The following is an 81,045-nucleotide window of genomic DNA, read 5'->3' on the forward strand; positions in this document are numbered from 1 at the left end:
CGAACAGCCGACGGCGAGGGCCGTCAGGGCAGTGAGTACCGCCACGCGTTGGGCATACCTGCGCATGCAGCCCAATCTAGGCAATGCGGTCGGCCCCGTTGCGGGGGCTGTGTCCGGTTAGCCGTTCGACCCGTCGCCGCCCTGGTTGCTGCCCTCGGATCCGCTGCCGGTGCCGCCCTTGCCGCCCTTGCCGTCGGCCGCGCCCAGACCGTCATGGCCGCCGGTGCCGCCCGCGCCGCCGTTACCGGTTCCGGTGGTCGCCGTGCCGTTGCCGCCGGTGCCACCGGTGCCCGCGTGATAACCGTTGGCCCAGCTGGTGTTTCCGCCCTTGCCGCCGTCGCCGCCGGTTCCGGTGCCGTTGTCTGCGGTGCCGTTGCCGCCGTGGCCGCCGTTACCGCCGTTCTGCATCAGGCCGCTCGGGCCACCCGAGCCGCCGCTGCCGCCGGTCGCCGTGCCGGTGCCGACGGTTGCGTCACCGCCTGATCCGCCGTTGGCCCCCTGGCCGTCGATGCCGCCGATGCCCGCGTCGCCGCCAGCGCCGCCGGTCGCGGTGCCGTTCGTGGCCTGCGCATCGCCGCCGCCACCGCCATTGCCTGAGGTGCCGTTGAAGATGTTGCTTCCGCCGTTGCCGCCGTTACCGCCGGTGGCGTTGCCGGTCCCCGTGGTCGCCGATCCGCCGAGACCACCGTCACCGCTGTCACCTTCGATGCCGAGACCGCCGCCGTTACCGCCGTTGCCACCGGTGGCGTCGCCGGTGGTGCTCGTCGCTGCACCGCCCGCGCCGCCGCCGCCTGCCCAGCCGAACAGGGCGCCGGTGTTTCCGCCGTCACCGCCCTGACCGCCGGTGGCATGCCCCGACTCGCTGGTGGCCTCACCGCCTGCGCCGCCGGTGCCGCCAGTGCCGGTCCACACGCTACTTCCGCCCGCGCCGCCCTGGCCGCCCTGCGCGGTCCCCGTGGTGCTGGTGGCCGTGCCGCCTGCCCCACCGTGACCGGCGTTGCCGAACACCAGGCCAGAGTTGGCGCCCTTGCCGCCGTCGCCTGCGACGACGTCGCCGGTTTCGCTAGTCATGCTGGCACCGGCGCCGCCTGATCCGCCGGTGCCGAAAAGTCCGACGCCGCCGCCGTTTCCGCCGCGTCCGTTGTTGACGCCCTCGACGCCGACACCGCCGTTACCGCCCTGGCCAAGAAGCAAACCGCCGCGGCCGCCGTCTTGACCAGGCGCTCCGTCGGCACCGCGGCCGATCAGCAGGCCGCCGTTCTCGCCGGGCTCCTCGCCATTGCTGATGTAGACCTTGACGGTCGCCTTCACCCACTTCTCGAATGGCGACTGGCCGGGCACCCACCCCTTCTTGGGCGCGGCCGACGGTGCGGCCGCGGTCTTCACCGGCTCTTCGGACGGCGACGCCGACGGTCCGATCACCGAGTTCACTCGCCGCGAGTTGTCACCGAGGAACGACTTCGCGACGTCGGGCAGCCCGAACGTCGGCAACGAGAAGTTCGGCGGGTCGAAGCGGAAGTTCTGCGGATCCAACCCGAGATTCTGTGGCGCGAACGCGAAGACCTGAGTCGCGAACGCGGTGCCGGGCGACAGCGTCGGCGTGACGCAGTCCGGCGTGATGACCGGGCCTGCCCCGCATGGCAGCGGGTCCGGCGCAGTGGTGTCGGTGTTGGCCGCCGGTGCAGCCGGAGGGGGCGCGACGGGCGCGGGGGCCGCGCCACCGCCGACGCCGAGAGCGCCGGAGCCCGGCGCCTCGATCGGCTGGGCCACCGCGAACAACGGATTCGGGGTGGGGTTGGGCTCGACGGCTGCCGCCAATCCGAGCGTCGGGGCGGTGTGATCCGACGAATCGGCTGACTGCTGCAGCAGGTTGAACGCACTGCCACCGGCTGCCGCGAGCACGCCTCCTGTCACGGCGGCGGCTGTCACCAGTGTCTTCTTGCCTGGCTTGGCATGCCTTGAGCGCTTGGCTCGCTGAACCATCCCCGGTGCCCCTTCCGCGTCATCCCCGGCGGCGCCGAGACCTTTACTGGCTAACCGACCCCTAGCGCCGAGCAACAATATAGTTAGCACAAAGAACCGCAGTTTGGGACAGTTATTCGGCCGTTTCCGATGGTTTTCCCAAAACCGGGAGACCGTTTCGCTGTGCAGTAGTCCTGGGCACCGCGCCGTGACAAGCAGCAAACACCACCGGGATCGCGAGGCGGGCCAGTGGGGGTGCTGGCGCGGTTTGCCGCTGGGCGGGCCATCGTGCCGGTGGTATCAGGCCGGCGGCGCCGTCCTTTTCTGATCTGCGGTCGGAGTCGGGGAAGCCCTGTGCCGCAGGCTCGCTCGCGCTTTTCGGCATCGTTTTACCCTCGTGTCGAAACCTGCCGAACAGAGGCATGCGCAATGGGTGTTGCCGCGAGGCCGCCCTGTCACCTGGCTTCACGTGGGCATTGCGTCGCCGTGGGCTAGCTGATTCGGGGCTTCGCAAATTGGACTGGATGTGATGTAAATCTCCGTCATGGCGCTTTCTGATATTGCAGTCAGGTTTCAGATTCGCGGTTATTGGAAGGCGAAATTGACGGCCTCGGCAAATAGCTGATGTTAGATATAGCAACGTCAACTGCCACCGCTGCATCGGCGCTCGGTAGCGGGTTTACCGGTGCTGACCGTGTCGTTTGCCGCGGGCGCGCCCAGTTCCGCTCATGCCGAGCGGAATGCGGCTCGCCTTCCAGACTTCGCTGACCAGGAGTCTTCTGATCTGTTCAGATCCGGCCGCGGCGGAGTCGTCCGGCTGGCCTTGGCGGCGTGCCACACTCGGTGACGTGACGAACCGGTTTGAGGAGTGTTGTCGGCGCTGACCGCCGACCATCCGATCCGATCCCGTCATTCCTGGAGCTCTACATGGTTTCCGCACAGCCTGCTGTGTTGCCGAGTGCCGTTCCCGCCGTCTCCTCGCCGACTCGGCTGCGGCTGCCCGACCTGCTGCAAACGACCGACCGATACGCCGACGATGTGCTCTCGGGCCGCTACGACCACCTGCTGCCTGCGGGCGGGCCGCCGGTCGACGACCGTTGGTACACGCGGTTGCATGGCGACGACGAACTCGACGTCTGGCTGATCAGCTGGGTGCCGGACCGCTCGACCGAACTGCACGACCACGGTGGCTCGCTCGGTGCGCTGACGGTGCTCTCGGGCGCGCTGAGGGAAACGCGGTGGGATGGCGACGAGTTGCGTCGCAGGCGGCTACGGGCCGGTGACCAGGCCGCCTTCCCGCTCGGTTGGGTGCACGACGTGGTGTGGACGCCGGAGCGGGATTTGTCGGCGCCGGTCACGCCGACGCTCAGCGTCCACGCATATTCACCGCCGCTGACGGCGATGTCCTACTACGAGGTGACTGAGCGAAATACACTGCGCCGCAAGCGCACTGAACTCACTGATGCGCCGGAGGGATGATGAGCCGTATCGACAAGGTCCTGGAAGACGCCCGCGCACGGCTACACAGGCTGCCTGCGGCCGAGGTGCCCGCGGCGCTCGAGCGGGGCGCCGTGCTCGTCGACATCCGCCCCGAGGCACAGAGGCGGCGCGAGGGCGACGTGCCCGCCGCATTGGTGATCGAGCGCAACGTGCTCGAGTGGCGATGTGACCCGACCAGCGACGCGCGGATTCCCGAGGCCGTCGGCGACGACGTCGAATGGGTGGTGCTGTGCTCGGAGGGCTACACCTCGAGCCTGGCCGCCGCCGCACTGCACGATCTGGGGCTGCGCCGGTCCACCGACGTCATCGGGGGGTACCACGCATTGAAGGCGGAAGGTGTTATCAGGTCCGCGCACGTGAGGAGTGAATAGGCTCAGGCGTTTTCGTCGTTCGTCAGCAGCGGGCGAAGTTTTTCTGTCTTTTCCGGTGTCCACCCCGGCGGCTGCAGAATCGCGGCCCACGCGTTGGCGACGTCCTTGACGTAGACGTGGCCGTGGCCGGCGGGTACATCGCCGGCCACCGCCATATCGGCGGACACCTGAAGGAACGTCACGATCGGAATCCACTCCATCCGAGAGGACAGGTCGTAGCCGCGCGGTTCCTTCAACCAATCCGGTTTGGCGAACATCAGATCGACGTTCCACCAGGCGATCGGATCGGAGGCGTGCTGCAGGTACACCACCCGCGGCCGGCCCCACGGATCGGCGGGTCTGCCCAGATTGTCGGCGCGCGCGGCGAAGCGCACGTTCTCACCCTTGTCGTAGATCGGCAGCCACATCGGCGACCCGGGGTCGCGGTGACGGGTGAGGTCTTCCCAGATCGTGTTGTTGAAGGTGGGTCCCGAGAACAGCGCGCCGTCGGTGCGGGCGACGAGGTTGTTGAGTGCCAGGAACGGCGCCTCGCCGCCGAACGAGCCGAGGCTCTCGCCGAATACGACGAGTTTCGGGCGCTTGCCCTCGGGCAGTTCCTTGACCAATGCGTCGACGGCTTCGAAAAGTGCCTGGCCGGCCTGCCGCGCGTTCTCCTTGTCGACCAGGAAGGACAGCCAACTCGGCAGGAACGAGTACTGCATCGACACGATCGCGGTGTTGCCGTTGTACATGTACTCCAACGCAGCGGCTTCCGCCTCGTTGATCCACCCGGTGCCCGTGGTGGTGGCGACGGCGACGACCGCGCGGTCCAGGCCGCCTTCACGCCGCAGTTCCTGCGCGGCCAGCTTCGCGGTCGCCTGGATGCCGTCGGCGGAATGCAGTCCGGCGTAGGCGCGAATCGGTTCGATCGCGGGCGCGCCGTTGAACTTGGTCAGCTCGTCGACCGTCGGGCCTGCGGACACGAACACCCGGCCCTGATGGCCGAGCGATTCCCAACTGGCCAACGACCCCGGCCCGCCGGACCGCAGCCGCGACGTCGGCGCCGGGAAATCCGGATCGGTTTCATCGTTGACGGCCGAGAACGTCTTGTTGATGGTGCTCATCGCGACGCGCGCCACCACGCCGTTGAGTAGTGCGATCGTCAACGCCAGCAACAATCCGACCACGACTATGGCCGAAACCCGCGGCGGCATAAAGCGATCCATCTTGCTGACCAGGAAGCGCACCAATCTGCCTATCAGCTGGCCGATTTCGACCAGCAGGAACAGCACGACGATCGACAAGACGGCGGTCAGCGGATAATCCCAGAAGCCGAGACGCGGTACGCCGTTGAGGTCGCGCACGTCGTCCTGCCAACCGTGAAACCAGATGATCATCAGGATCTGGCCGATGACACCGGCGATCACAAGCCCTATCCATGCCCAGCGCGGTGCGGGCGGGCTGGTGTCCTTCGATCGCATGTACCGAACCAGCCACACGCCGAATACGCCGAGGCCGTAGCCGATCGCACCGGCAGCGCCGCTGACGATGCCTTGGAACAGCGGCCCGCGAGGCAGCAGCGACGGCGTCAACGACAGCCAGATGAACGCCAGCCCAACGGTCGTGCCGGTGTAGGTGTAGTGCCGCACCCACCACGGCTTCCTGGCCCGCTTCTCCTCGGGAGGAGCTTGTTCGGTCGCCTCCGCCGTGTCGGTCACGGACCGAAATTTACCGGTGCGTGAAGTTCGGGGGGCGCTTCTCGGTGAACGCGTTCATGCCCTCGGTCTGGTCGTCGGTGGCAAACGCCGAGTGGAACACCCTGCGCTCGAAGAGCAATCCCTCCGCGAGGCTGGTCTCGAAGGCTCGGTTGACGGCTTCCTTGGCCATGCGTGACGCCGAGAGTGACATGCCCGCAATGGTCTTGGCGACCGCGTTGGCTTCCTCGAGCAGCTTGTCGGCGGGCACCACGCGCGACACCAGGCCGGCGCGCTCGGCCTCCTCGGCGTCCATGTTGCGTCCGGTCAGAATCAGGTCCATCGCCTTGGCTTTGCCGATCGCGCGGGTGAGCCGCTGTGAACCGCCCATGCCGGGCAGCACGCCGAGTTTGATCTCGGGTTGGCCGAATTTCGCAGTGTCCGCTGCGATCAGCAGGTCGCACATCATCGCGAGTTCGCAACCGCCGCCCAGCGCGTAACCCGCCACCGCGGCGATGGTCGGGGTGCGGGTCGCGGCGAACTTGTCCCAGGCAGCGAAGAGGTCGGACGAGAACACGTCGGCGAAACTCAGCCCGGCCATCTCCTTGATGTCCGCGCCCGCGGCGAACGCCTTCTCGCCGGACCCGGTGACGATGATCGCGCCAATGCCTTCGTCGCTGTCGAATTCCGCTGCAGCGGCGACGACTTCGCGCATCACCTGACTATTGAGCGCGTTGAGCGCCTTCGGCCGGTTCAACGTGATGGTGCCGACGCGGTCGTCGCGGCTGACCAAGATAGTCTCGTAGTTCGTCATGTGAACTCCAGTTCGCGGTCGGCCGGCGCGAAATAGGCCTCGACGTCGGCAGTGGTGACGGCCGCCAATGACGCAGGCGACCACTTCGGGTTGCGGTCCTTGTCGATGACCTGTGCCCGGATACCCTCTACTAGATCATGTGAGCGCGCCGCGCCGCACGACGTCCGATATTCCTGGCGCAACACATCTTCGAGCGTGTCGAGCTTGGCGGCGCGGCGGATGGCCTGCAGCGCCACAGACACCGAGATGGGGGAGCGGCTGGCGATCAGGTCGGCGGCGGCAGCGCCGGCGTCGTGGCTGCGCAGCGTCGCGATGATGTCTTCGGGGGTGTCGCCGGCGTAGCACTGGTCGATCCAGTCCCGCTGTGCCAGTAGCTGACTCGGCGGCGGCTCCTGGGCATAGGCGTTGAGCGCCGCGTCGACGCCGTCGGCGACAATCGCGTCCTTGAACGCGGGCAGCTTGTCGTGCGGCACGAAATGGTCGGCGAAGCCGAGCGCGATCGCGTCGGCGCCGTCGAAGTTGGCGCCCGTCAGCGCGGCGTGCAGACCGAGCAGCCCGGGTGCGCGCGACAGGATCAACGTGCCACCCACGTCGGGGATCAGACCGATGCCCACTTCGGGCATGGCCATCTTGGTGGTGTCGGTGACGACACGGACGCTGCCGTGCGCGCTGATTCCGACGCCGCCGCCCATCACGATGCCGTCCATCAGCGCGACATAGGGCTTGCGGTAGCGGCCGATCTTCGCGTTGAGCTGGTACTCGTCGTACCAGAACCGCCGCGCCTCGGCGCCGTCGCCGCGCACGCTGTGGTAGATCGCCACGACGTCGCCGCCCGCGCACAGCCCGCGTTCACCGGCGCCGGACACTACGACCGCGCGAACGGCGTGGTGGTGCTCCCACTCGGTGAGCACTTGCGACATGGTGAGGGCCATCGCATGGGTCAGCGAGTTGATCACCCTGGGGCGGTTGAGGGTGATCAGGCCGACCCCGTTCTCGACAGTTACTAGGACATCCTCGTTTTCCGCCACGCTTACGCAATCTAGATCCTCACCCGCTGCGCGCCAGCGCCGGGTAGGGTTTCCTGTGAACTAGCTGGGAGGTTTTTTCGGGAACCGGCAGCAGGTAGTCGATCGTTGAGAGTTTGTTCGCCAACTTGTCGAACCACAGCACAGGAGAGGAACCGACGGTGCGGGAGACCAGCAACCCGGTATTTCGATCCCTGCCCAAGACGCAGGGCGGTTACGCGCAATTCGGTACCGGAGCCGCCGGCTACGGTGCGCAGGCGGTACATGCCGATCCATACGCAGGCGCCTATCCGGAGCAGCGACAGGCGGGCGTTGCTCGGCCGCTGACCATCGATGACGTCGTCACCAAGACCGGCATCACGCTCGCCGTGCTGACGGCAGTGGCGGTGGTGTCGTACTTCGTTGTCGACCAGAACCTGTCGCTCGCGGCGCCGTTCGCCTTCGTCGGCGCGATCGGTGGCCTCGTGCTCGTGCTGATCGCGATGTTCGGGCGCAAGCAGGACAACCCGGCGATCGTTCTGAGCTACGCCGCGCTCGAGGGGCTGTTCCTTGGCTCGATCTCGTATCTGATGGCCAATTTCGCGGTCCAGGGCATCAGCGCCGGAGCGTTGATCAGCCAGGCTGTCGTCGGCACCTTCGGCGTGTTCTTCGGCATGCTCGTCGTGTACAAGACCGGCGCTATTCGGGTGACGCCCAAGTTCACCCGCTGGATTGTGGGCGCGCTGTTCGGCGCGGTCGCGCTGATGCTTGTCAACCTGGTCGTCGGACTGTTCACCCACGGCGCAGGCCCGCTGCGCGACGGCGGCCCGCTGGCGATCGTGTTCTCGCTCGTGATGATCGGCATCGCGGCGTTCAGCTTCCTGATCGACTTCGACCAGGCCGACCAGGCGATCCGCGCCGGCGCGCCGGAAAAGGCGGCGTGGGGCATCGCGCTCGGCCTGACCGTGACGCTGGTCTGGCTGTACCTGGAGATCCTGCGGCTGTTGTCCTACTTCAACAGCAGCAACTAGCTACCCAACGAGAGAAGGGGCGTCCACGAATGTGGGCGCCCTTTTTCATTGATTCCGTGCACAGGGCGCGAATTGTGCACAGTTTCGCGCCCTGGACACAGAGTGAACGATCGCCGTCGCCCGGTGCTGACACTGTGCCGCCATGGGGGAGTTGCAGCAGCCGTTCATAGGAAGCGAAGCGCTGGCGTCCGGCGTGCTGACGCGCGATCAGTTGCGCCGGTACTACCGCGCTCATATGCCGAATGTCTATTTCGACAAGCGCACAACGCCGACGTTCCACGAGCGCACGGTCGCGGCGTATCTGTGGTCGCGGCGCCAGGCGGTGGTCTCGGGGCTCGCCGCGTCGGCGATCCATGGCACGAAGTGGATCGACGACGATTCACCCGTCGAATTGATCTGGAACAACGCGCGCTCACCTCACGGCGTCATCACGCGCGAGGCGCTGCTCTTCACCGACGAACTCCAGCGCCTCAATGGATTGCAGGTGACGACGCCCGCGCGCACCGCGTTCGACCTTGGCCGCAGCGGACGTCTCGACGACGCCGTCGCCCGCTTGGACGCGTTGGCTCAGGCGACCGGCGTCAAAGTTCCCGATGTCGAAGAGGTAGCGGCTCGGCATCACCACACCCGCGGCCTGCGTCAACTCGAGACTGCGCTGGACCTCACGGACGCGGGCGCAGAGTCGCCGCAGGAAACCTGGTTGCGGCTGTTGGCAATTCGCGCTGGGTATCCGCGGCCCCGGACACAGATTCCAGTGCTGAGCTCCGACGGCCGTCGACGGTATCGCCTCGACATGGGGTGGGAGGACATCATGCTGGCGCTGGAGTACGACGGCGACCACCACCGGACTACTCGCAGTCGATACGCCTATGAAATCGAACGTGCTGAGGATCTGCACGCGTTGGGTTGGACTGTCGTCAAGGCGGCTGCGCGACACCAGAGTGCGAGTGTCTTGCGCCGGCTAGAACGGACGTGGCATTCGTTGACTCTGCGTTGAGGGCGTCTCGCGCGGAGTTTTCTGCACCCTCAGCGCAGAGTCAACGCAAAGGAGCTAGCTGAGCCGCTCGATGATCATCGCCATGCCCTGGCCGCCGCCGACGCACATGGTCTCCAGACCGAACTGCTTGTCGTGGGTCTGCAGATTGTTCAGCAGCGTGGCGGTGATCCGCGCGCCGGTCATGCCGAACGGGTGACCCAGCGCGATCGCGCCGCCCGACACGTTCAGCTTGTCCAGATCCATGCCCAATTCACGGGCCGAGCCGAGCACCTGCACGGCGAACGCCTCGTTGATCTCGTAAAGGTCGATGTCATCGATGGTCATCTGAGCGTTGGCCAACGCCTTACGCGTCGCCTCGATCGGACCGAGCCCCATGATTTCCGGCGACAACCCTGACACGCCGGTCGAGACGATGCGCGCCAGCGGCGTCAGCCCCAACTCGCGGGCCTTGGCATCCGACATCACCACCACCGCGGCGGCGCCGTCGTTCAGCGGGCACGCATTGCCCGCGGTGATCGTCCCGTTCGGCCGGAACACCGGCTTCAACTGCGACACCGCCTCGTACGTGGTGCCTGCGCGCGGCCCGTCGTCCTTGGCCACTGTCGAGCCGTCGGGCAGCGTCACCGGCACGATCTCGCGGTCGAAGAAGCCGCTCTTGATGGCCTCCTCGGCGCGATTCTGGCTGCGCACACCCCAGTGGTCCTGCTCGTCGCGGCTGATGCCGGTGTGCAGCGCGACGTTCTCCGCGGTCTGGCCCATCGCGATGTAGACGTCGGGAAGCAATCCGTCGGCACGCGGGTCGTGCCATTCTTCTGCGCCTGCCGACGCCTGCGCCGAACGCTGCTCGGCGTCGGCGAACAACGGGTTGTGCGAATCCGGCCAGCCGTCCGAGGTGCCCTTCGGGAAACGCGAAACCGTCTCGACGCCAGCCGAAATGAACGCGCTGCCCTCGCCGGCCTTGATCGCGTGGAACGCCATCCGGGTGGTCTGCAGTGACGACGAGCAGTACCGGTTCACCGTGGTGCCTGGCAGGAAGTCGTAGCCCAGCTCGACGGCCACCGCGCGACCGATATTGAAGCCGGCCTCGCCGCCGGGCTGGCCGCAGCCCATCATCAGGTCGTCGATGTCCCGGGGATCGAGCGCGGGCACTTTGTCCAGCGCGGCGCGCACCATCTGCGCGGCCAGATCGTCGGGCCGCATCTCGACCAGCGAACCCTTACCGGCGCGGCCGATCGGCGAACGCGCGGTCGAAACGATGACGGCTTCAGTCATGGCGGCTCCTCGTTATCGAGTGGATAACGAGAAACCTAGCTGGCCGAGACCACGATGGGTGCGGGGACCCCAGTCGAGCGACGCCACAGCCTGCCGATGCTGCCCACCCTGGCCAGCAGCGAACCGTGCCCCGCCGAGCGCGCCTGCAGCGCATCGTCGGCCATGGGGTGCCCCAGCGCGTTACCGAGCGCGGGCAGCAACTGCTTGGCCGCCAACGCGTATCCCGCGGCCGACGGGTGAAACATGTCGTGGGAGAACAACACTTCGGGCTTCTTGCGGAACTCGGGTGCGAGCAGATCCGAGAACGGAACCGGCACACCGCCTGCCGACCGGACCTCCGAGGCTTGCGCACGCGCCAGCCGCAATCCGCGGCTGCGGGCCACCCAGCGCAGCGGTTGTGGAATCGCGGTGATCACGCCGAAGTCCGGGCAGGTGCCGACCACCACGACGGCGCCGCTGGCGCGCAGTCGTCCCACTGCCCGGCCCAATCGGCGGGCCGACGGTCCGATGCCGTTGGGCTTGGTGATGTCGTTTGCTCCGATCATGATGACCGCCGCATCCGGCGGCGGGCCCGCCACGAACATCGCGTCGATCTGGCCCTGCAGACCCTTCGACGTCGCGCCGACGATCGCCTTTGTGCTCAACCTCACACGCTTACCGGATTCCTCCGCCAAACCGCGCGCAAGCAGCACACCGGGAAGTTCGTCGGGGTGCTGGCAGCCGTAGCCGGCGGCGGTGGAGTCGCCGAAGACCATCAGATGCAGGTCGAACGGAACTCCGCGATGCCAGCGCTCGACCGGGCCGCCGCCCGGTGCGTACACGCCGTCGGCGCGCGGCGGGATGTCCCATGACTTCGGTATCACGCGTCGTGCCTGATCGGCCTGTCCGGTCAGCAGGTTGCGGGCCCCGATATAAGCGGAGCCTGTCGACGCCAGTCCGGCCGCCGCCGCAAGGGCGATGGTCGATCGACGCCCCACCCGAATGCGCACAGCACAAGTTTATGTGGGAATTGCGGTGCTCTCCGCGTGGGAGACAGGATCAGCGATCACATTGCGGTATCAAGTCCGGTATCGATTTTGACAAGTTCGTTGTTTGAGTAGTTATAGGGTGTCAAGCTAACGGTGTTGGGTTAGCTCAGTTAATTCTGGAACACCCCGGCACTATGATGGCGTAGGAGTGGTGGCGATGACGGCACCGAGTAAGGTATCTCGATCGATGCATGCTGGCGTCAGCCCAGCTAGCTCACGTAAACCGCGCAAGTTTCCGGTCAGCGACGGCGCCCCCGTCGAGATCGTCGAGGACGGCCCCAGCCTTGCGGGACGGCTGACGGCGCTGGCCGCTCTGCTAACTATCCGGCCGACGCTAGCAATCGGCAGCTATGCGCCCCGACTGCCCTGGCCATGGGGTTTGGTCGATTTCGTGTCCCGCGTGATGCGGCCCGCTCCCGGGACGGTCCGCGCCACCATTTCTTTGCCGAACTGCACTGCGCAGTTGGTACGCGCCGCAGGCGTGCTTCCCGCCGACGGCAAGCGAAGCGTGATCCTCTATATGCACGGCGGCGCGTTCCTCACCTGTGGCGTGCACTCGCACGGCAGGCTGGTGACCGCGCTGTCGAGATACGCCGACAGCCCGGTGCTCGTCGTCAACTACCGGATGATCCCGAAGCACTCCGTCGGCATGGCGCTCGACGACTGCTACGAGGCCTACAAATGGCTGCGCCTCAAGGGCTACGAGCCCGATCAGATCGTGCTGGCCGGCGATTCCGCCGGGGGTTATCTCGCCTTGGCGCTGGCCGAGCGGCTACAGCAGGAGGGGCTGGCCACCGAATCGCCCGCGGCCATCGTGACCATGTCGCCGCTGTTCGAGATCGACAACGAGACGCGGGCCAACCATCCGAACATCCGCACCGATGCGATGTTCCCGCCCAAGGCATTTCACGCGCTCGTCGAGCTCGTCGAGCAAGCCGCGGAACGGCACATCGTCGATGGCAAGCCCGAAGAGGTCTACGAACCGCTCGACCACATCGAACCCGGACTTCCGCGCACATTGATTCATGTGTCCGGCTCGGAGGTTCTGGTCAGCGACGCCCGCAAGGCCGCCCATATGCTGGCCGCCGCAGGAGTGCCCGTCGAGGTGCGGGTCTGGCCGGGACAGATGCACGTCTTCCAGTTGGCCGCGCCGATGGTTTCCGAGGCCAGCCGGTCGTTGAAGCAGATCGGCGACTACATCCGAGAGGCCACCTGGTAGCCGATCGACGGGCCTGAGACCATGGTCTTATGCGCATAGCCCGGCACGTCAGTGAGCTCATCGGCAATACCCCTCTGGTACAGCTGAATTCTGTTGTGCCCGGCGGCGCCGGCACTGTCGCAGCCAAGATCGAGTACCTCAACCCCGGCGGCAGCGCCAAAGACCGCATCGCGGTGAAGATGATCGACGCCGCGGAAGCCAGCGGCGAACTGCGGCCCGGCGGCACCATCGTCGAACCGACCTCCGGTAACACCGGTGTCGGGCTGGCCCTCGTCGCCCAACAACGCGGCTACAAATGCATTTTCGTCTGCCCGGACAAGGTCAGCGAGGACAAGCAGAACGTGCTGCGCGCCTACGGTGCCGACGTCGTGGTGTGCCCGACGGCCGTGCCGCCCGACCACCCCGACAGCTACTACAGCGTGTCCAACCGGCTCGTCGAGGAGATCGACGGCGCGTGGAAACCCGACCAGTACTCCAATCCGATGGGGCCGGCCAGCCACTACGAGACAACCGGACCCGAAATCTGGGCCGACACGGACGGCAAGGTCACCCACTTCGTGGCGGGCGTCGGCACCGGCGGCACCATCACCGGCGCCGGCCGCTACCTCAAGGAGGTGTCCGGCGGGAAGGTGCGCGTCGTCGGCGTCGACCCGGAGGGATCGGTGTATTCCGGCGGCACCGGCAGGCCGTATCTGGTGGAGGGCGTCGGCGAGGACTTCTGGCCGTCGGCATACGACCCCACCGTGCCCGACGAGATCATCGCGGTGTCCGACGCGGACTCGTTCGAGATGACCCGCAGGCTGGCGCGCGAAGAGGCGCTTCTGGTCGGCGGCTCGTGCGGCATGGCTGTCGTCGCCGCGGTCAAGGTGGCCGAGGCGGCCGGCCCCGACGCCCTTGTGGTGGTGCTGCTGCCTGACGGCGGAAGAGGTTACCTTTCAAAGGTTTTCAACGATGCGTGGATGTCGTCCTACGGTTTCCTGCGCACTCGCCTTGACGGTTCGGTCGAGGAGTCGACCGTCGGCGACGTGCTGCGGGGCAAATCGGGGGCGCTGCCGGATCTGGTGCACACCCATCCGCAGGAGACGGTTCGCGACGCGGTGAGCATCCTGCGGGAGTACGGCGTTTCGCAGATGCCGGTGGTCGGTGCGGAACCGCCGGTGATGGCGGGGGAGGTCGCGGGCAGCGTGTCGGAGCGCGAGCTGCTCTCCGCGGTGTTCGAGGGCCGCGCGAAACTCGCCGACGCCGTCTCACAACACATGAGTCCGCCGCTGCCGCTGATCGGCGCAGGCGAACTCGTCAGCACGGCGGCCAAGACGTTGCGCGAATGCGATGCGGTGATGGTGGTGGAAGAGGGCAAACCCGTCGGGGTTCTCACCCGCCACGATTTACTCGGGTTTTTGTCCGACGGCAACATCCGTAGGTAGCGGTCCAAGATCAACTTCCGGGGAGAAATCCCTGTTATCGGGGAATTCTCAGGTTACTGTAGGCACGCTCGGTGCCAGCTGATTCCCACTGGAAGGCGTCCATGACCGATCAACCGCCCCCACCTCCTGGTAACTATCCGCCACCGCCGCCGCCCGGTGGGTATCCGCCGCCGCCTCCGCCTCTGGGTGGTGGCTATCCGCCTCCGCCGCCAAGCGGTGGCTACCAAGGCCCTCCGCCGCAAGCCGCGACGGCCTATCCGCCACCGGCCGCCGCAGGACCGGCGCTGCCCAAAGAGGCCTACACCCCGTGGGGCACCCGCGTCGTGGCGTGGTTGATCGACTTCATTCCGCTGGCGATTCTCGAGGGCATCGGATGGGGGCTGCTGCTCGGCACCCAGGAAACCGCGTGCATCACCGACACTTCCGAATACGACCTCGGTGAGTTCTGCGCGACGGGCGCATCGACGCTCGGCCAGATCTCGATCATCGTCACCGGGATCATCGCGCTGGCCTACTGGATTTGGAATCTGGGTTACCGGCAAGGCACCACCGGCTCGAGCATCGGCAAGTCGATCATGAAGTTCAAGATCATCAACGAAAAGACCGGACAGCCAGTCGGTTTCGGTATGTCCTTCGTGCGCGAGGTGCTCTACTGGTTGGCCGCCGGGCTGTGCTTTGGCATCCTGTGGCTAGTGGCGGTTCTGTTCCCGCTCTGGGATGTCAAGCGGCAGACGCTGATTGACAAGATCCTTAACCATGTTGCGCTGCCGATCTAGGGCGAAAGCCAGAAGGTACTCATGACTGATCAGCCACCTCTGCCAGGCGGCTACCCACCGCCGCCCCCGCCAGGGGGTTACCCGCCTCCCGGCGGCTATCCGCCACCACCGCCACCGGGAGGCGGTTATCCGCCGCCGCCTTCGCCTGGCGGCTATCCGCCACCACCAAGGCCAGGGGGCTATCCGCCACCACCAAGGCCCGGGGGCTATCCGCCGCCGCCTCCGCCCGGCGGTTATCCACCGCCACCTCCTGGCGGCGGCTACGCCGCTGCGCCCACTCCCGGCTACCAGACGCCTGGCTACGGCACCCAACCGGAGTTGAACATTGGTGAGGGCTTCTCCTGGGCGTGGAACAAGTTCACCCAGAACGCGGTTCCGCTGATCGTCTCGGCGCTGATCTTCGGCGTGATCGTCGCCGTGGTCTACGGAATCATCTACGGCCTGGCGTTCGCGCTCGCTCCGTCCAGCGTGAGCACATACGACACGTCCGGAAACGGTTTCGAGTACTCGACGAGTGCGTCGTTCGGCCTCGCGAGCATCCTCGTGCTCATCGTCGGCTCGCTGCTGTTGTTGGTGCTCGTCGCCGCCCTTCAATCCGCGTACCTCGGCGGAATACTCGACATCGCCAACGGCCAACCCGTGACGATCGGGTCATTCCTCAAGCCCCGTAACGTCGGCAACGTCATTGCGGCAACACTGATCATCGGTATCGCCGCATCGATCGGCTATGCGCTGTGCGTCATCCCGGGTCTCGCCGTGGCGCTGTTGACCTTCTTCGCGGTCATCGCACTGCTCGACCGCAACCTGTCCGCGGTCGACGCGATCAAGACGAGCTACGAACTGGTCAAGGCCAATCTGGTGCCGACGCTGCTCGTCTGGTTGTCGTGTGCAGCCATCGCGGTCGTCGGCGCGCTGGTGTGCTTCGTCGGGTTGTTCGTCGCCATTCCGGTGGCGGCGCTGCTGCAGGTGTACGCATGGCGTCGGCTCACCGGTGGACAGATCGCGGCGCTCAACCCGCAGCCGCTGCCCCCCGGACCGCAGCAGCAGTTCGGCCCTCCCGCGCAGTAGCGGTTCGCCGGAAGGCCTCAGCCTGTAAGGGCAGCGCCTTCCGGTGAATGCGCGCCGATCGACCGCCATGACCGAAAACCCGCCGCTCGCATCGCTGCCTTTGCAGGCAGAAGCCTTCACCCCCTGGTTCACCCGGGTGGTGGCTTTCGTCGTCGACTGGGCACCGATCGGTCTGGTCTGGTCGGTGCCGTTGCTGGTGATGCTCGCCACCGGCGACACGCAGTGCATCAGCAGTGTCTACTTCGGCGCCAGGGACCCGCTCTGCTCGTCAGGCGCACACCAGTTCTGGACCGGCTTTCTCGGTTTCGCACTGCTGCTCGTCGTCGCCTACCCGCTGTGGAACAACGGCTACCGCCAGGGCACGACGGGCCAGAGCATCGGCAAGTCGCTGATGAGGTTTCAGGTTGTCAGCGAAAAGGATTGGCAGCCAATCGGTTTCTGGCGATCGGTGTTGCGGCAACTCGCCCACAACATCGACGTCGCGGTCTGCTACCTCGGCTACCTGCTGCCGCTGGTGGACAAGAAGCGGCAGACCATCGCCGACAAGATCATGAGCACCGTCTGTGTTCCGGTGATCCCGGCGCTCACCGGAACGCGCTGACACCGGTCAGCGCCTCACCGATGACCAACTGATGCACCTCCGACGTGCCCTCATAGGTCAGCACGGACTCCAGGTTGTTGGCGTGCCGGATGACCGGATACTCCAGCGTGATTCCGTTGGCGCCCAACAGCGTACGACACTCTCGCGCGATCTTGATCGCCTCGCGGACGTTGTTGAGCTTGCCGAAGCTGACCTGCTCGGGGCGGATCTTGCCCTCGTCTTTGAGCTTGCCGAGATGCAGCGCCAGCAACTGCGCCTTACCGAGTTCCACCGCCATGTCGGCGATCTTGGCTTGCGTCAGTTGATATCCCGCCAGCGGCTTGTCGAACACCTCGCGGGTGCCGACGTAGTCCAGCGTCGTCTGCAGACAGTCACGCGCGGCGCCCACACTGCCGAACACGATGCCGAACCGTGCCTCCGACAGACAGCTCAGCGGACCCTTCAGACCCGACGCCTCCGGCAACTGGGCGTCGGCGGGCAGGCGAACGTCGTCGAAATGCAGCTCTGAGGTGATCGAGGCGCGCAGGGACAGCTTGTGCGTCATCTCCCGCGTCGAGAAGCCGGGGGTGTCCGCGGGGACGACGAATCCCACGATGCCCTCCTTCGACCTGGCCCACACCACCGCGACGTCGGCCACCGATCCGTTGGTGATCCACATCTTCGAGCCGTTGAGGATCCAGTCCGATCCGTCGCGACGGGCGGTGGTGCGCATGCCCGCGGGGTTGGAGCCGAAATCCGGTTCGGTCAACCCGAAACAGCCGATGACGTCACCGGTGGCCATCGCAGGCAGCCACTGGGTGCGCTGGTCCTCACTACCCCAGCGGTGGATGGCGAACATCGCCAGCGAGCCCTGCACCGACACCAGGCTGCGCAGTCCCGAATCGACGGCCTCCAATTCCTGGCACACCAGCCCGTAGGCCGTCGCCGTCGACCCGCCGCAGCCGTATCCGGTCAGGTGCATTCCCAGCACACCCAGCTTGCCGAGGTCGGAGGCCAGCTCCCGAACCGGGACGGAACCCGCCTCGAACCACTCCGCGACATGCGGACGCAACCGCTGCTCACCGAACCTGCGCACGGTCTGCCGCAACTCGATGTCTTCGGGTGTCAACAGCGAGTCGAGGTCGAGCAGGTCTTCAACGCGGGTAGCCATGGTCCATGTCTACACCGCGTGTCTCGTTGCCTTTGGCACGACCGAAAATTCGCGTATCCGAATACGCTATGGCGTCCCCTGACGCTGGCAGACAATGTTTGCCGGGAAGGGGGAGACATTCGTGACCATGCCAGTGGAGCGTTGCGACGTCTGCGTCGTGGGTGCCGGCATCGCCGGGCTGAACGCGTTGTTCGTCGCCAGTCAATACCTGTCCAGCGATCAGAGGGCGATCCTGGTGGACCGTCGGCCGCGCGTCGGCGGCATGTGGGTCGACACGTACCCGTATGTGAAATTGCATCAGCCGCATCCGATGTTCACCGCCGGAAACATCAGATGGACTCTCGGCGCGAAACCCGCGCACCTGGCGACCAAAGCCGAGGTGCTCGACCACTTCGCCTACTGCCTCGACGTGATCAAACAGCGGGCGCGCGTCGACGAGTTCTTCGGCTGGACAGTCGAGTCCCACGACGAGGCCGACGGGGTGGTGCGCGTCGCGTGCAGTTCGGCCGACGGCCGCCGTTCGGTGATCGAGGCCAAACGGTTGATCAAGGCCTACGGGCTCAGCGTTTCGCCGAACAGGCCGCTCGAGCTGTCCAGTGACCGCGTGCTCTCGGTTTCTCCCGACTACTGCGATATGCGATGCGACGAGATGCGCGCCAGCGACGCCCCCGTCTGGATCATCGGCGGCGGCAAGACGGCGATGGACACCGCGCACGCGTTGATCACCGAATATCCGGGCCGCGAGGTGAATCTGGTGGCGGGCTCCGGCACGTACTTCATGAACCGGGACCGGCTGCTTCCGACCGGCGTCAGGCGGTACTGGGCAGGCACCTCCTTCGGCAAGCTCGGGCTGGAGATGGCCCGTCGCTTCGACGGAACCAACGAGATAGCCGTCAAGCAATGGTTCCGCGACACCTACGGCACCTGGTTGACCCCCGAGACCGGCAACTTCCTCGCGGGTCTGCTGTCCGAGTCGGAGAACCGGACCATCGCGGCCGGCATCAACGACGTGATCATGGACCACCTCGTCGATGCCGTCGACCGCAACGGCGATACTGATCTGGTCCTGCGCAGCGGCGCGACCAAGGCCATCCAACCGGGCAGCTGGATCGTGAACTGTACGGGTTACCTCAACTACGACGAAACGAAGCCCTATGAGCCTTACGTCTCGTCGAGCGGCGCGGTGCTGTCCATTCATCCGCGGTCCCTGACGCTCCAATTGACTTCGCTTATGGGCTATTTCATGACGCACCTGCTGATGCTGGACAAGATCACCGACATTCCGCTGTACGAACTCGATGCGATGGATCTGCGGCGCAAATCGAATGCGGCATTCGGCTTCACGCTTTTCACGCTTGCGATGTACAACCTGGGCCTCATCGCCGGACAGATCCCGAGGAAAGCGCTGACCGACTGCGGGGTCGATCCGAGCCTTTGGTATCCGCTGCCACGACGGTTGATCGACGCAGCGCAGTTCATGCGCGCGGGCCGTCGTGAGCGCGAGCGGCAACAGCGCACCCTCGACACCGTGCGGGAACGGTTCGACGTCCGGTGCGGCCCGCTACCTACGTAGCACGGCTCTCGGCCGGGTGCGCGGCGAACCACTCCAGCAGCAGGCCGGCCGTTCGGTCGGGCGCTTCGTCGAGGATCCAGTGCGAAACACCATGGAGCACCTCGAATCGATAGTCGGCCCGCACATAATCGCCCGTGAGGCGAGCGCCCTTCTCCAGTAGGGCGATGTCGCCGTCACTCCAGATGAGCATCGACGGCACCATGACGGGCCGACTGGCGTCGCGTGACTTGCTCAGCGGGATCGCCCGATACCAGTTGAGTCCGGCCGTGAGCGCCCCGGGCTCCCTCATGGCCGTCGCCTCGGCCTCTGCGAGTTCGCGAGCATGCTCTGCGCGATCCTTCACCATGCCGCTGAGCCCGAATGTCCGTTGCGTCCGCAACAAGTACCGCTCCGGTATTCGCGGCAATTGAAAGAACAGCATGTACCACGCGGCAAGCGCCTGCCTGCTCGTCACCATCGCCTTGTAATACGCGCCGGGGTGGGGCACCGACAGCGACGTCACAGTGAGTAAGCGATCGGGATAGAGCTGCGCTACGCGCCACGCGATGGCACCGCCCCAGTCGTGACCCACGAGATGCACCCGGTGGGCACCACTGGCGTCGATGAGGGTCATGATGTCGGCGGCGAGTTCGTCGGCGCGGTAATCCCGCCTGCGGGTCGGCCGTGCGCCTGGTGAGTAGCCGCGTTGTCGAGGGGCCAGGCACCGGTACCCGTCGGCGGTGAGCCGAGGGGTGATGCGCCGCCACATGATGTGCTGGTTCGGGAAGCCGTGCAGCAGGATCACCACCGGCCCGTCCGCAGGGCCGTCGTCGATGACGTCGAACACCAGATCGCCACGGCGGAACTGTTCCATCAGCCAACGGTATCGCCGGAAACCGCATCGTTAGGCTGATCGATGATGCACAAATACAAGGGCTTGGCCACCACAGCGATCCACGCCGGTTTCCGGCCCGACCCGGGCACCGGCGCCGTCAACGCACCGATCTACGCCAGTTCGACGTTCGCGCAGGACGGCGTCGGCGGGCTCCGCGGCGGGTTCGAGTACGCCCGTACCGGCAACCCGACGCGCGCCGCGCTCGAGGCGTCACTGGCCGCGGTCGAGGCAGCGACGTTCGGACGCGCGTTCTCCTCGGGGATGGCAGCTACCGACTGTGTGCTGCGCGCGGTGCTGCGGCCAGGTGACCACGTCGTCATTCCCGACGACGCCTATGGCGGCACCTTCCGGCTGATCGACAAGGTGTTCACGCAGTGGGGGATCGGCTACACCGCGGTGGCGCTTTCGGATCTCGACGCGGTCCGCGCGGCCATTACCCCGCAGACCCGGCTGATCTGGGTGGAGACGCCCACCAACCCGCTGCTGTCGATCGGCGACATCGCAGGCATCGTCCAACTGGCCGCGTCGTCCAGCGTGAAGGTGTTGGTGGACAACACTTTTGCTTCGCCAGCTTTGCAGCAGCCGCTGACCCTCGGGGCCGACATCGTGCTGCACTCGACCACGAAATACATCGGCGGACACTCCGACGTAGTGGGCGGGGCGCTGTTGACCAACGACGAGGAACTCGACACCGCGTTCGCGTTCCTGCAGAACGGTGCGGGCGGGGTGCCCGGCCCGTTCGACGCGTATCTGACCATGCGTGGGCTCAAGACCTTGGTGTTGCGGATGCGTCAACACAGCGAAAACGCCACGGCCGTCGCCGAATTCCTGGCCAACCACCCCGCCATCGACACCGTCCTCTACCCCGGACTGCCCAGCCACCCCGGCCACGACGTCGCCAAGCGCCAGATGAGCGCATTCGGCGGCATGGTGTCGGTGCGGATGGCGGGTGGACCGCAGGCGGCACACGACTTCTGTTCGAAGACAGAGGTTTTCATCCTCGCCGAGTCGCTCGGCGGGGTCGAGTCGCTGATCGAGTATCCCGGCGCCATGACCCACGCGTCAACGGCGGGCTCGCAGCTGGAGGTGCCCGACGATCTGGTGCGGCTGTCAGTCGGTATCGAGGACCCCGCCGACCTTCTCGCCGATCTGGAGCAGGCGCTGGGCTGACAGAGGTTTGCACCGGCGACCGCTCGGCTATCTGGCGTCGCCAGGTGGGCGGGCAATCGCTAGCTGAGCGCCCCGCGCACGGCCGACGCGGTGATCGCCAGGTTCACCTCGGGCATCGCGGTCGGATACTCGTCAATCCAACTGCCCATGGCGATCTCACCGGCCCTGGCGTGCACCCACCGCCAGCCGCGGTCGTTGAGGCTCAACAGCGCGCCGAGGCCGTCGACGGCGTGCAACAGCGAGATGATCGCCGCCGTCGGTGGTGCAGGTGGCCGTCGGTCGAACAACGCGGCCAGCAGCGCCGAGCGTGCCCAGCCAACCCGTTCCCTGTTGGTCAGCGGCCAGGCGTACGGATGGCTGAACCGCTTGGAGTTCAACCGAATCCGGCGGATCTGGCCGGTGTACTCCAGATAGTTGGCCAGGTTTTCCTCGGTGTGCTTGGCCAGCCGTTTGACGGCCGTGGCGGGGCGCAGCGGCCGTCGCTGCAGCAGTTCGAACGCCGGTGCGACGACTGGGTCCATCGGGCCCGGCGCCCCGAGTGCCACCAGCTTGCCGGTCTCGATGGGTTCTTCGGCCATCGCGGGCCGGACCCGGCACGCATGCGCCAGGTCCAGCAGCACCGCACCGGCGAGCACCCGCTCACGTCGCGGGCGGTCGAGACCTGGCTGCGCGGACGCGTTGTCCAGCAACAGCAAGAACAGGTCCTCGGCGATCTGCGCCATAGTCCGGACTGTAAACCGGGCGCGACCGCCCTCGCGAATCAGGAGTGGTAGGGCTCCGCGCTGACCAGGGTGACCTTGACGGTGTTGCCGTTGGGCACCTGGTAGCTGCGCGTCTCGCCGACCTTCGCGTCGATCAGCGCGCCGCCAAGCGGCGAGTTCGGTGAGTAGACCTCGAGCTTGCCGTCGGACACGCCCTCCTGGCGGGTAGCGATCAGGAACGTCTCGGTGTCGCTCTTGTCGTCGTCGTAGTAGACCTTGACCACGGAGCCGGGCAATGCCACGCCGGACTGCTTCGGGGCCTCGCCCACCTTGGCGTTGTTCAGCAGCTCCTGCAGCTGGCGGATCCGGGCCTCCTGTTGGCCCTGCTCCTCACGGGCGGCGTGATAGCCGCCGTTTTCGCGCAGGTCGCCCTCTTCACGGCGGTCGTTGATCTCGGCTGCGATGATCGGGCGGTTGGCGATCAGCTGATCGAGCTCTGCCTTCAGCCGGTCGTACGCCTCCTGCGTCAGCCAGGTGACCTGGGTGTCGGTCATGTCGTCGCGCTCCCCTCGTCGTTGCTCTCGCGCGTATTCGCGTAAGAAGTCTCGTGTCTACGGCGCCGGGAGCTGTCTGCGTGTATTGCCGCTCACGTCAACGCCTAATCCGAGCACCAAAAGCAGCAATACACGGTCCCAGCAGGAACCGTGTATCGGACCATTCTAGCACCGCCGGGACAACCGATTTTCACGTTCTTGCTGTTCGCTGTTTGTTGCGCGGGCCGGTGTCGGCTGATCTACGAGGCCACCAGGTACGACGGCACATCGGTGCCGCATCCGTACACATCGCCGACGACGGGTGGCTTGCTGGTCCTGACGATCGTGGTCACCTGGACGGTTTTCTGTGCCGCCGGTCCGACCAGCACTTCCCGCCTGCCGGTTTCGCTGCCGTCGATCGACCTGGCCCGGACAATGCACGCGACCGGCCGGGACGGGTCGTCGCGGGTGACCGTGATGGTCACCTGCACGGTCTGGTCGTCGATGAGCTGATAGCCTCCCAATTCGCCCTTGACCTCGCCCGTGCCGAGCCGCTGCGATGCAATCACGGCGATCGCAACTCCCACCGCGAGGACGACGACGCCCAGCCCGATGGCGATCCAGCGGCGTTTGCCACCGGACACCCGCTGCCGGCCGTAACGGGCCGTGGGACGTTCGATCATGTCGTTTTGCATGCCCGTCGCTCGGATAGATCTACTAGGACTGGAACTATAGGGGCACCGGTAATGGTTGAAACGTCTCGGCAATGTCAGTGACCAGGATGAGGACCCAGTTGAGTGAACTGCGATTGATGGCGGTGCACGCCCACCCGGACGACGAGTCCAGCAAGGGCGCCGCCACCATGGCCCGCTACGCCGACGAGGGCGTCCGCGTGCTGGTAGTCACGCTCACCGGCGGCGAGCGCGGCGACATTCTCAACCCTGCGATGGACCTGCCCGACGTGCACGGCCGAATGGCCGAGATCCGGCGCGACGAGATGGCCAAGGCCGCCGAGATCCTCGGCGTCGAACATCACTGGCTGGGCTTCGTCGACTCCGGCCTGCCCGAGGGCGATCCGCCGCCGCCGCTGCCCGACGGCTGCCTCGGACTGGTGCCGCTCGAAGAACCCGTCGAGGAACTCGTGCGGGTGGTCCGCAAGTTCCGCCCGCACGTGATGACCACCTACGACGAGAACGGCGGCTATCCGCATCCCGACCACATCCGCACCCACCAGGTGTCGGTGGCCGCCTACGAGGCGGCCGGTGACTACCGGCTGTTCCCCGACGCCGGTGAGCCGTGGGATGTGCTCAAGCTGTACTACAACCACGGTTTCCTGCGGAAGCGCATGCAGTTGCTGCAGGACGAGTTCGCCAAGCACGGCGAAGAGGGCCCGTTCGAAAAGTGGCTCAAGCACTGGGACCCCGACGACGACGTGTTCGCCAAGCGGGTCACCACCCGGATCGAATGCGCCAAGTACTTCGCCCAGCGTGACGACGCGCTGCGCGCCCATGCCACCCAGATCGACCCCAACGGCGATTTCTTCCGTGCGCCCATCGAATGGCAGCAAAGGCTCTGGCCCACTGAGGAATACGAGTTGGCCCGGTCGAGGGTGCCGGTGACGCTGCCGGAGAACGACCTGTTCACGGGGATCGAACCGTGACCGACACGCTGATGCTGGCGGTCACCCTGCTGGCCGACGACGCCCCCCGAAACACCGGCCCGGACTTCGGTAAGGCCAGCCCGTTCGGGCTGATCGTGGTGGTGCTGCTGCTGATCGGCACGTTCGCGTTGGTCTGGTCGATGAACCGGCACCTGCGCAAGCTGCCCAAGTCGTTTGATCAGTCGGAACCGGACCAGCCGAACGAGGATTCCAAAGAGTGAGCCCAGCGGCTAACACCCTCGCCGAGGCGACCAGCCCCTACCTGCGCCAGCACGCCGACAACCCGGTGCACTGGCAACAGTGGACGCCCGAGGCGCTGGCCGAGGCCGCGGCGCGTGACGTCCCGATCCTGCTGTCGATCGGATACGCGGCGTGCCACTGGTGTCACGTGATGGCACACGAGTCATTCGAAAACGACCAGGTGGCCGCGGCGATGAACGACGGCTTCGTCAACATCAAGGTCGACCGCGAGGAGCGGCCCGACCTCGACGCGGTGTACATGAACGCCACCGTCGCGCTGACCGGCCAGGGTGGCTGGCCGATGACGTGCTTCCTGACCCCCGACGGCAGGCCCTTCTTCTGCGGCACGTACTACCCGAAGCCGAATTTCCTGCAGTTGCTTGCCGCCGTCACGCAGACCTGGAACAGCCGGCGCGCCGAGGTGGAAGAGGCCTCCGACCGGATCACCGGCGAACTGCGGTCGATGGCCGCAGCGCTGCCCGGCGGCGGACCGCCTGTGCAGGCCGCGCTGTGCGATCACGCCGTGGCCACGGCCTTGCAGGACGCGGACGTCGAGCGCGGCGGATTCGGGAAAGCGCCGAAGTTCCCGCCGTCGGCGCTGCTGGAGGCGCTGCTGCGCAACCACGAACGCACCGGCGACATTTTGCCGCTGGAGGCGGTCGAGCAGACCTGCACCGCGATGGCGCGCGGCGGCATCTACGACCAACTGGCGGGCGGCTTCGCCCGATACAGCGTCGACGCGTCCTGGGTGGTGCCGCACTTCGAGAAGATGCTCTACGACAACGCCCTGCTGCTGCGGGTCTATGCACACTGGGCCCGTCGCAGCGGAAACCCGTTGGCGCGCAGAGTTGCCGAGCAGACGGCGCGGTTCATCATCGACGAACTCGGCGCCGGTGGCATGTTCACCTCGTCGCTGGACGCGGACGCCGACGGCCGTGAGGGCCTGACCTACGTGTGGACGCCCGCGCAGCTGCGCGAGGTGCTGGGTGATGACGACGGCCGTTGGGCCGCAGATGTTTTCAGCGTGACCGCAGACGGCACGTTCGAGCGCGGCAGCTCGGTGCTGCAACTGCTCACCGACCCGGACGACGCTGCGCGGTTCGAGCGGATCCGCGGCGGACTGCTGACCGCACGGTTGACACGACCGCAGCCCGGCCGCGACGACAAGGTCGTCACCGCGTGGAACGGGTTGGCGATCACCGCCCTCGCCGAGGCGAGCGTGGCGTTGGGTCGTCGCGAATTCCTGGACGCGGCAACACAATGCGGGCGATCGCTGCTCGATCTGCATGTCGTCGACGGCAGGCTGCGCCGCGCCAGCCTCGGCGGCCGGGTGGGCGACAGCGCGGCGATCCTCGAGGACCATGCGGCGCTCGCGACCGGTCTGCTGTCGCTGTACCAACTGATCGGCGACGCGTCGTGGCTGACGGCGGCCACCGGCCTGCTCGACCTCGCCCTCGACCACTTCGCCGGCGGCGACGGCCGCTGGTTCGACACCGCCGACGACGCCGAGCAGTTGATGGTCCGGCCCGCCGACCCGCTCGACGGGGCCACCCCGTCGGGCGCCTCGTTGATCGCCGAGGCGCTGCAGTTGGCCGCCCACCTGGCGCCGGCACCGGATCGCTACGCCGCGGCGGCCGACGAAACGCTGGCGAGCGCGTCCCCCATCCTGGCCCGGATGCCGCGCTCAGGCGGACACTGGTTGACGGTCGCCGAGGCCGCGGTGCGTGGACCCATCCAGATCGCGGTGGCCTGCGACCCGGAGGACTCGGAATTGCTCACCGCGGCAAGGCAACTGGCGCCCGGCGGGGCGATCGTCGTCGGCGGGCCGGTGAACTCTTCGGAGCTGCTGGTCGACCGCGACCGGTTGAACGGCTCGGATGCCGCCTACGTCTGCCGCGGCCGGGTGTGCGATCTGCCCGTCACCACTATTGCCGAATTGACGGCGGCGCTGAGGTAGCGTCTCGGCCATGTCGAGCCCTGAGGACAACGCCAAGACCGTCAACCGTTATCTGGAAACCGTGTCGCAGGGTCGCCCCGACGACATCGCCGCCCTCTACGCCGAGGACGGTACCGTCGAGGATCCCGTCGGCGGCGAGGTGCACATCGGGCGCCAGGCGATCCGCGGGTTCTACCAAGCCGTCGAAGGCGCCAACAGCACCACGGAGATGATCACGTTGCGCGCGCTCGGCAACGAGGCGGCCTTCTTCTGGAAGCTGAACATCCACGGCATGACCCTCGAGATCATCAGCACGATGACGTTCGACGACGAGGGCAAGATCGCCTCGATGAAGGCCTACTGGGGCCCGGAGAACGTCACCCAGAACTAGAAGACCGCGAACCACATCGCGATGTAGTGGCAGATCGCCGCAACCGCGGTGCAGGCGTGGAAGAACTCGTGGTGGCCGAATGTCGACGGCCACGGGTTGGGCCACTTCAGCGCGTAGAGCACGCCGCCGATGCTGTACAGCGCGCCGCCGACGATCAACAACACCAGCGCCGCGACGCCCGCGCCGTCCATGATCGGCCCGACGAACCACGCCGCGACCCAGCCCAACAGGATGTACAGCGGCACGCCGAGCCAGCGCGGCGCCGACGGCCAGAACATCTTCAACAGCACGCCCGCGATCGCGCCGCCCCACACGATCCAGAACAACACCCAACCGCTGCGCTCCGGAAGAGCCAGCAGCGCGAACGGGGTGTAACTGCCCGCGATGAAGATGAAGATCATCGAGTGGTCGGCGCGCTTCATCCACTTGCGGGCGTTCTCGGACTTCCAGTTCACCCGGTGGTACGTGCCGCTGACCGTGAACATCGCCACGATCGTCAACGTGTAGAGCAGGGTCGCCAGCCCGGCGCGCGTCGACTCCACCGACCATGACACCGAGACCAGCGCGGCGCCCGCGATGAACGCGACGACGGCCGAGTAGACGTGAATCCAGCCGCGGGCGCGCGGCTTTCCGAGAACCTTCTCGACGCGGTCGACGACTGCCTCGGGCAGGTCTTCGGCGTATACGCGCGGTGGCTGTTGCTGCGCCTCGTCGGCGGTGTCGATCTGGGCCATGTCACCTCCGGCAATGCCATGGGGGTCTACGACCGAAACAGTAGTCTGGATCCTCGTGGACATCATTCCTCCTCGTCTCAAGGAACCGATGTACCGCCTCTACGAGATGCGGCTGCGTCAGGGACTGGTGTCCTCCAAAGCTGAACTGCCCCGCCACATCGCGGTGCTCTGCGACGGTAACCGACGCTGGGCACGTGATGCTGGTCACGATGACGTCAGCTACGGCTACCGGATGGGCGCCCGCAAGATCGCCGAGATGCTGCGGTGGTGCCAGGAGACCGGAATCGAGATGGCCACCGTCTATCTGCTGTCCACCGAGAACCTGCAGCGTGACAAGGACGAGCTGGCGGCGCTGATCGAGATCATCACCGACGTCACCGAGGAGATCTGCGCGCCAGCCAATCGGTGGAGCGTGCGCACCGTCGGGGACCTCGAGCTGATCGGCGAGGAGCCCGCGCGCAGGCTGCGTGAGGCCGTCGAGTCCACGAACGGCAACGGCAGTGGGTTTCATGTCAACCTCGCGGTCGGCTACGGCGGCCGCCAGGAGATCGTCGACGCCGTCCGCCAGCTGCTCAACAAGGAGCTGGCCAACGGCGCCACCGGCGAGCAGCTGATCGAGGCCGTCACCATCGACGCGGTCTCGGAAAACCTGTACACCTCCGGCCAACCCGACCCTGATCTGGTGATCCGCACCTCGGGGGAGCAGCGGCTGTCGGGGTTCCTGCTATGGCAGAGCGCCTACTCCGAGATGTGGTTCACGGAGGCGTACTGGCCGGAGTTCCGCCGGGTCGATTTCCTTCGCGCACTGCGTGATTACACCGCGCGCCACCGTCGTTACGGCATGTAGTGCGACACTTGAACCATGGCTGCGCTGTCAGCGGTGGTCTTCTCGCTCAGCTGGTGGCTGGGCCTGTACCTGCTGGCCCGCGACCCGCGCAAGCCTGTCCTGGTACTGGCCGCGATCGGGCTGACCAGTTTTGCGTGCGTGGTCGCGCTCGACGCGGTCCGGGTGACGAGCGGCGTAGCGGCGCTGAGCAGCGTCGAGATCTATCTCGTCGCGGTACCGGGGATCGCGTGGTTCGCCGTACTGCTCGAACTGTGCCGCCCATCGGATAGCTGGCGTAGCCGGGCCGGCGAGATCACGCTCGTGGCCGGTGTCGGCGCCGTCGCGTTCTCTGGTGCTGTGATGGCGGGCAATGTCGACGGCCCGGTACGGTTCGGCCACTGGGTGATGTTCGCCGCGATCTCGTTGTCCACGCTGGGCGCCATGATCGTGGCGGTGTTGCAACGCGCGCCAGGTCGGATCATGGGCTTCGTCGTGATTGGCACGCTGTTCTTCGCGCTCGCCAACGCGATCGTCGTGATCCCGCTGGGTCTGGTGCCGAGCTGGATTGCGTTGGCGTCCACGGGGTTCGACGTCGGCGTGCTTGGTCTGGCCGTCGCGATGTGGGACGCGTTCGATGAGGGCCAGGCGCTGCGGGCTGACATGCTGCGGTCGTTCACCGCGACGGCCGTGGTCGCGGTGCTGTTCGGTGGTCAGCTCTTGATCGGGCTGGCGGTGTCGGATCAGCACACGGCGTTGACGGTGCTGCTGTTCACCAGCCTCGGCGTCGCGATCGCGATCAACGTGCTTGCCGATCCGCTGGCAGGCCTGCTGGACCGGGTGACGTTCTCCCGCTCGCCCGGGCTGCGGGCCGACCGTGCCGCGCTGCGGGATGCGGAGGCCGCGCTGCCGCGACGGTCGGCCAGCCCCCTCGACGACGTCGACGACGAGACCTTCGTCCGGCTTACCCGCCGCGCGCTGGGCCACTACGGCGACCTGTCGAGACTCGTCGCCAGCCCGCTGACCGCGCTGCCGATCATCGACGAGCGACTGGCCGCCCGCGGCGCCCCTGACGCCCCGCTCGAGCGGGCCAACGAGCTCAAGGCCCTGCTGGCCGACCGCATCGCCCGCCTCAAGCCGCGCGACGGCGGCGACTTCGGAACCACCGAGCAGTGGCGGCACTACAACTCGCTGTACTTCCCGTACGTCGTCGGCGTGCGCGCCTACGCGCAGAACGCGACCGCGGCCGGGCTGGACCCGGTCGCGCGGCAGGCGTGGCAGTGGTTCGTCACCGAGGTGCCGCAGCGGTCGCTGCACAACTGGCAGAACGCGGCGGCCCGGCTGATCGCCGCCGATCTACGGGGCAATCTGGTGGCCGCGCATCGTCGTTGACTCAGTCTGACATCGGCGTTGACCTGCGGTTGGCAGTAGCTGGCAGCGTCCGGCGTCGATCTGGCAGTGGGTTCTGAGCAGTCTCTACAGGCATGACCGCAATCAACACCCGCCCGGTCCGGGAAAGCACCGATAATCTGCTGCGCTTCGCCCTTCGCGCCGACGCCACCCTGTGCGCCGGCCTGGGCTTGCTCGTCGCGATGGCGGCCGATCCGCTGTCGCGGCTGTCCGGTCTGTCGTCGACGTCGGAGTTCATCGGCGGCGCCGCGTTGGTGGTGTACGGCGCAGCGCTGTACTTGGCCGCAGGCCTGGCCGACGTCCGACGGGTCGGCATCGGCGTGCTCGCCGGCAATGTCGCGTTCGCGATCGTCGTCACCGTCGTCCTGGTCGCGGGATGGCTGCCGCTGACCGAATTCGGCGTAGTGGCGACCGCGGCGTTCACCGTCGTCACGCTCGGCTTCGCCTACGCCCAGTACCTCGGAGTGCGCGCGTAACTCCGTCATGGGCTGGTCCGGAGCCGCCGTCGTAAGAGGTTGCGGCGTCGGCTCCGGAACGGTCGCCCCACCCACCCACGAAAGGAAGTTGCATGACCGCCATCTCGACACCCAAACTCGCCGACTCGACCGACTCGTTCCTGCGCTTCGCGCTGCGCGCCGACGCCACCTGCAGCGGACTGATGGGCATCGCCGGCATCCCGCTCGCAGGCTGGCTCGCCGACGTGTCCGGGACCACCAAGGCGTTCGAGTACACGGTGAGCGCCTTCTTCATCGCCTTCGCCATCGGTGTATTCGCCATTGCCGCAATGCCTTCGGTGAAGCGATCCGGCATCGTGATCGCCGCGGGCAACGTGCTCTACACCGTCGGCGCCGTGGTGTTCGTGCTCGCCGACGTCTTCCCGCTGACCGCGACGGGCATCGTGCTGACACTCGCGACCGGTGTCTATACGCTGGTGATGGCCGAGTTGCAGTACACCGGCTGGCGCCGCGCCAAGGCGTAAACGTTTGCCGCTCAAGCCCGCTCGGTGATCCCGGGCGGGTTAGAGCTTGCGCAGCCGCAGCCGGTTGATCGCGTGGTCGGCGTCTTTACGCAACACCAGCGTCGCGCGTGGGCGCGTCGGCAGGATGTTCTCGATCAGGTTGGGGCGGTTGATCGAATGCCAGATGTCGCGGGCGGCGAACACCGCGGCGTCGTCGGTCAGCGTGGCGTAGTGGTGGAAGTGCGACGCCGGGTCGGCGAACGCGGTGGTCCGCAACCCGAGGAACCGGTTGATGTACCACTGCTCGATGTCCTCGATGCGCGCGTCGACGTACACCGAGAAGTCAAACAGGTCCGACACCATCAACGCCGGGCCGGTCTGTAACACGTTGAGGCCCTCGAGGATCAGGATGTCCGGATGCATCACGAGCTGTTTCTCGCCGGGCACGATGTCGTAGAGCAGATGCGAGTACACCGGCGCGCACACCTTGTCGGCGCCCGACTTCACCGCCGTGACGAACCGCATCAGCGCGCGCCGGTCGTAACTCTCGGGGAAACCCTTGCGGTGCATCAGGTTTCGACGGCCGAGCTCGGCGTTGGGATACAGGAAGCCGTCGGTGGTGACGAGGTCCACCCGTGGATGGTGTTCGAAGCGGGCCAGAAGCGCCTGCAGCACACGGGCGGTCGTGGATTTGCCGACCGCGACACTGCCCGCGACGCCGATGATGAACGGCACCGGCCGGTCCGGATTCTGCTGCGGCTCGCCGAGGAACTCTGCGGTCGCGGCGAACAACCGCTGTCGCGCCGCCACCTGCAGGTGGATCAACCGGGCCAGCGGCAGGTAGACCTCTTCGACCTCCAGTAGGTCGAGCTTCTCGCCAAGACCCCGCAGTTGCAGCACTTCGTCTTCGGTCAGCTTCATCGGCGTCGACATGCGCAGGGCGCGCCATTGACTCCGGTCGAACTCCACGTAGGGGCTCGGCTCGCTCAGCCGCGGCATGGGGTCAGTCTTGCATTTAACGTTGAGGCCATGGACGCGACCACCTTGATGCGGGAATATCTGCTGCTCGGCCTGCGCTTCGATCGGATCGAGGAAGGCTATGTCGACTCGTTCACCGGCGACCCCGACCTGCGCAACCAGGTGGCCAACGAACCCGCCCCCGACCCGGCCGACCTGGCGCTCCAAGCCGAGCGGCTGGCCGCCGACATCCCCGACGACCTGGAACCGGCCCGCGCCGCCTACGTCGCGGCCCACCTGCGCGCGCTGGCGTGTGCGGGCCGCAAGTTCGCGGGCCAGGACGTCGGGTTCGTCGAGGAGGTGCAGGCGTATTTCGACGTGCACATCGCCAAGGGCGACCCGGAGCGCTACGAACAGGCCCACCGCAAGCTCGACGACGCCCTCGGCGGCAGCGGACCGCTGGCCGAACGGATGCAGGCCTACCGGGCCGCCGAGGAGATCCCGCCCGCCCGGCTCGAGGAGGCCATCCATGCGTTCTCGAGCGCGCTGCGCGACCGGGTGCGCGCCGAATTCCCGCTACCCGACCGCGAAACCATCACCTACGAGGTCGTCACCGACAAACCCTGGTCGGGGTTCAACTACTACCTCGGCGACTACCGCTCGACCGTCGCCGTCAACGCCGACCTGAAGCAGCAGATGTCCAATCTGCCCCGTCTGGTCGCGCACGAGTCCTATCCCGGCCACCACACCGAGCACTGCCGCAAGGAGGCCGGCCTGGTCGAAGGCAAGGGTCATGCCGAGCAGACCATCTTCCTGGTGAACACACCGCAGTGCCTGATGGCCGAGGGGCTGGCCGATCTGGCGCTGTACGCCGCGATCGGGCCGGAGTGGGGCGGTTGGGCCCGCGAGATCTACGCCGACCTTGGCCTGCGGTTCGACGGCGAGCGCGCCCAGGCGGTGTCCGAGGCGGTTGGCGCGCTGGCCGACGTGCGACAGGACGCGGCGCTGATGCTGCACGACGAGCATCGCGACGTCGACGACGTGGTCGCGTTCCTCAAGCGCTGGCTGCTGGTCAACGACGAGCGTGCCCGGCAGATGCTGCGGTTCCTGTCCTCGCCGCTGTGGCGCGCCTACACCAGCACCTACGTCGAGGGGTACCGGTTGCTGCGCGGCTGGCTGGAGGCCAGGCCCGACGGCGTCAGCCTCACCGAACGGTTCGGACGCCTGCTCGACGAGCCCCTGATTCCGTCGTCGCTGCGCTAGTTGTCGCCGAACGTGGGTTACCGTCACGCCGAACAGCGATGTGGCGTGCGTTAATCCCACATTCGGCGCCGATAGCTGCGGGACGTAGGCTGAGGCCATGACTGCAGACCCCGTCACCAGCTCAGCTCCGGGTGCCGAGTACGCCGATACCGCAAGCTCCGCCTACCGTTCGATGCTGCAGATCATCGAGTCCGTCGAGCCGCGCATCGCGGCCGCGACGCGGAAAGAGCTTGCCGATCAACGTGATTCGCTCAAGCTGATCGCCAGCGAGAACTATGCCTCGCCCGCGGCGTTGCTGACCATGGGCAGCTGGCTGTCGGACAAGTACGCCGAGGGCACCATCGGGCACCGGTTCTACGCCGGCTGCCAGAACGTGGACACCGTCGAGACGGTCGCCGCTGAGCACGCCCGCGAGCTGTTCGGTTCGCCGTACGCCTATGTCCAGCCGCATTCGGGCATCGACGCCAACCTCGTTGCGTACTGGGCCATCCTGGCCACCCGCATCGAGGCGCCCGGCCTGGCCGACAAGGGCGTCAGGAACGTCAACGACCTCTCCGAGGCGGACTGGGAGGAGCTGCGCGCCAAGCTGGGCAATCAGCGGCTGCTCGGCATGTCGCTGGACGCCGGTGGCCACCTCACCCACGGATTCCGGCCCAACATCTCTGGCAAGATGTTCCACCAGCGCAGCTACGGCACCGACCCGAACACCGAGTTACTCGACTACGACGCGCTGGCCGCGGCCGCCCGCGAGTTCAAGCCGCTGATCCTGGTCGGCGGGTACTCCGCCTATCCGCGCCGGATCAACTTCGCCAAGCTGCGCGAGATCGCCGACGAGGTGGGCGCCACCCTGATGGTCGACATGGCGCACTTCGCAGGCCTCGTCGCGGGCAAGGTGTTCACCGGCGACGAGGATCCCGTGCCGCACGCCCACGTCACCACGACCACCACGCACAAGTCGCTGCGCGGGCCGCGTGGCGGGCTGGTGCTCGCCACCGCGGAGTACTCCGACGCGGTCGACAAGGGCTGCCCAATGGTGTTGGGCGGACCGCTTTCTCACGTGATGGCGGCTAAGGCGGTCGCGTTGGCCGAGGCACGCCAGCCCGCGTTCCAGGCGTACGCGCAGCGGGTCGCCGACAACGCCAAGGCGCTCGCCGAGGGTTTTCTCAAGCGCGGCGCGCGACTGGTCACCGGCGGCACCGACAACCACATCGTGCTGCTCGACGTGTCGTCGTTCGGGCTGACCGGCCGCCAGGCCGAGTCGGCGCTGCTCGATTCAGGCGTCGTCACCAACCGCAACTCCATTCCGGCCGACCCCAACGGTGCCTGGTACACCAGCGGCATCCGGTTGGGCACGCCCGCGCTGACCACTCGTGGCTTCGGACCTGACGACTTCGACCGGGTCGCGGAACTGATGGTCGAGGTGCTGTCCAACACGCAACCGGAGGGCACGTCGAAGGCCAAGTACAAGTTGGCCGACGGCACCGCCGAACGGGTGCATTCGGCGGCGGCGGAGCTGTTGGCCGCCAACCCGCTGTATCCGGGGCTGACGCTCTAAAAGACGTAGCCCCCAATTCTGCGCGTGTGCGTGTCACACTCGCCGCCGTGACCGCGACAGCTGAGCTCTCCACGTCCGTCATGGCCGCGCCGCTGGGCGATGTCGATCCCGAGATCGCCCATTTGTTGGGCAAAGAACTGGGCCGCCAGCGCGACACGCTCGAGATGATCGCGTCGGAGAACTTCGCGCCGCGCGCGGTGCTGCAGTTGCAGGGCAGCGTGCTGACCAATAAGTACGCAGAAGGGCTGCCGGGCCGCCGGTATTACGGCGGCTGCGAGCACGTCGACGCGATCGAGAACGTCGCCCGTGACCGCGCCAAGGCGTTGTTCGGTGCCCAATTCGCTAATGTGCAACCACATTCCGGTGCGCAGGCCAACGCAGCGGTGCTGGCCGCGCTGATGGCGCCCGGTGAGCGGCTACTCGGCCTCGACCTGGCCAACGGTGGACACCTCACGCACGGCATGAAGCTGAACTTCTCCGGCAAGGTGTACGAAAGTGGTTGCTACGGCGTAGATCCCGCGTCGGGACTCATCGACATGGACGCAGTGCGGGCACACGCCAAGGAGTTTCGGCCGCGGGTCCTGATCGCAGGGTGGTCGGCGTATCCGCGCACGCTGGACTTCGCGGCGTTCCGGTCGGTCGCCGACGAGGTCGGCGCGCACCTGTGGGTGGACATGGCGCATTTCGCAGGCCTGGTCGCTGCGGGCCTGCACCCGTCACCGGTGCCGCACGCCGATCTGGTGTCGACGACGGTGCACAAGACGCTGGGCGGTGCACGCTCGGGATTGATCCTCGGCAAGCAGCGGTTCGCCAAGGCCGTCAACTCCGCGGTGTTTCCCGGCACCCAGGGCGGGCCCGCCATGCAGGTGGTCGCGGCCAAGGCCGTCACGTTCAAGATCGCGGGAACGCAGGAGTTCGCCGAGCGCCAGCGCCGCACCCTCGCGGGCGCCCGCGTCGTCGCCGACCGACTGATGGGCGCCGACGTCGCCCGTGCAGGCGTGCGAGTCGTCACCGGCGGCACCGACGTACACCTGGTACTGGTCGACCTGCGCGACTCGCCGCTGGACGGCAAGACCGCCGAGGACCTGCTGCACGACGTCGGCATCACGGTCAACCGCAACGCCGTGCCCAACGACCCGCGGCCGCCGATGGTCTCCTCGGGCCTGCGAATCGGCACGTCTGCGCTGGCCACCCGAGGGTTCGGCGACGTCGAGTTCAGCGAGGTGGCCGACGTGATTGCTGCGGCCCTGATGCAGACCGCCGACGTTGCGGCACTGGCCGCGCGGGTTCGCCGGCTGGCCGCCGAGTTTCCCCTCTACGAGGGCTTGGAGGACTGGGAACTGCACGGGCGGTGACACGCCAGGCCCGATTTCAGGAAATGTGTGAACCCGGGTTACAGTTACTTTCATGGCACAGAAACCTGTAGCTAATGCGTTGATACTCGAGCTCGAGCCGGTCGTCGCGCGCGAGCTGCGGCGCCACATCGACTCCGAGGACCTGTGGTACGCGCACGACTATGTGCCGTTCGACCAGGGCGAGAACTTCGCATTCCTCGGCGGCCGCGACTGGGATCCGTCGCAGGTCACGTTGCCCAAGACGATCACCGACGCCCTCGAAATCCTGCTGATCACCAAAGACAACCTCGCCGGGTACCACCGCGAGTTCGTGTTCAGCTTCATCCTGGAGAACAAGTGGGGCCGCTGGCTCGGCCGCTGGACCGCCGAGGAGCATCTGCACGCCATCGCGCTGCGAAACTACCTCGTCGTCACCCGCGAGATCGACCCTGCCGCCAACGAGGACGTGCGCGTCGAGCACGTGATGAAGGGCTACCGCGCCGACACCTACACCCAGATCGAGCGCCTGGTGTTCATGTCGTTCTTCGAGCGTGAGCACGCCGTGTTCTGCCGCAATCTCGAGGCCCAGATCACCGAGCCCGTATTGAAAGGCCTGATCGGCCGCATCGCCCGCGACGAGGAGCGCCACGAGGAGTTCTTCTCCAACCTGGTGACGCACTGCCTGGGCTACAGCCGCGAGGAGACCATCGACGCGATCGCGCGCCGCGCAGCGGAACTCGACGTGGTGGGCGGCGACATCGACGCGTACAAGGACAAGGTGGCCACGGTCGCCGAGGCCGGCATCTTCGGACCCGAGCAACTGCGCAACGTGATCGCCGACCGCATCACCGCGTGGGGCGTGGCCGACGAACCGTCGCTGAAGCAGTTCGTCTGACGGGGGCTTAGCTTTGTCACCGCGCCTGCGGCGACATTAGCTACGGCGCGTCTGCACGGCGCGAACCGCGAAGCGAGAGTAGCGTCGTTTCTCGATGGCTAGCGACATGCTCTGCTATCCGGGCGGTACCGATCGTTTCGATCACGAGAGGACCGGCCCCGGTCCTGGTACCGCAGCGTCCGCCGAAGTGTTCGTGCGGGGCCGCATGAATTCCCTCGCCTCGAGGAGCGCTACGTGACCAAAACTACCGTCCGGACCTATGTGCTCGACACCTCCGTGCTGCTGTCCGACCCGTGGGCTGCAACCAGGTTCGCCGAACACGAAGTGGTGGTCCCGTTGGTGGTGATCAGCGAACTGGAAGCCAAGCGGCATCACCACGAGCTCGGCTGGTTCGCCAGGCAGGCACTGCGGATGTTCGACGATCTGCGGCTCGAGCACGGACGGCTGGATCAGCCGATTCCCGTTGGGACGCAAGGCGGTACGCTGCATGTCGAGCTGAACCACAGTGATCCGACAGTGCTGCCCGCCGGCTTCCGCAACGAGAGCAACGACGCCCGGATCCTGACGGTTGCGGCCAACCTGGCCGCCGAGGGCAAGCGAGTCACGTTGGTCAGCAAGGACATTCCGCTGCGCGTGAAGGCAGGCGCCGTCGGACTCACTGCCGACGAGTATCACGCTCAGGACGTCATCACGTCGGGCTGGACCGGCATGGACGAGATCGAACTGACGCCCGCGGACATCGACAAGCTGTATGCCGACGGCGAAATCGACTCGGAGACCGCGCGTAATCTCCCGTGCCACACCGGAGTTCGGCTGCTGGGCGGCAGCTCGCATGCGTTGGGCCGGGTCAACGCCGAAAAGCGGATTCAGCTGGTGCGCGGTGACCGTGAGGTGTTCGGGTTGCGGGGTCGTTCCGCGGAGCAGCGGGTTGCGCTGGATCTGCTGCTCGACGAGTCCATCGGCATCGTGTCGCTCGGCGGCAAGGCGGGCACCGGTAAGTCCGCGCTGGCGCTGTGCGCAGGCCTGGAGGCGGTGCTGGAACGCCGCACCCACCGCAAGGTCGTCGTGTTCCGGCCGCTGTACGCGGTAGGCGGGCAGGACCTCGGCTACCTGCCCGGCAGCGAAAGCGAGAAGATGGGCCCGTGGGCGCAGGCCGTCTTCGACACGCTCGAAGGGTTGGCCAGCCCGGCGGTGCTCGAAGAGGTGCTCTCCCGGGGCATGCTGGAGGTGCTGCCGCTGACCCACATTCGCGGCCGGTCGCTGCACGACTCGTTCGTGATCGTCGACGAGGCCCAGTCGCTGGAACGCAATGTGCTGCTGACCGTGCTGTCCCGGTTGGGCGCCGGATCGCGGGTGGTGCTCACCCACGACGTCGCCCAGCGCGACAACCTGCGGGTCGGCAGGCACGACGGTGTGGCCGCGGTGATCGAGAAGCTCAAGGGCCATCCGTTGTTCGCCCACATCACGCTGCTGCGCAGCGAGCGTTCGCCGATCGCGGCGCTGGTCACCGAGATGCTCGAGGAGATCAGCCCTGGCGCCCTGCCCTGACGCGGTTTGTGGAGCCACAGCCGCGGTCGGCGCGGTTCAGGCTCCTCAAATCACCAATCGGTAGGCTGCTTGCGTGCCGAAGCGACCCGACAGCCAGGGCTGGCGCTATGCCAGAACCGTTCTCGGCGTGTCCGCGGCCGCCGCGGTGCTGATCATCGGCAGCCTCACCGGGCATATCCGCAAGGCGGGCGCGGAGGACGTGGACTGCTCGAAGGTGAAGTGTGTGGCGCTGACGTTCGACGACGGGCCGAGCCCGTACACCGACCGGCTACTGCAGATCCTCAAGGACAACGGTGCGAAGGCGACGTTCTTCCTGATCGGCAACAAGGTCGCGGCCAACCCCGCGGGCGCCAAGCGAATCGCCGAGGCTGGCATGGAGGTGGGCAACCACACCTGGGAGCACCCCAACATGACGACCATCCCGCCGGAGGACATCCCGAGTCAGATCTCCAAGGCCAACGACGCCATCCAGGCCGCGACGGGCCAGCGACCCAAGCTGATGCGTACCGCGGGTGGGCTGATCAACGACAAGGTGCTGGCGGCCGCCAAAGCCCAGGGCATGGCCGACATCAACTGGGACGTGATCCCGTTCGACTGGGCGAACGACTCCAACACCGGCGCGACGCGCTACATGCTGATGACGCAGATCAAGCCGAACTCGGTGGTGTTGTTCCACGACACCTACTCCAGCACAGTCGATCTGGTCTACCAGTTCATTCCTGTGTTGCGGCGCAACGGTTACCACATGGTGACCGTGAGCCAGATGGTCGGACCGCGGGAACCAGGCACCAGCTACGGCAGCAGAGAAAACGGCCCGCCGGTCAACGATCTGATGGACATCCCGCCCGCCGAGATCCCGACGCTGCCGCCGACGCCGTCGCCCGCGCCGATGCCGAATTTCCCGATCCGCGACATCGAGGGCGCCAATTCCGGCGGCGTGAACAACGGCGCCTGAGTACGGGACGAAGTGCGCACCGACACGACGTTAGTGCTCACCCTGCTGGTGCTGGCTTACGCGGTCGTCTCGGGGCTGTTCGTCGGCTGGTTCGGACCGCGCGGCATCGGCACCTTGGTGCTCGGCCTGCTCATGGTCGAGCGAGGCGAAATCGAGCGACTGGCGACCATCACGCAGGCGGTCGTCGTCACCGTCACCGTCAGCCTCGTCGTGCACAGTTTGACCGCACCGCTCGGCATCCGGATGTGGGCCGCTAGCGCGGTGGCGCGTGAATCGTGAACTGGCGCTCGATGAGCCGTGTCTCGATGGGGCCGCTACTGGGCTTGAGCCACGACGCCTCGGGCTCAGTGTTCTTCGGGTCGTAATCCCAACTCGTGCAGATATTGTCGATGCCGATCGGATAAACCGTCACCGCCTCCGCGGTCACGTGGATGCGCAAGAAGTTCTTGTATCCCGAGTACCGGAACGACGAAAAGGCCTCGGTGCTGTTCCAGCCGAACAGGGTGAACAACAGGAACAGGAACGTCGCGAAGATCAACGAGCCGACGACGCCACCTGCCACCGCCACCAGCAGCACGCTGAGCAGCAGACGCCTGCCCGTCGGGGGCCCAAGAAGCGCAACACATCCCATCGCGATCGCGGCTTGCGCAGCGACATGGCACACGGTCTGGGCGATTCCGGCAAGCCCTCTGAAGACCCGGGATTTCCACACACCGACGCGTTTCGGCACGATATAGAACGCGGACGTCGTTGCAGCGACCGCCAATACGATGACGACCGTCGCTGTGCTGAGGATCGCCGAGTCGACGCTTGCGATGAACAACAGCAGATACAACATCGCGGGAATGACCATGAACCACGGATTGCGCAGCCCCAGCGTGAAGATGCGCCAGTTGAGCCGGCGCGACTGCTCGTAGTCGGGGTAGCGGCACGCCAACAGGAAGGGTTCCTTCTCGTCGGTCGCGGGGTCCTCGTCACCCCGCGGCTTCGGCACTTCCACCCGCTCGTCGAGTTTCTCGGTGGTGGACAGGAACGCGCCACCGCCACCCGCGGTGATCTTCATCCGAGGATCGTCGTCGTTCTCCGCCTCGTAACGCGCGTAGTGGTGTTTGTCGCCTGACAACATGAGGATCGTGGTGACCCCATCGGGCACCGCAGTGCGTTCGACGAAAGCGAGGTTGCGGTACGCGTCCTTGGAGTCGCGCACCGCGGTCCAACTCGGCTTGGCTGTGCACAGAATCAGCGCGTCGCCAGGAGCCATCTTCTCCGCGGCCGCCTTGAAATAGGCGATCTGCGGCGCGTCCACATAGTTGTCGCTTTGAATGTCGATGCCCCACAACCAGAATGGGCCCGGCAGGTCGAGCGCGAAGTAGCTGCGGGTCTGTGCCATCTTACGGCCGCCGATCCAGCTGGGTTGCGCGAACACCCGCATGAAGCCGGTGAGGCCGTCGTACCAGTCGTGGTTGCCCGGGATCGCCAGGATGCGCGGATGTGGCTCGTCGGTCCACGGCAGTGCGGCGAGGTACGGTCCGCTGAACCTGTCTTCGTACTCCTTCGGCGTGGCGTACGGGTACACCTCGTCGCCGCCGAACACGATCAGTTGCGCACGGGGCAGGCAACGGAGCGGTCCTTCCAGGCCGATCGGCGTGATGTCCGGTTGCGAGACGCACCATGCCACCGAGTACGTCTGATCGAATCCGTCGGCGGTGTCGGCGACGAAGTCGATCCACACGTCGCCGGCGCCTGCCGTCAAGACGCCCGCGGCCAGACTGTTCTCCATCTCCCGCTTGTCGAGATAGTCGCCGAACGCGGCGGCCAGCACGACCTTCGCCGCGGCACGGGCCAATGTCGGCGGACTGAACCACCGCACCGCCGGGCGCCTGCGGAATCCGAGGGTCTCGTCGCCGGTGGGTCGCGGCCGCGGTTGGGGTATCGATCTCACTGTCGAATCCTGGTGCTCACCAGGTCAGAACATATCGGTTACGGCTGCGACAGCGCAGCACTACCGCTGTTTGCGGTCCCGGACCAAAAACCAGCCCGCGGCGGCGGCCCCACCCAACGCGACCATCCGGTCGGCGCGGTCGGCTCTCGGCAGGTCGAGTAACGCCACCAGGCCGAGCATCGCGAAGCCGGTACGCAACGCTGGCTGGCTGGTCGCCGTGCTCACCAGGGCGGTGTGGTCCTGGTTTGCCGCGGTTTTCGGGTCGACGAGCAACGCTCCTCCTTCGGTTACCTGACCTGCACGGCGGTGACGCTAATTCGCCCAAGCGGCTTGCGAAATAGGGTGTTTCCCTACTCCCGACGGCGGCGGCTGGGGGTGGCTAGGTCTTGCCCATGTGACGCCCGAGCTCGGCACGCGACTTGATGCCGAGCTTGCGGTAGATCCTGGCCAGATTCGCCTCGACGGTTTTCGGGCTGATGAACAGCGCGGTGGCCACGTCGCGGTTCTTCATACCGGACGCGGCCAATTCGGCGACACGTTGCTCTGACGGGGTGAGTTGCCCGCTCTGCCGCGGACCGACGTTGGCGCGTGCGAGTTCAGCGCGGGCACGGTCGGCCCACAGCGGCACGTGCAGCCGCTCGAAGATGTCCAGCGCCTGTTGCAGGCTTGCTGACGCGGCTTCCTTTCGGCGTTGTCTGCGCTGCAACTGGCCGAGCAGCAATAGTGTTCGGGCCCGCTCGATCGGCATCGACAACCGGTTGTGTTGCAGCATCGCACGTTCGGCCGCGGCGCTCGCCGCGTCGAGGTCGCCACGTGCAGCCAGTAGCATGCTTCTGCCGCGGGCGCCGACGGCGCGCACCCACGCGCGGTCGAGCCGCTCCCCGTTGCGCTCGAGGGCTTCAATCAGCGGTTCGGCCTCGTCGCCCCGGTTCACCTGGATCAGTGCCTCGATCGCGTCGGGCAAGAAGATCGCGGAGGGCAGTTCGGTCGACGTGGTCGCCGGATCGAACTTGGCGAGCAGTGACCGCAACGTCGCGACCGCCTCCTCGTAGCGGCCCAGCGACACCTCCAAGAAGCCGAGCGCCCCAATGACCCTGTCGGTCAACCGAATCGCTCCAGTGCGGCGGCCGATTTCCAGTGCTTCGGCGGCGGCTTGTCTGGCGTCTGCCTCACGCCCGGCGTATGTGGCCAGGTTGGCCTTCAGACTGTACGCAAGGAACAGCGGAGTGTCGCCGCCGAGTTGGCGGGCGCGCTCCATGGCGTCGTCGGCGACGAGGCCCGCCGCGACGAAGTCGCCCCGCCAGATGTCGCTGAGCACCACATGCTGGGCGATGAAGATCAGCTCGCCTTCTTCGCCTTTCTCGACGCAGTGCCGCCTGACGGCTTCTAACTTGCGGTGTGCCTCGTCGACGCGGCCCGTCCACTCCAGCAGCAGGGCCTGCTGAACCGACGGCCGAAACACCAACGGCGTGAAGACGTCCGGATCCTCGAGGTCGAGCGCGAATTGTAACTGGTCTTCGTCGAAGCCTGCGCCGCTGAGGAAATGAAGGGTCACCCGCATACCCATCGCCAACCCCAGCAGGTGCCGCTGTTTGAGTCGTTCGGCGTGGGCGACGGCCTCCTCTGCCGTCTCGACGCTGTCGTGCATCACACCGGATTGAAGCAGCGAATAGGCGAGCGTGATCAGGATCTGCACGCGCAATGGGCTGTCGGCCTTCACTTCGGCAAGTGCCCGCCGCAGCAGCGCCGCGGCTTCGAAGAAGCCGTCGCTGTACAACCTCACCACGGCCAGTCGGCTCAACGCCTCGGCGCGCAGTTCGCCCGGCGCCAGCACGTCGATGGTCTCTTCCAGCACGAGTCGGGCGCGCTCTTGGTCGCCTGCGTCGAAATGGTGTAGCGCAGAACGGAGTCGACGCTCGGCGGTGTCGCCGCCGAGGCCGATCGCCAGATCCATCAACTCGGCCGCGGCGGCGGGCGCCCCGCGCACCCGTGCGGATTCGGCAGCCGTATCGAGGGCTTCGAGCGTGACTTGGTCGCCTCTGGTGGCAGCCAACGCCAGATGGCGTGCCCGCAGTTCCGGCTCGTCGACGATCTCGGCGAGGCGGCGATGCATTGTTCGGCGTCGGGCAGGCGCGGCCTCGGTGTACACGCCCCTGGCCAACAGCGGATGGGCGAACTGGATCCGGTTGCCGTCGATCGTGATGATGCCCTTGCTCTCGGCGCTCTCGAGAAGTTCGATCAAGCGGTTGTCGTCCTTGATCGTCGCGCTGGACACCAGTTCGACCGTGGGCGAGGCCAGGCACGAGGCGGCGAGCAGCGCGTCGTGCACATCGGAGTCGAGTCCGTTCAGCCGGGTTTGCACCACATCGGCGAGCGTGCTCGGCAGGGAGGTGTCGACGCCGGGTGTGCGTTCCGCGATAGCCCGGGCCAATTCAATTGCGTAGAAAGGGTTTCCGCCGGACTCCGCATGGATTCGGCCCATGGTCGGGCGCGAAAACGATCGCCGCAGGCGCTTCGACACCGCGGTATGGAGATCATGAATTCCCATCGGGTGCAGCCGGACTCGGCTGACGGCGTCGGGTCGTGGCAGCTGCAGCCAAGCCGCGCTCGTAGCGTCGTCGGCGTCGGTGCGCACGCTGCCGAGAATGCCCACCGGCCCGCTGAGCCGCCGCGCCGCGAACGCCGCCACATGCATGCTCGAAGGGTCGATCCACTGCAGGTCGTCGATGGCCAACAGCAGCGGACCCTCGTCGCTCAGGCATCCGACGACCGACAGGAACGCTGCGGCGACGGCGCGCTGATCGGTGGCCGTGCTGTCGTCGGCGCGCATCAAGACCTGGTCGACGGCGAAGCGCTGAGGCTCCGGGAGATCGGCCCATGCCGCCGCGGGCACGCCGTCGAGCAGGTCTGCCAACGCCGTGTAGGCCAGCACCGACTCCGCGGCGGCGGCCCGCGCCGACAGCACTCGAAACCCGCTCTCGCGGGCCAGTTGGAGTGCCTCCAGCCACAGTGTGGTCTTGCCGATGCCGGCTTCCCCCTCGATCAGCAGGGCCGACGGCTCTGACCTTGCCGACGACAAGAACCGGCTGATCATCCGGCTTTCCGTCGGACGGCTCTGCACGCCAACGCCCCCTGGCACATTAGAAGGATTCCAGCTAACCGCGCATCGGTCCACGCTTTCGCTCAACTAGGTTGAAAGCCTCGGCCTGGCAACCTCCGCAAAGGTGTGTTCACCCGGTGTCGCGAATCGATTGCATGTGCCTGCCGAGTTCGGCCCGCGAGCGGATGCCGAGCTTGCGGTATACGCGGGCAAGGGTGGCCTCGACCGTCTTCGCGCTGATGAACAGTTCGGTCGCCACGTCGCGGTTCGTCATTCCTGTCGCGGCGAGTTCGGCGACCCGCTGCTCGGTTGGTGACAGCCCTTCCCGGGTGCCGGTCCGTGGCTTGGCGCCTGCGAGTTCGGCGCGGGCGCGGTCCGCCCACAGCGTGGTGCCCAGCTTCTCGAATGCGGCCAGTGCCTCGCGCAGCACGGCGTCGGCTTCCGACCGCTGGCGACGTAGCAGTTGGCCGAGCAGCAACTGCGTTCTGGCGCGCTCGAACGGCATGGGCAGCCGGTCATGTTCGGTCATCGCGGCGTGCGTGCTCTGCACTGCCGCGTCCAGATCACCGCGGGCGGCCAGAACCATGGCCCTGGCACGCGCACCGACGGCAAGCATCCACGGCCGGTCGAGCCTGCGGCCGTTGCGTTCGAGCGCGTCGACGAGCGGTTCGGCCTCGTCGACACGGCCCAACGCGGTCAGCGCCTGCACCATATCGGGCAAGAACGACGCGGCGTTTATCTCGGTGGAGACCGGCACATGTCGCGACAGCAGCGGCGCCAAGGCGTCGACCGCGGCACCGTAGTTGCCGAGCGACACCTCGAGCAGACCCAGGGCGGTCAGCGTCCAGTCCTCGTGCCACGCGGTGCCGCTGCGCTTGCACGCGTCGATCGCCTCGGCGACGGCAAGGCGGGCGTCGTCTTCGGCGCCTGCATAAACCGCCAACCATGCGCGCAGCACAAGACTCAACATGGTCGGGAACTCCGCACCGAGTTGCCGCGCCAACTCCGTCACGTCCGCGGCCAACCGGGTGGCCGCGGCGAAATCGCCGCGCCAGATCCTGTTCACCACGACGTAGAAGTCGACGAAGATGAGTTCGCCTTCCTCGCCCTTGTCGGTGCACCGCCGTTCGATCGTCCGCAGCAACTCATAGGAGGTATCGAGATCACCGGTGCACGCGAGGATCAGTGCATGTTCGACGCTGGGCCGAAGCATGATGGGGGCGAACGCGTCGTGGTCTTCTGATTCGAGCGCCCGGCGCAGGCTTGGTTCGTCGATGCCGCCGCCGACGAAGAACTGGATCGTCGCGCGGACGCCCAGCGCCTCGCTGAGAAGTCCAGAGACGCCGACCTTTTCGGCGAGGGCCACCGCTTCCTGCGCGCGACCCCACGCGGCCTCGGGTTCGCCGGTCATGAACAGCGCGTAGGCCAGCGTGGTCGCCATCCGGACCTGTGCGGGGCCGCCGGGCACGTCCTCCTCGAGTGCCTGCCGCAGTAATTCCGACGCCTCGAGGTAGCCGTCGTCGATGAACCGCACGACCGCCAGCGCATACAGCGCGTGGGCACGGACCGGGCCCGGTTCCATGCTGCTGATCGCTCGCTCCAGCAGGGCCCGGGCGCGTGCCGGATCCCCCGCGTCGAAACAGTGCCCCGCCAACTGAACTCGTCGCTGCGGGGTGTCGCCTCCGAGCCCGATCGCCAGCTCGAGCAGTTCGGCCGCTGCGGCCGGTGCGCCGCGGGCGTGAGCGGCGGCTGCGGCGTTGTCCAGTGCGTCCAGGGTCTCGGGATCACCCGTGGCCGATCCCAACGCGAGATGCCGTGCCCGCAGCTCCATTTCGTCGACGACGCCCGCGACGCGCCGGTGCATGTCTCGGCGTTTCTGCGGTGAGGCCGCCGCGTACACGCCGCTGGCCAGCAACGGATGGGCGAACCGGATCCGGTTACCCTCGATCGCGACGACGCCGTGCTGTTCGGAGGTCTCGAGCAGTTCGATCAGCCGGTCCGGGTCCACGGCGGTCGCCGCGCCCACCACCTCGACGGTGGGTGCGGCCATGCATGCGGCGGCCAGCAGCACCTCATGTGCCGCCGGGTCCAGCCCGCTGACCCTGGTGTGCACCAGATCGGCCAGCGTGCCGGGTAGCACCTCACCGGTGTTGTCGACGAAAGCGCGCGCCAATTCGACCGCGTAGAAGGGATTCCCGGCAGACATCTGGCTGATGCGCGTCATCACCGCGCGCGGCGCCGGGCGACCGAGCTCGTCGCGCACCACGGTTTCCAGCGCCCGACCGGACAGCGGATGCACGGTGATTCGCAGGACCGCATCTGGCCGCGGCAGCTGCAGCCATGACGTGGTTCCGCCGGTGCCCGGTTCGGTTCTGACGGTGGCCAGCAGGCCCACCGGATCGGACAGTCGGCGGGCCGCGTATCCGAGCACGTGCACGGTCGACGGGTCCAGCCATTGCAGGTCGTCGATCGCGAGCAGCAACGGGCCGTCGTGGGCGAGCAATTCCACCACCGACAGGAACGCGGCGGCCACCGCTCGGTGGTCGGTGACGACCACGTTGCCGTCGGTGGTGACGTCGGATGCCAGCACCCGGTCGATCGCGACCCGCTGAGGAGCGGGCAGATCGGCCCACATGTCGGGGTCGACGTCGGCCAGCAGGTCGCCGAGGGTGGCGTACGCGCGCACGGACTCGGCTTGCACCGCCCGCGCCGACAGCACACGGAAGCCGCGGTTGCGCGCACTGGCCATCGCGGCCCGCAGCAGCGTGGTCTTGCCTATCCCGGCCTCGCCGTCGACCAGCAGCGCCGACGGTGTGCTGGCGGCGGCATCAAGAAACTCGCCGAGAGCACGCTGCTCGGCGGGACGGTTCGCCATGCCCGCGGTCATCCTCGACGAATGTTAGCTGCCCGCGGGCGATTGGGCGCTGTTAGTCGTCGCCCGGCTTGACCTTGGCCATCTGCAGCACGTCGAGTCGACGATCCAGTTCCTCCAGCGACAGCTTGTCGCCGATCAAGCCCCGGTCGATCACCGTCTGGCGGATGGTCTTCTTCTCCTTGAGCGCCTGCTTGGCGACCGCGGCCGCCTCCTCGTAACCGATGGCCGAGTTCAGCGGGGTGACGATCGACGGTGAGGATTCGGCGAGTTCGCGCAACCGCTCCTCGTTGGCCACCAATCCGTCGATGCAGCGCTCGGCGAACAACCGGGATGCGTTGGTCAGGATCTTGAACGATTCGAGCAGGTTGCGGGCCATCATCGGGATGTACACGTTGAGTTCGAAGGCGCCGGACGCGCCACCGAACGCGATCGCCGCGTCGTTGCCGACCACCTGGGCGGCGACCTGCGTAACCGCCTCGGGAATCACCGGATTCACCTTGCCGGGCATGATCGAGCTACCTGGCTGCAGATCAGGCAGCTGGATCTCGCCGAGACCGGTCAGCGGGCCCGAGCCCATCCACCGGATGTCGTTGGCGATCTTGGTCAGCGATACGGCGATGGTGCGCAGCGCACCCGACGCCTCGACCAGGCCGTCACGAGCCGCCTGCGCCTCGAAATGGTTTGTGGCCACCCGTAATTCGGCAACGCCGGTCTGCTCGGTGAGCACCGCGACCACCCGCACGTCGAAGTCGTCGGGTGCGTTCAGGCCGGTGCCGACGGCCGTGCCGCCGATGGCGAGTTCGCCGAGTCTGGGCAGCGTCGCGCGCACTCTTTCGATGCCCGCTTCGACCTGGCGGGCATAGCCGGAGAATTCCTGGCCGAGCGTCACGGGCACCGCGTCCATCAGGTGCGTGCGGCCGGACTTCACCACCGTCCGCCACTGCCGCGCCTTGCCTGCCAGCGACTCGTGCAGCACCTCGAGAGCCGGAATCAACTGCCGCACAGCGGCTTCCGTCGCCGCAATGTGGGTGGCGGTGGGGAAGGTGTCGTTGGACGACTGTGACATGTTGACGTCGTCGTTGGGGTGCACCGTCACGCCGTTGCGGGCGGCGATGCCCGCGATCACCTCGTTGGTGTTCATGTTCGAGCTGGTGCCAGAACCGGTCTGGAACACGTCGATGGGGAACTGATCGTCATGCAGGCCGTCGGCGATCTCAGCGGCGGCGGCGATGATCGCGTCGGCCTTCTCGGGCGCCAGCAGCCCCAGGTCCTTGTTCACTTGCGCGCAAGCGCCTTTGAGTAGACCGAGCGCGCGGATCTGAGTGCGTTCCAGTCCGCGGCCGGAGATCGGGAAGTTCTCGACAGCTCGCTGGGTCTGCGCGCGCCACAGCGCGGCGACGGGCACCCGGACTTCGCCCATGGTGTCGTGCTCGATGCGGTACTCAGTCCCGGTCTGGCTGTCGTTGTCGACGCTCATTCGGTTCCTTTTCTTCAGCGGGGTCAGGGGAGCGGGTAGACGGCGTTCGAGTCGCCGGTGAAGTCGATGGCGGAGTATTCGTTGAGCTTCGACAACCGGTGGTAGGCCTCGATCATTCGCACGGTGCCCGATTTGGAGCGCATCACGATCGACTGGGTGGTGCAGCCGCCGCCGTAGTAGTGCACGCCCTTGAGCAGGTCACCGTCGGTGACGCCGGTGGCGCAGAAGAATACGTTGTCCCCGGACACCAGGTCCTCGGTGAACAGGACCTTGTCCAGGTCGTGGCCGCGGTCGAGTGCCTTCTGCCGTTCGTCGTCATCCTTGGGCGCCAACTGACCCTGGATCGCGCCGCCCATGCAGCGGATGGCCGCGGCGGCGATGATGCCCTCCGGCGTGCCGCCGATCCCGACGAGGATGTCGGTGCTCGTGTTGGGCCTGCACGCCGAGATCGCGCCCGCGACGTCGCCGTCGGAGATCAGCCGGCATCGGGCGCCTGCCTCCCGCACGTCGGCGATCAACCGCTCGTGCCGCGGCCGGTCCAGGATGCACACGGTCAGGTCGGACACCGACACGCTCTTGGCCTTGGCCACCCGGCGGATGTTCTCGCCGATCGGCGCGGTGATGTCGATGGCGTCGACGGCGTCAGGCCCGACGGCGATCTTGTTCATGTAGAACACCGCTGACGGGTCGTACATGGTGCCGCGTTCGGAAACCGCCAGCACCGAGATCGCGTTGTTGATGCCCTTGCTCATCAGCGTCGTGCCGTCGATGGGGTCGACGGCGAAGTCGCACTCGGGCCCGTCGCCGTTGCCGACCTCCTCGCCGTTGTAGAGCATCGGCGCGTTGTCCTTCTCGCCTTCGCCGATCACCACGACGCCGCGCATCGAGACGGAATTCACCAGCTCACGCATGGCATCGACGGCCGCGCCGTCGCCGCCTTCCTTGTCGCCGCGGCCTACCCAACGGCCGGCGGCCATGGCGCCCGCCTCGGTGACGCGGACCAATTCGAGGGCGAGGTTGCGATCGGGGGCTTCTCCGCGGGAGGGGCTCATGAGTGCAGATTCTCCCATTAACCGGTCGCCGATTGGCAGCTGGGATACTGGCGGTGATGAGTGGACAAGCAGTACCCCCGCCCGACGTCGCCGGCCAGGCGACTCCGGCTCCCAAACCCGAGAAGCCGCGGATCCTGCAGGACGGCCGGGACATGTTCTGGTCGATCGCGCCGCTGGTGATCGCCTGCATCGTGCTGGCGGGTGTGCTCGGCATGTGCTCGTTCGCCCCCAACGGGCCCGGCAAAGGGCCTGCCCCGGACTACGACGCCCCGGCCGCGTTGCAGGCCGATGCCGACACGCTGAAAATCCCGATCCGGCTGCCGCAACTGCCCGAGGACTGGCACGCCAACTCTGGCAGTCGCAAGGGCATCGAGGGAGGTCGCACAGACCCGGTCTCACGCCAGCAGACGCGCGCCGTCAGTTCCACTGTCGGCTACCTCGCGCCCAGCGGGATGTACGTCAGCCTGACGCAGAGCAACGCCGACGAGGACAAGTTGATCTCTTCGCTGGACGCCGACGTGTATCCGACCGGCAGCCAGGACGTCGACGGGGTGACCTGGGTGGTGTACGAGGGCACGGCCGCGGACGGAAAGCCTGCCGAGCCGGTGTGGACCACCCGTCTCACCGGCCCCGGCGGCCCGGCGCAGATCGCCATAACAGGTGCCGCGGGTACCGACGAGTACCGTACGCTGGCGGCGGCGACGCAGACCGCATCGCCGCTTGCCGTCAAATAGGGGACTCGATGACCGCGCCGCGAGGTGATCTGACCGCATGGACCGTCGCGCCGTTTTCCGCCGCCGGGTACACACACGACGTCTACCGCAAGGGTGAGGGCCCCGGTGTGGTGCTCATCCCCGAACTGCCGGGGATGACACCCGAAGTCATCGGTCTGGGCAATCACTTGGTGGACAACGGTTTCACCGTCGCATGCCCGTCACTGTTCGGCACTCCGGGTGCTGCGGCCGTCAGACCGGGCATGGTCCCGGTGATCATGCGCACCTGTGTTTCAAAGGAATTCGCGGGTTTCGCGCTCAATGCCGACCGCCCGGTGGCGCACTACCTGCGCGCGCTCGCGCGTGACCTCAACGAGAAGACGCCTGGCAAGGGCGTCGGCGTCATCGGGCAGTGCTTCACGGGCGGCTTCGCACTGGCTGCCGCGGTGGACGACAGTGTGTTGGCGCCGGTGATGAGCCAGCCGTCGGCGCCGATTTCCCTGACGCCCAAGATGAGACGTGACCCTGGTCTGTCCGAGGGTGAACTGAAGGTCATCGAAAAGCGTGCCGCCGACGAGGGCCTGTGCGCGTTGGGTCTGCGATTCAGTGAAGACCCGCTGTCGCCGGGTGAGCGATTCAAGACGCTGAAGGCTCGCCTTGGTGATGCGTTCGAGGTCATCGAGGTCGATTCCAAGAAGGGCAACCCACACGGGTTCGCCAAAATGGCCCACTCGGTGCTGACGCTGGAGGTGCGCGAGCGCGACGGGCACCCGGCTTATGAGGCCCGTAAGCGGGTGGTGCAGTTCCTCACCGAGAGGCTGGTTTAGCCTTCGCGGGCTTACCCTTGAGGCGGCTGAACCAGCCGGGAAGCCAGCCGGGAAGCCAGCCGGGAAGCCTACGCTTCCTTGGTTTTTCGTCGTCTTCGTCGGGCGTTGCCATGGGCACGCCCTTGTACACCGCTAGGTAGACGCTGATGGTGGTGACGATCACGATCATCAGCACCGGACCGATCACGATGCCCCATGCGCCGAACATCGCGATGCCGGAGAACACCGCCAGCAGCATCAGCGCAGAGTCCAATCGGGCGGCGCGCGGCACCAGGATCGGTCGTAGGAAGTTGTCGATGTTGGTCACCACAATGAGGTGGAACACGATCACGAAGATGCCGCCGAATACGTTGCCGAACAGGATCATTCCGATTCCGAACGGGATGGTGACGATGCCGCTGCCGAGCGGAATCACCGACAACGCCGACAACAACACCGCGAACAAGAAGAAGCCCTGGTGGAAACCGGCGATGTAGATGGATGCTGCACCTGCGACACCTTGGCAGACGGCGATGACGAACTGCCCCATCACGGTGCCCTTCACCATTGCGCCCATCTTCGACATGTAGAGGTCGGTGATGTCCTCGCCGAGCGGGTTCAGGCGCCGGATCAACAGCAGCACCTTGTCGCGATTGGTCAACAGCGACAGGAACACATAGAGAAACAGGATGGCCGCGGTCACGGCGCCGAACACGCTGCCAGCCGCGCCTTGCAACAGGCCGAGCAGCCATTCGCCGACCTTCTGGGCGGCGGTGGCCATCGAACCGTGCAGCGACTCCGTGGTGACCGTCACGTTGATGAACGGCACGCGGTGCAACAGGTCGTTGACGAAGCGCAGTGCCTGGTCGCCGATGGCCGACAGATCGGTTCTGCCGACCCAGTCCGCCACCTTCTCGACCATGTTGGTGATCTGAACGACGGCCAGCATCACGAACAGGCCCATCGGCACGACGACCGCGGCGATGGCGGCCAGCAGTGTCAACGTAGCCGAAAGCCCCGATCCGAACCGCTTGTTCAACCGGTCGTACAACGGCGTGAACAGGTAGGCCGCGACCGCCGCCACGACGATGAGAATGAAATAGCCGCGCAGGAAGTAGGCGCCGAAAGCAAGCGCGATCACGGTCGCGACGGCCAGTGCACGCTTCTGTGTCAGCGTGAACTCGGTGTCCATGCTGTGACGCTAGCTTAGCTGGGAACGTCCTGTGGCCTGGCTCGCGCGCTGCTTTTCGATGAAGCCGATCGACACCCGGTTCATCAGAGTCGGTGCGAGACGGGCGAACAACCATTGGGCATGTGCCAGTCGCGGTTTCACCAGAATGGCTTTGTTCTTCTCGATGGCGTGCAGGGTGTCGTTCGCCAACCGGTCGGGGGCGTAGGCGGTCTTCACGCCCTGGCCCTGAAGGAAATAGTCGCGACCGACGAACCCGCCGACCGCGCCTTTGTCCAGAATTGGGGTCTCCACGGCGGACGGGCACACCACGAGGACGCCGACCCCGCGGGAAGCCGCTTCCGAGCGCAACGCCAACGACAGTCCGACGACGGCGTGTTTGGTGGCGACGTAACTGGTGATCTGGCCCGCCGCGGTCAGGCCCGCCATGGACGCGGTGTTGACGATGTGGCCGTGGCCCTGCTGCACCATCAGCGGGTAGGCCGCGGCCACGCCGTGTACGACGCCGCGCAGGTTGACGTCGATGATCGCGTTCCACTGATCCAGCGTCAGCAGTTCGGTGTCGCCGCCCCACACGATGCCCGCGTTGTTGAACATCAGGTCCAGTCGGCCCGCGCGGTCGACGACCTCGTCCACGGTCCGTTGCACCGCCGCCGCGTCGGTGACGTCGAGTCGGGCCCCGGTGGCGTTGGCGCCGAGCGCCGCGGCGGTCCGGTCGGCGGCGTCGGCGTCGATGTCGGTGCAGACGACTGTCGCGCCCGCACCGACGAGGGCCCGGCACAGCGCAGCGCCGATACCGGAGCCCGCGCCGGTGACGATGGCGGTTTTGTCCTTGAAACGCTTGGCTTTTGGCTCTTCGCCCGAGAGGCTCATCGCGGCGGCTCCGCCAGTTTCATGACATGGCCGAGGATGTCCGGATAGCGTTTCAGGTGCGCGCCGCCGTTGAGGTCGAGCACCTCGCCGGTCAACCACGACGCGCCAGGCGAGCACAGGTACAGCACGGCGTTGGCGATGTCCTCGGGTGTGCCTGCGCGGCCGAGCGCGGTGTTCTCCAGGTATTCGTCGACGACGCCAGGCACCGCGGCGGCGGGTTCGGTCAGCGGCGTGTGGACGAAACCCGGTGCGACGGCGTTGACGCGGATCCCCTTGCGGCCCAGTTCCAGCGCGGCCACCTGGGTCAGCATCGACAACCCCGCCTTGGCCGCGCAGTAGGCGCTCATGCCCGCCGCGGGCTGACGAGCGTTGAGTGAGCTGATCGAGACCAGCACGCCGCCGGCACGTAGGGTGCGGCCCGCGTGCTTGGCGACGATGAACGCGCCGGTGAGACATACGTCGACGACATCGCGGAACTGGTCGACGGGCATGTCGGTGATCAGGCCGACGTTGGAGTAGCCCGCGCAGTTGACGACGACATCCACCGGGCCGGTCTGCTCGAAGAGCCGTTGCACGGATTCCTCATCGGTGACGTCGACGGTTGCCGCCCGCTGGCCGAGTTCGGCGGCGCGGGCCTGCGCCCCGTCGGCATTGCGATCGGCGATGGTCACCCCGTCGCCCTGGGCGGCCAGCGCCTGCGCCGTCGCCAAGCCGATCCCGGAGGCGCCGCCGACCACGACCGCGATCCGCTGATCCCCGTTGCTCACCGGAGTTTGCCCTTCGACAGTGAAGTAGAACGCGTTCTAATTTCACATTCGCGAGTCGAAAGTGCAATAGGGGCTATTCAGCCGTATGCAGCCACGGTGCGAGCCTGTCGGCGATCTGGCCGGCGAGGGGACCCAACTCCTCATCAGGCGGGAACCGAACGACAAGTTCGGAGGCGACCGAATTCGATGGATAAGTGTCGTCACCCATCAAGAGCTCAGTTGGCGCCGGAAGCATCTCCGTCACTATCAGGGACCTCTGGTGCTTGAGCAGAGCATCGATCTGCTCGAGCGCACTGAGGCTTTCCAGATCCACCCCGATGCGAGTTCGTTCTCCAGGGTCGCTGACGAAGACCCATCGCGGCAAGCCGACATGCTCACGAGTGCGGCAGAGTGCCCGAAGGCGCTCCCGCAGTGGTGCGCCAGGCTCCCAGAGAGTGGAGCCGCAAAGGTCCCAGCGTGCCGGGCTCAAGACAAGGTCTCCGTCAAGCACGACACGCGGCATTGTGTTTCGGCCCCAAAGCTCCCTCAGAAGTATGTCCGGGCGGCGGAACCGTTTTGGGAAGGCCAGTGGTGAAGCCATCAGAAGTGCATGCGCGACGTTGTCCCATGGCGGCGAAAACGTTCTGGTGGCGTGGTAGCACGGCCAGAGTTGACGCCCATTGAAGCAACATCGGTAGCCATCAGGCCGCCGCAAGAGTTCGATGTCGCGCAATGGGATGTACTCAAGAGGCGCCGCGTCGGACGGGAAGTAGGTTGCCGCTGCTGGATCGCCCGTCCACGCTGACGTGTAGGCAGGACGGCGGACCGCGTTGTCGGCTGCGTCGGAGAGCGGGGGGACCGTGATCTCAACGAATTGCACATCTGTGAGATCCTCGATTCGGCGAAGGAAATCTCGATACGCGGCTTCACCGGGCAACGCGCCGCCCAGCTCGCGCGAGCCATCTGCGAACCGCGAGTCGATTGTTCCGGCCGGCCATATCTCGACGAGAGCGGGGCCATGGCCGGCCACCGAGGTGTCGGGCACCCGAAGCAGGCAGTCAACAGGCCAAGTTCCGTTGCCCGTGTCGGATGCAAACGCACCGATCAGCTCACTCGGAATGTTGATGACATCGGCGTTGGGCGGTTGAGACGCAAGGAAATTGGCGAGTTCGGCTGCTTGTGGAGTGGCGGGTGGGGAAGGGGACAGGTCATCTTCGGTGGCCGGGTCCTGCTGGTTGACAGATCTGGCCAGCATCGCTTTCAACACGTCGACGACTGTCCAACGTTCTGCCGTGCCCCGGAATCCGTCGCGCCACGGCGTCGACACCGCGGCCAAAAACCGCAGTGCCGCTTGTGTCCGTTCGCGCAGGCCCACCACCATCTGCTTCGAAACGCCCGGTGAGCCATCGCGATACACGTCAACCCACCCCTTCGGCTGAGCGACCGGGTCGTCGGCCGGGGTCACCTTCCTGCCCATGTCGGCTCGACGAATCGACCTCAGCGGTGATGCGCACCCCTGCAGGATGCCGGTGCGAAGCAGCTGACCGACGTACTCGCCGAATGACCGCCGCTCTGCCTCGTCCGTGATGTCCAGGCGCGCGAAGAGCTCGGTCAGGGTCACTGGCCGTGTGGTGGCCCGCAACAACGTGGAGAGGAATTCCGTCTCGCGGAGGACTACGCATGACGGCTCATCAAACTGATCGAGAACAAGGGCGTAGCGATGTTCTTCCTCCGTCCACGACAAAGGATTCGTCCCGACGGCGAGACGCGAGAACTCGTCGACAGTCGACGCGTGCGTGAGCATTCGTCGAACCTCGCGGACACTTTCGGTCCAGCACACTCCTGCGCCGGTTCCGACTCGGGGCGGATCTGAGCTGTCGCGTGGACGAAGTACTGCAATGTGGCTGAACCAGCCCCGAGGCGTTGAGACAACCGCCGCTCGACCGACAAGGTCCCAACAACGAACGAATCGTCGCCAACTCCTTTTGTTCAGAGTGCACTCACGGGGCAGCTCGACGCAACCGAGAAGTGCGAAACCGCAGAGCGACTCAGACGCAATCCGGGCCGGGATCTTGAGGAGCCGATTGCGCTCGGACTCGATGTCGCGATCGAGTTCGTGGTTCATGCGAGTTGCCTCGGCGGTCAACTCGGCACACCTTTCCAGCTGTGCCGCCAAGACTGGCTCGCCCTGATTGCGCGCGAGGGACGCCGCGCCGTTCAGTATGCTGGCCTCGACGCTTCTGCCACCATGGAGCCGGCGGCGGATGGCCAGCATCTGTCTTCGCTCTTCGCCGCTGACGTCGTCGTTGGGCACCAGCCGTTCACCGACCGTCTCGGCCACTACTGGTCCGATCTGTCGTAACGACGATTCGACTGCCTCGAGATGTCCTGCGAGGGCGAAGATCTCGGGGCTACCTCCGTCGATCCACCAGGCCGCCGGAACCCCGCTGACGCGGGCGATCAGCCAATCTTCGCGGTCAACCATCGGCCCGCTCGCGCCGCGTAGCCAGGGCCTCCGCCACCAGTCCTTGCTGTATCGAGGAGAATCCGGCACGGTTCCAGTGGAAGATTGTGAAGTACGCGGCGCCCTGCCGAGGACCGATACGCGCACCGGCACATTCAAAATAGCCTGTTCTCCAACGGGCCCCCTGCTGCCGGGCGAGATCAGCGCACGCTCGCTGGAGCGCGTCGACGGTGCCAAGGCTTTGCGCTGATTCCGTCCACACCTCACGGACGAGCGCGGCTAGATCGCGGTACCCTTCGGTGCACTCCAGATCGAGAGCCAAGCGACGGCCGGTGTCTTCGAGTACCGCGTCCCATACGCCCAAATCCTCCCAACCGAGAATCGCCAAGCCGTCGAAGACGGAGCGGAGCAGCCGTAGCGATCGCGACCATGCATCTGTGTTCCCCGTTTCACCGTCCGACCTTCCCAGGAACGTGCTCCAGAACAAGCTGTCGATCGTGAACAAGGCATGGACATGGTCCATGGATTGAACGCCACCGAAGAGTTGGTACTCGGGCTCGTATACCGCGGGCTTGTGGGCACACACCAGCCCGCGCGATTGCCAAGCCGAGACCTCTTGCGTGAGGCGTTGTTCAAGGACCGCTCGTTCTGTGGCGGCCTGAAACCGCAGCCGCAGACCGGGCGGCTTTCGCATGAAGAAGAAGTTCTTGGCGACCCCTTCTTGCAGCAGCGCATTTGCAAGCTCGGAAATGGCGGACATCAATGGCTGCATGGCCGGCTGATTCACCTGAATCGAGCGCTGCACCCAGCGATGTGCATTGGCGGCCGCATCGAGCGCTTCGACGCCCCCTTGAACGAAGAGATCGGCTAGCTCTTCGACGGTATGGCCGAGCGGCAGGCATGCCGCATCCCTAGTCTCGAGGCGTTGTGCGACACAGCGAACGAAGTCCGCGACGGCGATGTCCTGTGATGTGCCCATGCCTGGTCAGCGAACGGCGATGTGGTGCAGCCACTGCCGTTCGGCGCCCGTGGCGGTCAAGGCGACGGCGGCCACGCCCCCGGCGCCGGTGAGTAACGACATGTCGTGCCGACCGTGCTCGCGAAGCTCTGCGGCGTGATCGATCAAATAGTCGAGCATATGGTCGCGCAGTGCCTCAGCCGACGACACGAGGGTGAACCGCGCATACGCGTCGGCGATTGCGAGCATCCCTGCCGCGCCGTGGCATACCGCCAGATTCTCGCCGGCGTCGCGGTCAAGGTGGAGGCTCTCGTCGAACACGGCGATGAAGCTGGTCATCGCGTTCTCCGCCAGTTCGCGTATGGCGTCGTCGGCGAGCGAGTCGGCGGCCTCCCATAGCGTCCACGAAACCCCCGGAGTGCCGTAGCACCAAGCTTGTCGCCGACGAGTTCCGAACGATTCCTGGTCGAGTCCACCCACCGGCGGCCACGTGATCAGGCCGATGTCGTCGGTGTAGGTCTGTGCGACCAGCCAGTCGCATATCCGGCGAAGGGCGGGACGTGCGTTCTCGTAACCGGATCCGCGAAGGGCATGCGCGAGTGCGCTTGCCACTCCGGCAATCCCATGACCAAGACCCGTGTTGACGCGGCCGATATTGAACGCGCTCCTTTGATCGATCTCGGGTCCGCCCCGGAAGGCTTCCAATTCCTCGGTCAGGGCCATGCTGATGAGGTGTTGTAAGGCGGGAGCGACCATGTCCGTAGGACCGCCGGGGTAGAGCCCGGCGCGTATGACGCCGGCCGGGCCGAAGAAGAGGTCGTAGTCCGGCCAGGAGACATCGTTGGTCCGCCAACGTTCGTGGGCGAGCCATTCGGGTGTCTGGGAACAGAGCGCCGAGTAGGCCGGGGCGACCGCATCCGTCAACGCCGTCACCGCCCGCAGTCCGGATAGGAGACCGCCAAGCCCCCCGAACGCGCCGACGCCCCTGAAAACAGCGGGCATGTCGTTGAGCCACCGCTTCAGCGCCCGCAGGCATAGATCTTCGGCGTCGGGGGCGACGCTGCACAAGGTGGCGGCAAGTATGGCCGGCCCGGCGTCTTGTCCGCTACCACTCCTCGGCTTGATGTCGTTGGCGTACTCGGTCAGTAGGTCGACTGCCAGAGCCAGCGTCCGATCTTGGCGCTCGGTCATGATTCCCACCACCGGGAGCCAAGACCCGTTGCCGAGTCTTGGCTCCTGGGACAGACGGCGCGACTAGCCCTCGGCCTTGGCGACGATGTTGGCGATCTCACGGCTGGTGAGCACTCGGTCCACGCCGGGCAACAGCACGTTCATCATGTCTGTCGCGCGACAGTTGGTGCATCCATTCGTGTCACAATTTGTGCAGCCGTTGGTGTCGTCCGCAGCGCGCGACGCGCCGAGGTTGCCCACCCCAAGAATCCTCACTTCCAGCGCTGCAAGGCGACGTTCCAGATCGATGTCAGCCATGATATTCCCCTCCCGTTCAGAATGGCTGTTGAGTACACAAGAAACGTTTCCTGTGTGACATACAGATTAAGCCGGGCGAGATGCTTTTGGCGAGTGAAATTTTGCATTCGATTACGGCGAATATCGGAATTGTTTCGCAGCAGTCATATATTTCATCACTGTCGTATACCTTGGGTCATTTCACGCGCTCTTCTATTCTGCAAACGATGGACGACATCACGCAGTACACAGCTCCACTCCGGTGGCAGGGCGGCGAGCCGCTGGTGGGTCCTCTGCTGGCGATGATCGGCGATGTCGAGGTGGTCGGGCTGGGAGAGCCGACGCATGGGGACAGCCAGTCTTTGCGCCTGAAACGTGCCATTGTGCGGGAGATGTCCGCCATGCCGGGCCGAATGCTCGTGGCGTGGGAGCGGGGGGTCGGACACATCGAGCTGGTGAACCGATTCCTCGGTGAGCGTGGGGGCCTGCCTCGCGAGGAGGTACGCCTCGTGTACCCGTGGGTCTATGAGGAGGTACAGGATCTTTTCGGTTGGCTCGGTGCGGTCGCATCTGAACGCGATGTGATGCTCCGAGGCGTCGACATGGACGGTCCACCCCCAGAACGCGTCCTCGACGAGTTGCGACGGCGTGCGGGTATGCCGCTGTCGACGGCGTTGGCGACGGTTCAAGAGCTCGCCGCAGAAAGCAAGGATCACCGTGTGAGCGCTGCTCGCTGGAGTGCGATGGCGAAGACGGTGTCCTCAGTCATCCTTCGGGAGCAGGCGATCAGCCCGGCCGATCAGCTGTTGGTTCGGACCATCCAGCAGTGGGGCGAGTACGAACGCCTGAAGGCCATCTCGGCGACAGATCCCGCGCCCTGGGAGTACCGGGATCGGTGCCTGGCTGAGAACCTCGCGGCGCAGCAGGCCATCACGAAGCCCAATCGCGTGGCGTTCTGGGCCCATAACGGTCATGTGTCGAAGTGGTCGGCCAGGGCGGGCGGCCATCTGGCTGGAGCCCACAACTACCGCGCGATCGGTGTGGCGTTCGGCGCAGGGAGCTTCCATGCATGGGAGCCGGGGGATCGCGCCATCCACACTCGCCGGCTACGGCCGGCGACGGCGCAGCTGCCGCCGCCCGACAGTATCGAGGCGCTGCTTCAACGGGCTGGCGTCGGAGACTGCTTCATCGACTTACGAGCGATGCGCAACGGCGAGAATCCTCTGCTTCAGCCGTTGGCGATACGCGAGGTGGGCCTTGCTGCTGATACTTCACAATTCACGACACCGAAGCCCATCACAGAAATATTCGACGTCCTGGTGTGGATCCGAGAAGTAACGCCCGCCGGAATCATCCGGGATCACGGCGCGACGTGGTAGGTCGGAAAAATGAAGCGTTCCCCTGATTCGGAAACACCTTCGTGTAATATGTGACGCCGCATGCCTGGGTCCATTCGTGGCGTCGCCCACGCTTGATTTCAGCTACTTTCCTAATCTTGCTTGTCGCGCTATTGACCACACTTTAAATTGTCGACGACAATAACCGGCAACGGCTCTGTTTCGGGATGAACGGCTGGCGGCGCATTTACTGAATATGCACGTGCCTGCACAAGCATCAGCCCAGCGGTAGGGCAGACTTGTGGGGTGAGCGATCTGCAGATGTCCGAGTCGATTTCCGTGGCCGTGCCGCCTGACGAGTTGTACGCGTTGGTGTCGGATGTGACAAGGATGGGCGAGTGGAGCCCGGTATGCCGGGCCTGCTGGTGGGACGACGGTGACGGCCCGCGCGTCGGCGCCTGGTTCACCGGCCGCAATGAACTGCCCGAGCGGACATGGGAGACGCGCTGCCAGGTGGTGGCGGCCGAACCCGGTCGCGAGTTCGCATGGGAGGTCAACAATGGCTGGACGCGTTGGGGTTACACCTTCGAGCCGGAAGGTGACGGCACTCGGCTGACCGAGTCGTGGGAGTTTCTGCCCGCCGGTATCGCCGGCTTCCGCGAGCGATACGGCGCCGATGCCGCCGCGCAGATCCAGAGCCGCACCGAAGCGGCCAGGACCGGTATCCCCGCGACGCTGGCGGCGATCAAGAAGGCCGCCGAGGTCTGAGTTCGCCGCGATCACGAGCGCTGGACACAGCGGAAGCCGATGTGGCTCATGCCGGTGTCGACCGGTTGCGGCCTGCGCGCAGCGGGGCGGTAGCGCAGACAGTAGTTGTCGGCGCACAGGAACGAGCCGCCCTTGACGACCCTGCGCGGGATCTGGAACTGCGGTTGGCGGGGATCGTAACTGTCTGCCGCACAACAGGAATCGGTTGACCTGGTGTCGGTGTACCAGTCGGTGGTCCACTCCCATACGTTGCCTGCCATATCGGCCAACCCGTAACCGTTGGGCGGGAAGCTGCCGACGGGTGTGGTGCGGCCGTAGCCGCGCTCAGGTCGCCACGGGAAGTCGCCGTGCCAGTAGTTCGCCAGCGGCCGGCCGGGCTGCTCCGGTTCGTCGCCCCAGGTATACGTCGCGCCTGCGAGGCCGCCGCGGGCCGCCGTCTCCCACTCCGCTTCGGTCGGCAGTGCGAGTCCCGCCCACGCTGCGTACGCCTCCGCGTCCTCGTAGGCGACGTGCACGACGGGATGATCGGCGCGCTTGTCAATGGAGGAATTCGGCCCGACCGGATGCCGCCACGACGCGCCGGGCGTCCACGTCCACCACAGGTTCAGGTGCCGCAGATCGACCGGGCCGCGGGTGCGGGTGAACACCATAGATCCCGGTTGCAGATTCTCGGCGGGCGCGCCGGGATAGTCGGCCGGGTCCAGCGGCCGCTCGGCGACGGTGACATATCCAGTGGCCGTGACGAATTCGGCGAACTCGGCGTTGGTCACCTGGTGGGTCTGGATGGAGAACCCTTCGGCGCTGACCTCGCGAACCGGCGCCTCCTCGGCATAGTGCGCGTCGGACCCCAGTGCGACGGTCTGCGCCGGTATCCGCACCAAATCGTCAGTCACTGAAGACCGTCGTCCAGTCGTCGCGCATGCTGACCACGGTCCAGTCGTCCTTCGTCGCCTGTTCCAGCGCCTTCTCCGCGCCCGCGGTGTAGTCGAATTCGCGACTGGCATCATCATGCAACACAAGCAGGCGCAGCCCGCGGGTGAACTCCAGCATCTCGACGTCGCCGTTCGAGTTGCCCGCGGCGAGTATCGGTCTGCGCCCGATCCGGCTCCACAGCCGCACCGGCTTCATCGGGCCGTCGTCGAGGAATTCGGGCTGCGCGGTCGTATAGAGATCACCGCCACGATAGTCCAGGCCGACCGAACTTCCGACGACTCGCTCTGGTGGGATTCCGTACAGCGCACTGGTGACCGGCCGCATGAAGTCACGGCCGCCGCCCGACACGATGTAGTTGGTGAACGCGTTGGCCTCGAGATAGCGAAGCAACTCGACCATCGGGCGATATCCGCATGACGTGTACGGCCGCTTCAAGGTCGGGTGGATGGCTTCTTCGAAGAACGCGCTGACGCGGCTGGCGTGTTCTTCCACCGTGATTTCGTGATGCGCGGTGAGAATCGCTGCGACAAGGGGTTTGACGTCTGAGTCGTCGCCCTGGTAGTGCTTCGTCACCGCATCGCCGAACCACTTCAGGTCACCCTCGAACGCCGCCTTGTACGGCTGTCTGTCCCGCAGCGGCGGGTCGGCCCTTGCCTGTTCGACGAACCGGCGGATCAAGAAGTCGAGCTGGATGTACATCGGCTTTTCACACCAGAGCGTGCCGTCGTTGTCGAACACGGAGACACGCTGGTGTGGATCAACGTAATCCGGCCCGCCGTGCGTTGTGATTCGACCAACGAAGTCGACGATCGCCGACTTCGTGGGCCCCTCGTTCCATGACTCGAGCATCTAATCCTTCGCGAGGAATTCGTGCAGTTTCTGCACGGCGTGATTGATGGTGAACGACGCCGGCTCCTGCCGCGGCGGAAACTCCTTGAACGTTTCCAGGAACTGCGTGACGATCGCGCCGCCATAAAACGCCATATAGATTCGATCGATCATCCAGTCGTAGTACGTATTCGACGTGATGTCGGCGCGCTCGAACGGATCGGTGCGCAGATTGAAGATCTTCGGCGCGCGCAGTGGGGTGAATGGCTCTTGCCAAATCTTGAGCGTGCCCTCACACCGCTGCTCCATGAACACGACTTTCCAATTGTCGAAGCGCAGACCGAGCACGTCCCCGTCATCGGAGAAGTAGATGAAGCCCCTACGTGGACTCTTGTCGTCCTCGCCGGTCAGGTACGGCAGGATGTTGTAGGCATCCAGATGAACCTTAAAGGTCTTGTCGCCGACCGGGTGCCCCTTCTTCAACTTCTCGATGATGTCCGGTTCTCCGGCCGCGGCCAGGAAGGTCGGGAACCAGTCGTGGTGTTGAATGATTTCGTTCGACACCACGCCGGCAGGGATCTTGCCCGGCCAGCGGATCATCTCCGGGATGCGGAAAGCGCCTTCCCAGTTGGTGTTCTTCTCGCTGCGGAACGGTGTAGTAGCGCCGTCCGGCCAGCTGTTGGCGTGCGGGCCATTATCGGTGCTGTAGATGACGATCGTGTCCTCGGCGATGCCAAGTTCATCGACGGCGTCGAGTAGTAGGCCGACGTGCTTGTCGTGGTCGATCATCGTGTCGTGGTACGGCGACTGCCAGCGGCCGGCTTGTCCGACGCTTTCCGGCTTCGTATGCGTCCGGAAGTGCATATGGGTGGTGTTCATCCACGCGAAAAACGGTGTGTCTGCTGCGACCTGGCGCCTGATGAAGTCGATGCAGGCGGCGGTGGTTTCGTCATCGATGGTCTCCATCCGCTTCTTGGTCAGCGGACCGGTGTCTTCGATGCGCTGTTTACCGACGCGGCCCCAGCGCTCATGTACTTCGTCGTCGTCCTCCTCGGTAGCCCAGGAGTGGATGACTCCGCGCGGTAGGAAGGCGTCGCGCATGAGGGGGGCCTCTTCAGCTGTGGGATAGTCCGGCTGTTCCGGCTCCTCTTCTGCGTTGAGGTGGTAGAGGTTGCCGAAGAACTCGTCGAAGCCGTGCACTGTCGGCAGGTATTTGTTGAGGTCACCCAAGTGGTTCTTGCCGAATTGGCCTGTGGCGTAACCCAACGGTTTGAGGCAGTCGGCGATGGTCGGATCTTCCGGCTGAAGGCCGGCGTCGGCGCCTGGCATTCCGACCTTGGACAGCCCGGTGCGGTAGACGCTTTGCCCGGTGATGAACGCAGACCGGCCCGCGGTGCAACTCTGTTCGCCATAGGAGTCGGTGAAAAGCATTCCCTCATTAGCGATTCGGTCGATATTCGGAGTGGAGTAGCCCATCATGCCGCGGCTGTAGCAGCTCAGATTCCAGACGCCGATGTCGTCGCCCCAGATCACCAGGATGTTCGGTTTACCGTTGGGCATAGCACAACCCCTTTCCAGAGTTGTAGGTGGCTGGTCACTAGTCCTTCGCCAGATATTCCTTGAGCTTCTCCACTGCCTGGTCGACGCTGAAGCTGGCCGGTGGATGGCGAGGTGGGAACTCCGTGAACGTCTCGAGGAACTTCGTCGCCATCGCGGTGGCATAGAAGACGAAGAAGTCGTGGCGAAGCAGCCACTCGTAGTACGTGTTTGACGTGATGTCGGCGTATTCGTACGGATCGGTGCGGAGGTTGAACAGCTTGGGCACCCGCAGCGGCGTGAACGGCTCGGCCCACACCCGCAGCGTGCCCTCGCACCGCTGTTCGGCGAAGACGATCTTCCAATTCTCGAACCGCATCGCCACAAGATCCGCGTCGTCGGAGAAGTAGAAGAAGCCGCGTCGCGGGCTGTGGTCGACCTCACCCGTCAGATACGGCAACAGATTGAAGCCGTCGATATGGACTTTGAACTCCTTCTCTTCGCCCTGCAGCCTGACTTTGTAGCCGTTCTTGAGCTTTTCGCTTACGTCTGCATCGCCGGCCGCGGCCAGCAGAGTGGGCAACCAGTCGTGATGCTGGACGATCTCATTGGAGACGGTGCCCGCTTTGATTTTTCCGGGCCAGCGGATCATTTCCGGCACCCGGAAGGCGCCTTCCCAGTTGGTGTTTTTCTCGCTGCGAAACGGGGTGGTGCCGGCATCGGGCCATGTGTTGCGGTGTGGGCCGTTGTCGGTCGAGTAGATGACGATGGTGTCATCGGCGATACCCAGCTCGTCGAGTACGTCGAGCACCGTGCCCACGTTGCGGTCGTGGTCGATCATCGTGTCGTGGTACGGCGACTGCCACAGGCCGGCTTGTCCGCGGCTCTCCGGTTTGGTGTGCGTGTAGACGTGCATGTGAGTGAAGTTGCACCACACGAAGAACGGGTTGCCAACCGCGTGCTGGCGCTTGATGTAGTCGACGGTGGCGTCGGCGACCTCGTCGTCGATGGTCTCCATGCGCTTGGTGTTCAGCGCTCCAGTGTCCTCGATGACCTGCCTGCCGACCGGCCCGAATTTCGGATCTTCGGGTTCGGTCGAGACCTCTTCGGTGGCGGTGCATTTGAGCACGCCGCGGGGTTTGGCCAGCTGATACAGCCGCGGGTAACGGTCCTCGTGCGGGTAGTCGAAGCTCTCCGGCTCTTCCTCGGCATTGAGGTGATAGAGGTTGCCGAAGAACTCATCGAAGCCGTGCACCGTCGGCAGGTATTTGTTCATGTCGCCGAAGTGGTTCTTGCCGAACTGACCGGTCGCGTAGCCCAGTGGCTTGAGCAGCTCAGCGATCGTGGGGTCTTCGGCGGCCCAACCGATGTCGGCGCCCGGTACACCCACCTTGCTCATACCGGTGCGGTACACGCTCTGCCCGCTGATGAACGCCGCCCGGCCCGCAGTGCAACTCTGCTCGCCGTAGGAGTCGGTGAAACGCATGCCCTCCGCGGCGATACGGTCGATGTTCGGCGTCCGGTAGCCCATCAGGCCGTCGCTGTAACAACTCAGATTGCTGATGCCGATGTCGTCGCCCCAGATGACCAGGATATTCGGCTTTCCGTTCGGCATGGCGGCTCCTTCACCAATTGACGTCCGAGTCGAAGCCTAGGGATTCGCGCGCGCTGCGACGGCGGATTCGGTCGACGACTCAGCGATTTATCAGTTCGCGGACCAACTTTGGATACCTGCCGCGGTCGGGCCGGAAGATGTCGTGCGGCGAGTCGGTGAACTCATGCAGCTCCGCCCACGGAAACAACTGCTGGTACCGGTGCCAGGCGGCGCCGTCGACCAATGGGAAATCCGGGCTGCGCACCACGAGCATCGGCACCCGCAACACCGACAGCGGCTCCCAGAACGACCGGTTCTGTGCGGCGTGGAAGGTTTTGACGGCGGCGTCGTAGTCGAGCCGGTCGGAGACCGGGGTGCCGCGCCACCGGCCGTCGAGCAGTCGGTGGATGTGCGCGTCGGGCAACACGATCTCTGCAGGCACGTAGTCGCCGATCGCCAGCGACCGCACGCGATCCGGGTTCGCCAGCGCCCATGCGATCGCATACGTGGTGCCGCGGGAGAAGGTCATCACGTGCACCGGCCCGTCGGTGACCGCGTCGACCACGGCGCCGACGTCGTCACGAAGCGCCGCGAGGTCGTAACCCGTTTCCGGCGCATCGCTTTTGCCGTGGCCGCGTAGCTCCACCACCACCGTGCGGCGGCCCAGCAGGGGCAGCACCTCGACGTAGTCGTCGGCGACGTCGGTCATACCGGGGACGAAGACGATCGGCGCGCCGTGGTCGGGGCCACCGGAGTCCAGGTAGTGAATGCGGGTGCCGTCGTTGGAGGTGAAGCGCGAGTGAGCCATCGCCGCACAACGATGCCCGCTCGATCCCGGCTCGTGTGCGGTTTCGATGCGAAGTGCCGGGATCGGGCGCACCCTGGTAGTTGGAAGGTGATGGCCATGTATGACAAGGATTTGAGCAACAAGTGGCGCGTCGAGATCGACTTCGACGAGGACGAGACCCACACGCATGCGACGGTGCACGCCCGGTGCGGTGACGAGGCGGTGACCGCCTTGGGAGACGCGTTCCGCAACCCGAAGGACAGCAGCCAGCCCATGATCGGTGAGGAGATCGCCGCGGCGCGCGGGCTGATTGCATTGGGCACCGAATTGCTCCAGCGTGCGTCGTCGCGGATCGAGCAGGCTACCCACCAACCCGTGCACCTGTACCGCTGACAGGTGGCACTGGCTGTCTGTCTGCTGTTCGACCGGCGTTCCGAGCGGGCGGTCCGGGCGTTGTGGGACCGGGTCGAGGAGCAGGGCGTCGGCAGCCTGCGCTCGCACACCCACGGCAGACATGTGCCGCACGTGTCGTATGCCGTGCTGCGTGAGTGGGACTTGTCCGCGGTGACGGCCGCGCTGGCCGGGCTGCGCGGTGAAGCCGTCGACCTCAGCTTCGACGGCGTCGGACTGTTCCGCCGTGGACGCACCTGGTTGCTGGCCGGGGTGAGCGCGGACTTCGTGGCCCGCCAGCAGCGGGTTGTCGAGGCGGTCACCGGCACCGGAGCGGAACTGCACAAGCACTACCGGCCGGGCGTGTGGCTGCCGCACTGCTCGTTGGCGCCGCGGGCAACGCTGGCTCAATTGCCCCCGGTCGTGGCGACGGTCATGGATGTGCTGCCGCTGCAGGCGCGGTTGGATCGCGCCGCGCTGGTGAACAGCGCGACGGGGGAGTTGCGCCCGTTGCCGAACCTGCCCTGATTTGGGCCGAACGTTCCTTACCGCTCGAAAAATCACCCGAATTTCGAGCGGTAAGGAACGTTCGCGCAACACCGGAGTCGCGGGTAGGCGATGATGAAATTGACGTGGGAGAAGACCGGGGGATGGTTCGGTGCGGGTCGTGCGGTAGCGACCTGCGTCCGATAGCGCGCTTCTGCGACGTGTGCGGGCGCCCGGTCACGCCGCAGGCAGCGACGGGTGAGCACAAGCAGGTGACGGTGTTGTTCGCCGACGTCGTCGGATCGATGAAGCTCGCCGCGACACTGGACGCCGAGCGACTCCAGGAGGTGATGAACGAACTGTTCAACCGCGCGGCCGCAGTGGTGCAGCGCTACCAGGGCACCGTCGACAAGTTCACCGGCGACGGGTTGATGGCCCTGTTCGGTGCGCCGGTTGCGTTGGAGGACCACGCGGTGCGCGCATGCATCGCCGCGCTCGAGATTCAATCGGTCACGAAGGAACTTGCCGCCGAGGTCCTGCGTCGCGACGGTGTCACGCTGGATATCCGGGTCGGATTGAATTCCGGCGACGTCGTTGTCGGCGAAATCGGCTCAGGGCCGGGGAGATACACCGCTGTCGGGCATCCCGTCGGTATGGCGCAACGCATGGAGGCCGCTGCACCGGTCGGCGGCGTGCTCTGCGCGCTGTCGACGGCGGATCTGGTGGCGGCCGCCGCCCAACTGGGACCGGTGCTGCAGGTTGCCGTGAAAGGTACGGACGAGCCCGTGCCCGTGCGGGCACTGCTCGCGATCGAATCCGACCGAATGGTGTTGGGCCGCAACGAAGGTCAGATACTCGGCCGCGATGCCGAGTTGTCTTGCCTCGAGTACACATTGGATGCCGGGCCGGGTTGCTTCGTCGCGGTGGTCGGCGGGCCGGGGGTTGGCAAGAGCCGACTGATCAACGAGTTCACCTCGATCGCGGCCGGTCGAGGCGCCGACGTCGTCGTCGCCCGGTGCGAGGCCCACACCGCCACAGTGGCCTTCAGCGCGTTGTCGCGGCTGTTGCGCGCGATGTTCGACGTGGACCGGCTGCCCGAGGCCGAGGCACGTGCGCACACCGTGGCCCAGTACGCGGGCATGCTGACGGAAGACTCCGCCGACGCCCGAATTCTGTTTGACGCGATGCGAATCGGCGCCGCCAAGGCGCCGCCTCTACAAGTCAGTGTCGACGGGCGTCGGCGCCGCCTCGCGGAGATGATGACGCAGGCCGTCCGTGAACGCCCCCGCCGCACCGTGTTCATCCTCGAGGACGCGCACTGGATCGACGAGCCCACTGACGGCGTGCTTGCCGAGTTCGCCACCAATCTCGCCGCAACAGAGTCGATTCTGGTCGCCACCTATCGGCCGGAGTTCCACGGGGCGCTCAGTGCGAACGCGGATCAGATCGTGCCGCTGCAGCCGCTTTCGGAGTCGTCATCGGTGCGCGTGATCGGCCAACTGCTCGGCGACCATCCGTCGGTCGTGGGCCTTGCCAAACGTATCGCTTCTGCTGCTGCGGGAAATCCGTTTTTCATCGAAGAGATCGTCCGCGACCTCGCAGGTCGCGGCGTGTTGTCGGGTAGCCGCGGCCGGTACCGCTTGTTGGACGATGTCGACGAGATCTCGGTGCCCGGCACCGTGCAGGCAGTCCTTGCCGCCCGCATCGATCGACTGCCCGGTGACGCGAAAGCCATGCTCAACGCGGCGGCCGTGATCGGCAGCCAGTTCGACCTCGAGTCGCTGCGTGTGCTGAAGGAGATCCAGTCCGATCAGCTGGCCGAGTTGGTGTCGGCGGAATTGATCGACCAAACCGAATTCACGCCCCGCCAACGCTTTTGTTTCAGGCATCCGCTGGTCCGCGCCGTGGCCTACGAGTCGCAGTTGACTTCGACCAGGGTGGACGCCCACGGCAGACTGGCCGCTGCGATCGAGGCCCGCGACCCGAGCACCGTCGAGGAGAACGCGGCGCTGATCGCCAGCCACCTCGAGGCGGCGGGCAGGTTGGCCGCGGCGTACCAGTGGCACATGCGCGCGGCGGACTGGCTCAGGTCCCGTGACCTTGCCGCCGCACGCACCCAGTGGGCGCGCGCTCGATACATCGCCGATCAACTGCCCGACGACCACGACGGCGTCATCGCCATGCGGATCGCGCCGCGCACGTTACTGGTGTCGACGACCTTCTTCGTCGGCGACGCCGACGACAGCGACGAGCGTTACCGTGAACTCCGCGACCTGGCAACGCGAAGCGGTGACATGACATCTTTGGCCATCGCCACCGCCGGTCGCATCTGGTCTTACTCCGTCAACGACTTTCGCGTGCCGGAAGCCGCCGCTCTCGCGTCGGAGATCGACGGGATCATCGACAGAATTCAGTGCGACGCGCAGACCAGGAGCATCATCCTGATTGCGGTGGCGTATGCCCGGTTCGCGACATGCGACTTCGACGGCGCGCTGCGGGTCATCGAGACGATACAGGCGTTGCCGCATGACCAGTTGATCGTGGAGAACTCGGTAGCCGATTCGCTGAAGGGCGTGATCGAGATCTGCATGGGCGACCACGAGCACGGCACACTGAGCCTCAGAAAAGGAACCGACGAGGCGCGTCTCCTGCCGCCGGTCAATTCTGCTGCGGCGCTGGCATATTGGGTAGCCCTGTTGGCGGCAGTCGGCACATACGCGACAGACGAGTTGGTCGATGAGATGCGCGAGGTCTGGCAGCGCGCCGAGTCGTTCGGTGACATCTTCGGGGTCATCGCGGCGCAGTGGGCATACGCCACGGCGCTGCTGCGCTCCGAAAACCAGTCCCGCGACGAGGCGATCGACGTGCTCGAGCGCGTCCGTGCGAGCATCGCCAAGCACAAGGTCTGGCGACTCGCGCTCACCACGGTCGTACCTGACCTTGCGCTCGATGCCGCCCGCAGGGGAAGGCGGGACGAGGCCATCGCGGAACTGCGCGAGTCCGTCGCGGTTCAGATGGCCGGTGGTTCGCGGGTTTTCGCGGGTTGTACGTGCGAGGCGCTGGTCGATCTGCTCGTCGACCGCGGGACCGCCGACGATCTTGTCGAAGCCAATCGCATTGTCGAGCAATGGCGACCCCGTCGGACCGGCCCGCCCGCGCTGAACCTGTGGTGGCTGAAATCGCGCGCCATCTTGGCCAGAGCCCATGGCGACTCCGAGCACCATGCAGAACTGGCCACGCGCTACCTCGAACTCTGTCGACTGGTCGACGCCAGGGGGCGATTGGCAGAGGCGCGCCGCATGGTAGACGAGATGACACCGGCCCGCGAAACGAGATGAGCGCATGGCAACGGTATTGGCGTACACCTCACCAGCACTCGGACACCTGTTGCCGATCAGTGCGCTGCTGTCGGAACTGTCGGACCGTGGGCACCGAATTCACCTGCGCACCCTGTCCAGCGGTGTCGCGCTGGCGGAACGCCTCGGTTTCGCCGCGGCGCCGATCGATCGGCGGATTGAGAACATTCAACACGACGACTTCACAGCGACCAACCCTCTTGCGGCGCTGAAGCTCTCGGTCGCGGTGTTCGACAAGCGGGCGGTGTACGAAGTCGCCGACCTCGCAGGCGCCATAGCTCAGAGCCGACCCGATGCCCTGCTCGTCGACGTGAACTGCTGGGGTGCGCTGTCGGCTGCTGAGGCCGCCGGCGTGCCATGGGCATGCTTCGCCCCGTATACGCCTCCGCTGCGAGCCCCCGGCGTGCCGCCGTTCGGATTCGGCTTGAAACCGTTGCCTGGTGTGCTGGGAGCAGTTCGAGACGGCGCTGTGCGGGCGACACTGCTACGTGCGATCGAGAAGGTGATGTTGCCGCCAATCAACGGAATCCGCGCCGACGTCAACGTGCCGCCGGTGGCGTCGGTCGACGAGTTTCTGCGGCGGGCGCCGCAGATGTTCATCGCGACCGGCAAGCCTTTCCAATATCAGCGAACCGAGTGGGGCGAGGCGGTGCACATGATCGGCCCCTGTGCGCTCGATCCCGAGCCCGATGGACAGCCGGCCTGGTTGGACTCGATCGATCGGCCGATTGTTCTCGTCACCACCTCGTCGGAGGCGCAAGCCGATGTCGACCTCATCACCACCGCGATCGCTGCCTTGGCCGGCGAACCGGTGCATATCGTCGCGACCGCGCCTGCCGGGCATGCGGAGGGCATACCGGAGTCGCCGAACGCCACCGTGTGCCGATTCGTGCCCCACGGTCTGGTGTTAGATCGTGCGGTGTGCGCGATCACGCACGGCGGGATGGGCGCCACCCAAAAGGCTTTGGCGCGCGGTGTTCCGGTGTGCGTTGTGCCGTACGGGCGCGACCAGTTCGAAGTCGCCCGCCGCGCCGAGGTGTCCGGATGCGGCACCCGGCTTCCCGCGAAGAGGCTTACGCCGAAGCGGCTGCAGGCGAAGGTGCGCGAAGCGATGACCATGACCGCAGGCGCCGAACGCGTCGCGGCCGGCTTCGAAGCCACCGGGGGAGTGGCGCGCGGGGCGGATCTGTTCGAACAGCGCACCCTCGAACTCAGTTCCAGCTGAAAACTCCTACGCGGGCACCGGTTCCGACGCGGCGCCCTTCATCTGGTGGAACAGGTCGACGTAGTACGGCAGGCATTCGGCCATCGCCTGGCCGGTGGTGAACAGCGGTCGGTAGCCGAGATCGCGTTGGGCCTTGGCGATCGAGAAGTAGTTGTCGAGGTAAAGCCGCTCCACCCCAAGGGGTTCCAGCAACGGCTTGGGCAGGCCGAGTCGGAAGTGAAACCACTGCCACACTGTCATCACGGCCTTGACCAGCCGTCCGGGCACCCAGATCTTCGGCCAGGGCTGACCGCATGCCTCGACCACCGGTTGGGAGAACTCGAACATGTTGATCGGTTCGCCGTCGTTGATGAAGTACGCCTGCCCGGGTGCGGTTCCGCCGGGCACCAGATGCTCGGCAGCCAGGATGAATCCGTGAATCAGGTTGTGTATGTAGGAATTGTCGAGCTTGACCTTCTTGTTGCCGACCAGCACCTTGACGTGGCCGGCGAGCACGTTCTCGAACACCTTGCGAAACATGGTCTGATCACCGCGCCCCCAGATGCCGCTGGGCCGGATGGAACAGGTCAGCAAACCCCCGATCCCGTTCTGCGCCAACACGAACTTCTCGGCGGCGACCTTGGTCTCGGTGTACAAATCGTTGAATCGTTCGGTGTAGGGCAGGGTTTCGTCGCCGCCCGCGATTCGCTGACCACCCATCACCACACTGTTGGATGCGGTGTAGACGAACCGCTGCGCGCCGGCGGCCTGAGCGGCGTGCACCAGGTTCTTGGTGCCGTCGACGTTGATCGCGAAGCTGCGCTTGCGGTACTCCTCGGTGACCGACGCGCCGCCCATCAGGTCGATGATCGCCGCGGTGTGGAAGATCGTGTCGACGCCGTCGACGGCCACCGCCACGGTCTGCGGATCGCAGATGTCGCCCTCGATCACCTCCAGCCGCGGATGCGCAGGCAGAGCGGATGCGGCCCGGTCGAAGGAGCGGACGTGATGCCCGCGGTCGAGCAGTGCGGTCACCAGGTTGGCGCCGACAAAGCCGGACCCCCCGGTGACCAGCACACGACCCAAGTCGGTCAGCGTTGCGTCAGACATGCCCGAGAGCATAAATGAAACGTGTTACAGTTTCGAGCCCCTGGCCGAAAACTCGTTCCAGGATCAAGCGTTCTCGTCGTCTTTGGCGGCCAGTGCGTCCTCGACACGCTTGCGCGCACCGGCTAAGTGTTCCTCGCAGCGTTTAGCCAGCTCTTCGCCACGTTCCCAAAGCTTCAGCGATGATTCCAAGTCGAGTCCGCCCTGCTCGAGTTGGTGGACGACGGCCATCAACTCGTCGCGGGCCTCCTCGTACCCCAATTGACTAATAGGCTTCATTCATTGCCTCTCGCTGGCCTCGCTGATGGCGATCACGGCGCCGTCGGTGACCCGCACCCGCAACCGGGTGCCCGCAGGCGCGTCGGCCGTCGTACGCAGGATCGTGCCCGCCGCCGTCTGCACGACGGCATAGCCGCGGTCCAGTGTGGCCGCGGGACCCAGTGTGGTCAGCCTGGCCGACAAGTGGCCCACCCGGTCGGATTCCGCGGCCACCAACCGGGTGATGTCACGACGGACGCAGACGCGCGCCCGCTGGATCTCGTCGGACCGCGCGGTGATCGCGGCAAGCGGTTGGGCCAGCGCCGGTCGACTGCGCAGCTGCGACACCGCATGCTCCTCCCGGTGCACCCAGTTGCGCAGCGCCCGCGCGCTGCGCCGGCGCAGATCGCCGATCAGCGCCCGCTCGGCGGCGGCGTCGGGCACCATCCGCTTCGCCGCGTCGGTCGGGGTGGCCGCGCGCACGTCGGCGACCAGATCACACAGCGGATTGTCGGGTTCGTGGCCGATCGCGCTCACCACCGGCGTCGTGCATTGCGCGATCTCCCGGCACAGCGTCTCGTCGGAGAACGGCAGCAGGTCCTCGACGCTGCCGCCGCCGCGCGCGATGACGATGACGTCGACGTCGGGATCGTTGTCCAGGTCGCGCAGCGCCTCGACCACCTGTGACACCGTGTTGGGGCCCTGCACCACGGCGTTGCGGACGGCGAATCGCACACCCGGCCACCTGTCGGTCGCGCAGGTGATCACGTCGCGCTCGGCGTGGCTGGCGCGTCCGGTGATCAGGCCGACGGTGCGCGGCAGAAACGGAAGCGGCCGCTTCAGCCGTGGATCGAAAAGCCCCTCGGCGTCGAGTAGCCGACGCAGTCGCTCGATCCGGGCCAGCAACTCACCGAGACCGACCGCCCTGATCTCGCTGATGCGCAGGCTGAAGGAGCCGTTGCGGGTGTAGAACTGCGGCTTGCCGCACATGATCACCTGGGTGCCCTCGGTCAGCGGCACCGGCGCGTTGGCCACCAGGTCGCGTGCGCAGCTGACGGTCAGCGACATGTCGGCGGCGGGATCGCGTAGCACCATCCACGCCGTCGTCTGGCGCAGCTTCAGCTCGGTCAGCTGGCCTTCGATCCACACCACGCCGAGCCGGTCGATGTACTTCGCGATCCGGGTGGCGACCGCGCGCACCGGCCATGGGTTATCGGGGGACTTGCCCGGCTCGGGTTGCGTCACTTCGCGGTCGCGCGGGTGATCCTGTTGGACAGCAGGGTCTGGAACGGCGCCCGCGACTTGGTGGCGTTCTCGTAGCTGAGCAGTGCCTCCAGATCGGCGACGCGCAGCGACGACAACCGGGCCCGCAACTGGGCCAGCGTCAGCGACTCGTAGTCCAGTTCGGTCACGATCTCGGGTGGGTCGACGTCTGCGGAGTTCGGCTCGGAGGCGGGCGTGGGCTCGGCGGTCTCCGGTTCGCCGCCGGTGAACAGGGCGAAGCGTCCCTCGGTCAGCCGTTCGCCGTCGGTGCCCGGCTTGGCGGGCTGGTCGTCGTCGAGGTCCTCGTCGAACGTTGCCCACTCGGGCTGTTCGTCCTTGGGCGGAAACAACGAGTCCAGCGCCTCGTCGCCCTTGTTGACCAGGTCGGCCACGTCCTGCTGCATCTTCATGACGAAGTGGGCAACCTGGCTCGCGATGGTCATCGGGTACATCAGGATGGTCTGCGGAAGCTTGCGGGTTTCCTCGATGGCGGTGACCGCCGCCCCCACCAGCAGACGGACCCCATACGGTGCAGTTGCCATGGCCTCCAGACTACGGGCGATCGTCTGGCTGGCCCCGCGAGGTGCGGGATCAGTACCCTGAGAAACATGCCGCCGACAATAAACATGGGGATTCCGGGTGCCTCCAGCTCGGCGACCGGCGGTGTCACCGGTAAACGGGTGCTGCTGGCCGAGCCACGTGGGTACTGCGCGGGAGTGGACCGGGCGGTCGAGACCGTGGAGCGCGCGCTGGAGAAGCACGGCGCACCGGTCTACGTACGCCACGAGATCGTGCACAACCGTCACGTGGTGGACACCCTGGCCAAGGCCGGTGCGGTGTTCGTCGACGAAACCGACGAGGTGCCCGAGGGCGCCATCGTGGTGTTCTCCGCTCACGGCGTCGCGCCGACCGTGCACGAGACGGCCGCCGCGCGTGAACTGAAGGTGATCGACGCGACCTGCCCGCTGGTCACCAAGGTGCACAACGAGGCCAAGAGGTTCGCCCGCGACGACTACGACATCCTGCTGATCGGCCACGAGGGTCACGAGGAGGTCATCGGCACCGCGGGTGAGGCGCCTGACCACGTGCAACTCGTGGACGGCCCCGACGCCGTCGACAACGTCACGGTGCGCGACGAGAACAAGGTGATCTGGCTGTCGCAGACCACGCTGTCGGTGGACGAGACGATGGAGACCGTGCGGCGGCTGCGGGAAAAGTTCCCGACGCTGCAGGATCCGCCCAGCGACGACATCTGCTACGCGACGCAGAACCGTCAGGTCGCGGTCAAGGCGATGGCCCCGGAGTGCCAGCTGGTGATCGTCGTCGGATCGCGCAACTCGTCGAACTCGGTGCGCCTCGTCGAGGTGGCGCTTGGCGCTGGCTCGGATGCTGCTCACCTGGTCGACTACGCCGACGACATCGACCCGGCCTGGCTCGAGGGAGTCACGACCATCGGCGTCACGTCGGGCGCATCGGTGCCCGAGGTGCTGGTGCGCGGCGTGCTCGAGCGGCTGGCCGAATACGGTTACGACATCGTGCAACCGGTGACCACTGCCAACGAGACGTTGGTGTTCGCGTTGCCGCGGGAGATCCGCCCGGCGCGCACGTAGCCAACCGGCGCCATCGACTTACGTAAGGCTGCGGCGGAAATCGGGTTGGTTTTCCGCGCTGACGTTACGCAACGCGGGGCTGGGTAGGGTCAGCTGAGTGTGCTTACCCCACAAGCTTTTTTCTTTTCTCGCGACGATCGCACTGCTGCTCGCCGCTTGCGGCGACGACGCGACCGACCGCCTCAACGCCACCGTGCGCACCTTCGCCGACGCGCTGAGCAAGGGTGATGCCGCGGCGGCGGCGGCGGTGACCAGCGACTCGGGCCAGGCATCCGACACGCTCGGCAAGCTGTTCGACAGTCTCGGTCGCAACGCGCACTTCGACGTGTCGTCTGTCGACCGCAAGGACAACGACGCGACGTTCAGCCTCGCCGCCACATGGAAATTCGGCAAGGACGGCCGCAACCAGTGGACCTACACCACCAGCGGCAGCGCGACTCAGAGCGGCGATCAGTGGAAGGTCCAGTGGAACCCGGCCACCGTCGCGCCCGGCCTCGGCACCGGGCCGCTGTCATACAGCACGCTGAGCCCCGACCCGGCCGCCAGGGTGCTGGACCGCACCGGCGCGGAACTGCTCACCCAGCAGGTCGTCACGTTGGTGAACGTGTCGCCCGGTACGGACGTCAATGCCGTTGCTGCGCTGCTGAATCCGATCGACTCGAGCATCACCGCGGAGTCGCTGCAGTCACAGCTCGACGGCGCCAACGGACAGCCGGTCACCGTCGTCACGTTGCGTGCAGAGGATGTGGCCCCGATCCAGGATGCGTTGTCGGCGTTGCCGAATGTGACGCTGGCACCGCAGACGCGGCTGCTCACCGCGGACAAGGCGTTGACGTCGCCGACACTGTCGGGACTGTCCGACCTGTGGCAGCACGCGACCGACGAGGCAGCCGGCTTCGCGATCAGCGCGCAGACCGCCACCGGCAGCCAGCAGGTCGGCGGGCAGCAGCCCAAGCCTGTCGCCGACATCCGCAGCACGCTCGACGTTCCGATGTCGCGTGCGGCCGAGGAGGCGCTCGCCCCGATCCCGACGCCCGCCGCGATGGTGGTGTTGCAACCGTCGACAGGTGACGTGCTGGCAATCGGTCAGAACCCGGCCGCCGACGCCCAGGGCCCGATCGCGCTGACCGGCCTGTACCCGCCGGGTTCGACGTTCAAGACGGTGACCGTCTCCGCCGCGCTGCAGGCGAGCCAGGTGACACCGGACAGCATCGTCGGATGCCCGGGCACGGAGAACATCGAAGGCCGGCAGATTCCCAACGACGACAACTTCGACCTCGGGCAGGTGCCGCTGCACACCGCGTTTGCCCGGTCCTGCAACACCACGATGGGCCGGCTGGCCGTGAATCTGCCGCCCGACGGCCTCACCAAGGCCGCCGCTCAACTCGGCCTCGGCATCGACTACACCGCACCGGGCATGACCACCGTCACCGGCAAGGTTCCCGTCGCCGACACGTCTGCGCTGCGCGTCGAGGAGGGCATCGGCCAGGGCCAGGTCACCGCGTCGCCGTTCGGTATGGCGTTGGTGGCCGCCACGCTTGCGCATGGTTCGGTGCCCGCGCCCACGATCGTGGCCGGGCAGCCCGGTAAGCCCGAACGCACACCCGAGCCGCTGCCCGCCAGCGTCGCCGATCAAGTGAAATCGATGATGCGCGAGACGATTACGGAGGGCACCGCCACGCAGCTGCAGGACATTCCCGGCATGCTCGGCAAGACCGGCACTGCCGAGTACATCGACAACACCCATGCGCACGGGTGGTTCGTCGGCATCGACGGCGACCTCGCGCTGGCGGTGTTCATCAGCGACGCCGGCAGTTCCAGCCCCGCCGTCGACGCGGCAGGACGATTCCTGCGCACGCTGCACGCTTAAGTTTCGTTTCAATTCAAACCTGGCTACCAGCCTGGTTTTTGCGGTTAATATCCCCTTGAGGTTCAGGGGGGAGGCCGACATTGGGGGCCCCGGGCGCAGTGGACGTACGACCCTCCGCCGCCTTGGCCCGCCGACTCGCCCGCACGACGCCCGGAGTCATCGGCATCATCGCGCTCGCTGTCGGGGCGATCTGTGTGATCGCAGGGCTGGTGTGTGGGGGCCAACTCGACGCCAGGATCAACGAACGCAACTCGGTCCTCACCAGGTCCGAACCCTTCGCCTACGCCGCGCAGAACCTCTACGCCGCGCTGTCAGCGGCCGACGCCGCGGCGGCGTCGGCATTTCTGTCGGGCGGAATCGAGACCGGCCCGATGCGCGCGCAGTACAAACAAGCCGTGGCGCGCGCTGCGTCGGCGCTCGCGGATGCGACCGCGGGCACCACCGATCTCGCGGCCCGCACTGCGATGGCGGAGATCTCGGACCAGCTGACCGCCTACACGGGACTCGTCGAAGCGGCGCGGGCGAACAACCGGCAGGGCCATGTGATCGGGTCCGCGTACTTGCGCGAGGCATCGGCATTGATGCAGACGTCGCTGCTGCCCGGCGCCGAGAAGATCTACACCGCCGACCTCGAAACGGTCGAGCGCGATCAACAGGCCATCGGTTCGCTGCCGATCGTCAGCCTCGTGCTGCTGGCGTTCGCCTTGGCGGCGATCGTCGTCGCCTCCGTCGTCATGTATCGCCGCACCAACCGGCAGTTCAACGTCGGACTCGTGGTGGCCGCCGTCATCGTTCTGGCGGTGATCGGCTGGGTGGTGGCGGCGACTCAATTGGCGGCGAACGAGATCGAGCACAGCCGCACCGAAGGCACCCAGCGCTTCGAGAAACTCGCGCAGGCCCGAATCCTTGCCCAACAGGCCCGCACCGATGAGACGTTGGAGCTGATCTCCCGCGGAGACATCTCCGCGGCAGAGAAGTCGTTCTCGAGCCACATGGACGAACTGACCAAGCTGCTCGACGTGGCTCCTGCGGAAACCAAGGACGCCGTCGACAAATGGCTCGCCAGCCACCGACGACAGGTCGAGTTCTACAACAGTGGCGACTACCTGGCCGCTGTAGGGCAGGCGATCGGCCCGGACCCCGTGGCGTCCGCCGCGCAGTTCACCGCGGTCGAATCGAGCCTGCGCGACGGCATCGAACGAACCCGCACGACGATGCGAGACCGGGTGGCCGCGGCGGGAACATGGTTGGCGTGGAGTCCCACCGGAACTCTCGTGCTGATGGTGGTCGCCGCCGCCGCATCCGCGGTCGGCTTGTGGCCCCGCCTCAAAGAGTTCCTGTGAAGACGCGAAAAGCGTTGGCGGCGTGCGCTATCGCGATGGTCACCGCGGGCTGCGGATCCGTCGAGGCGCCGAGTTCGGTGTCCGTCACGCCGGCCGATCCGTCGCCGTCGGGCGCGGCGGAGGTCACGGCCGCGCCCGCAGGCGGAAGCGCGGACTGCGATCGAGAAGCCAGCCTGCGGCCGGGGGCGCTACCCCCGCCTGGTGCGATGCCCGCGGGCTCGACGATGGCGGAGATCGCCCAGCGTGGACGGCTGATCGTCGGTGTCGATCAGAACACCGACCTGTTCGGTTTCCGGGATCCGGCCACCGGACAACTGCAGGGCTTCGACATCGACATTGCCCGCGAGATGGCGCGAGCCATCTTCGGCGATCCGGACCGGATCCAACTGCAAGTGGTCAACGCAAAGGATCGCGAATCCGTGTTGCAGTCCGGCGAGGTGGATCTGGTGGTCCGCACATATTCGATCACCTGCGCCCGCAAAGAGAAGGTCGACTTCTCCAACGTGTATTACGAAGCCGACCAGAAGATATTGTCCGCGAAAGGTTCTGGCATCGACTCCGCCGCGGCGCTGGCGGGTAAGCGGGTGTGCGCGGTGTCGGGCACGACGTCGCTGTCGCGGCTCTACGAGCTCGACCCGAGACCGGCGATCTTTTCAGTGGCCACCTGGACCGACTGTCTGTTGATGCTGCAACAGGGCCAGGTCGACGCGATCAGTACCGACGACGCCGTGCTGGAGGGATTGGCGAAACAAGACCCGACCGTCGACGTGCTGGGGGAGAGCATCGCCAAGGAGCCGTATGGCATCGGCGTCAACAAGCAGCGGCCCGACTTGGTGCGATTCGTCAACGGTGTGCTCGAGAAGATCGAGGCCGACGGCACCTGGCAGCGCCTCTACGACCGTTGGCTACTCCCGAAACTCGGGCCCTCGCCGGGCCCGCCAGAACCGCGCTACCAGGACTGAGAATGGGCGCACTGACCACCGATGAAATCGACCGCGAACTCGAGGCGCGGAGAGAGGAAGTCGCGGCGATGTCGGCGACGCTGGTCGAGTTGGAGAGCCACCCCGGCCTCGGGCACGTGCGGGTGTATCCGCCGACGGGACTAACGGCACAGCGATGGGTCTCAGTCGAGAGGGCACTGGCCCAATTGTGGGACGACCTCAATCGGATGACGTCGATCCTGGAATCGGGCCCCGCGGGGGGGGGGGCGCCGGTCGAAGCTCGCCGACAGTGACCGCATCGAACTGACACGGCTGCTGAGGGAGCCGACGCTGGAAGTGTCGCGCCAGCCGATTCCGTTGGCGCAGCGCCCC

Annotated in this window: 75 protein-coding genes (1 of these 75 only partly in view); 39 read left to right on the forward strand and 36 right to left on the reverse strand. The window is 66.3% G+C overall.

The genetic code is table 11. From position 1 onward, the window contains the following. A protein-coding gene (locus tag A5724_RS10255; RefSeq protein WP_067800261.1) for a lipoprotein LpqV crosses the window boundary here: on the reverse strand, positions 1 to 66 show its start. 375 nt of this gene lie to the left of the window's left edge; the window shows 66 of its 441 coding nt (coding positions 1-66); it begins with the start codon at positions 64 to 66; its stop codon lies beyond the left edge, outside the window. Between the two features lie 51 nt (positions 67 to 117). Then, positions 118 to 1,929 carry a hypothetical protein gene (locus A5724_RS33680; protein ID WP_156752220.1) on the reverse strand — a complete coding sequence of 604 codons (1,812 nt, stop codon included), beginning with the start codon at positions 1,927 to 1,929 and terminating at the stop codon, positions 118 to 120. A gap of 960 nt (positions 1,930 to 2,889) precedes the next feature. Between A5724_RS33680 and A5724_RS10265 the strand changes: the two genes are divergently transcribed. Both A5724_RS10265 and A5724_RS10270 read left to right on the forward strand, forming a co-directional pair. Continuing rightward, on the forward strand, positions 2,890 to 3,441 hold the full coding sequence (locus A5724_RS10265) for a cysteine dioxygenase family protein (RefSeq protein ID WP_067800267.1): 552 nt from the start codon (positions 2,890 to 2,892) through the stop codon (positions 3,439 to 3,441). Beyond that, positions 3,441 to 3,833: a rhodanese-like domain-containing protein gene (locus A5724_RS10270; protein ID WP_067800270.1), complete on the forward strand. Its 393-nt coding sequence runs from the start codon at positions 3,441 to 3,443 to the stop codon at positions 3,831 to 3,833. Before A5724_RS10265 ends, A5724_RS10270 begins: the two co-directional genes overlap by 1 nt. A 2-nt stretch (positions 3,834 to 3,835) precedes the next feature. Here the strand turns inward: A5724_RS10270 and A5724_RS10275 are convergent, their stop codons facing one another. From A5724_RS10275 to A5724_RS10285, 3 genes are read right to left on the reverse strand one after another with little or no spacing between them, the layout of a single operon-like run. Next, a complete protein-coding gene (locus A5724_RS10275; RefSeq protein WP_067800274.1) occupies positions 3,836 to 5,530 on the reverse strand; it encodes an alpha/beta-hydrolase family protein in 1,695 nt (564 codons plus the stop codon). A 10-nt stretch (positions 5,531 to 5,540) separates the two neighbouring features. Then, on the reverse strand, positions 5,541 to 6,320 hold the full coding sequence (locus tag A5724_RS10280; protein ID WP_067800278.1) for an enoyl-CoA hydratase: 780 nt from the start codon (positions 6,318 to 6,320) through the stop codon (positions 5,541 to 5,543). Then, positions 6,317 to 7,348, reverse strand: a complete 1,032-nt coding sequence (locus tag A5724_RS10285; protein WP_067800282.1) for an enoyl-CoA hydratase/isomerase family protein — start codon at positions 7,346 to 7,348, stop codon at positions 6,317 to 6,319. Before A5724_RS10285 ends, A5724_RS10280 begins: the two co-directional genes overlap by 4 nt. Positions 7,349 to 7,506: 158 nt before the next feature. On the opposite strand from A5724_RS10285, the gene A5724_RS10290 reads away from it, so the two are divergent. Further along, positions 7,507 to 8,355 carry a Bax inhibitor-1/YccA family protein gene (locus A5724_RS10290; RefSeq protein ID WP_067800475.1) on the forward strand — a complete coding sequence of 283 codons (849 nt, stop codon included), beginning with the start codon at positions 7,507 to 7,509 and terminating at the stop codon, positions 8,353 to 8,355. Positions 8,356 to 8,497: 142 nt separating this feature from the next. After that, the gene (locus A5724_RS10295; RefSeq protein WP_067800285.1) at positions 8,498 to 9,352 is read left to right on the forward strand and encodes a hypothetical protein; all 855 of its coding nucleotides are present in this window, start codon (positions 8,498 to 8,500) and stop codon (positions 9,350 to 9,352) included. 54 nt (positions 9,353 to 9,406) lie between these two features. Here the strand turns inward: A5724_RS10295 and A5724_RS10300 are convergent, their stop codons facing one another. Then, on the reverse strand, positions 9,407 to 10,624 hold the full coding sequence (locus A5724_RS10300; protein ID WP_067800287.1) for an acetyl-CoA C-acetyltransferase: 1,218 nt from the start codon (positions 10,622 to 10,624) through the stop codon (positions 9,407 to 9,409). Between the two features lie 35 nt (positions 10,625 to 10,659). Beyond that, positions 10,660 to 11,613, reverse strand: a complete 954-nt coding sequence (locus A5724_RS10305; RefSeq protein ID WP_067800290.1) for an SGNH/GDSL hydrolase family protein — start codon at positions 11,611 to 11,613, stop codon at positions 10,660 to 10,662. 196 nt (positions 11,614 to 11,809) lie between these two features. Here A5724_RS10305 and A5724_RS10310 point away from each other — a divergent pair, with 196 nt between their 5' ends. The 5 genes from A5724_RS10310 (at position 11,810) to A5724_RS10335 (ending at position 16,740) form a co-directional block, all read left to right on the forward strand. Then, positions 11,810 to 12,871 carry an alpha/beta hydrolase gene (locus tag A5724_RS10310; protein ID WP_067800478.1) on the forward strand — a complete coding sequence of 354 codons (1,062 nt, stop codon included), beginning with the start codon at positions 11,810 to 11,812 and terminating at the stop codon, positions 12,869 to 12,871. A gap of 29 nt (positions 12,872 to 12,900) precedes the next feature. Then, positions 12,901 to 14,295 (forward strand): cystathionine beta-synthase, encoded by a 1,395-nt coding sequence (locus A5724_RS10315; protein WP_067800293.1) that lies wholly within the window; start codon positions 12,901 to 12,903, stop codon positions 14,293 to 14,295. Positions 14,296 to 14,396: 101 nt separating this feature from the next. Continuing rightward, positions 14,397 to 15,071 (forward strand): RDD family protein, encoded by a 675-nt coding sequence (locus A5724_RS10320; RefSeq protein ID WP_067800296.1) that lies wholly within the window; start codon positions 14,397 to 14,399, stop codon positions 15,069 to 15,071. 21 nt (positions 15,072 to 15,092) lie between these two features. Continuing rightward, on the forward strand, positions 15,093 to 16,139 hold the full coding sequence (locus A5724_RS35100) for a hypothetical protein (protein WP_082964954.1): 1,047 nt from the start codon (positions 15,093 to 15,095) through the stop codon (positions 16,137 to 16,139). Between the two features lie 67 nt (positions 16,140 to 16,206). Continuing rightward, complete coding sequence (locus A5724_RS10335) at positions 16,207 to 16,740, forward strand: RDD family protein (RefSeq protein ID WP_067800303.1); 534 nt, start codon at positions 16,207 to 16,209, stop codon at positions 16,738 to 16,740. On the opposite strand, the gene A5724_RS10340 is transcribed toward A5724_RS10335, so the two are convergent. Further along, positions 16,724 to 17,890: an acyl-CoA dehydrogenase family protein gene (locus tag A5724_RS10340; RefSeq protein WP_156752221.1), complete on the reverse strand. Its 1,167-nt coding sequence runs from the start codon at positions 17,888 to 17,890 to the stop codon at positions 16,724 to 16,726. The genes A5724_RS10335 and A5724_RS10340 overlap by 17 nt on opposite strands. A gap of 127 nt (positions 17,891 to 18,017) precedes the next feature. Here A5724_RS10340 and A5724_RS10345 point away from each other — a divergent pair, with 127 nt between their 5' ends. Then, complete coding sequence (locus A5724_RS10345) at positions 18,018 to 19,463, forward strand: FAD-dependent oxidoreductase (RefSeq protein WP_067800490.1); 1,446 nt, start codon at positions 18,018 to 18,020, stop codon at positions 19,461 to 19,463. On the opposite strand, the gene A5724_RS10350 is transcribed toward A5724_RS10345, so the two are convergent. Next, entirely contained in the window at positions 19,456 to 20,316 is an 861-nt protein-coding gene (locus A5724_RS10350; protein ID WP_067800306.1) for an alpha/beta fold hydrolase, read from the reverse strand. The genes A5724_RS10345 and A5724_RS10350 overlap by 8 nt on opposite strands. Before the next feature lie 45 nt (positions 20,317 to 20,361). Here A5724_RS10350 and A5724_RS10355 point away from each other — a divergent pair, with 45 nt between their 5' ends. After that, positions 20,362 to 21,507 carry a cystathionine gamma-synthase gene (locus tag A5724_RS10355; RefSeq protein WP_232004772.1) on the forward strand — a complete coding sequence of 382 codons (1,146 nt, stop codon included), beginning with the start codon at positions 20,362 to 20,364 and terminating at the stop codon, positions 21,505 to 21,507. Between the two features lie 59 nt (positions 21,508 to 21,566). Here A5724_RS10355 and A5724_RS10360 read toward each other — a convergent pair whose 3' ends face one another. The 3 genes from A5724_RS10360 to A5724_RS10370 all read right to left on the reverse strand — a co-directional run bounded on the left by A5724_RS10360 (position 21,567) and on the right by A5724_RS10370 (position 23,424). After that, the gene (locus A5724_RS10360; RefSeq protein WP_067800312.1) at positions 21,567 to 22,229 is read right to left on the reverse strand and encodes a GPP34 family phosphoprotein; all 663 of its coding nucleotides are present in this window, start codon (positions 22,227 to 22,229) and stop codon (positions 21,567 to 21,569) included. Between the two features lie 38 nt (positions 22,230 to 22,267). After that, entirely contained in the window at positions 22,268 to 22,762 is a 495-nt protein-coding gene (gene greA / locus A5724_RS10365) for a transcription elongation factor GreA (protein WP_067800314.1), read from the reverse strand. A gap of 239 nt (positions 22,763 to 23,001) precedes the next feature. Continuing rightward, entirely contained in the window at positions 23,002 to 23,424 is a 423-nt protein-coding gene (locus A5724_RS10370) for a DUF4307 domain-containing protein (RefSeq protein WP_067800493.1), read from the reverse strand. Positions 23,425 to 23,534: 110 nt separating this feature from the next. On the opposite strand from A5724_RS10370, the gene mca reads away from it, so the two are divergent. The 4 genes from mca to A5724_RS10390 are packed head-to-tail and all read left to right on the forward strand — an operon-like array spanning position 23,535 to position 26,968. Continuing rightward, positions 23,535 to 24,401 (forward strand): mycothiol conjugate amidase Mca, encoded by an 867-nt coding sequence (gene mca / locus A5724_RS10375; protein ID WP_067800497.1) that lies wholly within the window; start codon positions 23,535 to 23,537, stop codon positions 24,399 to 24,401. Between the two features lie 11 nt (positions 24,402 to 24,412). After that, positions 24,413 to 24,622: a hypothetical protein gene (locus A5724_RS10380; RefSeq protein WP_369830619.1), complete on the forward strand. Its 210-nt coding sequence runs from the start codon at positions 24,413 to 24,415 to the stop codon at positions 24,620 to 24,622. Further along, entirely contained in the window at positions 24,619 to 26,598 is a 1,980-nt protein-coding gene (locus A5724_RS10385) for a thioredoxin domain-containing protein (protein WP_067800320.1), read from the forward strand. The genes A5724_RS10380 and A5724_RS10385 overlap by 4 nt, the downstream gene beginning before the upstream one ends. A 10-nt stretch (positions 26,599 to 26,608) precedes the next feature. After that, positions 26,609 to 26,968, forward strand: coding sequence for a nuclear transport factor 2 family protein (locus tag A5724_RS10390; RefSeq protein WP_067800323.1), 360 nt, complete (start codon positions 26,609 to 26,611; stop codon positions 26,966 to 26,968). On the opposite strand, the gene A5724_RS10395 is transcribed toward A5724_RS10390, so the two are convergent. Beyond that, complete coding sequence (locus A5724_RS10395; protein WP_067800325.1) at positions 26,965 to 27,702, reverse strand: hemolysin III family protein; 738 nt, start codon at positions 27,700 to 27,702, stop codon at positions 26,965 to 26,967. The genes A5724_RS10390 and A5724_RS10395 overlap by 4 nt on opposite strands. 55 nt (positions 27,703 to 27,757) lie before the next feature. On the opposite strand from A5724_RS10395, the gene A5724_RS10400 reads away from it, so the two are divergent. The 4 genes from A5724_RS10400 to A5724_RS10415 all read left to right on the forward strand — a co-directional run bounded on the left by A5724_RS10400 (position 27,758) and on the right by A5724_RS10415 (position 30,914). After that, positions 27,758 to 28,549: a (2Z,6E)-farnesyl diphosphate synthase gene (locus tag A5724_RS10400; RefSeq protein WP_067800328.1), complete on the forward strand. Its 792-nt coding sequence runs from the start codon at positions 27,758 to 27,760 to the stop codon at positions 28,547 to 28,549. Positions 28,550 to 28,564: 15 nt separating this feature from the next. After that, positions 28,565 to 29,917, forward strand: a complete 1,353-nt coding sequence (locus A5724_RS10405) for a hypothetical protein (RefSeq protein WP_067800330.1) — start codon at positions 28,565 to 28,567, stop codon at positions 29,915 to 29,917. Between the two features lie 92 nt (positions 29,918 to 30,009). Beyond that, the gene (locus tag A5724_RS10410) at positions 30,010 to 30,411 is read left to right on the forward strand and encodes a hypothetical protein (protein WP_067800333.1); all 402 of its coding nucleotides are present in this window, start codon (positions 30,010 to 30,012) and stop codon (positions 30,409 to 30,411) included. 92 nt (positions 30,412 to 30,503) lie between these two features. Further along, complete coding sequence (locus A5724_RS10415; RefSeq protein WP_082964956.1) at positions 30,504 to 30,914, forward strand: hypothetical protein; 411 nt, start codon at positions 30,504 to 30,506, stop codon at positions 30,912 to 30,914. A 39-nt stretch (positions 30,915 to 30,953) separates the two neighbouring features. Here A5724_RS10415 and coaA read toward each other — a convergent pair whose 3' ends face one another. After that, positions 30,954 to 31,892 (reverse strand): type I pantothenate kinase, encoded by a 939-nt coding sequence (coaA, locus tag A5724_RS10420; RefSeq protein ID WP_067800337.1) that lies wholly within the window; start codon positions 31,890 to 31,892, stop codon positions 30,954 to 30,956. 30 nt (positions 31,893 to 31,922) lie between these two features. On the opposite strand from coaA, the gene A5724_RS10425 reads away from it, so the two are divergent. The 7 genes from A5724_RS10425 (at position 31,923) to A5724_RS10455 (ending at position 39,679) form a co-directional block, all read left to right on the forward strand. Beyond that, entirely contained in the window at positions 31,923 to 33,113 is a 1,191-nt protein-coding gene (locus A5724_RS10425; protein ID WP_067800339.1) for a DUF885 domain-containing protein, read from the forward strand. Between the two features lie 97 nt (positions 33,114 to 33,210). Further along, positions 33,211 to 34,668, forward strand: a complete 1,458-nt coding sequence (locus A5724_RS10430; protein WP_067800341.1) for a glycine hydroxymethyltransferase — start codon at positions 33,211 to 33,213, stop codon at positions 34,666 to 34,668. A gap of 80 nt (positions 34,669 to 34,748) precedes the next feature. Beyond that, entirely contained in the window at positions 34,749 to 36,023 is a 1,275-nt protein-coding gene (gene glyA, locus A5724_RS10435) for a serine hydroxymethyltransferase (RefSeq protein ID WP_067800503.1), read from the forward strand. A gap of 52 nt (positions 36,024 to 36,075) precedes the next feature. Then, positions 36,076 to 36,897, forward strand: coding sequence for an acyl-ACP desaturase (locus A5724_RS10440; protein WP_067800347.1), 822 nt, complete (start codon positions 36,076 to 36,078; stop codon positions 36,895 to 36,897). 234 nt (positions 36,898 to 37,131) lie between these two features. Beyond that, entirely contained in the window at positions 37,132 to 38,445 is a 1,314-nt protein-coding gene (locus A5724_RS10445; RefSeq protein WP_067800350.1) for a PhoH family protein, read from the forward strand. Between the two features lie 73 nt (positions 38,446 to 38,518). Next, the gene (locus A5724_RS10450; protein WP_067800353.1) at positions 38,519 to 39,400 is read left to right on the forward strand and encodes a polysaccharide deacetylase family protein; all 882 of its coding nucleotides are present in this window, start codon (positions 38,519 to 38,521) and stop codon (positions 39,398 to 39,400) included. A gap of 12 nt (positions 39,401 to 39,412) precedes the next feature. After that, the gene (locus tag A5724_RS10455; protein ID WP_067800357.1) at positions 39,413 to 39,679 is read left to right on the forward strand and encodes a hypothetical protein; all 267 of its coding nucleotides are present in this window, start codon (positions 39,413 to 39,415) and stop codon (positions 39,677 to 39,679) included. Here A5724_RS10455 and A5724_RS10460 read toward each other — a convergent pair. The 6 genes from A5724_RS10460 to glpX form a co-directional block, all read right to left on the reverse strand. Continuing rightward, entirely contained in the window at positions 39,654 to 41,342 is a 1,689-nt protein-coding gene (locus A5724_RS10460; RefSeq protein ID WP_067800361.1) for a metallophosphoesterase, read from the reverse strand. The genes A5724_RS10455 and A5724_RS10460 overlap by 26 nt on opposite strands. A gap of 60 nt (positions 41,343 to 41,402) precedes the next feature. Continuing rightward, a complete protein-coding gene (locus tag A5724_RS10465) occupies positions 41,403 to 41,615 on the reverse strand; it encodes a hypothetical protein (RefSeq protein ID WP_067800364.1) in 213 nt (70 codons plus the stop codon). A gap of 106 nt (positions 41,616 to 41,721) precedes the next feature. After that, positions 41,722 to 44,436 (reverse strand): LuxR family transcriptional regulator, encoded by a 2,715-nt coding sequence (locus A5724_RS10470; RefSeq protein WP_067800366.1) that lies wholly within the window; start codon positions 44,434 to 44,436, stop codon positions 41,722 to 41,724. Positions 44,437 to 44,572: 136 nt separating this feature from the next. Then, on the reverse strand, positions 44,573 to 47,317 hold the full coding sequence (locus tag A5724_RS10475) for an AAA family ATPase (protein WP_232004773.1): 2,745 nt from the start codon (positions 47,315 to 47,317) through the stop codon (positions 44,573 to 44,575). A gap of 52 nt (positions 47,318 to 47,369) precedes the next feature. Beyond that, positions 47,370 to 48,794 (reverse strand): class II fumarate hydratase, encoded by a 1,425-nt coding sequence (locus tag A5724_RS10480; protein ID WP_067800373.1) that lies wholly within the window; start codon positions 48,792 to 48,794, stop codon positions 47,370 to 47,372. Between the two features lie 23 nt (positions 48,795 to 48,817). Beyond that, positions 48,818 to 49,846, reverse strand: coding sequence for a class II fructose-bisphosphatase (glpX, locus tag A5724_RS10485; RefSeq protein WP_067800375.1), 1,029 nt, complete (start codon positions 49,844 to 49,846; stop codon positions 48,818 to 48,820). Between the two features lie 56 nt (positions 49,847 to 49,902). Between glpX and A5724_RS10490 the strand changes: the two genes are divergently transcribed. Continuing rightward, the gene (locus tag A5724_RS10490; RefSeq protein WP_067800378.1) at positions 49,903 to 50,580 is read left to right on the forward strand and encodes a DUF4245 domain-containing protein; all 678 of its coding nucleotides are present in this window, start codon (positions 49,903 to 49,905) and stop codon (positions 50,578 to 50,580) included. Positions 50,581 to 50,588: 8 nt separating this feature from the next. Next, positions 50,589 to 51,386, forward strand: coding sequence for a dienelactone hydrolase family protein (locus A5724_RS10495; protein ID WP_067800381.1), 798 nt, complete (start codon positions 50,589 to 50,591; stop codon positions 51,384 to 51,386). Here A5724_RS10495 and A5724_RS10500 read toward each other — a convergent pair. The 7 genes from A5724_RS10500 to A5724_RS10530 form a co-directional block, all read right to left on the reverse strand. Further along, the gene (locus A5724_RS10500; protein WP_067800384.1) at positions 51,367 to 52,557 is read right to left on the reverse strand and encodes an AI-2E family transporter; all 1,191 of its coding nucleotides are present in this window, start codon (positions 52,555 to 52,557) and stop codon (positions 51,367 to 51,369) included. The genes A5724_RS10495 and A5724_RS10500 overlap by 20 nt on opposite strands. Before the next feature lie 9 nt (positions 52,558 to 52,566). Further along, positions 52,567 to 53,427: an SDR family oxidoreductase gene (locus tag A5724_RS10505; protein WP_067800388.1), complete on the reverse strand. Its 861-nt coding sequence runs from the start codon at positions 53,425 to 53,427 to the stop codon at positions 52,567 to 52,569. After that, on the reverse strand, positions 53,424 to 54,194 hold the full coding sequence (locus tag A5724_RS10510; RefSeq protein ID WP_067800389.1) for an SDR family NAD(P)-dependent oxidoreductase: 771 nt from the start codon (positions 54,192 to 54,194) through the stop codon (positions 53,424 to 53,426). Before A5724_RS10510 ends, A5724_RS10505 begins: the two co-directional genes overlap by 4 nt. A gap of 73 nt (positions 54,195 to 54,267) precedes the next feature. Further along, positions 54,268 to 56,658, reverse strand: coding sequence for a lantibiotic dehydratase (locus A5724_RS10515; RefSeq protein WP_067800392.1), 2,391 nt, complete (start codon positions 56,656 to 56,658; stop codon positions 54,268 to 54,270). Next, on the reverse strand, positions 56,651 to 57,616 hold the full coding sequence (locus A5724_RS10520; protein WP_067800395.1) for a thiopeptide-type bacteriocin biosynthesis protein: 966 nt from the start codon (positions 57,614 to 57,616) through the stop codon (positions 56,651 to 56,653). Before A5724_RS10520 ends, A5724_RS10515 begins: the two co-directional genes overlap by 8 nt. A gap of 6 nt (positions 57,617 to 57,622) precedes the next feature. Continuing rightward, positions 57,623 to 58,786, reverse strand: coding sequence for a lanthionine synthetase LanC family protein (locus A5724_RS10525; RefSeq protein ID WP_067800508.1), 1,164 nt, complete (start codon positions 58,784 to 58,786; stop codon positions 57,623 to 57,625). A gap of 63 nt (positions 58,787 to 58,849) precedes the next feature. Then, a complete protein-coding gene (locus A5724_RS10530) occupies positions 58,850 to 59,083 on the reverse strand; it encodes a hypothetical protein (protein ID WP_067800398.1) in 234 nt (77 codons plus the stop codon). A gap of 80 nt (positions 59,084 to 59,163) precedes the next feature. On the opposite strand from A5724_RS10530, the gene A5724_RS10535 reads away from it, so the two are divergent. After that, the gene (locus A5724_RS10535) at positions 59,164 to 60,441 is read left to right on the forward strand and encodes an erythromycin esterase family protein (protein WP_067800401.1); all 1,278 of its coding nucleotides are present in this window, start codon (positions 59,164 to 59,166) and stop codon (positions 60,439 to 60,441) included. A 279-nt stretch (positions 60,442 to 60,720) separates the two neighbouring features. Then, positions 60,721 to 61,167 (forward strand): SRPBCC family protein, encoded by a 447-nt coding sequence (locus A5724_RS10540; RefSeq protein ID WP_197518612.1) that lies wholly within the window; start codon positions 60,721 to 60,723, stop codon positions 61,165 to 61,167. Positions 61,168 to 61,178: 11 nt separating this feature from the next. Here the strand turns inward: A5724_RS10540 and A5724_RS10545 are convergent, their stop codons facing one another. From A5724_RS10545 to A5724_RS10565, 5 genes are all read right to left on the reverse strand, one after another. Next, positions 61,179 to 62,060 carry a formylglycine-generating enzyme family protein gene (locus tag A5724_RS10545; RefSeq protein WP_067800407.1) on the reverse strand — a complete coding sequence of 294 codons (882 nt, stop codon included), beginning with the start codon at positions 62,058 to 62,060 and terminating at the stop codon, positions 61,179 to 61,181. After that, on the reverse strand, positions 62,053 to 62,949 hold the full coding sequence (locus A5724_RS10550) for an HAD family phosphatase (RefSeq protein ID WP_067800409.1): 897 nt from the start codon (positions 62,947 to 62,949) through the stop codon (positions 62,053 to 62,055). The genes A5724_RS10545 and A5724_RS10550 overlap by 8 nt, the downstream gene beginning before the upstream one ends. Next, entirely contained in the window at positions 62,950 to 64,488 is a 1,539-nt protein-coding gene (locus A5724_RS10555; RefSeq protein WP_067800412.1) for an arylsulfatase, read from the reverse strand. Positions 64,489 to 64,525: 37 nt separating this feature from the next. Beyond that, on the reverse strand, positions 64,526 to 66,079 hold the full coding sequence (locus A5724_RS10560) for an arylsulfatase (RefSeq protein WP_067800415.1): 1,554 nt from the start codon (positions 66,077 to 66,079) through the stop codon (positions 64,526 to 64,528). Positions 66,080 to 66,158: 79 nt separating this feature from the next. Beyond that, positions 66,159 to 66,866: an alpha/beta fold hydrolase gene (locus A5724_RS10565; RefSeq protein WP_067800417.1), complete on the reverse strand. Its 708-nt coding sequence runs from the start codon at positions 66,864 to 66,866 to the stop codon at positions 66,159 to 66,161. A gap of 96 nt (positions 66,867 to 66,962) precedes the next feature. On the opposite strand from A5724_RS10565, the gene A5724_RS10570 reads away from it, so the two are divergent. From A5724_RS10570 to A5724_RS10585, 4 genes are all read left to right on the forward strand, one after another. Then, positions 66,963 to 67,238 (forward strand): DUF1876 domain-containing protein, encoded by a 276-nt coding sequence (locus A5724_RS10570; RefSeq protein ID WP_067800519.1) that lies wholly within the window; start codon positions 66,963 to 66,965, stop codon positions 67,236 to 67,238. A 3-nt stretch (positions 67,239 to 67,241) separates the two neighbouring features. Beyond that, positions 67,242 to 67,763, forward strand: a complete 522-nt coding sequence (locus A5724_RS10575; RefSeq protein ID WP_067800420.1) for a 2'-5' RNA ligase family protein — start codon at positions 67,242 to 67,244, stop codon at positions 67,761 to 67,763. 104 nt (positions 67,764 to 67,867) lie between these two features. Next, on the forward strand, positions 67,868 to 71,059 hold the full coding sequence (locus A5724_RS10580) for an adenylate/guanylate cyclase domain-containing protein (protein ID WP_232004774.1): 3,192 nt from the start codon (positions 67,868 to 67,870) through the stop codon (positions 71,057 to 71,059). Between the two features lie 4 nt (positions 71,060 to 71,063). Beyond that, positions 71,064 to 72,302, forward strand: coding sequence for a glycosyltransferase (locus tag A5724_RS10585; RefSeq protein WP_067800424.1), 1,239 nt, complete (start codon positions 71,064 to 71,066; stop codon positions 72,300 to 72,302). A 6-nt stretch (positions 72,303 to 72,308) separates the two neighbouring features. Here the strand turns inward: A5724_RS10585 and A5724_RS10590 are convergent, their stop codons facing one another. The 4 genes from A5724_RS10590 to A5724_RS10605 are packed head-to-tail and all read right to left on the reverse strand — an operon-like array spanning position 72,309 to position 75,451. Then, positions 72,309 to 73,403: an NAD-dependent epimerase/dehydratase family protein gene (locus A5724_RS10590; RefSeq protein WP_197518609.1), complete on the reverse strand. Its 1,095-nt coding sequence runs from the start codon at positions 73,401 to 73,403 to the stop codon at positions 72,309 to 72,311. A 51-nt stretch (positions 73,404 to 73,454) separates the two neighbouring features. Beyond that, positions 73,455 to 73,667, reverse strand: coding sequence for an exodeoxyribonuclease VII small subunit (locus A5724_RS10595; RefSeq protein WP_067800427.1), 213 nt, complete (start codon positions 73,665 to 73,667; stop codon positions 73,455 to 73,457). After that, positions 73,668 to 74,891, reverse strand: coding sequence for an exodeoxyribonuclease VII large subunit (gene xseA, locus A5724_RS10600; protein WP_067800430.1), 1,224 nt, complete (start codon positions 74,889 to 74,891; stop codon positions 73,668 to 73,670). Continuing rightward, positions 74,888 to 75,451 carry a lipid droplet-associated protein gene (locus A5724_RS10605; protein ID WP_067800432.1) on the reverse strand — a complete coding sequence of 188 codons (564 nt, stop codon included), beginning with the start codon at positions 75,449 to 75,451 and terminating at the stop codon, positions 74,888 to 74,890. Before A5724_RS10605 ends, xseA begins: the two co-directional genes overlap by 4 nt. A 66-nt stretch (positions 75,452 to 75,517) precedes the next feature. Between A5724_RS10605 and A5724_RS10610 the strand changes: the two genes are divergently transcribed. From A5724_RS10610 to A5724_RS10630, 5 genes are all read left to right on the forward strand, one after another. Continuing rightward, positions 75,518 to 76,519 (forward strand): 4-hydroxy-3-methylbut-2-enyl diphosphate reductase, encoded by a 1,002-nt coding sequence (locus tag A5724_RS10610; protein ID WP_067800435.1) that lies wholly within the window; start codon positions 75,518 to 75,520, stop codon positions 76,517 to 76,519. A gap of 97 nt (positions 76,520 to 76,616) precedes the next feature. Continuing rightward, positions 76,617 to 78,389, forward strand: coding sequence for a penicillin-binding transpeptidase domain-containing protein (locus tag A5724_RS10615; protein ID WP_082964958.1), 1,773 nt, complete (start codon positions 76,617 to 76,619; stop codon positions 78,387 to 78,389). 122 nt (positions 78,390 to 78,511) lie between these two features. Continuing rightward, a complete protein-coding gene (locus A5724_RS10620; protein WP_232004775.1) occupies positions 78,512 to 79,732 on the forward strand; it encodes a hypothetical protein in 1,221 nt (406 codons plus the stop codon). Further along, on the forward strand, positions 79,729 to 80,694 hold the full coding sequence (locus tag A5724_RS10625) for a glutamate ABC transporter substrate-binding protein (protein WP_232004776.1): 966 nt from the start codon (positions 79,729 to 79,731) through the stop codon (positions 80,692 to 80,694). Before A5724_RS10620 ends, A5724_RS10625 begins: the two co-directional genes overlap by 4 nt. A gap of 2 nt (positions 80,695 to 80,696) precedes the next feature. Continuing rightward, positions 80,697 to 80,966: a hypothetical protein gene (locus A5724_RS10630; protein ID WP_067800439.1), complete on the forward strand. Its 270-nt coding sequence runs from the start codon at positions 80,697 to 80,699 to the stop codon at positions 80,964 to 80,966. The last annotated feature ends 79 nt before the right edge of the window (positions 80,967 to 81,045 follow it).

The sequence above is a fragment of the Mycobacterium sp. ACS1612 genome (assembly GCF_001667505.1).
In the GTDB taxonomy this organism is placed as follows: domain Bacteria; phylum Actinomycetota; class Actinomycetes; order Mycobacteriales; family Mycobacteriaceae; genus Mycobacterium.

Bases quoted from the DNA above. Each gene is read 5' to 3' on its own strand.
- A5724_RS10265 (WP_067800267.1), top strand. From the start codon at position 2,890: ATGGTTTCCGCACAGCCTGCTGTGTTGCCGAGTGCCGTTCCCGCCGTC.
- A5724_RS10270 (WP_067800270.1), top strand. From the start codon at position 3,441: ATGAGCCGTATCGACAAGGTCCTGGAAGACGCCCGCGCACGGCTACAC.
- A5724_RS10280 (WP_067800278.1), bottom strand. From the start codon at position 6,320: ATGACGAACTACGAGACTATCTTGGTCAGCCGCGACGACCGCGTCGGC.
- A5724_RS10295 (WP_067800285.1), top strand. From the start codon at position 8,498: ATGGGGGAGTTGCAGCAGCCGTTCATAGGAAGCGAAGCGCTGGCGTCC.
- A5724_RS10300 (WP_067800287.1), bottom strand. From the start codon at position 10,624: ATGACTGAAGCCGTCATCGTTTCGACCGCGCGTTCGCCGATCGGCCGC.
- A5724_RS10310 (WP_067800478.1), top strand. From the start codon at position 11,810: ATGACGGCACCGAGTAAGGTATCTCGATCGATGCATGCTGGCGTCAGC.
- A5724_RS10315 (WP_067800293.1), top strand. From the start codon at position 12,901: ATGCGCATAGCCCGGCACGTCAGTGAGCTCATCGGCAATACCCCTCTG.
- A5724_RS10320 (WP_067800296.1), top strand. From the start codon at position 14,397: ATGACCGATCAACCGCCCCCACCTCCTGGTAACTATCCGCCACCGCCG.
- A5724_RS35100 (WP_082964954.1), top strand. From the start codon at position 15,093: ATGACTGATCAGCCACCTCTGCCAGGCGGCTACCCACCGCCGCCCCCG.
- A5724_RS10335 (WP_067800303.1), top strand. From the start codon at position 16,207: ATGACCGAAAACCCGCCGCTCGCATCGCTGCCTTTGCAGGCAGAAGCC.
- A5724_RS10340 (WP_156752221.1), bottom strand. From the start codon at position 17,890: ATGGCTACCCGCGTTGAAGACCTGCTCGACCTCGACTCGCTGTTGACA.
- A5724_RS10345 (WP_067800490.1), top strand. From the start codon at position 18,018: ATGCCAGTGGAGCGTTGCGACGTCTGCGTCGTGGGTGCCGGCATCGCC.
- A5724_RS10350 (WP_067800306.1), bottom strand. From the start codon at position 20,316: ATGGAACAGTTCCGCCGTGGCGATCTGGTGTTCGACGTCATCGACGAC.
- A5724_RS10355 (WP_232004772.1), top strand. From the start codon at position 20,362: ATGCACAAATACAAGGGCTTGGCCACCACAGCGATCCACGCCGGTTTC.
- A5724_RS10360 (WP_067800312.1), bottom strand. From the start codon at position 22,229: ATGGCGCAGATCGCCGAGGACCTGTTCTTGCTGTTGCTGGACAACGCG.
- greA (WP_067800314.1), bottom strand. From the start codon at position 22,762: ATGACCGACACCCAGGTCACCTGGCTGACGCAGGAGGCGTACGACCGG.
- A5724_RS10370 (WP_067800493.1), bottom strand. From the start codon at position 23,424: ATGATCGAACGTCCCACGGCCCGTTACGGCCGGCAGCGGGTGTCCGGT.
- A5724_RS10380 (WP_369830619.1), top strand. From the start codon at position 24,413: ATGCTGGCGGTCACCCTGCTGGCCGACGACGCCCCCCGAAACACCGGC.
- A5724_RS10390 (WP_067800323.1), top strand. From the start codon at position 26,609: ATGTCGAGCCCTGAGGACAACGCCAAGACCGTCAACCGTTATCTGGAA.
- A5724_RS10395 (WP_067800325.1), bottom strand. From the start codon at position 27,702: ATGGCCCAGATCGACACCGCCGACGAGGCGCAGCAACAGCCACCGCGC.
- A5724_RS10405 (WP_067800330.1), top strand. From the start codon at position 28,565: ATGGCTGCGCTGTCAGCGGTGGTCTTCTCGCTCAGCTGGTGGCTGGGC.
- A5724_RS10410 (WP_067800333.1), top strand. From the start codon at position 30,010: ATGACCGCAATCAACACCCGCCCGGTCCGGGAAAGCACCGATAATCTG.
- A5724_RS10415 (WP_082964956.1), top strand. From the start codon at position 30,504: ATGACCGCCATCTCGACACCCAAACTCGCCGACTCGACCGACTCGTTC.
- coaA (WP_067800337.1), bottom strand. From the start codon at position 31,892: ATGCCGCGGCTGAGCGAGCCGAGCCCCTACGTGGAGTTCGACCGGAGT.
- A5724_RS10425 (WP_067800339.1), top strand. From the start codon at position 31,923: ATGGACGCGACCACCTTGATGCGGGAATATCTGCTGCTCGGCCTGCGC.
- A5724_RS10430 (WP_067800341.1), top strand. From the start codon at position 33,211: ATGACTGCAGACCCCGTCACCAGCTCAGCTCCGGGTGCCGAGTACGCC.
- glyA (WP_067800503.1), top strand. From the start codon at position 34,749: ATGGCCGCGCCGCTGGGCGATGTCGATCCCGAGATCGCCCATTTGTTG.
- A5724_RS10440 (WP_067800347.1), top strand. From the start codon at position 36,076: ATGGCACAGAAACCTGTAGCTAATGCGTTGATACTCGAGCTCGAGCCG.
- A5724_RS10470 (WP_067800366.1), bottom strand. From the start codon at position 44,436: ATGATCAGCCGGTTCTTGTCGTCGGCAAGGTCAGAGCCGTCGGCCCTG.
- A5724_RS10475 (WP_232004773.1), bottom strand. From the start codon at position 47,317: ATGGCGAACCGTCCCGCCGAGCAGCGTGCTCTCGGCGAGTTTCTTGAT.
- A5724_RS10480 (WP_067800373.1), bottom strand. From the start codon at position 48,794: ATGAGCGTCGACAACGACAGCCAGACCGGGACTGAGTACCGCATCGAG.
- glpX (WP_067800375.1), bottom strand. From the start codon at position 49,846: ATGAGCCCCTCCCGCGGAGAAGCCCCCGATCGCAACCTCGCCCTCGAA.
- A5724_RS10490 (WP_067800378.1), top strand. From the start codon at position 49,903: ATGAGTGGACAAGCAGTACCCCCGCCCGACGTCGCCGGCCAGGCGACT.
- A5724_RS10495 (WP_067800381.1), top strand. From the start codon at position 50,589: ATGACCGCGCCGCGAGGTGATCTGACCGCATGGACCGTCGCGCCGTTT.
- A5724_RS10500 (WP_067800384.1), bottom strand. From the start codon at position 52,557: ATGGACACCGAGTTCACGCTGACACAGAAGCGTGCACTGGCCGTCGCG.
- A5724_RS10505 (WP_067800388.1), bottom strand. From the start codon at position 53,427: ATGAGCCTCTCGGGCGAAGAGCCAAAAGCCAAGCGTTTCAAGGACAAA.
- A5724_RS10515 (WP_067800392.1), bottom strand. From the start codon at position 56,658: ATGGTTGACCGCGAAGATTGGCTGATCGCCCGCGTCAGCGGGGTTCCG.
- A5724_RS10520 (WP_067800395.1), bottom strand. From the start codon at position 57,616: ATGGGCACATCACAGGACATCGCCGTCGCGGACTTCGTTCGCTGTGTC.
- A5724_RS10525 (WP_067800508.1), bottom strand. From the start codon at position 58,786: ATGACCGAGCGCCAAGATCGGACGCTGGCTCTGGCAGTCGACCTACTG.
- A5724_RS10530 (WP_067800398.1), bottom strand. From the start codon at position 59,083: ATGGCTGACATCGATCTGGAACGTCGCCTTGCAGCGCTGGAAGTGAGG.
- A5724_RS10535 (WP_067800401.1), top strand. From the start codon at position 59,164: ATGCTTTTGGCGAGTGAAATTTTGCATTCGATTACGGCGAATATCGGA.
- A5724_RS10540 (WP_197518612.1), top strand. From the start codon at position 60,721: ATGTCCGAGTCGATTTCCGTGGCCGTGCCGCCTGACGAGTTGTACGCG.
- A5724_RS10550 (WP_067800409.1), bottom strand. From the start codon at position 62,949: ATGCTCGAGTCATGGAACGAGGGGCCCACGAAGTCGGCGATCGTCGAC.
- A5724_RS10555 (WP_067800412.1), bottom strand. From the start codon at position 64,488: ATGCCCAACGGTAAACCGAACATCCTGGTGATCTGGGGCGACGACATC.
- A5724_RS10560 (WP_067800415.1), bottom strand. From the start codon at position 66,079: ATGCCGAACGGAAAGCCGAATATCCTGGTCATCTGGGGCGACGACATC.
- A5724_RS10565 (WP_067800417.1), bottom strand. From the start codon at position 66,866: ATGGCTCACTCGCGCTTCACCTCCAACGACGGCACCCGCATTCACTAC.
- A5724_RS10570 (WP_067800519.1), top strand. From the start codon at position 66,963: ATGTATGACAAGGATTTGAGCAACAAGTGGCGCGTCGAGATCGACTTC.
- A5724_RS10585 (WP_067800424.1), top strand. From the start codon at position 71,064: ATGGCAACGGTATTGGCGTACACCTCACCAGCACTCGGACACCTGTTG.
- A5724_RS10590 (WP_197518609.1), bottom strand. From the start codon at position 73,403: ATGCTCTCGGGCATGTCTGACGCAACGCTGACCGACTTGGGTCGTGTG.
- A5724_RS10595 (WP_067800427.1), bottom strand. From the start codon at position 73,667: ATGAAGCCTATTAGTCAATTGGGGTACGAGGAGGCCCGCGACGAGTTG.
- A5724_RS10605 (WP_067800432.1), bottom strand. From the start codon at position 75,451: ATGGCAACTGCACCGTATGGGGTCCGTCTGCTGGTGGGGGCGGCGGTC.
- A5724_RS10610 (WP_067800435.1), top strand. From the start codon at position 75,518: ATGCCGCCGACAATAAACATGGGGATTCCGGGTGCCTCCAGCTCGGCG.
- A5724_RS10630 (WP_067800439.1), top strand. From the start codon at position 80,697: ATGGGCGCACTGACCACCGATGAAATCGACCGCGAACTCGAGGCGCGG.